Source organism: Pseudoalteromonas sp. Z1A2, from assembly GCF_011378755.1.
Lineage (GTDB): Bacteria > Pseudomonadota > Gammaproteobacteria > Enterobacterales > Alteromonadaceae > Pseudoalteromonas > Pseudoalteromonas distincta.
Window position 1 is genome coordinate 1 of the sequence record NZ_WTKX01000018.1, and the last position, 101522, is coordinate 101522.

The window sequence follows — 101522 nt, forward strand, 5'->3', positions numbered from 1 at the left end:
TTCATCACCTGCTCCGAATTTATCATTGAGCAGGTATTTTTAGATAATCAGAACATCGATGCTAGGTGTGGTTCGCTAGACGCTTACAACTCAGTGGCGAAATAAAGTAGTTCTAAAGCGAACCCCGCAGAAGGACGCCCCGACACAAAGATAGTGTAGCATTTGCTATGTGCCTCTCCACCGCTGTGGCACTACGACATTACCAATATTTAATTAAGAGAAACCCGTTACAGTAATGTGACGGTTTTTTTGCTTTCTGAAATTTTGTAAATAGTCCATGCCGAACTCAGTGGCGAAATAAAATAGTTCTAAGGCGAGCCCCGCAGAAGGACGCCCCGACACAAAGATAGTGTAGCATTTGCTATGTGCCTCTCCACTGCTGTGGCACTACGACATTACCAATATTTAATTAAGAGAAACCCGTTACAGTAATGTGACGGGTTTTTGCTTTTTGAAATTTTGTAAATAGTCCATGCCGAACTCAGTGGCGAAATAAAATAGTTCTAGGGCGAGCCCCCGCAGAAGGACGCCCCGACACAAAGATAGTGTAGCATTTGCTATGTGGCTCTCCACCGCTGTGGCACTACGATATTACCAAGATTTAATTAAGAGAAACCCGTTACAGTAATGTGACGTTTTTTGCTTTTTTTAATTAAGAAAAACATCCCCCATTAAATTCAACAACAAAACTAGTTGCGTTTATTCGCGCGTGCTAAAATCCAATTTTTATGAATGATGATATAGAGGTCTAGTTTGCCTACAGCTGATTACCAAAAGGTGCTTGATGAAATAGCACATGAAGTACGCCCTTTATTATCACAAGGAAAAGTAGCTGATTATATACCAGCCCTTGCAGAGGTCGATCCTGAGCAATTTTCTATCGCTATTTATACAACTGATGGTAAGACTGTATGTGCGGGGGATTGCTCTCAACGTTTTACCATTCAGTCTGTTTCAAAAGTTATGACACTTACTATGGCACTGCAACGCTATGGTGATGAACTTTGGCATCGAGTTGGAAAGGAGCCTTCAGGTACTGCCTTTAATTCGCTTACACAGCTTGAGTTTGAAAAAGGGATTCCTCGTAACCCTTTCATAAATGCAGGCGCAATTGTAACGTGTGATGCGTTATACAGCCGCTTATCTGCACCAATGCACTCTATGCTCGAGACCTTTAGGTTGTTAGCTGGTAATAGAGGGATAGTGATTGATAAAAAAGTCGCTAATTCTGAGTATGAATTTAGGCATCGTAATGCTGCTATGGCACATTTAATGAAGTCGTTTGGTAATTTTGAAAATGAAGTCGATGATGTTTTATGGTCTTACTTTAACTTTTGTTCTATTGAGCTCAACTGTATTGAATTAGCCAAAGCTTATAATTTTTTAGCAAATAAAGGTGTTGATAATCGATCGGGCGATCGTGTTTTAAGTAGCCGTCAAAATAAGCAGCTTAATTCGCTATTATTTACCAGTGGCTTATACGATGCTGCGGGGGATTTTGGTTACAGAGTAGGTATGCCAGGTAAATCGGGAGTGTCAGGGACTATTTTAGCCGTGTTACCAAATAAGTTTACGGTAGCTGTTTATTCTCCGGGACTTAATTCGTTTGGTAATTCGGTTGCAGGAATTGCAGCGTTGGAACTGCTATCTAAAAAGCTCGATATTTCTATTTTTTAGGAAGTTGATAGGGAGCAATGATTGCTCCCACCGTTATTATTGTTCCCAATAAACCTGTTCTAAGCAGTCTTCGCGTTCTGGTAAACCGCGAGATAAACGAGGAGAGTGCTGAACTAACACTTCATAACTAGCTCGGTTAGCATATTTACTAATTTGCGATAGTGACGAGTAAGTAATAGCTTGTTGCTGATGCTTAGCAGAGTTTGCCACATTAAGTTTATGATAAACATTTGCTGATAAGTCATGTAGCACAGCCGCTAAAGCACAATCGCCTGCACCATTGGTGTTTTTGATTGAATCAGGTCCACCCATAAATGGGGCTGTATGGCTATATGCTCTGATAGGCTCATCACACTGGGTTTTACGCATAGCACGTGAAAATTCGTATCGATTAAAATCAGGTATGGCGCCTGGTAATAATGGATATTCGGTTTCACGCTTTAAGCTTTCGTCTACGTAGCCGGCCATAAATAAGCCTTTTTCGCCAGCGGTGCAAATTACCAAATCTACCCAATCAAGTGCTTTATCGGCAGCTAGAAGAGGGTCTTCAAAACCTGTAATAGCTAACCCTTCTTCTTCGTTCATAGCAAGAATATCAACATGCTTTTCAACAAAGTTTGCCCACCAGGTCGGGTCTTGTTCAATTAAGAATTTAGTTCCGAGTGTAAGAACAACTGGCACACCTGCATCATTAGCGTATTTTACCGCTTGCATAGTCGCTTCAGTCATCGTTTCACTACCTTGCGTACGCATGAGGTAGGCACTGATCACTAATGCTGATGAATTTTCAATAAGGTTTTTATCGATAGATTCAGGACGTAAGTGATTCATTAGGCCCGCACTTATCGCAAAAGTACGCTCACCGGTTTCATCAATTAATGTAAAACAACGACCTATAGGCCCATCTACTGGTTGGAGATAGTTTAAATCTACACGGCTTGAGGTATTACATAAAAAGCGGTAAGCATAGCTACCTATTTTTATATTTTCGCTCATTACGCCTAATAAAACTGAGCGATCATCTGCAAGTACAGAGTAGTTGTGCATAGTGTTACCAATGGTCCCACCGGCAAACTCAAAATCAACCATATCGTTTAATTTTAAACGATCGTATAAGGCGTTCGTTATGTCGCTATCAATAACTTGTGACATACCTCTACGTAGTTGAAATTCGTCAAGGAAAGCTTGATCAACTTTTGCCTCTATATCAACAACGATCTGATCGATACCCGTAATATAACTACGTTGTAATCGCTCTGTTGCGTTAAGTTGATTAGTAAGTGGATCTTTGGCTTCCACTGGAAAATAATGTTTATGCCTGCGGCGTCCAGGAAATTTCATTTGCTACCCGTGTTGTGAGCTAAATAAAAAAAGCGTGAGATTATAGCGTAAATCCACACTAGTGAGCCATTACAAACAGGTAAATATCGTTTTATTTTTGCAATAAAGTAATGAATGACGCACTTTAGAGTGCTAACTAGGTATAATTACAGCATAAAAAGTTATTTAAGTAGAAAGAATGAACGAGCCATTTAATGATTCCTACTGGATGGAGCAAGCGCTTTTGTATGCAAAGCAAGCAGAGTTGCTTGATGAAATTCCGGTTGGAGCAATTGTAGTAAAAGATAACCAGTTAATTTCAGTGGGGTACAACCGCTCAATAACGGATAACGACCCATCAGCCCATGCGGAAATGATTGCAGTGCGAGAAGCTGGAAAAGTACTTAATAATTACCGCTTAATTGATTGCACACTATATGTAACGTTAGAGCCTTGCTCTATGTGTGCAGGACTGTTGGTGCATAGCAGAATAAAGCGTTTAGTATTTGGTGCCCTCGATGCTAAAACAGGGTCTGCAGGTTCAATTATGAACTTATTACAAGAGCCGAGGTTAAATCATCAAGTTGAGGTGTGCGGTGGTGTTTTGGCACAGCAATGCGGTGATACTATTTCGAATTTTTTTAAGCGTAGAAGAGCGCAAATTAAAGCAGCTAAGAAAGCTGCTCGTGATGAACAAATAAATAAACCTAGCTAAAGTTAACTAGCGATTGGCTCTATTTCTGTTTCAGCCATTTGCTGCATAGCAAACATTCGGCGGCGCCAGATGATTTTTTTGTGCAGTTTTCTTAGCATAACACGACGACGTGTGGCTGTTGAATAAATCACATTGCGTTTTAATTTTTGTGTGCGTCTACGTTTTAGCATGTTTTCTCCTAATGCAAGAGTGAGAAAGGCGCAGGGTATATCTTATAAAATAATAATATACAAGTAATACACATTAGTGATCATTTGATGACAAGTAAACAGATATTTAATTTACTTAAATTTTGCTTACTGGTTTGCTCAAAAAACTGATACCTATATAAATCTTAGTTATTGTTTTCACTTGGTAGTTCGGGCTCAATTATAGGCTGTTTTTTTTCTGTTTGCGCTTCATCTTTGTTACTTTTATCGTCACTTTCTTCATTTAAGTTTGGCTCGGTATCAGTGCTCTGCTCTGTGATTGGTTCTGGCTCAGACTCTACAGCAATAGCATTATTCTCATCTAGCCAAACAAGTGCATCGTAATAGCGACGAATATTATCAACATATTTAACCGCTACATCGCCACGCGCATAACCATAGCGAGTTTTACGGTAATAGCGCTTTTTAATTAACAGCGGTAAGCGTTTTTTTACATCAGCCCATTTATCAGGGCTTGCGCCTTGCTGCTCGGTAATTATACGCGCGTCGTTAACGTGCCCCCAACCTACATTGTAAGCCGCTAGTGCAAGCCATGTTCTATCAGGTTGAGGAATTCTATCAGGTATACGCTTAATCAGTTTACTTAAATACTTACCACCACCGCGAATATTTTGCTCTGGCTCTAAGCGGTTGGTAACACCTACTTGTTTTGCTGTACTGCGGGTTAGCATCATAATACCGCGAACGCCTGTTGGCGATTTAGCACGAGGATTCCACATAGATTCTTGATAGCTAAGTGCCGCTAATAAACGCCAATCAAGGCTACCAGCATATTGTTCAAACCATGGTTGGTATGTTGGTAAGGTTTCTTTGATAGCTTCGATATAAGCAAGGGTATTTACATAGTTAAATTGGCGTACGTGGCCAAAGTATTTTTCTTCAAGTACGTAGAGCTGATTACTCTGTTTTATATCGCCAAAAAATGGCACTAATAAGGAATATAAAGAATCATCTTTTGATTTATTAAGTATCCATGCAATCGGGTCGTTATGACTAACAGAAAAACCGATACTTAAATTTGGATGATAACGGCGAAATAACGATAGCGTATGTGTATCAGCGAGTGTGTAATCAATCTCGCCATCAATAACTGCTTGAAGTAGTTCTTCTTCATCAAACTCTTCGCTTTCTATCCAAGTAAGATCTGGATTGTTTTTTTTCATTTTTTGCAGAGTAAGCGAATGACTACTTTTAGCGATAACAGTAAAGTTGCCATCTAAGTCGGCAAACTCTCGAGGACGAACACGTCCTTGCTTATAAACTAATTTTTGGCTGATTGTTCTGTAAGTTGGTCCATAACGGTATTGCTCTGCACGGGTTTTATTATAGGTAAGTCCTGAGGCAATTAAATCTAAATCACCGCTTTCAAGGCGTTCAAACATATCGGATAAGTTAAAAAATGGCACTATTTCAAGCTCTACACCTAGATATTCAGCAAATGCTTGAGATAGCTCATATTCAAAGCCTTGTTCACCTTGAACGGCTTGATAATAATTACTAGCACTTGCAAGTGTACCCACACGTATTTTGTTTTGTTCTTTTATTTGGGCGAGTTGAGTTGGCTGCTCTTGCATATCACATGCACATAACAGCATAACTAAAGTAATGATTATTATTAGTTTTTCTTTGAACATTGAGTGCCCCTTAAGCTCGCCAGCCACCGTTATAGCAAAACTAAGCCATCGCGTCACTTTACCTTTTATTTTATTAACCAAAAGAGGCTATAAATAAAGCTAAAAAGTTAATTTTATGAAAAGCGTAATTTTGAGTTAAATCTGAATGCTAATTGGACTATAATGCGTGCCTAAAATATCGTTCAATCCCTAACCCCGGATGAAATTACCTATGTTGATCCTTCGTGGTGCACCAGCACTTTCAGAGTTCAGAGTTAATAAAATTTTAGCGCGTTGCCAACAATCGCAACTTCCAGTCACTAACGTATACGCCGAGTATACTCACTTTGCCGATTTAACATCGCCGTTGAGTAGCTCTGAGCAAACCAAGCTTGAAAAACTATTAACTTACGGTCCAACTATTGCTGAGCATACCCCAGCTGGCAAACTTGTACTTGTTACACCTCGCCCAGGTACCATTTCACCTTGGGCATCTAAAGCTACCGACATCGCCCACAACTGTGGTTTAAAGCAGGTTCACCGTGTTGAACGCGGTATTGCTTATTATGTTGAAGGTGATTTAAACGCAGAACAACTTGCACAAGTAACTGCGTTATTGCACGACCGCATGACTGAAGCCACACACAATGAACTTGAAGATGCGGCTCAGCTGTTTCGCAGTGATGCCCCACGCCAAATGTCGTCTGTCGATATTTTAGGTGGTGGACGCGAAGCACTAGCAACAGCCAATGTTGAGCAAGGCTTTGCGCTTGCTGATGACGAAATAGACTACTTAGTAGAAAATTTTACAAAGTTAGGACGTAACCCTAACGACATCGAATTGTTTATGTTTGCACAAGCGAACTCAGAGCATTGTCGCCATAAAATATTTAATGCTGACTGGACAATCGATGGTAAAGAGCAGCCAAAATCGCTGTTTAAAATGATTAAAAATACGTTTGAGCTAAATCCTGAAAATGTATTGTCGGCGTATAAAGATAACGCGGCAGTAATGAAAGGCTCAAAAGCGGGTCGCTTCTTCCCAAATGCGCAAGGTGAATATGCGTATCATCAAGAAGACATTGAAATACTAATGAAAGTTGAAACTCATAACCACCCAACAGCTATTGCGCCATTCTCAGGTGCTGCTACAGGTTCTGGTGGTGAGATTCGCGATGAAGGCGCAACTGGTCGTGGCTCTAAGCCAAAAGCAGGGTTAGTTGGCTTTACTGTATCAAATTTACGTATTCCAGGTTACGAGCAACCGTGGGAAAGCGATTTTGGTAAGCCGGGTCGTATTGTAAACGCACTTGATATAATGACAGAAGGTCCACTAGGTGGCGCTGCATTTAATAATGAGTTTGGTCGTCCTAACTTATTAGGCTACTTCCGTACTTACGAAGAAAAAGTAACAAGCCATAACGGTGAAGAAGTACGTGGTTACCATAAACCAATTATGCTTGCCGGTGGTTTAGGTAATATTCGCTCTGATCATGTTCAAAAAGGTGATATTCCTGTAGGCGCTAAATTAATTGCGCTAGGCGGGCCTGCAATGAACATTGGTTTAGGCGGTGGTGCTGCATCAAGTATGGCCTCAGGTCAGTCAAACGAAGATTTAGACTTTGCTTCAGTACAGCGCGAAAACCCAGAAATGGAACGTCGTTGCCAAGAAGTTATCGATAAATGTTGGCAGCTAGGTGATGAAAACCCAATCGCGTTTATCCATGATGTAGGTGCCGGCGGTTTATCTAACGCGTTTCCTGAGCTTGTTAATGATGGCGGACGTGGTGGTAAGTTCCAATTACGTAGCATCCCTAACGATGAGCCAGGCATGGCACCACACGAAATTTGGTGTAATGAATCACAAGAGCGTTATGTACTCGCTGTTGGCGTAGAGGACTTTGACCGCTTTGAAGCAATTTGTAAGCGCGAACGTGCCCAGTACGCTGTTATTGGTGAAGCAACAGCTGAACCTCACTTAACTGTGTCAGACAGCCACTTTGAAAATAACCCTGTTGATTTGCCGCTGGACGTATTATTAGGTAAAGCACCTAAAATGCACCGCGATGTAACGTCAAAGCAAGTTGTTGGCAAAGCGCTTGATATCACATCAATAAATGCAGCAGATGCAGCGCAGCGATTAATGCGTTTACCAACCATTGCAGAAAAAACATTCTTAATAACAATCGGCGATCGCTCAGTTACGGGTTTAGTAGCGCGCGACCAAATGGTTGGTCCTTGGCAAGTACCTGTTGCTAACTGTGCTGTAACTGCGGCAACGTATGATACTTACCACGGTGAAGCTATGTCACTCGGTGAGCGTACTCCGGCTGCATTACTTAATTACGGTGCATCTGCTCGTTTAGCTGTGGCAGAGTCGTTAACTAATATTGCCTGTGCAAATATTGGTAGCCTTGAAAACATTAAGTTATCGGCAAACTGGATGGCAGCAGCGGGTCACCCAGGTGAAGATGCTGGTTTATATGAAGCTGTTAAAGCCGTAGGCGAAGAGCTTTGTCCTGCGCTTGGTTTAACGATTCCTGTAGGTAAAGATTCTATGTCGATGAAAACGACATGGAAAGATGAAGGTGACTCACAAGAGAAGTCAGTAACATCGCCGCTTTCACTGGTTATAACTGCGTTTGGTCGTGTTGACGACGTACGTAAAACAGTAACGCCACAACTGCGCACAGATAAAGGCGATACATCGCTTATATTAGTTGATTTAGGTGCGGGTAAAAACCGCATGGGCGCATCAAGCCTTGCACAAGTTTATAAGCAATTAGGTGATGTAACCCCTGATGTTGATAGCCCTGAGTTATTAAAAGGCTTCTATAACGCAATGCAAGCACTTGTGGCTGATAGTAAGTTACTTGCTTATCATGACCGCTCAGATGGTGGTTTATTTACCACAGTAGCTGAAATGGCGTTTACGGGTCATACCGGTGTAACTGTTGATTTAGCAGCTTTAACAGGTTCAGACATTGAAGCGCTTTATAACGAAGAGCTAGGTGCGGTAATTCAAGTTGCTAATGCTGATTTAGATGCAGTAAATGTGGTGTTTGAACAACATGGTATAGCAGCCATTAGTCACAACATTGGCACGCTTAACAGTGATGATACGATTATATTTAACCGTGGCGAAAATACGGTACTTAATCATACGCGTACTGAGCTTCGTACTATTTGGGCTGAAACAACGTATCAAATGCAAGCGCGCCGTGATAACCCTGAGTGTGCTAAGCAAGAGTTTGATGCTAAATTTGATGCAAAAGATCCAGGTTTAAACGTAAAACTTAACTTTGATTTAAACGAAGATATAGCAGCGCCATACATTGCAACCGGTGCTAAACCGCAAATGGCTATTTTACGTGAGCAGGGTGTTAACTCTCATTTAGAAATGGCGGCAGCATTTAATCGCGCAGGTTTTGCAGCCGTTGATGTACACATGAGCGACATTTTAGAAGGTCGTTTAACACTAGAGCAATTTAAAGGTTTAGTGGCCTGTGGTGGTTTCTCATACGGTGACGTACTTGGTGCGGGTGAAGGTTGGGCTAAGTCTATTTTGTTTAACGACATGGCACGCGATCAGTTCCAAAACTTCTTCCACCGTGAAGATACCTTTAGCTTAGGTGTATGTAACGGTTGCCAAATGTTATCAACGTTAAAAGAGTTGATCCCTGGTACTGAACATTGGCCGCGCTTTGTAACTAATAAATCAGAACGTTTTGAAGCACGCTTTAGTTTAGTAGAAATACAAGAGAATCCGTCTGTGTTCTTTAACGGAATGGCTGGCTCGCGTATGCCTATAGCGGTTTCTCATGGTGAAGGTCATGCTGAGTTTGCAAACGATGCAGCCACTAAAGCGGCGCTTGATAGCGGCACTGTAGCGGTTAAATTTGTAGATAACTACGGTAACCCTACAACGCAGTACCCAGCGAATCCTAATGGTTCTCCAGAAGGTATTACCGGTATTACGTCAACTGATGGTCGTGCCACTGTAATGATGCCGCATCCAGAACGTGTATTCAGAAGCGTTGCCAACTCTTGGCACCCAGATGAGTGGCTCGAGGATAGCCCGTGGATGCGTATGTTCCGTAATGCACGTAAAAACGTAGGTTAATTATATTTACGTTTATACAAGTTAGATTCATAATCTTACTGTAAAATAAAAAAGGCTGCATTGTGCAGCCTTTTTTGATTATACCAATCTGCTTATATATGGGGTCTATTTAACGTTAAAAAAATTACGCTAGAACTAGGCAAAAGTTTTTATATCTAGTTGTTCTAAATAAAAAACTTTTAACGACGTTATAGTGCAATTTAATTCGTTAAATTGATCAAAGATTTATGCAGGTTGGTATTAGTATAGCTAAAAGCACAAAGCATTTAAGGATAGTATGTTTAAGCGAGTTGGTTTAATTGTTGGCGTTTTATTACTAAGTACCTTACTGCTTGGTTATGTATTTCGCTTGCCTTTATTACAGTGGGCTATAGCGCCTGAGCTCGAAAAAGCGGGTGTCACATTAAACTGCCTTGATTTTTCAATCACGTCTAGCTTAAATATTCATGCTGATAAAGTGTGTGTAAATTATCAAAATCAACAATTACAACTGACGGATATTACTGCAAATACAAAGCGTGTAGATATTGAAAATGCAGTGCTAACAGTTAATCCACTCCCTAAAAGTGATAATGCTAATCAGCTTGCTAAAAATCTCGATTTAGCACTTCCCTTAAATCGCCCATTAATCAATATTAAACAGCTTGTAGTAAAAAGTGATGAGCTCAGTAAGCCACTTAAAATAAGCATATTAGAACCCGAACTAAATAAATTTAATGTCTCAGGTGATATAAACGCAAGTGCAATTTTGACTGCTAATAAAGTAAGGGGTCAGTTTGAAATTAATGACACTTTTTTAAAGCACGTTATAAACACTAAAAATACATTAATAGCAGATTTTAACTTTAATACTCAGCAAGCATTTAGCTTTGATGGTATAGAACTTGAGTTAAATGGCGATATTAGCTCCCAGTTTGCTCACACGTATGAGCAGTGCAAAGTTAACGTATTAACCACTGGTAAATTGGCGACGCGTTTTAATTTAAATAGCCAAGCGTTAATGTTTAATACCGATTTGCTTAATAACAAAATTAATTTAACACCAAGCTGTACTGAGTTAATTCCACCAAGTGAATATGCAGGCTTTATTAGCAAACAAGTTCCTTTAAATTGGCAACTTAAACTCCCTCAATCAATTAGCTTAGAGGCTAGTGGGTTGAGGGTACCTGCAATTAATTTGGTAAGCGTGGGCGATAAGCAATTTGATATTTTAATAACAGATACAACACTAAATATTACATCTCCATTTGAAGACTTACAGTCAACTTTGTCAGCTCAAATAAATACACCCGATATAAATAATATTAACGTTAATGCTCAGTTATCTGGCGCTGCAATTATAGGCGATTACGCCGTTGTGCTTGAAAATTTACCTGAGTTTGCACCTGCAACAGCGGATGGGCTTAGCCTTAGTGGTCACTTTAATATAAGTGAGTTTATAGACTTAAAACCCATTGGGCTTATAAATGCTAAATTAACGCTTAATAGTGTAGATGCGTTTGATATAAGTGCAGTGCAATACCAAGGTGATTTAACTGCAAAAATGGATAAACAGTTAAACACAGAAGTAACGTTAACGCAGCAATTAAAAAGCGCAGAATATAAAGAATTTAAAGGCACAGATATAAGTAACACATTAACAGCAAATGCTAATTTAGGCGTAGGTGAGTTATTTGCTGATCTAACAGCAAAAACGAATATAAAGGCTGTTAATAGCCCCGACATAAAACTTAATAATATAAAAGTAGAGTCTACGGGCTTGCAAAGCCGTGCACTAAAAGCTACGCATCACGCATTTATAAATAATGTTGAGTTAGTGATAAATCATCATATGTCGTCGCAAGCTCATCCATTTGAAGTGGTTATTCCTGAACAAAGTGCGCTGTCGTTAAATGCGTTTATTAGTCAATTTGAGCCACTTGCACAGTTAACAGAGGGCGAATTTAATGGCTATATTAGTGGCGATATAAACTTACAAAATGCACTGTTCAATATAGGGATTAGTCATACAAGTGCATTGTATAACGATTACCTTGCGAGTGATTTAAGCAGTACATTTAGCGGGGAATATAATTCAGGTAAGCTTAATGTAATACCAACTAACTTTAATTTAAATGAATTTAGAGCCGGTGCCGTAGTTAAAACTATTAAAGGTCAATGGCAAGTTAATAACAATACCGCGCTTATAAATGATGTAAAAGGAAGTGTGTTTGGTGGCGAGTTTTCATTAGATAGCTACACAGTAGGGAAGCCAAACCAAGTTGCTAATGTTAAGTTTGAAAATATTGATGCAAGCAAACTTGTTACACTCGACGATAAGTCGGGCATTGTATTAACGGGACGCTTGGCGGGGTCTTTACCGGTTCACTTTGATAGTGGAAAAATTGAAATAATTGACGGTAGCTTATTTAGCCAAGGAACAGGTAATTTAAAAATTACCAATAATGCCGCTTTTGATTCAGTAATGCAGCAACAGCAAGAGTTACAACCTGTGTTAGGGCTATTAACTAATTTAGATATTCAAAAACTTAATAGCAGTGTGGCACTAAAAAATGATGGTTGGTTAAAACTAGGGGTTAATTTGCAAGGCTATAATAAAGCAGAGCAGCAGCAGGTTAACTTTAATTATAACCACGAAGAAAACGTATTTACACTTTTACGCGCACTGCGTTTAAGTGACGAAATTACACAAAAAGTTGAGCAACAATACTCACAAAAAGGAAACTAATAATGAGACAGTCGTTATTGATAAAAGTACTGCTCGCGCTGAGTGCTATTAGTACACTAAGTGCTTGCACGCATCGTGTTGAGGTGTCTGCTAAAGAACCCATTACTATTAATTTAAATGTGAAGGTCGATCACGAAATTCGCGTAAAAGTAGATAAAGAACTCGACAATTTATTTAGTGACGACAGTGAGTTATTTTAAGGAGCTAGAACATGAATACGAAGAAAAAATTAAATATTATTACGTTAGTTAGTGCAGTATGTATGTCTTTCTCTGCTTGGGCTATTAGCCTTGATGACGCTAAAAACCAAGGTTTAGTAGGTGAAGATAGCTCTGGTTATTTAGGACTTGTTGTACAAAACGCAGAGGCAAAAGCCGTTGTTGATGACATAAATGCAAAGCGTAAAGCGCAGTACTTAAAGCTCGCTAAAAAGAATAACTTGTCGCTTTCACAAGTAGAAGCACTTGCTGCCGCTAAAACAATTGAAAAAACCCAAAGTGGTCATTACGTTGAAGTAAATGGCAACTGGGTTAAAAAATAAGCGTTTGTTATTGTCTTGTTCTGCACAAACCAAAATAAAACCGAGCATTTAAGCGCTCGGTTTTTTACAGCCTTCAAGTAACTGCTGCCAAAAACCAATCCCCTTACGCCTTGCTAGATTTATATTATGCTCAGGAATAGATTCAGGCTCGTTATAACTATCAAGTGCTTCGCTCATACTTGCTTCGCGGATTAAATGCAATGTAGGAAAGGGCGCTCTATTTGTGTAGTTTGCGGCATCGGTTTCATCACTGTCAGCAAATACGTAATCAGGATGAAAATTAGCGATTTGATACTTACCTTCAAAGCCTTGCGCGACTAAAAGTGCATTAGCTAAATCGACCAAGTCTAAAAAGTCTTCAAAGTCACTAAAGCCATTGTCAAACATGATAAGGGTTGTTTCGCGCTCTGGTTCACGGTCAAGCTCAACACATTGCTCAAGCATATCCATTACAGCATCATCCATGCTCGTTGCAGAGCTTACTATGTAATGAATACAGTTATTTTCCACTTCTTTACGTGCAAATGGGCAAAAGTTATATTTAACAATAACAGATGACACCCATTCACGGGTTTGGCTTATAGCTATGTTGGTCACGGTTTTGGCTCTAAATATTGATTAATAATGTTAAGTGTTTTTTGTATAGCACCTTGGTTTTTAGCTACGCATTGCGCAGCTTTAATACCTAAGGTTTGGCACGCTTTTGTGTTTTGGCTAAACGTTATAAGCTGCTTTGCGAGTTCGTCGTTACTATCAACCATTACAGCACCTTTGAGCTTTGTTAGCTCGGGATAAACATGGTCAAAATTGTATGTGTGTGGACCTGTTATTACACCTACCGAAAACGCTGCTGATTCCAGTGGGTTATGCCCACCTCTGCGAATTAAGCTGCCACCAATAAAGCTCACATTTGCAGCGCCATATAAACACTGTAATTCACCAAGCGTATCAGCAAGGAGTATTTGCTCATTATTATAACTATTTTGGCTACGACGGCTAAAGCTAAGTGGGCTTTGCGTTAAAAGCTCTGCCACTTTGTCAAATTGCTCTGGATGGCGCGGGGCAATTATAAGTAATGCGTTCGGTTGCTTTTTTAGTAATTCTTGATGGGCTAAAAGTACCAGCTCATGCTCAACAGGATGTGTTGAGCCTGCCACCCATACAAAGCGTTCATCGTTATTGTCTTCATTACTGTTATAAAGCTGTTTAAGGTTGAGTACTTTAGCTAGTTGCTCTTCACTTGGTGTTATATCAAATTTTATTGAGCCTGTTACATGGCTTTTTGAAGCTTCAAGACCAAGTTCAATAAAGCGTGTAGCATCTGTTTTATTGTGACTCGCAAGTACCGTAATTGAGCGCATAATAATATGCGTTAATTTAGCGACCTTTTGATAGCCCTGCAGTGACTTTTCAGAGAGTCTTGCATTGATGACAAGCACTGGTATGTTTTTTTTGTGGCTTATCGCCATTAAATTTGGCCATAGCTCGGTTTCTAAAATACATAATGCTTGTGGCTTTATACGCTTTAAAAATCGAGCCGTCGCAAACGGGAAATCGATTGGTAAATAGCTACACGCTACAGTATTTTTAAACTGGCTAAGTATTTGCTCTCTGCCTGTTGGAGTATTACAGGTTATAAGTATATTTAAATTTGGATGCACTTTTTGCAAAGCTTTAATAAGTGGCGTTGCGGCAAGTACCTCGCCAACAGAAGCACAATGAAAAACTAAAGGTTTAGTCTTAACCGTAAATAAAGACTTACTGACAAACCCAAAGCGCTCTTTAAAGTGTGCACGATAGCCTTGGTTTTTTTTACCTCGTAAAATATAGAGATAAAATACAATCAGTGGGCTAATAATAATTAATGCGAATGAGTAAAAAATGCGTGCCATACTGATCTTTCTTAAAGGGAAGTGGCGTTAGTTTACCGTGAAATAGCCGTTTTCTAAACAGACTCGTTATAAAATATGGTCTGGGTTCAGTTATAACCCGATAAAATACACACAATTAAATAAAATTATGGAATAATGAATTTAATTTTTCCTGCCATTTCAGTTCCAAGAGGAATTTTTTCATGTCAATTATCGATTCAGTGGCAACTAGCTACGTTGAAACATTAAACCGTCATCAGGCATTATTTGAAACGATGGAGGCTTATCATCAAGAATCTATGCAATTGTTAGAAGCATGCCATAGTGCATTACAAGCTGGTGGCAAGATTGTTTGGTTTGGTAACGGTGGTAGTGCAGCAGATGCACAGCATTTAGCTGCAGAATTTGTAGTGCGTTATAAATTAGAACGAGGTCCGCTTGCCTCAATGGCATTGACCACCGACACCTCAATTTTAACAGCGCACAGCAACGATTATCACTTTGATACGGTATTTGAACGCCAAGTTCAAGCGCTATGCAAGCCAGAAGATTTAGTTATTGGTTTAACCACATCAGGTACTAGTAACAATATTAATTTAGCATTAGAGGCTGCAAATAAACTAGGCGCTTTTACTGTTGCATTAACTGGACGTGATGGCGGTAAAGTAAAAGACATTGCTAAGTTACCTATTATTATAAAAAATGACGAAACAGCACGTATTCAAGAAGCTCACATGTTTATAGGTCACTGGTTATGTGAAGCCATGGATATGGTTGTTGCGGAGCAGCAGTAATGGATTTATCGTTATTAAAAAACTTATCAGCGGCACGAATATTAGTTGTTGGCGATGTAATGCTAGACCGCTATTGGTATGGTGATACAGGTCGAATTTCGCCAGAAGCGCCAGTACCGGTTGTTAAAGTAAGTAAATTTGAAGACAAAGCCGGTGGCGCAGCTAACGTTGCAAAAAATATAGCGCGTTTAGATGCAAAAGTTGGCTTATTGGGTTTAATTGGTGAGGACGAAAGCGGGCAGATTTTAGAGACCATCCTAAAAGGTGAAAAAATAAGCTCACAATTAGTCAGTGTATGTGATTTACCGACTATTTCAAAAATGCGTGTTATTAGCCGCCATCAACAACTCGTTCGCCTTGATTTAGAAGAAACATTTACCGAGCAACACAGCCAGCTTTTATTAAACCGCTTAGAGCTTGTACTTGATGAATACGACTTCATTGTGTTTTCTGATTACAGCAAAGGATCTTTAAGCTTAATTAAAGAAATGGTAAGCCTTGCTAAGGGCGCCGGAAAAACCGTTTTAATTGACCCTAAATCGCCAGACTTACACTTATACGAAGGTGCTGATTACATTACGCCTAATTTACATGAGTTTAAGTTAGCGGGTGGTCAAACCGATTCAGAAGCAGCTTTAGCAGCAAGTGCGCGTGATTTAATAAGCAAAAATGGCATTAAAGCTATGTTACTTACGCGTTCTGAGCAAGGTATGTCGCTTATTAGTGCAGATGAAAAATTTGATTTTGCAGCGCAAGAGCTTGAAGTAAGCGATGTAACCGGGGCCGGTGATACGGTTATAGCTACACTCGCGGTTATGCTTGGTGCTGGCATGGAACCTAAAGATGCTGTCGAAATTGCTAATTTAGCCGCAGGTATCGTTGTGAGTAAGTTTGGGGCTGCAACTGTCTCGCCAGAGGAGCTAAGCCGCAAGCTTGGTCAGTATTTACATACTACGGGTGAGCATTACCAAACACCATTTGATGATGTACTTCAGCATATTGAATTTGCAAAACAAAACGGCGAAACCATTGTATTCACTAATGGCTGTTTTGATATTTTACATGCGGGGCATGTACGTTATTTAGCGCAAGCTAAAGCACGAGGCGATAGACTCGTTGTTGGATTAAATAATGATGAATCAATTACGCGTTTAAAAGGGGCAGAACGCCCTATTAACCCACTAGATGAGCGTGCGATGGTACTTAGCGCACTTTCATCAGTTGATTGGGTTATTCCGTTTGGTAGCTTAGATGAAAACGATACTCCCGCTAAATTAATTGAGCAAATAAGCCCTGATATTTTAGTTAAAGGTGGCGACTACACCGTAGAGCAAATAGCGGGTGCTGAGCATGTACTTCGCCATGGCGGAAAAGTTGAAGTGCTTGAATTTTTAGATGGGTGCTCAACATCAAAAGTAATTAGTAAAATTAAACAGTAATACCAATTTTATTAAAAACATGATCATTTTAGCGTATTAAATAACTCACTAACTACGTTAAAAACTATTTATATAGAACAACTATGTATCATAATTTTAGCCTTGTTATTGAGCTGTTTTCTTATCGCTATAATAGAACACTAATTTAATGCAATTGGTATAATTACTGATTTAAGTTTGCTTAAAAAATACAAAAAAGGGATGAAAACAGTGTTTTCATCCCTTTTTATTTTTAATAAAGTAACTTACTAAAAATTTAATTCATACTTAGCAAATGCTGATGTATCGTTTTCAGCACCGTCATTGTTAGATGCAAAAGCACCTAAAGTGACTCGCCCTCCCATAGAAAGCATTCTATAACGAAGCTCTAATTGCTTACTATTAAAGCCTGTTTTAGTAATTGTATTTCCTAAGTCAGGATTATTAGGATAAAGGTCACGGTTATCGCTGTTGTAATCAACACTGCGTAATTTTACCTGCCAATCGTCTCCATTAGATAACTGACCTAATAGGGTGAAAACAACTGACTGTGCATCGTTATCATAAGTAGAGCCAATAGTGCGACCGTGGTAACGGTAACCCGATTTGTAATCTGAATGCTCATAGTAACAATTTTCAACTATTGATTCAGCTTGACATGAAACACCTGTATCTATGTACTCTACATTTATTAATAAGTTTTGATCATATACACGTTGTGTTGTCTGTACACCATACAAATAGGCTCTATCGGCTGGCTTAAACTGCGAACTGGCATCTTCTCCAATCGTACTGGCATATACAGCATAAGGTTGGTTGAAAAGTGTATCTGACCAGCGAATATCTATGCCTGCTAATTGATTACCTATTTTTGACTCTAATTGGCTATCACAACTAACATTGCCATCAATACATGCTGTTTGCCCAGTTATGACATCAATAAAATCACCTGCAGAGCCTGGTTGGCCGTCTCCTGCCCATTGTGCAGACCAGCTAACAGCAATTTCTAATTGTTGTATTGGGCGTATATTTAATCTACTGCTCCAAAGTAAAGCATCAGGAATTACACGTGTAGACTCAAGTTTAGCCATTTGTGCGGTAAAGCCCCATTGACCAATCCAGCTTAACCATGGTGTTTCAAAAGCAGTACTTTTTTCTCTGGTTACACTTAGTGCAGGTAAAGGTTTCGCATTACCAGACATAATTAAGCTGTTATCAACACCAGGTCCCCAAAATTGCTCAACAGCACCGGCTCTAAAAATCCAGTTACCTAAACGGTAAGCTAAGTAACTATCGTCAAGTGAGGTATCGTTACAATCGGTTAAAGCTTGCTCATCGGTAACTATATCGTCAGTCGTTTTTCCATCAACTAAACATTTTTTACCGTCGCTTCTGTAATTTATAGCTACTTTAGCTGCAAAGTTATCGCCTAAATAAGCGTAAGCTGCTGAAAGCTCTGTTTCTTGTGTATTTGTTGCACCAAAGCTTGTTGCTATGATCGGATCTGTGGCTGCAAAAGCTGATAATTGAAGACTATGCGAGCTGCTATTTTCTGATTTATATCGATGCTTAACGCGAAGTAAAGCATCTTGCAAGCTTGGAGATAATTGCTCAAGCGGCATGCTTTGCAGATCACTTATAAAACTTTTCCACATAAGCGGATAGGTAGTTACAGGAGCTAAAATAACACCGGCATCAGCTAATTGTTGAATATCAGCTCTAAGACCGTAATCATCGGGTTTTACCCATGGTTCAGCATTAACTGACGCGCTCATAGCGCAAAAAAGAGTAGAAAGTAGAAAAATTCTGTTTCGCAAAGTTCAGATCCTTGTGATTTAGATTGCGGCTAAGTTTATCAACCTAAGCTTGTTATTGCAGTAAATAATCAAATTTATAGAGCTAATTTAATATATTAAAATGTAACCTAGCTATCGTAATAAGTATCTGATTGGTATACTGGAGTTCAAATAGGAAATTGAGAATGTAATGAGCAACAAACGACTTTTATTTATTCCCGTATCATCACCAGAAGGCATTGGTGAATATATGCGCTCGTTGTTGTTGGCTCAAAGTTTAAAGGCAGAACTTACTGATTCTCTCGATATTCACTTCATACTAAACAAGCATACAAGCTACGCAAAAAAGTGTCCTTTTGAAGCCACATTGCTTGAACACTCAGCGACTAAAGAGCTTGATTCTGTTTGCGACTTTATAGAGCAATTTAAACCTGACGTCGTTGTTTTTGATTGTGCAGGACGTGCAGGGCATATGAAAGCGGCTAAAAAAGTAGGCGCTAAAGTTATATTTATTTCTCAGCATGCAAAAAAACGCGCTAAGGGATTGAAGCTAAACAGGATTAATTTAATTGATACACATTGGGTTGTACAGCCTGATTATTGTATTGAGCCACTTACATGGGCTGAAAGTGCGAAGTTAGACATATTTCCCTTGGCACACCCTCGTAATGTAGGCCCTTTTGTTGCATTTGCTTCTTGTGAGCAAAAACGTGATGTTTTAAATCGCTATAACTTAGTATCTGATGGCTATTTTATTGTTAATGCGGGTTCTGGCGGGCATATATTAAATAATCTTAATTGTGCTGAGGTTTACTTTAAAGCCGCGCTTAAAATTACTAAGCATACTGGTTTAAAAGCAGTTGTTGTGTTTGGTGCAAATTATAATAAAGCAATTCCTAAAAGTGATGAGGTTACTTGTTTATCAAGCCTGCAAGGAACCGAATTTTTGGCATTAATGAGCCAAGCTAAAGTCGCATTACTTAGTGGTGGAGATACTTTATTGCAAGCAATTGCAGTTCAAACCCCTGTTGTGGCATGTGCTATCTCAAAAGATCAAAATACACGTTTGGATCATTGCGTTAATGCAGGTGTTGTAATAAAAGCGAATCTTGATATTGATGAAATTACAACGAAAATAGCTCAAGTTATTACCGAGCCTTTTTATAGTGAATTTATTGGTAAGTATAAGCAACTCGATAGTACACATAGCTTCGACGTGATCACTACTGGCATAAAAAATATGCTTGTAGGAGATCGCTTATGAATATAGTGATTGTAATTGATTCACTAGTAGGTGGTGGTGCTGAAAAAGTAATGCTTACTTTGGCTGAAAAAATGGCGAAACTACAGCACAATGTCACTATATTATCTCTTGCGAGCAACGCTGAGTATGACATTCCTGATATAGTTAAAGTTGATAGCCTTTTTCCTGATAGAGCATCTAAAGTAGATAGATTCTGGCAGCGAAAAAATAGTATTTTGCGATTAGAAGCGTGGTTTGAAAAAAAACAAAGCGAGATTGGCAATATTGACCTAGTGCTTTCTAACCTTGATAGAAGTAATAACTTGCTCGCGCTTAGTAATATCAAAAATGTTCACTTTGTTATTCATAACTCCGTCAATTCAGAACTTGCCCGTCAAAAAAAGTTAGGTCCATTTTCATATTTATACCTTAAAAAAAGTAAGCAAAACTTAAATGGTAAATCACTTATTTGCGTATCAAAGGGTGTTGAAAAAGAAATAACACAAGGGGATTTAATTAACCCAAGTGCAATCGCGACTATTTATAACCCGTTCGATTTTGAAAAAATAAACCAACAAGCAAATGAGAAAAATAACGACATCCCAAATGAGCCTTACTTAATTCATGTAGGAAGGCTCGCCAAACAAAAACGCCACGATATATTATTTGCAGCATTTGCAAAGCTTGATAAAAAATACAAGTTAGTCCTTTTATGTAATAAACCTGCAAAAGTGTTAAAGCTTGCACAGCAATATGGCATAGATAAACAGTTAGTAGTGCCTGGATTTCAACAAAACCCGTACAACTGGATTAAGCATGCCAAAGCTTTAGTTTTGAGCTCTGATTTTGAAGGGCTGCCAACGGTATTAATTGAGGCTTTAGCGGTGGGTACTCCGGTAGTTAGCACTAATTGTACATTTGGACCAAGCGAGATATTAACAGGCGAGCTGAGTAAATATTTAGTACCCGTTCAACAAAGTGAGGCATTAGCCAATGCCGTTAAGCAGGTGCTAGCAGATAAGCCAAATGTAGAAAACGCAGATATTCTAAAACAAGTACAGGCAGAGCAGGTTGCTCTGCAGTATTTAGCATTGGCTAACTAAGTTAACTTATATTAGCGAGTGTTTTGAGGTAGTTGCTGTGCAGAGTTTTCCAGTCATTCACTTGCCAATTAAATACATCATTTCGAGCTTGCTCTTTTAAAAATGAGCGCTCAAGGCGTGCCATATTACTTTGTTGCCACTGTGGGTTCGGCGCTCTTATTTCACCTCTATCAAAGTCGATAATATACACATCACCAGTATCATCAAACAATATGTTATTAATGTTTAAATCGGCGTGATACACACCTTTTGAATGAAATAGCGCGATTGTTTTAGCAATGCGCTCCAACTCATCTTCAGTCAATGGGCGTTCAATTAATATATCGAGTACACTTTTAGCACCTTTAACAGCCTCGGTAATAATATCACCACGGTAAATTAATCCGCTGTGGGTTACTTTAGCTGCAACAGGGGTTGGTACGTTTAAACCAAGCTCTATAAGCTTACTCATTAAGCTAAACTCTTTAAATACGCGGGTTTGTTCAAGTCCTGGGTATAAATATTGATCGCTTAGCAATTTACCCACTAAGCCACCGCGCCAATAATGCCTAAGTACGGCTGTTAATTCGTCTTGCTTAAAAAACCACGCAGTTGCTCGACCTTTTTTAGCGCCCACAATTTTATTTTGTTGTTGCCAATAATTTGCATCAAACCAATCGAGGGTAATTTGGCTTGTGTATTTAGGGTGGCTTAATAGCGTGTGATTGCCTTGCACGTGTTGTTTAAACATAGCTCTGTGTAATTGCTAAATAATGTGTCTATATTAGCGCGTTTTAAAGCGCAGGATAAGTGCTTGCAATAGCGTGATTATAATTTAAGATCGGCTTTTGTATTTAATACCTAAGGGAATGTGTGACTCAAGCTCCTAATTATTCATCTATTTGTATATTAAGACTCTCAGCCATTGGTGACGTATGTCATGGTGTGAGTGCTGTACAAGCCATTCAAAAAGCACACCCGAATGCGAAAATCACCTGGGTAATTGGCAAAATAGAAGCCATGTTACTTGCTGACTTACAGGGTGTTGAGCTGGTGGTATTTGATAAAAAGCAAGGCAAAGCAGCGCTTAAAAGCTTAAAGCAACGCTTCAACAACCAAAAGTTTGATGTGCTTCTTAATATGCAAGTTGCATTAAGGGCTGGGTTTGTAGCGCGTTGTATTCCTGCAAAAGTAAAAATAGGGTTCGATTGGGCTCGTTCAAAAGAATTACATAGCTTATTTATTAATAAACGAATAGAGCCACAAGCTCAGGCGCACGTTCTTGAAGGCTTTAAAGGTTTTGCAAAAGCCATTGGTGTTTCTGATTATAAACCGAGTTGGAACATGCCATATACCGAGCAAGACCAAGCGGTTGCAGATGAGTTACTAACACCAGAATACCTAACTAATAAACTATTAGTAATATCGCCCGCAGCTAGTAAAGCGCAGCGTAATTGGCTCGCTGATCGTTATGCCACATTGGCTGATTATGCAAGCGAGCAAGGCTTTAAGGTGGTATTGACGGGTGGTCCAACAGAACTTGAAATTAACCTAGCAAATAGCATTATTGAGCACAGCAACACGCCTATTTTAAATTTAGTAGGTAAAACAAAACTCAAAGAGTTGTTGTGCGTGTTAAAGCGTGGCAGCTTAGTGCTTGCGCCCGACACGGGTCCTGCGCATATGGCAGTAACAGTTGGTACGCCGGTTATTGGTTTATATGCTCATTCAAACCCAGCACGCACAGGTCCTTACTTATACCAAGATTACGTGGTTGAGGTTTATCACCAAAACTTGCTTAAGCAAACAGGTAAAACGGCTGAGCAAGTAGCGTGGGGGACACGCGTAAAAGGCGATGATCTAATGAGCCAAATTACAGTTGATGATGTAAAAGCGATGTTTGACCATGTTGTACAAAAAGAGTCTTTGTAATGAATGCACAACAAAAAAATAAAGCGCTTTTTTTAGACCGAGATGGCGTGGTAAATGTTGATCATGGTTATGTGTATCAAAGTGATAAATTTGAATTTATTGACGGTGTTTTTAGCACTTGTAAAACATTTTATGATGCAGGCTATAAAATCATAATCGTCACTAATCAATCTGGAATTGGTCGAGGTTATTACACCGAAGCTGATTTTTTAGCACTGACCGAGTGGATGAAAGACCAGTTTAGTGCCCACAGCATTGCAGTTACCGATGTGTATTTTTGCCCGCATCACCCTAAAAAAGCGCGCCCTGAATATTTGAAAGAGTGCAGTTGCAGAAAGCCTGCGCCAGGAATGTTATTACAGGGCATACAAGAGCATAATATCGACCCTGTTTGCAGTATTATGGTGGGCGATAAGCTCAGTGATATGCAGGCTGCGAAAAAAGCGGGCATCACTACACGCGTTTTAGTGCGTTCAGGGCAAAGCTTTGACCAAAGCGCTAAGCAAGAAGCTGATTTAATTATCGATTCTATAAGTAGTTTACCTGCACTTTTAAAAACATAAATAAACAGCCTGTAAACTGGCAGGAATTCCTTCCAACTGAGGGCGTTTGCGACGAACTGCAAACCGTGCATTTTACCCATTAAACTTTTACAATACCCCGCATAATAAACAGCCGCGAAAGTGCGGTTGTTTACCCGTTCAAATATATGGAGAACCTAGATGAGAGCATCTGCTTTTTTTAGCCAGCTACAACAGCAAATTGAAGACGTAAAAACCGAAGGTTTGTATAAAAACGAACGTATTATTAAGTCCCAGCAGCAAGCTCAAATCGAAGTTGCATCAGGTAAAGTAATCAACTTTTGTGCTAATAACTATTTAGGTTTAGCTAATAGCCCAGAGTTAATTGAAGCGGCGCAGAATGGTTTAAATAATCATGGTTTTGGTGTGGCTTCAGTGCGTTTTATTTGTGGCACTCAAGATATCCATAAAACACTAGAGCAAAAAATCAGTGCGTTTTTAGAAACAGAAGATACTATTTTATATTCTTCATGTTTTGACGCAAACACAGGTTTGTTTGAAACTATTTTAGGCGCAGAAGACGCTATTATTTCTGATTCATTAAATCATGCATCAATTATCGACGGTGTACGTTTATGTAAAGCTAAGCGTTTTCGTTATGCAAATAACGACATGGCTGATCTTGAGAAGCAACTTATTGCAGCAGACGAAGCCGGTGCTAAAACTAAACTAATTGCTACCGATGGCGTGTTTTCTATGGACGGCGTTATTTGTAATTTAGAAGCTGTGTGCGACTTAGCCGATAAATATGATGCGCTTGTAATGGTAGATGACTCTCACGCAGTTGGCTTTGTTGGCGAAAACGGTAAGGGTACACCTGAGTACTGTAATGTATTAGACCGTGTAGATATTATCACCGGTACATTAGGTAAGGCGCTGGGCGGTGCTTCAGGTGGTTATACATCAGGTAAAAAAGAAATTGTTGAATGGTTACGTCAGCGTTCACGCCCATACTTGTTCTCAAACTCATTAGCGCCTTCAATTGTTACTGCATCAATTAAAGTACTTGAAATGCTTGAAAATGGCGGCGAGCTTCGCGCTAAACTTTGGTCAAATGCTAAATATTTCCGTGAGCAAATGGAAGCTGCTGGTTTTACGTGTGCAGGTAAAGATCATGCAATCATCCCAGTAATGCTAGGAGATGCCAAAGTAGCCTCGTTAATGGCTGATAAGCTACTTGCTGAAGGTATTTATGTTACTGGTTTTTCATTCCCTGTAGTACCAAAAGGGCAAGCGCGTATTCGTACACAAATTTCAGCGGCACATAGTATTGAGCAACTCGATACAGCTATCGATGCATTTACCCGTATTGGTAAAGAAATGGGCGTTATTTAATTTTATTTTAAACCGAAGCCTTGCTTCGGTTTTTTAATTGAGTGTGGATTATGAAAGCATTATCAAAATTAAAAGCAGAACCGGGCATTTGGATGACAGATGCACCAAAGCCAGAAGTAGGTCATAACGACTTACTGATTAAAATTCGCAAAACAGCTATTTGTGGTACCGACGTACATATTTACAAGTGGGACGAATGGGCAAGTAAAACCATTCCAACGCCTATGGTTGTTGGCCATGAATATGTTGGTGAAGTCGTTGATATGGGCCAAGAAGTTCGTGGCTTTCAGGTTGGCGACCGCGTATCTGGCGAAGGGCATATTACGTGTGGGCATTGTCGAAATTGTCGTGCAGGGCGTGTACATTTATGCCGTAATACAACGGGTGTAGGTGTAAACCGTGAAGGTGCGTTTGCCGAATATTTAGTTATTCCTGCATTTAACGCATTTAAAATTCCAGATAATATTTCTGACGAACTCGCTTCTATTTTCGACCCATTTGGTAACGCAGTTCATACCGCACTATCGTTTGACTTAGTTGGCGAAGATGTACTTATCACTGGTGCAGGCCCAATTGGTATTATGGCAGCAGCTGTTGCAAAACATGTTGGTGCTCGCCACGTTGTAATTACCGACGTAAACGAATACCGCCTAGATTTAGCACGTAAAATGGGGGCTTCACGCGCTGTAAACGTTGCCAATGAAAAGCTTGAAGATGTAATGAAAGAGCTAGGTATGACAGAGGGTTTTGATATTGGCCTTGAAATGTCAGGTGTGCCAAGCGCGTTTAATTCAATGCTTAATAATATGAACCACGGCGGTAAAATTGCCATGCTGGGTATTCCACCATCTGATATGGCAGTTGACTGGAACCAAGTTATTTTTAAAGGTTTAGTGATTAAAGGTATTTACGGTCGCGAAATGTTCGAAACGTGGTACAAAATGGCAAGTTTGATTCAATCTGGCCTAGATTTAAACCCAATCATTACACATCAATATTCTGTGGATGACTTCCAAGCTGGCTTTGATATGATGATTTCAGGTCAGTCAGGTAAAGTAATTTTAAACTGGGATTAGTTCCTAACTAAATTACAAGAAGGGCGGCTTTAGCCGCCTTTTTTATACTATTAATTAAAGAGATTTCAATGGCATTTAAACATATTTCTATAGCGCAAACGTTAGAGCTTTTAGATAAAGAAGACGTGGTAATTGCAGATATTCGCGATCCTAATTCGTATCAAGCCGGTCGCATTCCAGGCTCAGAAGCACTTTCTAACGGTAATATCGCACAATTTATGATGGAAAAAGAATTCGATCAGCCAATTATTATTGTCTGCTACCACGGTATGAGCTCACAAGGCGCAGCTAGCTACTTAGTTGAGCAAGGTTTTGAAGACGTTTACAGTATGGATGGCGGCTTTACAGCTTGGGAAGCTGCTTACAGCGAGAAAGTAGAGCGATGATAGAGCTTGGCAGTTTAAATAACCCGCGCGCCGCACAGGGCTTTATAGATTATTTAAAAAGCCAAGGTTTACAAGGACAATTAAGCTCCTCAGATGGTAGCAATGTCATTATTAGTGTTGCGCCTGAGCATTTTCATCAAATACAACCTTTATGGGCCGAATTTACACAAAACCCTAACCATGAACGCTATCAACAAGCTTCATGGGATGTAGGTAGCACACAATCGCCGCTTAAATACCAAGGGCAATCACTTAATCTAATGACGCGATTTAAAGCGCTTAGCTGGTTAAATCAAACCGTAAGTATTGTAAGCGTTATAATTTATTTTGCTTTTTTACTAGGTGGTTTTGAGACCATTTACACCATGATGCAGTTTAAACCTACGCAGCCTTTAAGTTGGTTAACGCCCGCCCTCGTACATTTTAGCGCGATGCATATAGTGTTTAATTTAATTTGGTGGATGTCGCTTGGTGACAATATCGAAAAACAATGCGGAAAACTCACCCTAATAGGTTTGTTTTTAGTAACTGCACTTATAAGTAATTGGGCACAATACTTAATGGTTGGTCCTAACTTTGGCGGCTTGAGTGGTGTGGTGTATGGGCTACTTGGTTTTTGCTGGATTCATAGCTTTTTAAATCCTAACAAGCCTGCGCTTGTAAGTACGGCTATTGTTGGCTTTATGTTGATTTGGTTAGTGCTTGGGTTTGCTGATGTATTGTTTGTAGGTATGGCTAATTGGGCGCACTTAGGTGGGTTACTTAGCGGTATGGCTTTTGCCTATACCGCCAAAATATTTAACGCAAAACGTTAAATACTAATGATATAAATATTTAGTGAACAAGACTTCACGGATGATCTCTTGTCCTGTTTCTTCTTTTAGCAGGCTTTTTAGTTTTTCGGCGCACTTTGCACGTATTTCTTCACGGCCAGTAAGTGATTTTATTTTTTCTTCTGGTTCTTTAGATAAAATCTCTACTAGGGCATCACGAAGTAATGGCGTGTGGTGTTCAACCACTGCAATATCAGAAGTGTCAGTAAGCATTAAATCAATAGTTACACGCACATAGCCCATTTTTTTACTTGATGCGCCAATGTAGTTGGTGATTATATCTGGCTCAAAACCAAAATAACCAACTGTGGATTCAGCACGAGCTGTAAAGCTTATAACGCTTACAAAGAACGTAAAAAGACCTGCGTATACTATTTTTTTCATATTTAAAGCGTTTCTTAAAACTTGTTACAAATAGTTTATACTTAATAGTAGGTAATAAACAGCGCCAAGCAATTATTTATGGTTATAAAACATGACTTTTTCAAAAGCTTTGGCAATGGTATCATCTCGTTGTTTTTTATTTTGTTGAGCTATTGTGATTACTTATCCTCTGTCTATATCTGCTAATTGGCAGTCCACTTCTTATATAAGTGACTTATCTCCTCTAGAGCAAGAGTGGCTTTTTGAACAGAATTCATTAACGGCTAAATTAAAAAGTAACTCAAAAACTTTTAATGTAAAGGTATTAAGTGAGCAGTTATTTACTTTAAGCCCAGAGCAAAACTTACTACTAAACAGCACAGCTAAAACAGCTATTAATAGAGAAGTTCTCTTACTGTGCGATAACAAACCTGTGGTGTACGCACAAAGCTGGCTTCCTAAAAATGATTCTATTAATCCTTTGCACAATATGGGCGAGCGTCCTTTAGGTGATGTGATTTTTCAAGACCCAGCATTAAAACGAACGGATATAGAAATTGCTTATTTTGATGACACGCACCCTATTCAGCAATTAGTTACAAAATTGAACTTACCCGAGAAAAACTTACTAGGGCGTCGAAGTGTATTCTCACTCAAAGAATATAAGTTTTTAGTGTGTGAAGTGTTTTTACCTGGAGCATATTTATACTCATGAAATTAGCCGCTTTAAAGCCAAAACATATTCCTTATTATATACAGTTAATGCGTATAGATAAGCCCATTGGTACCTTGTTATTACTTTGGCCAACATACTGGGCTTTATGGCTTGCTAATAGTGGGGTGCCGAGCTTACTCAACTTTATTATATTTACGCTGGGCGTTGTTGTTATGCGTAGCGCAGGGTGTGTAATTAATGATTTTGCAGATAGAAAAATAGACGGCTCGGTAAAACGCACAGCTCAACGGCCGCTAGCTTCAGGACAGGTGAGTAGTGGTGAAGCACTTAGTCTATTTTTACTACTCATAGTTATTGCGTTCATTTTAGTATTAATGCTTAGCGTCAATACTATTTTGCTTTCTTTTGGTGCTTTGGCTTTAGCCTTTTGTTACCCCTTTATGAAGCGCTATACACAGTTACCTCAAGTTGTTTTAGGGGCTGCATTTGGTTGGGCTATTCCTATGGCGTATATGGCTTCAATTAATGCACTACCACAGCAGGCATGGTTATTATTTATAGCCAATATTTGCTGGACAGTGGCTTACGACACCATGTATGCGATGGTTGATAGGGACGACGATTTAAAAATAGGGGTAAAATCAACCGCTATTTTATTTGGTAAATACGACCGCCATATTATCTTTTTACTTAATGCTGTATTTATAGCGTTGGTTGCTTTTATTGGTATAAGCAATCATTTAAGTGTCGCATTTGGCGTTGGTTTAAGTATTGCTGTGGGCCTATTGGCATACCAACAAACGCTTATTCATAAACGTGAAAGAGATGCCTGTTTTAAAGCGTTTTTAAATAATCATTACGTGGGTTTGGCTATCTTTATAGGGTTATTACTTTCATACCCAATAGCATTTTAAAAGCCTCAATAAAGGCTGTTAAAATGCTCTATTAGGAGTTATCGGGGGGGATCAATAATGCCGCTAATAGAGGCGTTTTTCCTAAACCAGCCTGCAATAGAATAGCGATCGTCAACGGCGGGAAGTACTTCGTGGGCAAAGCGTTCGCTTTCAAACATTACTAATGTGCCAGCAGTTGGTTTAATTGTTATTTCTATCTCTTTACTTTTAGGTTTATAAATAACAAGTTCGCCACCTTGCTTAGGCGTATTTAAATAAAGTACCGTTGTAAATACTCGATTAGAGCGACCTTTAAATGCATCTAAGTGCTTTTTGTAAAAATCACCCTGTGTATATTTTGCATAATGGCATTCGTAATCAAATAACCCCATAAAAAAACTGCGATTTAACGTGGTCTTTATACTTTGCATTATTGCTTGATAGGTAAGCTGTGCTTGAGAGCTACCGTCAAACCAATAGGTTTTATCAGTACGTACGGCTTTATCTATTTGTAAGTCATTTAATCGACCAATACCAGCAAGGCTAAAGTGAGGGTTTATACGGTGGCAGTCTGCAACTAAATCGTTAACTAAATCGGCAATAAGCGCGTTATGAATTACGGTATATCCTTGGCGTTCTATATCATCTAAATAGACATCAGGACCAAAAAGTGTGTTCATTCACATCAGCTGTTTAAAAAAGGTGCGACAGTGTAGCCGAAAAGCTGTTAAAAGCTACTGTTTATTGTGCCGCACTTTTTGAAACATCAGATTAGCTAAATGCAGCACCCGCTTTTTTTATAAGCGATAGTAAATGCTCTACATGTTCAGTAATCGACGTCTGTTGGCTTGTTTGTACAACGAGTTGTTCGTGGTTTAAACCTTTATTTGTTTTAAGTTGTACTAATTCAGAATTCTCTGCGATTGCATTAGCATGTTCAATGCTTGCAATAGCAAAATGATCTGATTTAACTACACCTGCCATTACTTGCTCAATACTGCCCACTTTAATACTTGATGATTTATTTAAAGAATCAATTGCTTCATTAAGCATATTTTGTACTTGTTTAGACTCAGAGAAACAGCCAAACATCGGGTAGCTATCAAGGTTTTGTTTACTTATATCGTTTTTATGGGCAAGAGGGTGGTTTTTTGAAACAAATAACACAAGCTGATCAGGTAAGTGAATGTCACTGCCAATACTATTAATAGCTTGAGAGTATACGCTAATGTCTATTTCACCTTGTTGGAGTTTGCGTGTTAGCTCTTGCTGATCTTGTAGCTGCATCTCAATTTTTATATGAGGGTATTGAGCTAAAAACTGTCCACAAGAAATAGGTACTATGCTGCTTGCCTTATTGGTATACCCAATAACGAGCTTTTCATTGGCATTACCGTTTACTGATTGAAAAATCCGCTTTTTCGTTAGCTCAAGTTCCGATAGGGTCGTTTTAGCATATTCTAGAAAAAGCTCGCCTTCTGGCGTTAATTTAACAGAGCGTGTTGAGCGTTTTACTAACTCATATCCCATTTCATCTTCAAGTGTTTGAATGCCGCGCGTTAGCGCTGAAGTACTAATTTGGGTTTGTTCAGCAGCTTGTCTAAAATGACGTAATATACCAAGTGCTACAAATTGCTCTAATTGTTCAAATCTCACTTTATAGTCCCTTTTTATAAGTAAGTCGCAGATACCACGGACATCAAATATATTAATTTTTATTCTAAAGTTTAGTAAAATTCTATATTGAAATACGGTTGCAAGTTCATACGTGTTTCCAGCAGGATACCCCCCTTTTAGTATTAATTAAAGAGAAAAGCGACCAAATAGTATTACTTTTTAAATTCATAACTAGTTGTTTATTGTATTTTATCTATGTTTTTGCAATGGGCTAGCTAAGTAAACTTATTTGTAGTCAGTAAGTTAGTTAGTATATTTGGATTAAATTGTTCTAATTAATAAAAAAGTACGCCCCAAAAAGGGGCGTTCATACAACATGATTGTGACAAATAATAGAGTGTTTTATTTATAATAAACTATTTTACAAAATTTCTATTTATTCGGCTACTTAGTGGTTTATTTTCAATGCTTTGCAGTTCTATCTCGATTGCATCACAGGAAATATGTATTTCAAATAAAGACGTTAATAACGATAAACTTAAGCAAGCTAAGCTAATGCCAAATAAAATAATTCCTGTGGCATTAAACTCAATAAATAATGCAAACATTGATAGTGTACACAGTAGAAAAGAGGCTACCCCGTACACTTGCATCGTTCTAATTAGCTTAATACGTTTACGTAAGTTAGTGATTTGAGCCACTACAACAGGCCGAATAGATTCACCTTCACGCGCATTTAGCTCCCTAATTAATTGCGCTAAAACTAAAAATCGGTTTGTATAGGCGAGTAATAGCAGCGATATGGCCGGAAAAAGTAAGCCTGGGGTTGTTAGTGTCATGTTTATTCCTTAAAAGTACAGCATGCTAATAATTTAGCGCAGGATATTGTTAACACAAAATAAATGAGGTGAATATTGCAAAATATTAATAATAACAATTCAACAGATAGCTCTTTTCAATGGGTTACAATTTATAAAGCTGAAAATACCTTGGAAGCGAATATCGTAAAAGGCTTAATACAAACTGCTGGAATAGAGTGTAAAATTAAAGGCGAGATGCTCCAAGGGGCGCTTGGAGAAATTCCATATGATCAGGCGCAAGTTAGTGTGCAGGTTTATGCGATAAAAGAGCGCCATGCGCGGCAAATATTGGTAAACTATCAACAAGTAAAACAATCCGCTCCAGATTGGGTATGCCCTAATTGTAATGAGCATAATGGATCAACATTTGATTTTTGTTGGTCGTGTGAGACGTTAAAGAATGACTAAAGCAAATAATTTTCAGCGTATTAGAGAGCTTAACTATTTACAAAAGGCCGTCTTAGCAAGTGCTTTAATAGAGCGAATGCTGCCAAATTACGGTTTATTTAGCGAAGCAACGGGGTTTGGTGATGAAACCTTATTACGTAATTCGCTTAATGTTTGTTGGGAAAAAATCTTACTGCCTAAAAGTAAAATAGATCTCGAAAAACAAGTTGAAAAAATAGAACCAAATGTTCCTGAACTTGCTGATTTTGATATGTTTGGTACTTATCCTGCTATTGATGCTGCAACGTCTTTACTTAGCTTAATGCACGGTTTAGTGGCGCAAGATGAGCAAGAGTTCATTAGTGTGAGCAAAATATCTCAAGCAACAGTGGCTCGCTTTATTGAATATCAAATGACGGTTGAAGGTGAGATTGCTGATAACACAGCAGTGAGAGAGCACCCATTAATGCAGTACGAAATTGAAGTATTAGGTGAGCTAATTGATTTTGTAGAAAATATGGGGCGTATTACCTCTGATAGCGTAAAGGCACTTAAAAAGTTTGCCCTTGAAGATGGCCAAACAAATATTGGTCTTACGTTATAAAAGAAGCAAAGTAGAATTTAAAAGGCAGGAGAAGTACAGTGCGAATTTTAGGCATTGAATCGTCATGTGATGAAACGGGTATTGCAATATATGATGACGAAAAAGGCTTGTTAGCTCATCAATTATACAGCCAAGTAAAAGTACACGCTGATTACGGCGGTGTAGTGCCGGAACTTGCATCGCGCGATCATGTTCGTAAAACATTACCACTTATAGATGCAGCATTTGCACAAGCAGGTTGTGGCCCTGAAGATTTAGACGGTATTGCTTATACTGCAGGCCCAGGTCTAGTTGGTGCATTATTGGTAGGTACGTCTATTGGTCGCTCATTAGCATACGGCTGGGATATACCTGCGGTAGCAGTACATCACATGGAAGGGCATTTGCTTGCTCCGATGCTTGAGGAAAATACCCCTGAGTTTCCGTTTATTGCATTGCTTGTATCGGGCGGTCATACCATGATGGTTAAAGTAGCAGGTATTGGACAATACGAAGTACTAGGTGAGTCAGTTGATGATGCCGCAGGCGAGGCCTTTGATAAAACGGCTAAGTTACTTGGTCTTGATTACCCCGGTGGTCCACGCTTAGCTAAAATGGCCGAACAAGGCGTAGCAAAGCGTTTTGTATTTCCTCGCCCTATGACCGACAAGCCAGGACTTGATTTTAGTTTTAGTGGTTTAAAAACAGCGGCATCAATCACGATTCGTGAAAATGACGACGACGATCAAACCAAAGCTGATATAGCGCATGCATTTCAAACGGCGGTTATTGATACGCTCGTTATTAAGTGTAAGCGTGCGCTTAAACAAACAGGTATTAAGCGTTTGGTCATCGCCGGTGGTGTGAGTGCAAATACACAGCTTCGACTGCAGCTTGAACGCGTAATGAAGGGTATGAAAGGCGAAGTGTTTTATCCGCGTACTGAATTTTGTACCGACAATGGTGCAATGATTGCTTATGCCGGAATGCAACGTTTAAAAGCAGGGCAATTTGCCACGCTTGATATGAAAACAAAACCTCGTTGGCCTATAGATAGCCTTGAGTCGATTTAATGACTCATATTTTAGATATTTTTGTTTTCATCGGTGGGTGCTTTTTTAGCACCCACTTTTGGTTCTTCCCCACTAAATAATCGAATAATATTAGTACGGTGACGAAATATAATTAACAGCGTGATAAAAGTAACGGGAAGAGTATAAAGTGGCTTTATTAGCCATGTATACAAGGGCGCTAAAGATACAGCTACAAGCGCCGCCAGTGATGAATAGCGTGTTATTGCCACTATAACTAACCAAGTACACACAAGTAAACCTGCCAATGATAAGCCAATAGGTAATAATGAGCCAAATGCCGTTGCTACGGCTTTACCGCCTTTGAAGCTAAAAAACAGTGGGTACATATGGCCTAAACAAGCAGCTACTGCGACTAAACCAAGCTCTAAAGGTTCAACTTCTAAAAAATAAGCCCCCCATACCGGAATAGTGCCTTTTAAAATATCAAACACTAGAACCAAGCAAGCCGGAAATGCTCCGCCTAATCTATAAACATTTGTAGCTCCTGGGTTATTAGAACCACTATTACGAGGGTCTGGGAGTTTGAACAACCGCGACACTAAAATAGCCGACGAAATCGACCCAAGTAAATAAGCTAAAACAAACATTATAGTGGCTAACACGCGCTTCCTTATTTTTTAATTGCTATACCAATTGATAGTGCTTTTAGGCTATTATTGGCAGCAAAATTTATCGTAAAAATTATTAACAGGCTATTTAATAGCTAGTTTAGTTATTTTGCTATTGTAGAAGTTATTTTTACATATTTAAACACTGGCTAAACCATATACAGTATTAATTTTATTGATGCTTAGTATAGTTGCTTAGTAGTTTGTTGTTATTTGGAGTATCAATGGATAAGGTTTTTATATCTCAATTGCACGTCGACACTATTATTGGAGTGTACGACTTTGAAAAAGAAAGTAAACAGAGCCTTTATTTTGATATTGAAATGCTAAGCGATATTAAGCCTGCAGCTGAAAATGACGATATTAATTTAGCACTCGATTACTCAAAAGTAAGTGAGCGAGTTATTGAGCACTGCACTTTAAAACCTGTAGAGTTGCTAGAAACTTTAGTTGAACAATTAGCGCATATTATTTTAAGCGAGTTTAATACTCCACAAGTTACTATAAGAGTAAGTAAACCTGCAGCAGTAGCACAAGCGCAAACTGTAGGTGTTGAAATTACACGTGTTAAGGCAATTGGTTAAATGGCTCAAATTTATATCAGCCTAGGGTCAAATATAAATAAAGCGCATTATATACAATGTGCATTAATTGCACTTAAGCAGCACTTTGAACATATTGTACACTCGTCTGTTTTTGAAAGTGAAGCAGTTGGGTTTGCTGGCAATAATTTTTATAATTCAGTCGTTGGCGCTACAACTGATATGTCGCTTGTTGATGTATGCGCTTTATTAAAACAAATAGAGCGTGATAATGGACGCACAGCGAACGATAAAAAATTTAGTCCACGAACGCTCGATTTAGATTTACTATTTTATGATGATGTAATTTGCGACTCCCCAGCGCAATTACCACGAGATGAAATAACTAAAAACGCATTTGTATTACAACCTCTTAGCGAGGTTGCCCCAGATTTCTATCATCCTGTAGCTAAACAAACGATTGCGCAGTTATGGAATGAATATAATAACCCTCAACAAAAGCTATGGAAGGTGGAGTTTTCTAACCCATGAGTATCATCGAAATAATTATTTTAGCCCTCATACAGGGATTTACTGAGTTTTTACCAATATCTAGTTCTGCGCACTTAATTCTCCCATCGCAAATTTTAGGCTGGGAAGATCAAGGGCTTGCGTTTGACGTGGCAGTCCATGTTGGTACTTTAATTGCCGTTGTTATTTATTTTCGTAAAGAGGTCGTCGACATACTCAGTGCGTGGTTTAAATCCTTTGGAACACAGGGTACTAGTGATGATAGTAAGCTAGGTTGGTGGATAATTTTAGGCACTGTGCCTGCCGCTATTTTAGGCTTACTTTTAAAAGACTTTATAGAGTTGTACCTACGAAGCGCTTGGGTAATTGCTACTACCACAATTGTGTTTGGTTTATTGCTTTGGTACGCGGATGCAAAAGGTAAGCAAATTAAAACTATTTATCAGCTTAATTGGAAAACAGCACTTATTATTGGATTTGCACAAGCTGTTGCAATGATCCCGGGAACTTCTCGCTCAGGTATCACGATGACTGCTGGTTTAATGCTTGGAATGAATAAGCAAAGCGCAGCGCGTTTTTCGTTCTTACTGGCAATTCCAATTATTTCTATGATGGGGCTTTATTATACTGCAGAGCTTGCTTTGGGTGACCATGTGGTTGATTGGAATACATTATTACTAGGTGTGGTGCTATCGTTCTTATCGGCTTATGCATGTATATTTATGTTTTTAAAAGTAATAGAGCGAATGGGCATGTTGCCATTTGTGATATATCGTTTATTGCTCGGTATAGGTTTGATAGTATTTTTAATGATGTAGCAAATAATGACTAATAAAAAAGCCTTCTAATTAAGAAGGCTTTTTTATTATCAAGTGGTCATTTTGGCACGAGTGAAGTGCTTACTCGCAATGGTAACTAAGCACGAATTTTGGCATTATAGCGCCATTAAACTTTGCATAGCTGTAAAGTGAGCATACGATTTAAGGAAAGTATATGCATATACATATTTTGGGCATTTGTGGCACGTTTATGGGTGGCATTGCAGCCATTGCTAAGTCATTAGGTCATAAAGTAACGGGTTCTGATCAGAACGTATACCCACCAATGAGTACGCAACTTGAAGAGCTTGGCATTGAACTGACTCAAGGCTACGCGGTATCTCAGTTAGAGCCAAAGCCAGATATGGTCGTTATTGGTAATGCAATGAGCCGGGGTAACCCATGTGTTGAATATGTGCTTGATAAAGGCCTGCCTTATACTTCAGGCCCTGAGTGGCTTAAGCATAACTTACTGCAAGATTCTTGGGTGCTTGCGGTTGCTGGTACGCATGGTAAAACAACCACAGCAAGTATGCTTGCGTGGGTGTTAGAGTACGCAGGTTTGAAACCAGGGTTTTTAATTGGCGGCATAGTGCAAAATTTTGGTGTATCGGCAAAAGTGGGTGGAACGCCATTTTTTGTTATTGAAGCCGATGAATACGACACTGCTTTTTTTGATAAGCGCAGTAAGTTTGTGCATTACCTCCCGCGTACACTTATCTTAAATAATCTTGAATTCGATCACGCTGATATTTTTGAAGATTTAAACGCAATAAAAAAACAATTCCATCACTTAATGCGTACATTACCTCAAAGCGGCAAGGTAATTTGGCCAAAGCAAGACGTAGCGCTTAATGATGTAATAGCACAAGGGCTTTGGAGCGAAAGCGAAACGCTAGGCGATGATTGGAGCTATGAATTAATAAAAGCCGATGGAAGTGAGTTTAATGTATTACTTAATGGCGAAAAGCAGGGCACTGTCTGTTGGCAAGCAATAGGCGAGCATAACGTTAAAAATGCGATTATGACTATCGCAGCAGCGCGCCATGTGGGTATAGCCATTGATCATAGTATTGATGCGTTAGGAGAGTTTATTAGCCCTAAAAGGCGTATGGAGCTAAAGGCGGATATAAATAATATTAAAGTGTATGACGACTTTGCGCATCACCCAACAGCAATTAAAACTACGCTTGCAGGATTGCGCGCAAAAGTAGGCGATGAAAAAATTATCGCTATTTTAGAGCCGCGCTCAAACACCATGAAAATGGGCGTGCACCAATATACATTATTAGATTCATTACGTGATGCTGACAACGTACTCCTTTTTGAACCAGAGAATCTAAATTGGTCGCTAAAAGAGCAAGCAGATAAAGCAGGCATGCAGTGCTTTAACAGCACACAAACAATTATTGATACAGTGCTTGAAAATATTGAGCCTAATCAACATATTTTAATTATGAGCAATGGCGGTTTTAATGGCCTTCATCAACACCTTGTTGATGGCTTAGCTGATAAATACAGCGGAGAATAGTGTGCAATTTAAAGATAGAATTACGCTCGCTTTTAGTGGTGCATCGGGTGCGCCTTATGGGCTTAGGTTACTTGAAGTATTACTAGAGCAGCAATTTCAGGTCTACGTTCTCATTTCAAGTGCAGCACGCGTGGTGCTTGATACAGAATCAAATATTAAGCTCTCTGGTAATGAAGATAAAGCCACAGAGCAGTTAAGTACGCTGTTTAATGCCAAACCTGAACAGCTAAAAGTATACGGTAAAGATAACTGGTTTAGCCCAGTAGCTTCGGGCTCTGCTGCTCCTAAAAAAATGGTAGTATGCCCATGTAGTGCCGGGTCGGTTTCTGCAATTGCAGTGGGGGCGTCTGATAATTTATTAGAGCGCGCCGCTGATGTGGTAATTAAAGAACGCGGACAGCTCATTTTAGTGCCTCGCGAAACACCATTTAACGAAATTCATTTAGAAAACATGCTTAAGTTATCTCGTTTAGGGGTAACAATTATGCCAGCCGCACCTGGTTTTTATCATAAGCCACAAAGTATCGAAGACTTAGTTGATTTTATGGTGGCGAGAATTTTAGATCATTTAAATATTGAGCATAACCTAACAAAACGTTGGGGTTATGGTGAGGGTAAGTAATGAATAAGCAAAATATTGCTTTAAATATAGAAGGCCTTACCAAGGTTTATAAAAATGGTGTTGAGGCTATTAAAGGCGTTGATTTACAAGTTGAAGAGGGCGATTTTTTCGCTTTGCTTGGTCCAAATGGAGCCGGTAAATCAACTACTATTGGTGTTATTTCGTCACTTGTTAATAAAACAAAAGGCAAAGTAGAAGTATTTGGCTGTGATATTGATACTGATTTAGAAGCTGCAAAAGCGCATTTAGGCTTAGTGCCGCAAGAATTTAATTTTAGCCAGTTTGAAACGCTTAGCCAAATACTGGTTAACCAAGCCGGTTATTATGGTGTGCCACGTGGTGAAGCCCATAAACGTGCTGATAAATACCTAGCACAGCTGGGTTTATTAGAGAAAAAAGACAAGCAAGCTCGTACGCTTTCAGGCGGAATGAAACGCCGTTTAATGATTGCACGCGCCCTTATGCACGAGCCAAAATTACTTATACTTGATGAGCCAACAGCGGGTGTAGACATAGAGCTTCGTCGTTCAATGTGGGATTTTTTACGCCAAATAAATGAGCAAGGCGTTACTATTATTTTGACCACACACTACCTTGAAGAAGCTGAGTTACTGTGTAAAAACATAGCGATTATTGATTCTGGTCGAATTGTTGAAAACACCACCATTAAAGCACTGCTTGCAAAACTTGATAAAGAAACCTTTATTTTAGATTTAAAAATGCCAGCAAACCCTGTCACGCTTGAAGGTTATAAGTTCACGATGACGGACGATCATACTGTTGAAGTAGAAGTCGCTAAATCACAGGGCTTAAATGCGGTATTTAGCGCATTAACAACCCAAGGAAATACAGTATTGAGTATGCGAAATAAAGCAAACAGACTAGAAGAGTTATTTGTAGGATTATTAGAGCAAGGGCGGGGCGAATAAATGTTTAAATATGGCGTAGCCTTAAAGAGTTTATGGATTAAAGAGTGTATTCGTTTTTTACGTATCTGGGTGCAAACCTTAGTGCCGCCAGCAATTACGATGAGCTTATATTTTGTTATTTTTGGTAACTTAATTGGTTCACGTATTGGTGATATGGGCGGCTTTAGTTATATGGAGTTTATTGTACCTGGCCTTATAATGATGTCGGTTATTACTAATTCCTATTCCAACGTAGCCTCTAGTTTTTATTCAACAAAATTTCAAAAAAGCATTGAAGAGCTTTTAGTTGCACCTGTGCCTAATTACATCATTGTACTGGGTTATATGGGCGGCGGTATGACGCGCGGTATTATGGTGGGCTTTATAGTTACTTGTGTATCGTTGTTATTTGTTGATATTCAAATTCATAATATTTTTGTAATTATGGCGACCGTTATTTTAACCTCAGCTGTGTTTGCTTTAGGTGGTTTAATTAATGCAATTTACGCAAATAGCTTTGACGATATAAGCATTATTCCCACCTTTATACTAACGCCATTAACTTACTTAGGCGGTGTATTTTATTCAATAACGTTATTGCCAGAATTTTGGCAAAACGTATCGCAAATAAATCCTATTATTTACATGGTAAATGCATTTCGCTATGGCTTTTTAGGTGTGTCGGATGTTGATTTAAGTGTAGCGCTAGGTGTTATTTTGGTGTTTATTACGGTGTTATTTACTTTAGCGCTAACTTTAATTAAAAAAGGTGTGGGGCTAAGACACTAATGAGTGATGCAAATTCACGTAGTATTGTATCTAATCAAGCGGGTATTCACGAAAAGCTTGATGAAATAGTAAATAAGCACTTAGATGCTGAATTTAAAAAGCCAATAGCAGCGCATACGCAAACTGCATTTGACGAGGTTAATGCTAAAGTACAAGCCTTTAGTGGCCCGCTTATTTTGGACTCGTGTTGTGGCGTGGGTGAAAGCTCAGCTAACTTAGCTAAGCGCCACCCTGATGCACTTATAGTTGGAATTGATAAATCTTCGCACCGATTAGATAAGCATGATGTTGAATATAAGCAAACCGACAGTGGTCAGTACATCTTAGTGCAAGCAGATTTAAATGACTTTTGGCGTTTAGCGGTAGCCGCCAATTGGCAACCTACGCACCATTATTTGTTGTATCCAAACCCGTGGCCTAAATCTAAGCATATTCGTAGGCGCTGGCATGGCGCAGCTATTTTTCCATTTATCGTTAAGTTAGGTGGAAAATTAGAAGTGCGCAGCAATTGGGATATTTACGTTAAGGAGTTTGCTCGGGCGCTTGAATTAACAGGCAACCCTTGCGATGTAACACTTTATGAGTCAGACGATGCAATTACGCCTTTTGAGCGTAAATACTGGGCCAGTGGCCAGCAAAGCCACCGACTCGTTATAAACTTACCTAGGGCGTGTTGACCTTTCGTGATTGATTTTGCAGCAGCATGTTTGGTTTTTAGGCAAGGCGGAGCCTATGTAGTGTGGTTATTCCCCATAAATAGGCGATAACGCAGCATAAAGACCAAACATGTGCTGCCCTTTGGGTTCTTTCTAGGGACGATTAACTCTTTGTTGCTCAGTTTTTACTTAGCCCACTAGGTTACAAACCTCGCGCCGCGATTTAATCGCCCCTAGATTGAACAAATTTCAATCCACAAAGATCAACACGCCCTGGTTAAAGTAAGTCAAAGTGCTAATTCTTCTGTAACCGTATTAACATGTGGCACTGGGTGGGCAAAATAGTTGCCTTGCATTAGTGTCACATTCGCCTTTTTAAGTGCGGTTACTATGGTTGTATTTTCTACCGATTCTGCCATTAATTGTAAACCAAGTTGATTAGCAAAGCTGGCTATATGCTCAATAAACAAGTAGATATCTTTGTCATTCACTATTTGCTTTATTAGTGCGCCATCTAATTTAATACCATCTACTTCAAGCTTAAGTACGTTTGATATATTTGAATAACCACTACCAAAGTCATCAATAATAACCTTAACGCCTTTTGTTTTAACCATTCCAATAAATGCTTTTACTTCAGAGAAGTTGGCAATAGCTTGGGTTTCTAAAAGCTCTAATGTGATATTACCAGGATGCGGGTAGCGCTTAAGTTCGTCCGCAATAAACTCACTTAAATTAGGGTCGAGCATATCTTGTGCTGTTATATTTAAACTCCAGCAAATATCGGTTTTTCTAAAGCGACTAACACATTGTGAAAATATAGTACGGGTAAGTATTCCGTCCATTCTTGAGCGGGTAACAACATTTAAAAATGCATCAGGTTTCAATACTTCCCCTTGTGCTGTTACCATTCGAGCTAAACATTCGTATTGAACGACCTTATTGGTATTTGTGTCAATAATGGGTTGAAAGTAAGGCACTATACGATTGTTATCAAACGCTTCTCGCACTTCTTTAGCCATTTCTACATTGTATTGATATTGCGTTTTTACATCGTGTAGCGCTTTTGAGTAGTTAACTACACTATGCCTGCCTTGTTTAGCTTGCAGCGCTGCTATATGAGCGTTTTCAAGTAGTAGCGATTTATTACCACTGGCAATACCTGCACATAGGGTTATGTAGATAAAAGGGTCAGTTAATACCGGTGTATTAAAGTTATATGTTTTTACGAGGTCGGTAAATTCGTCATTACTCATTTCCTTAGGCGCGAGTAATACTATTTTATTTGTTGCTAGTCTGTATATATGGCAATGCGTAGAGCTTCTAAGTTTAAAGTGAATAAGTAAGTTTTTCATTACCTTGTCACCCACTTCAGTGCCATAAAAACTGTTTATATCTTCTATTTCATTAACCCAAATAACGGCTAATTGCATGTGATGAGCATTACTTTTTTTAATAAAGTACTCAAGTGCAATATGATTTGAAAAACCAGTACTTGAGTCAGTTGCTAAAGACCGTTTTAGTAAATAAATATATATGGCGGCAACGAGTATCGCGATAAAAAAGAAGAAGCTAGCCATTGCAGCTGCTTTTGATACGCTTTCTTTAAGTTTCTCGTTTAAATCATAAATAGTTATATCGGCACCCGTTAAATAGGTATTGCCGTTGATTGGGTCAACGTAAGGAATAAAAATTGTTTTAAAGTGGCCCCACTGATCGCTCGATATTTCAAATACTGGCTCTGTTGAATAAAAAGCACTTATATTTGCATCGGTAGCTTCAGGGTAGAGATCTAAAAATTGAGTTACCTTGCCATTATTCTGATCGTCTTGCGTGTAGCTTGATGAGCTAAAAAGCACCTTACCGTCTTTTAAAATCATTGAATAGACATAAGCAATATCAAGTGCTTGAGCAAACTCAGAGAGTTGTTTACTTTTATCTTGATAGTAAGAAAAACTTATATTATCGCCTTGATTAACCGCACTTAAATAATCGTCACCTAAAATATGTTTAACGCTGGTGGCGGCATTAAGTAAGCGATTATCAACCGACTGCATTATTTCAGCACGCGTGGTTTGGTAAGTGTAGTAAACGTAGGTTAGCAAGCTTATTAAAAACAAGCTAAAGCCTGCCACTATCCAACTAACTTTGACTCTTCCTTCTGGCATATGTGTCCCTTTTTTGTTATCAAATTTATTATACCCAAAATAAGTAAATGCCCAATAAATAATTAGGTTTGGTAGAGTTTTAATTAGGGTTTGTTTATCTTTGCGGATTATAATTTGTTCAAACTAGGGGCGATTTAATCGCGGCGCTAGATTTGTAACCTAGTGGTCTAAGTAAAAACCGAGCAACAAAGAGTAAATAGACCCTAGGCAGAACCCTTTGGGCAGCGCCTGTTTGGCATTAATGCTACGTTATCGCCTATTTATGGGGAATAACCACACTACATAGGCGCTGCCTTGCCTAAATACCAAACAGGCTGCTGCAAATTTAACCTTGAAAGATAAATAGACCCTAAATTATCATTTTTTTGTCATCGCTTTGATTGCTTTTATAGGTTTAAACGAGACATTTTAGTTATATTGCAGTAAAGTTAGCGCAATTTTTAAAGAAACACGATTGCTCCAAATGTCCTAATAAGTAGGCGTTTTTGATGGGTAAGCGCGTGTTTTAGCTACACACACACTAGGTATTAAGATGGATCAAAAGCGTTGTGCCGTCGCCTCTAAAGAAAGCCTTAAGCGTATATTTACTGTACCTGAAGCGCCAGACTCAACTTTAAGCAAAATCGAGCTTGAAATTTCGAGTAATTTAGCAGGTTTTCTAAACGAAAATATAGCGGCAATTGAAAAACCATTACATGAAATAGAAAAAGATTTTCAATCGGCAGTGATCCCAGAAGATCCAACGTTTGTCTCTGCTTATGCCCAAGACATAATGGAGCAACTTGTTGCACATTCTGTGCATACAGCTGCGCCTAGTTTTATTGGTCACATGACCTCTGCCTTGCCGCACTTTTTATTACCGCTGTCAAAATTGATGGTAGGGCTAAATCAAAATCTAGTAAAAATAGAAACATCTAAAGCGTTTACGCCTCTTGAGCGTCAAGTGCTTGGGATGATGCATCATTTAGCTTATGGGCAAGAAGACTCATTTTATTCTAAATGGATGCACAGTGCTAAAACCTCATTAGGTGCATTTTGCTCTGGTGGTACGGTTGCTAATATTACTGCGCTTTGGATTGCGCGAAACCGCTTATTAAAACCTGATGGCGATTTTAGAGGCATAGGTGCACAAGGCTTAATTGCTGGTATGCTGCATTACGGTTATAAAGGTTTAGCAGTATTAATATCAGAACGCGGACATTACTCATTAGGTAAATCGGTTGATTTACTCGGCATTGGTCGCGATAACTTAATTGGTATTAAAACCTGTGAAAATAATAAAGTTGATGTAGGAGCGATGCGTGAAAAAGCACGTGAGCTTGAAGCGCAAGGCATTAAAGTAATGGCGATTATTGGGGTCGCGGGAACAACCGAGACCGGTAATATTGACCCACTTGATGAAATGGCCGACTTAGCACAAGACATTAACTGCCATTTTCATGTAGATGCAGCATGGGGGGGAGCGACCCTTTTATCGAGTACGCACCGTCCTTTACTAAAAGGGATTGAGCGAGCAGATTCAATTACCATCGATGCACATAAACAAATGTATGTACCAATGGGAGCGGGTTTAGTTTTATTTAAAGACCCCGCTGCAACTGATGCAATAGAACATCACGCTGAGTACATATTACGTAAAGGTTCAAAAGACTTAGGTAGCCACACGCTTGAAGGCAGCCGACCTGGTATGGCAATGTTAGTACATGCTTGCTTACGTGTTATTGGTCGTAAAGGTTACGAAATGCTGATTGATCGAAGCATCAAAAAAGCACATTACTTTGCTGATTTAATTAAGGCTGATGAAGACTTTGAGCTTATTTCGGAGCCTGAGTTGTGCTTATTAACGTATCGTTATGTACCTAAGCAAATTAAACAAGCAATAGCCGATGCAGATGCTGCAACTCGGTTAGATATTTTTGCTTCACTGAACCGTTTTACTGCCAGTATGCAAAAGCGTCAACGCGAGTCTGGTCGCTCATTTGTATCACGTACACGCTTAACGCCTTCTAAATACGACAATCAACCAACGGTTGTATTTAGAGTGGTTCTTGCTAACCCGCTTACCTCAGGCGCTATTTTAAAAGAGATATTAGCTGAGCAAAAAGAGTTGGCTGCAACAGATCCGGTATTCAAAAAATACTTGAGAAAGTATATGTAATCTAAATACAAAAAAGGGTCCATAAGGACCCTTTTTTAATATCAAAGAATGGTTAATGTAAAATACGTGCTCTAATTGTACCCTCAACAGCGCTCAGTTCTTTAAGTGCTACTTCAGATTGATCTGTATCAACATCAATAACTACATAACCAATAGATGCGTCTGTTTGTAGGTATTGCGCAGCAATATTAATACCGTGCTGTGCAAACGCTTGGTTAATTTGCGTTAGTACACCTGGGCGGTTGTGGTGTACGTGTAATAAACGGCTACGATTAGCAAGCTCAGGTAGCGATACTTCAGGGAAGTTAACCGCAGTAATAGTTGAGCCATTATCTGAATATTTAGCCAATTTACCCGCTACTTCAATACCAATGTTTTCTTGCGCTTCTTGTGTAGAACCACCAATGTGCGGCGTTAAAATAACATTGTCGAATTGGCGCAGTGGCGATACAAATTCTTCATCGTTAGATTTTGGCTCAGTAGGGAACACATCGATTGCTGCACCACTTAGTTTTTTCTCTGTAAGCGCTTCTGCAAGAGCATCAATATCAACAACAGTTCCGCGTGATGCATTGATCAAAATAGACCCCTGCTTCATAACTGCAAGTTCTGCTGTACCAATAAGGTTTTTAGTTTGCGGTGTTTCTGGTACATGTAAGCTAATAATATCAGAGCGTTGTAACAGCTGAGTAAGGTTATGAACTTGTGTTGCATTGCCCAGTGATAACTTATCTTCGATATCGTAAAACTCCACGTTCATACCGATATTTTCAGCCATAATACCTAGCTGAGTACCAATGTGACCGTAGCCAATAATACCTAATGTTTTACCACGTGCTTCAAACGAACCATTTGCTGTTTTTAACCAGCCACCACGATGAGCCGCTGCATTACGCTCTGGAATACCACGTAATAAAAGTAGAATTTCGCCAAGTACAAGTTCAGCAACTGAACGAGTATTAGAAAATGGAGCGTTAAATACAGCAATACCACGTTCGCGTGCTGCATCTAAATCAACTTGGTTTGTACCAATACAAAAACAACCAATAGCAACTAGCTTTTCAGCTGAGTCTAATACAGCTTGGTTAATATGAGTACGAGAACGAAGTCCTACAAAGTGAACATCTTTAATGCGCTCTTTAAGCTCGTCCTCAGGTAAGGATGTTTTAACGTAGTCGATATTGCTGTAACCGTTACGTTTTAGCGTTTCAACAGCGCTTTGGTGAACACCTTCAAGCAAGAGAATTTTAATTTTGTCTTTTGCTAACGATACCTTACTCATAACCTCATCCTATTTAATTTGTGGCCCATTTTTGGTACCGATAATCACTTTATCAGCACCTCGCATCGCAAATAGGCCGTTGGTAACTACGCCAACAATTGAATTGATTTGTGTTTCAAGTTGTTTGGCATTGGTAATTTTTAAGTTAAATACATCTAATATAACGTTACCATTATCGGTAACTACGCCTTGGCGATAAACAGGGTCACCACCAAGTTTTAATAATTCTCGTGCAACGTAGCTGCGCGCCATTGGAATAACTTCTACCGGAAGCGGGAAGTCGCCCAATGTATCTACCAGCTTTGTGTCATCAACAATACACACAAACTGTTTTGCAACTGCTGCTACTATTTTTTCACGTGTTAGCGCTGCGCCGCCGCCTTTAATCATTTCGTTTTGAGCGTTTATTTCGTCAGCGCCGTCAACGTATACATCTAAAGCATCAACGTTATTAAGTTCAAACACTTCAATACCTAACGCTTCCAAACGTGCAGTTGACGCTTCTGAGCTTGATACAGCGCCTACAATAGTGTCCTTTACTGAGCCAAGGGCATCAATAAAGTGATTAACAGTAGAGCCTGTACCGACACCTACAATAGTGTTTTCTTTTACAAACTCGAGTGCTGCCCAAGCAGCTGCTTTTTTTAATTCGTCTTGTGTCATTGCTTTGTGCTCATGTATGTCAGAAATATGCGGTTAGTAACCAAAATTAAATGTTACCAACAGTATGTTTTATCTGGGGTGATAATGGTTTCAAGTGGTACGTCCCATGACTCGATTGGTAGAGCATCAGCTTTTTGGCATTCATGTGCAAGGCCAATTAGTTGTGGTTTTTGCCAATTTTGTTCGTGTAAACGCGCCAATGTCCGGTCGTAAAACCCACCTCCCATTCCTAGGCGATTACCTTGTTTATCAAATGCCACTAATGGCATAAGGAGGTAATCAAGCGCTGGTAATGGGCATATTTGAGAGCAGTTCAGCTTAGGCTCCAAGATACCATAGCGATTTGCCCTCATGGGTGAGTTTTTCTCATAGCGCTGAAATAGTAAATTAGCGCCATTGAATGGGTGTATTATAGGTAGATAAACAGCATGGTTTAAGTTCCATAATTCTTTAATTAACAATGAAGTGTCTAGTTCTCCGTCGTTACTTAAATAAATGGCAATATGCTTTGAATTCGTTGTATTTTCGCTTTTTAAGTGTTGAATAAAATTCATTTTTAGCGATTGCGCAGCAATTATTTGCTGATTATTTGACAAGTTTTTACGGGTGTTACGAATTTCAGCTCTTATTTGTGCGCGTTTATTGCTCATTAAACTAATTAGCCATTTTTAAAAAGAGAATAAATCGGGAAAAATTAAAAAAACAGCCAGTACGACTAGCAAAATGGTGGCAGTTGCAATCAATGAATATAAAAGTAAGTTACTGCGTTTTTTAGGAGTAGCTAAATCCTCATCTAGCATTAGGTCGTCATTTTGCCATTCGTCTACACTTTCGTCTGGTGTATTTAATTGAGCTTCAGGAAGGCGTTGCTCTAGCTCATCTAGCTTTTCTTCAAGGCGTATTAAGCTGCTAGTGATGTAATCAAGTGCATCAAAAATACGTTCATCACGTTGGTTGTTATTTGCAGCTGCGGGGGAGCTATTTTGAATCGCATTTGAAACAGCTTGCAGCTTACTTTTAATACCTAGGCTTGCTAATAACTTAGTCTGTTTTAACGCTTTGTCTTTATCGCTTGGCGCAAACAGCGGCTTACCTTTAAAAAAAAGAGCTACTTTTTCATCTGACGTTTTTAATTTTGCAGCTAAGTTTGCGCACGCTGTTTTTATGTCAACGTTATCGGCAAGTCCTGCAAATATAACGCGAAAGTTATCGGCCATTTAACTATCCCTAAAGCTTTTATAATGAAATGAGTATATACCTAAAGTACAAAAGAATTCGAGGTTGATTTTATAGTTATTTTGTAGACGTACTACAAACAATGTAACTGATAAGTTTTAGATACAAAAACGGCCCTATTAAGGGCCGTTTTTAATTTACTTCAACACTTTTAGCTTAAAGGCCAGCAGCTGCACGAAGTGCATCAGCTTTATCTGTACGTTCCCAAGGGAATTCGTCACGACCAAAGTGGCCGTAAGCCGCTGTAGGAAGGTAGATAGGGCGCTCTAAATCAAGCATTTGAATTAAGCCGTAAGGGCGCAGGTCAAAGTGTTCACGAATAAGCTCGATTAAACGGCTTTCTTCTAACTTGCTTGTACCAAACGTTTCAACGCTGATAGATGTAGGCTCTGCAACACCGATTGCGTAAGAAACTTGTAATTCACATTTATCAGCAAGGCCAGCCGCAACTACGTTTTTAGCAACGTAACGTGCAGCGTATGCAGCTGAGCGGTCAACTTTTGATGGATCTTTACCAGAGAAAGCACCACCACCGTGACGAGCCATACCACCGTATGTATCAACGATGATTTTACGACCTGTTAAACCGCAATCGCCCATTGGTCCGCCAATTACAAAGCGACCCGTTGGGTTAATGAAAAATTTAGTCGCGCTTGTAATAAGCTCTGCAGGAAGTACCGGCTTGATGATAGTCTCCATCACCGCTTCTACTAAATCTTTTTGCGAAATGTCTTCGCTGTGCTGAGTAGATAGTACTACTGCATCAATACCTACTGGCTTACCATTTTCGTATGCAAAAGTAACTTGAGATTTTGCATCTGGACGTAACCAGTTAAGCTCGCCGCTTTTACGTACTTGCGCTTGGCGCTGTACTAAACGGTGTGAGTAAGTAATTGGCGCAGGCATTAGTACTTCTGTTTCGTTACATGCGTAACCAAACATAAGACCTTGGTCGCCAGCACCTTGTTCTTCTGGGCTAGTACGGTCAACACCTTGGTTAATGTCAGGAGACTGTTTACCAATAGTGTTTAAAATTGCACATGAATCTGCATCGAAACCCATGTCTGAATGCGTGTAGCCAATTTCACGTACTGTTTTACGTGTAATTTCTTCAATATCAACCCATGCGCTAGTAGTGATTTCACCACCAACCATAACCATACCTGTTTTTACGTAAGTTTCGCACGCAACACGGGCATGAGAGTCTTGCTCTAGGATAGCATCAAGTACCGCATCAGAGATTTGATCGGCGATTTTATCCGGATGACCTTCAGAAACTGATTCAGAAGTAAATAAATGTTTTGCCATTGTATTTCTGCTCACAAATATTGCGCTTCACAAACGTCGGTATTAGCGCTAAAAAATTAAGGGGCGTATTTTATCGAAAACAAAACACCTTGCATAGTGTTTTTACGCCTAGACGTCTAAATAAAATTACTAATAACTTTTTGGTCTTAAAAAATATTCATAATGCCTCACTTTTATAGGGTTTTTAATTGCACACAGCCCCCACAATAAGTAAGAATGGTCGATATAAACAAACCCAAGTTACTTGGGTGCATAAACAAACACATAAATACCCGCGCAAATACACATAAAGGTAGGAGAATTCATGCCATCTCGCAAAGAACTTGCAAATGCTATTCGCGTCTTGTCAATGGACGCAGTACAAAAGGCCAAATCTGGTCACCCTGGAGCCCCTATGGGCATGGCTGATATCGCAGAAGTATTATGGCGCGATTATCTAAAACACAACCCAACAAATCCAGAGTGGGCTGACCGTGACAGATTTATTCTTTCAAACGGCCACGGTTCAATGCTTATCTATTCTCTATTGCATCTAAGTGGTTACGACTTACCACTGGACGAAATTAAAAACTTCCGTCAAATGCATTCTAAAACACCAGGTCACCCTGAATATGGCTATGCACCAGGAATCGAAACTACTACGGGTCCATTAGGTCAAGGGATCACAAATGCCGTAGGTATGGCAATTGCTGAAAAAGCGCTAGCTGCGCAGTTTAACCGTGAAGGTCACGATATTGTTGATCACTTTACCTATGCATTTATGGGCGATGGCTGCCTTATGGAAGGTATTTCTCATGAAGCTGGTTCACTTGCAGGCACATTAGGTCTGGGTAAACTTGTTGCATTTTGGGATGACAACGGCATTTCAATCGATGGTGAAGTAGAAGGTTGGTTTACAGATGACACGCCAGCTCGCTTTAAAGCATACGGTTGGCATGTAATTAGTGGTGTTGATGGCCACGACAGCGATGCTATAAGTGCTGCAATTGCAGAAGCTAAAAGTGTTACCGATAAACCATCACTAATTTGTTGTAAAACAATTATTGGTTACGGCTCACCTAATAAATCTGGTAGCCACGATTGTCACGGTGCACCACTAGGTGATGACGAAATAAAAGCGTCTCGCGAATTCTTAGGTTGGACTGGCGATGCGTTCGAAATTCCTGATGATATTTACGCACAATGGGATAGCAAAGAAAAAGGTCAACAGCTTGAATCAAGCTGGGACGAAAAATTTGCAGCATACGCAAAAGCATACCCAGAGCTTGCAGCTGAATATAAGCGTCGTATTAATAACGAACTGCCTGGCGATTGGGCTGAAAAATCTCAAGCGTACATTGAGCAATTACAAGCAAACCCTGCAAACCCAGCGTCTCGTAAAGCATCGCAAAATGCATTAAACGCATTTGGTCCGTTATTACCAGAATTTATGGGTGGCTCAGCCGATTTAGCAGGCTCAAACTTAACAATTTGGGATGGCTCTAAAGGTTTAACACACGACGATGCAAGCGGTAACTACATTTACTACGGTGTACGTGAGTTTGGTATGTCGGCAATTATGAATGGTATTGCCCTTCATAAAGGCTTTATTCCTTACGGTGCTACGTTCTTAATGTTTGTTGAATATGCAAAAAATGCCGTACGTATGGCTGCATTAATGAAGCAACCAAGCATTTTTGTATACACGCACGATTCAATCGGTTTAGGTGAAGATGGTCCAACTCACCAACCAGTAGAGCAAATTGCAAGCATGCGTTTAACGCCTAACTTATACAACTGGCGCCCATGTGACCAAGTTGAGTCGGCAATTGCATGGCAACAAGCTATTGAGCGTAAAGACGGCCCTACATCGCTAATCTTTACTCGCCAAGGTCTTGAGCAACAAGCGCGTGACGCACAGCAATTAGCAGACGTTAAAAAGGGTGGTTACATCCTTAGCTGTGACGGCAACCCTGAGATTATTTTCATTGCAACGGGTTCTGAAGTGCAACTAGCACAAGATTCAGCAACTGAGCTACGCAGCCAAGGTAAAAAGGTACGTGTTGTTTCTATGCCATGTACTGATGCCTTTGAAGATCAAAGCGCAGAGTACAAAGAAAGCGTATTACCGGCATCTGTTTCACGCCGCGTAGCAGTAGAAGCAGGTATTGCTGACTACTGGTACAAGTACGTAGGTCTAAATGGCGCAGTAGTAGGTATGACTACCTTTGGTGAGTCAGCACCTGCTGGTGAGCTGTTTGAGCACTTTGGTTTTACAGTGGCAAACATTGTAAGCAAAGCAAACGAGCTTTTTTAATCGCTTTGATTAAATAAAGTAAGTAATTGAAAAACCCGCACATGTTGCGGGTTTTTTTATGCCCTTACATGAAGCAACTTCACCTTGATCAATGCAGCTTTCCTTGCAAGAAAGTAAGCTATCAGGCAAGGTAGTGCGATAAAATTTATAAATAAAAATCTTAAATTAATAGCAGGAGCTAAAAATGCCAAAGTTCGATAACGTAAGTGTAGTAAAAAAAGCCAATGTATATTTTGACGGAAAAGTGTCGAGCCGTACCGTTATTTTAGGTGATGGCGAAGCGAAAACGTTAGGCTTTATGCAACCTGGTGAGTTTGTTTTTGATACAAACCAAAAAGAGTGCATGGAGCTTTTAGCTGGCCAATGGGATATTTTATTACCAGGTGCAAGTGAGTGGAAAACATTTAACGCGGGTGAATCGTTTAATGTTGATGCAAATGTAAGCTTTAAAGTAAAAGTATCTGATTTTGCTGACTACTGTTGTTCGTACACAGATTAACCAATCTTAGTTTAAGTTAAGTAGACGTCTGAAAGCCCATGCACTATGGGCTTTGCATAAACTTTGCACAACGCATGATTTAAATCACCAAAAACCGCAAATAAACCTCAAATATCTCTCTTTTTTCCTTGTGTTAATCTAAATAGCCCCCAATACTATTTATGAGGTAACAAATAAAAGGATACCCTATGAAAATTAATCTTTCTGGTCACCATGTTGAAGTTACTGACTCTATTAGAGAGCACATCAACGAAAAATTTTCAAAAATCGAGAGCCACTTTCCATCGCTTATTGCACTCGATATTATTTTGTCTAAAGAGCATCATAAAATCCAAGCTGAAATTAGCACTAATTACGAAGGCACGCGCATATCGGTAAAAGGGGAAAACGAAGTTATGTACCCAGCCATTGCAAGCGCAGCTAAAAAACTCGATGCGGCACTAAAACATCGAAAAGGGCAGATAAAAGCAAACTTACACGAAAAGCCTGTTAGCACTACACCTGAAATCGCACACGAGATCATCCAAGAGATGGATCTTAAATAAAATTTAGTTCCAAAGTATTGTAAAAAAGAGCCGTATGGCTCTTTTTTATTGCCTGTAATTTAGGTAAGTTATGCGTTCTTGCAGTTTATTAATTAAAAAAATTAATAAAAAGAACACACAACACACATATTTTGAGAAATTAATGCACACAACAAAAGCAGTATGGAAGTCTCGACTAGGTGCGCTTGGGCCTGGAATACTCATGGCAACAGCCGCTATTGGCGGATCTCACCTAGTTGCCTCTACGCAAGCTGGAGCAATATTTGGCTGGCAACTATTTTGGCTAATCCTCGTTGTTAATGTTTTAAAATATCCATTTTTTCGCTTTGGTATGGAATACACACTCGCCACTAAAAATAGCCTAGTGGAGGGCTACAAAAGCAAAGGCCCGTTTTATTTTTACAGTTTTATTGGCTTAAACATTGTTGCCGCTGTTGTTAATACCGCCGGCGTATTACTGCTTACCGCAAGCTTACTACATTACGCGCTGCCCGTGGTTATTGAAGTAACCTTGCTTTGTTGGATGCTACTGGGTGTATGTTTAGTTATATTGCTACTTGGACACTTTAAAGCGCTAGATAACGTTGCCAAAGGCATTATGGGGCTGCTTACGCTCGCTACTTTGATTGCCCTTGCCATTGCATTTAGTAACGGCCCAATGGCACCTGCTGATTATGTGGGACCTTCACCTTATGAACTTGCCATGCTTAGCTTTATGGTGGCTTTAATGGGCTGGATGCCAGCCCCTATCGAAATATCTGCATTAAGTTCTTTATGGCTAAAAGAAAAACAAGCCCAGCAAACAGTTTCTAAAAGCCAAGGCTTGTTCGATTTTAACGTAGGTTACTGGCTTACAGCTGGCTTAGCCTTGGTATTTTTTAGTTTAGGTGTATTAGTGCAATACGGCCAAACCAGTAGTATAGAACTCGGCGGTGTCGCGTTTGCCAAGCAGCTTATAGATATGTACGCACTCACAATAGGCGAGTGGGCAAGGCCGCTTGTATCAGCAATCGCTTTTTTATGTATGTTTGGCACTACACTTACCGTGCTTGATGGCTACGCCCGTACGCTTAACGAATCCCATAAACTACTTGGCTTTGGGCAATCAAAACACAGCTTAAATATTTGGTTAATACTACAAGCCCTTGCCGGTATGGCCGTTATTTTATTTTTTAAATCAGCCCTTGGCCCCATGCTTACCTTTGCAATGACACTTTCATTTGTAACAACGCCTGTTTTTGCATGGCTTAACTTTAGCCTTGTGCGCTCAGAGCCTGCTATAAAACACAGCGTGCTATTACGTAGTTTAACGTGGTTAGGGCTAGTGTATTTAGTAGGCTTTGCTGTTGCGTTTGTAGTATGGAAACTAGCAGCCTAAATAGAGCCACTTACTTTAGGGTTTTAATTAAAGCCCTAAAGCTTAAAGTTTAAATGAGGTATAAATGGATATTAGAACAGGTGAGCTTTCAAACCCACACGTTATAGAGCTACTACAAGCACACCATAACGATATGCTAAAACACTCACCCGTTGAGAGCGTACATGCACTAGATGTGAGCAAACTCACTCAGCCCGATATAACTTTTTATAGCTTATGGATTGATAATAATTTAGCGGGTGTTAGCGCATTAAAAGCGCTCAGTGCCACTCATGGCGAAATTAAATCAATGCGCACATCAAGCAGCTATTTACGCCAAGGCATAGCCGCTAAGTTACTCACCCATATTATTGAGCAAGCAACACTTCGTGGTTATAAAAAGCTAAGTTTAGAGACCGGCACTGCTGAAGCATTTTTACCCGCACAAAAGCTTTACACTCAATTTGGTTTTAAAGAGTGCGAACCATTTGGTTATTATGAGCTAGATCCGTACAGCTTGTTTATGAGTAAAGGGCTTTGAATAATAAGAAATATAATTAGTCTTCGTTTAGAGCCTTAAATTAAATTTTAACACAGGAATATTTATGTCATTTAAAGGAACTAAGTGGTTCTATGAGGATTCGCCTGAACAGTTTGAGTCGTTAGATGAGCTAACCGAGCACCTTCATTCTTTGTTGTCTTCACAGACTCTAGTTAGTGATGATATAGATTCCGATGGACCTGTTTTAACTGAAATAAAGCAATTAGTTAAAAGGGTTGATGGTCTTAAAATAGAGATTTATTCTAACGAACACCCTCCACCACATTTTCACGTTATTACCTCAGACTCGAAAGCTTCTTTTAGGCTTGATAATTGTGAATTAATTGAGGGTAGCTTAGCAAGCAAACAAAAAAGAAAAGTTGAATATTGGTTTAATGAAATGAACGCAAAGAAGGCATTGATTTCAGTTTGGAACAATACAAGGCCTGCAAACTGTACAGTAGGGAAGTATTATGAAATTGGTAACGAATAAGTATATCGACGTTTTATAGGTATGTAGGCGTTACTTAATTTAAATAAAATGGAAATTAATAATGAATCCATTAAAAAGACCGAAAGCAAATTTTAAAAGGAAAGTTGCAAAAGCAACAGGTATTCCAACATCAAGAACAGGTCGAGCACGTAAAGTTGATAGAATAAAGGGTTATATATTAATTGGAATAATAGTTCTTTTAATGTACATATTTAATAATTGACGCAGTTTTTTATCGATTTATCTATCAGCTACTTCATAAATAATTGATAGTACAGCCAATGCTCAACGAGTTATGACTTTTGCTAATCTAGCCTAGTTGTTACTCATTTGAGTAAACAACAATTTCATCAGAATTTGGTAATTTATAAAATCCAACATTTTTTGATTGCTTACTCATGAAATCAATAGCATATTTCATCTCTGCAATTGTTCTTACTGTAGAAAATTTATCTTTAAAACATGCTGAGAATTCGTATGTGAAAGATGTTGACTGATCATAACCTCCCAGCTCTAAAAGGTTATATTCAGTAAAGGGATCTGGTCCTAAAATTTGATGAGAGGTAACAAAAGGCACCCCAGAGTCTTGTGATTTCCAATCATTCAAACATTTAGCTTCAACATTGCTTGCTAATAAATAAATGCTTTCATTTTTTTTAGAGTCACTTATAAAGATAGTAATAAAAACCATATTTATTATAAGTGATGCAAACAAAACTAATTTTAATCTATTTCTATTATTCACTTTAACTCAGCTCTTTTATCGCTCTACTTATCCCATCTAAACTAAGGGCATACATGCGGTTGTTCATTAGCTCTTTTATAAAGCCAATTGATTGATAGTAAGGCCAGTGTTCAACGGGTTGTGGGTTGAGCCAGGCGACTTTATCAAAGTGGTTTGTTATACGTTGCAACCAGGCACTGCCGGGCTCTTCATTGTAGTGTTCTACCGAGCCGCCAGGGTAGGCTATTTCGTAAGGCCCCATAGTGGCATCGCCAACAAATATTACTTTATAGTCGCTGGTAAATTTATTAATCAGCGTCATGGTGTCAATCACGTTTGTATGTCGGCGCGCGTTGTCTTGCCAAACGTGCTCGTATAAGCAGTTATGAAAGTAGTAAAACTCTAGGTGTTTAAATTCGCTGTGGGCTGCGCTAAATAATTCTTCGCAGGTGTGGATGTAGTCATCCATTGAGCCGCCAATATCAAACAGCATCAATACTTTTACTGCATTGTGGCGTTCGGGTGCCATTTTTACATCAAGCATGCCGCCTTGTTTTGCAGTAGCGCGAATAGTCTCGTTTAAATCAAGCGTGTCGCTTGCGCCTGTGCGGGCAAACTTACGTAACTTTTTAAGGGCGAGTTTAACTGTGCGCGAACTAATTTCTCTGTCGGTGTCGAGGTTTTTGTATTCTCGTTTATCCCACACTTTTACTGCTTGGCGGTTACGATTGCCGTCTTGCCCTATACGCACACCTTCTGGGTTATAGCCGTATGCACCAAAAGGTGATGTGCCGCCAGTACCTACCCATTTATTACCGCCAGCGTGGCGTTTTTGTTGCTCTTCTAAACGCTCTTTTAAGGTTTTCATAAGCTCGTCGAGCCCGCCCATGGCTTTAAGTTGGGCTTTTTCTTCATCGCTTAGGTTTTTTTCAAACTCTTTACGTAGCCAATCTTCAGGTAAGTTGTGTTGCTGCTTTAAGCTCTCGAGCAAATCAAGGTCGGCAATACCGCTAAAGTAGTCGCTAAAGGCTTTGTCGAATCGATCAAAATGCGTTTCATCTTTTACCATTATGGTGCGAGCTAAATGGTAAAAGCCGTCTACGTCGGCAAATATAACGCCTTTTTTTAAGGCGTTTATTAAATCGAGTAGTTCTCGAAGGCTCACCGGTAAACGGTATTCACGTAATTTGAAAAAAAACTGTATTAACATGTTTGGGCCTGTTTATCTTTCGAGGTTAAATTTGCAGCAGTGTGTTTGGTATTTAGGCAAGGCAGAGCCTATGTAGTGTGGTTATTCCCCATAAATAGGCGATAACACAGCATAAATACCAAACACGCGCTGCCTGAAGGTTCGTCCTAGGGACGATTAACTCTTTGTTGCTCGGCTTTTACTTAGCCCACTAGGTTACAAACCTCGCGCCACGATTAAATCGTCCCTAGTTAGAACAAATTTTAATCCACAAAGGTCAACAGGCCCTAGCGGCTCATAAAGGCTAATTTTTCGATTAGGCTTATATCTTGCTCATTTTTAAGTAATGCGCCAAACATTGGCATTAATCCGCCTTTTTGCGCTTTGTCGTGCAGTGTTTTAGCGTCTATGTCTTCAGCCATTAAGAGCTTTAACCAGTCGAGTAATTCGCTGGTGGAAGGTTTCTTTTTAAGGCCGTTAGCTTCGCGCAGGTTAAAAAACACTTCGAGTGCTTGGCGTACTAAATCCTGTTTAACGTTAGGGTAGTGTACGTCAATAATTTGCTGCATTTCGTCGCTGCTAGGAAAATCGATATAGTGAAAAAAGCAGCGGCGTAAAAATGCGTCCGGTAATTCTTTTTCATTATTTGATGTGATGATCACAATAGGGCGCTCTTTGGCTACAATGCGCTCACCTGTTTCGTAAACATGAAACTCCATTTTATCAAGCTCAAGTAGTAAGTCGTTTGGGAACTCTATGTCGGCTTTGTCTATTTCATCAATTAAAAGCACTGGGCGTTTGCCGTTAAGCTCTGCATACGTAAATGCCTGCCACAGCTTACCTTTAACAATGTAGTTACTAATATTATGTACGCGCTCGTCACCTAATTGGCTGTCGCGCAGGCGCGAAACCGCATCGTACTCGTACAAGCCTTGCTGCGCTTTGGTGGTCGATTTTATATGCCACTGAATAAGCGTGGTGTCTAAACTTTTAGCAAGTTCTTCAGCCAGCATAGTTTTACCAGTGCCGGGTTCGCCTTTAATTAAAAGTGGTTTTTCGAGCATAATGGCAGCATTTACAGCTTGTTTAAGCGAGCTGCTAGCTATGTAATTATCGGTTGAATTAAATTGCACGAGTTAGCCTCTATCTGGTCAGAGCAGTATTGAATGTATTCATGATGCCATAGTTAATCTATTTCACCAATATAGGCAAAACGCGGTATGGTGTTGCCGTCTTTTTCTATAGTTTCGTTAAACATACTAAGTGGACGTGCCCAAATACCAAATTCACCGTAAAGAGCCTGATAAATAACAAGCTGTTCCTCGGTTTCGCTATGGGTGGCAACGTGAATAACTTTGTATTGCGGCCCTTTGTAGTGTTGGTATAAGCCTGGTTTGAGGGAAAGTGGTTTTATTGCTGTAGTCATGTTTTGATCTCTTGTATAATTTGGCTTTGCACTTTTAATGTTAACTAATTTGCCGACACTATGAACTATATTTCTTTAGATGATTACAAAAAGGCGTGGGTTTTTCGCCACAAAGATTTACCTGTATCTGATGAAGACGCAGCAAAAATAAAGCCTATGAGCGACGAGCGCGCAGCCGTACTTTGGACAACCATGGTAAGCCGTGAGTTTGATCACCCTGATTTTTTTGAAGACACCGATTGGTGTGGTCAAGAAAAAAGCTTTAGCCAAGAAGTAGATTGGCAAGATGCGTGGGAAAATGGTGATGCGCAACCTCCAGAAGCAATCTTAACGTTTTTAGATTGGGAAGCTAACACCACTGTTTATTTTTGTATGGCACGCGATAATATTATCGAAACAACATTTGATGTATTTAAACGCAATTGGCAAAACTTTATGTTTTTAGCTGATGGCAGTTTACTAATTGGTAAAAAGCGTAATACGGTTGTGCAATTTTTAGAATCAGGCAAAGCAAAATTAGGTGAAAAGCCAAGTGCTTAAATTAGTGCGCTGCGCTTAAAAAATATTCAATACTGTGTTATAAAACATTTACCTAAATATTTTTGAGTACAGCTTTTGGTCGCTAAAAATCAGTCACTTGGTGCTCAGCAGCAAGTTGAAATTTGGCAAACTGATGCACAAAAAGTGTTGTATGCACAATTGTGTAATGCGTTTTATCAGCGTGAGGTTCAGCGATTAGTTGCAGAGCCTAATGCCGATAAACTGCGCCGCCAGTTAAAAAGCCTACCTTATTATATTGAGCGAGCTGCAACGTTAGTTGCCAATGGTGACACGCCTTTTACGCTGGACGCACAAAATGGTACGTGGCTTGAAAAGCAAAAACCAACCCCACCCGATGTGAATGTTCAAGCTAATGAACTTTTTTATCAAACGTATGCCAAAGTGGGGCTTATAGTGCCCGTTATATTAAATGGCTACGATCAGGTGCGTCTTAGAATAGACAGTATCGATCAGTTAGGCGAAAATAAGCTGCATTGTAACGAGCTTGGTTGGTTTGATTTTTTAGGAAATGGGCTAGAGCAGCAAAATGCTCAGTTAATAAAGCCAAGTAAAGTGAGTTTAACGGGGGCATGTTGTGGGCACCAGTGGCAATTTTCGAAGCGTTGCATGCCACGGGTTTTATCTCTACGCGAAATGCTTTTAGCGGGTAGTATTAATTGGCGTAATTTAAAGCGCCCCTTAGCGTATTAAAGCTAAGGTATTTGGAATTTAAAATAAGGAGTGTTAAATGCGTATTTTTCAAGTTGGCTTACTGTGCTTAGCACTGTTTGTGCAATACAGATTATGGTTTGGTCATAATGGTTTACAAGACTACACACGGCTAAAAGGTGCTGTAGCGTCGCATCAAGTAACTAACGAAAAGCTCATTAAACGTAATAAAGTACTTAAAGCAGATATTGAAGACTTAAAGCTTGGCCAAGAAGGCATTGAAGAGCGTGCACGCAACGAATTGGGAATGATTAAACCGGACGAAACATTTATTCGTGTTTTACCGGGCAAACAATATGACAAATAAACAGACTATTGCAGCAATTGTACCTGCAGCGGGTGTTGGCAGTAGAATGCAGCACAATGCGCCTAAGCAATATATACAATTAGCCGGTAAAACTATTTTAGAACACACCTTAGCTAAACTTTCCCAATTATCTCAATTACGTACTATTGTTGTAGCTCTTAGCGACAGCGACCCTTATTTTGATGAACTCCCACTGCTTGATAAGCGCATTGTGCGAGCCAGTGGCGGTAAAGAGCGAGCCGATTCTGTGCTCAATAGTTTACTTTTTTTAGCGCCTAACCCGCCTACATGGGTATTGGTGCACGATGCTGCCCGTCCGCTAGTTAATATCAGTGATATAGAACGTTTGATTGATGAATGCGTAAGCGCTGATGAAGGCGGTATTTTAGCTAGCAAAGTAAAAGACACCATAAAACGTGGCCACGAGTACAGCGAACAAACTGTGCCACGAGACGACTTATGGCAAGCACTTACCCCACAGTTTTTTAAATATAATGAGCTTAAAAGTGCGCTTCAAAACGCATTAGCAAGTGGGGTAACTATTACCGATGAAGCCAGTGCAATTGAGTGGGCAGGTAAACCGGTAAAGCTTGTAGCAGGTCGCAGCGATAATATTAAAATAACCACGCCAGAGGATTTAGATTTGGCTGGGTTTTTACTACACAAACAACAAAACGAGAGTGCATTATGATACGAATTGGCCATGGTTTTGACGTACATAAATTTGGCGGCGAAGGCCCGTTAACTATTTGTGGTGAAAAAATTGATTACCCACAGGGCTTTTTAGCGCACTCAGATGGTGATGTTGCTATTCATGCATTATGCGATGCTATTTTAGGCTCGCTTGCAATGGGTGATATTGGTAAGCACTTTCCAGATACGGCAAGCGAGTATGAAAATATCGACAGCCGTATTTTACTTCGCCATGTGGTGAGCTTAGCTAAAGAGCAAGGTTATGTAATTGGCAATGGCGATGTGACTATTGTTGCACAGGCGCCAAAAATGCTGCCACATATTCAAGCTATGCGCGCTAATTTAGCCAGCGATTTAAATTGTGACCTTTCGCAAATTAACGTTAAAGCCACTACAACCGAAAAGCTAGGCTTTGAAGGGCGCAGGGAAGGTATTTCGAGCCATGCAGTGGTTATTATGAGTAAAGAGCTTGCGAGTACAACAAACGCATGAGCGATTTAAATTATTTATACGGTGCTCCGCTTTCTAAAGCTGATTTTAAAACCACTGCTGAAGACTTTATGGTTGATGAAGATCTTGGTATAGAATTTACTGGTAGTGGCGAACACGTGTGTTTGCAGGTGGTTAAAAAAGGCGAAAATACGCAATATGTTGCTAAGCTAATTGCGCAGCGTGCGGGTGTATCCCCTCGAGACGTAAGTTACGCTGGCATGAAAGATCGCCACGGTGTGTGCTCGCAGTGGTTTAGTGTGAAAGTACCGATTAAAAAGCCTATCGATTTTAGCGATTTAAATAGTGAGAGTATTTTTATTGTGTCGCAACAGCGCCACGATCGTAAATTACGTACGGGCTGCCACAAGGGTAATAAATTCACTATTACGCTTCGTAACGTGACTGAGCCGCTTGATATTTTATGCCGTATTAACGCTGTACGCGCAGGTGTACCTAACTATTTTGGCGAGCAGCGTTTTGGACATGGCGGCCATAACTTAGTAATGGCTGAAAAAATGTTTGCCGGTGAGCGTATTCGCGATAAAAAACTGCGCGGTATTATTATTTCAGCAGCGCGTTCTCATGTATTTAATCAAATAGTAAATTTACGTGTAGCCGAACATGGTTTAGCTAAAACAATGCACCGTGAAGTATTTATGCTCAGCGGCAGTAATGCATTTTTTGAAGATGCAATTAACGACGAAAACATAGAGCGATTAGCCACAGGCGATATTATGATGTCGGCACCTATGGTGGGTAAAAGTGAAAAAGGCCTAACCGAGCAAGAAAAAGTATGGCTCGAACCATATCAAACATGGTGTGATGGCTTAGGTGAGTTAGGCCTTAAAAATGAGCGCAGGATGCTGCGTTTAATTCCGCAAAACTTAACGGTTGAGACCATAGATGAAACCAGTTTAAAACTGAGTTTTGGTTTGCCAAAAGGATGTTTTGCAACTGCATTATTACGCGAGCTGGTGGATTACACAGATGCAAGTCCACGAGAGCGCAAAGAAAAGGATAATGACATAAATGAAGATACTGTTAAGTAACGATGATGGCGTAAATGCCAAAGGCATTGCGGTTTTATATCAGGCGCTTATACAAATTGCAGATGTAACCCTTGTTGCACCTGATCGCAACTGTAGTGGTGCTAGTAATTCTTTAACATTAATGAACCCGCTACGCGCAACAACGCTTGAAAATGGTTTTATGTCGGTTAATGGCACACCTACAGATTGTGTACATTTAGGTGTAAATCAGTTAGTTGATGAAAAACCCGACCTTGTTGTTGCTGGTATTAACCATGGTGCCAATTTAGGCGACGATACGCTTTATTCAGGCACTGTTGCTGCTGCAACCGAAGGTCGCCACTTAGGCTTACCTGCAATTGCAGTATCGCTTTGCTCACATAAAGGTGAGTATTTTGAAACAGCCGCTGCTGTTACCGTAAATATTATTAAAGGCTTGGCTTCGCACCCGCTTCCAAAAGATCAAATAATAAATATAAATGTGCCAGATATTCCATTAAGTGAATTAAAAGGGGTGCAAGTAACACGCCTAGGCGCTCGTCATAAAGCCGAAACCATGACCAAACAAACCGATCCTTGGGGCCGTGATATTTACTGGTATGGATCGCTGGGCACAGAAAGCGATGCAGGTGAAGGGACCGACTTTTACGCAATCAATAACGGTTATGCCTCTGTTACGCCATTAAGTGTTGATATGACAGCTAAAGATAGCTTAAAAGCAGTAGGAGACTGGTTAGCCGATTTGGAGATTAATCGTGCTCGCTAATTATTCCCGCAGTGCAAAAGCACTATCTGACTTACTAAAGCGTGAAGGTGTTGAAGATACACAAGTACTTAGTGCTATAGCTGATGTTCCACGTCATGTGTTTATAGATGATGTGCTCAAACACAAAGCCTATGAAAATACAGCGCTACCGATTGGGCAAGGGCAAACTATTTCCCAGCCTTATATAGTCGCGCGTATGACTGAGTTACTTCGCTTAGCTGGTGTGCGCAATAAAGTGCTGGAAATTGGTACTGGCTCTGGATATCAAACTGCAATATTAGCCAAAACGTTTACAAAGGTTTATTCGGTAGAGCGTATTAAAACGCTTCAGTGGCAGGCAAAACGTCGATTGCAACAACTCGATTTATATAATGTAACCATGAAGCATGGTGATGGTTGGCAAGGCTGGCAATCACAAGCACCTTTTGATGGTATTATAGTGACTGCTGCGGCCTCTAAAGTCCCGCAAGACTTACTTGCTCAGTTAGCCGATGGAGGCGTGTTATTAGCGCCCATTGGTGAGAGTGTTCAAAAATTAGTAATGGTTATCCGCGAAGGCGATAATTATAAAGAGCATGTTATTGCTCCCGTTAGATTTGTGCCGTTAGTACCTGGCGATATTGAATAGGAATTCATTTTGAAGTTGTTTACCAAGTTATATGATATGGCCCTAGTGTGGGCAAAGCACCGCCATGCGGAACGTTATTTAGCTGCAATGAGCTTTGCAGAGTCAGTTTTTTTTCCAATCCCACCTGATGTAATGCTTGCACCTATGTCGCTTGCACAACCTAAAAAAGCATGGCGTTTTGCAAGTTTTGCCACAATAGCATCGGTTATTGGTGGAGTGGTTGGTTACTTGCTTGGATTTTGGCTATTTGAACCCGTTGTTGAGCCATTGATTGCACAAATGCACTGGCAAGAAAAGTTTGATATCGCATTAAATTGGTTTAAAGATTACGGTGTTTGGGTTGTGTTTTTAGCTGGTTTTTCGCCTATACCATATAAAGTATTTACCATTGGCGCAGGTGTTTTACAAATGGCATTTTTGCCATTTTTGCTCGCATCGGCCATTGGACGTGGTGCGCGATTCTTTTTAGTTTCAGCCTTAATGAAGTGGGGCGGGGCTAAAATGGAGCGAAAATTACGTCAGTATATTGAAATACTTGGTTGGGGATTAGTGGTATTAATTGCGCTAGCTTACTTTTTATTGCGTTAAGCGTTAAAAATATCAATTTTCTAATTTTGGGGAAAAATACAATGAATAAACAGTGTTTACTGTATATAACTATATTTATTAGTATTTTTCTCTTTGGTTGCTCTTCTCGCCATGTTCCTGCACCTGTTAGTAGCTTAAATAATAATGTTAATGATTTAGGTCATACTGTTAACATTAATGGGGTTAGCTATAAAGTACAAAAAGGAGATACGCTCTACTCTATTGCCTTTAGTGCTGGGCAAGACTTTAGGGAGTTGGCAAAAAACAATTCAATTCCATCACCTTACACAATTTTCCCTGGGCAAAACATCTCCTTACTCCCTAAGCCCGAAAAAACAAAAAGGGATGTAAATTATACGAATTCGAGTAAAAAGTCTATAAAAAAATTACAAAAAAATAACAAAATTTTAAAGAAAGAGCTTGATCCCCCAAAACAACGAGAGTATGTTCAGAAACAAGCCAGTAACAAAATTAGTAATACTAAACGTTTGTCGAGCAGTAAAGTTAAGTGGTTTTGGCCTGCACAGGGCAAAATTACCAAACGCTTTTCTAATAAGGAAAACGGTTATAAAGGTTTACAGATTACTAATCGCAAAGGGGCTTCAGTCTTAGCTGCGGCACAAGGAACAGTGGTATACGCGGGTAACGCCCTTCGAGGTTATGGTAGTTTAATCATATTGAAACATAATGATGATTACCTAAGTGCTTATGCACATAACTCGAAATTACTTGTTAAAGAAAAGCAGAAAGTTAAGGCAGGACAAAAAATAGCAGAAATTGGTAATTCAGAATCTCCGGTCACCGCGCTTCGCTTTGAAATTCGCTACCGAGGGCAAGCTGTCAATCCTGCTAAATACCTACCCTAATTTTTAGGTATTGATAATTGCTCGGGAGAAGGCTTATGGCTAGCGCAGCAAAACTTGACAAACATACTACGACTGACGAAAAGTTCGATGACATCGATGTTGATGAAAGCACAGCTCTACTAGATAAAGTAGACGACGATGAAATCTTTGCTAAAGAAGAAGTAACTAAAAATCTTGACGCAACTCAACTTTATTTAGGCGAAATTGGTTTTTCTCCTTTGCTTAGTGCTGAAGAAGAAGTGTTTTTTTCTCGCAAATCACTTCGAGGGTGTGAAGCCTCACGTAAACGTATGATTGAAAGTAACTTACGTTTGGTTGTTAAAATAGCACGTCGTTACAATAATCGCGGCCTTGCTCTACTTGATTTAATTGAAGAGGGTAACTTAGGCTTAATTCGCGCAGTTGAAAAATTTGACCCTGAGCGTGGATTTAGATTCTCTACTTACGCTACATGGTGGATACGTCAAACAATTGAACGTGCCATTATGAACCAAACGCGTACCATTCGCTTACCTATTCATGTAGTTAAAGAGCTTAATGTTTATTTACGTACAGCGCGTGAGTTAACTCAAAAGCTTGACCATGAGCCAACAGCTGACGAAATTGCAGCTTGCCTAGATAGACCCGTTGAAGACGTTACTAAAATGCTACGTTTAAACGAAAGAATTGCATCAGTAGACATGCCTATTGGTGGCGAAAACGACAGTGTACTACTTGATATCATCCCTGATGAAAAAAGTGCTGGTCCTGAAGGCGAAGTACAAAATAATGATATTAATAAACATATTGTTGATTGGTTAGGTGAATTAAACCCTAAACAACGTGAAGTGTTAGCACGTCGATTTGGATTGCTTGGCTATGAGCCATCTACACTTGAAGATGTAGGTCGTGAAATAGGCTTAACACGTGAGCGAGTAAGACAAATTCAGGTAGAGGCATTACGTCGTCTAAAAGACATTTTGCAACAAGAAGGTTTAAGTACAGATAGCTTGTTTAATCAGTTTTCGTAACTAGTTAAATAGTTTAAGAGACTATGTGTGTTAAAAAGCCGAAGAGTTTATTCTTCGGCTTTTTTTATGCTTGTAAATTAGGTGATATAAATTACAGCAATGCTTTTAGTTTATATAACAAATCGTGCGCTTGGCGTGGCGATAAATTATCAGGGTCGATTGCGCTTAACTGCTCTTCAACTTCTGAAGGTGTACTTTGTGCAATTTCGTTATTAAAAGTAAAGGCTTGTTGCTCTGTATTTGGTGCAGTAACGCTTTGATGATTTTCAAGCAACTTAAGTTTTTGCTTTGCTTGTGCAATCACAGCTTTTGGCACACCTGCAAGAGCTGCTACTTGTAAACCAAAGCTTTTGCTTGCTGCACCGTCGAGAACTGTATGCATAAATGCAATCGTGTCGTTATGCTCTATTGCATCAAGGTGCACGTTTACAAGGCCCGTAGTTTGCTCAGCAAGTTCTGTTAATTCAAAGTAGTGCGTAGCAAACAATGTTTTAGCAGATATTTTTGATGCTAAATGATCGGCTGTTGCATACGCAAGAGAGAGTCCATCGTAAGTACTTGTACCGCGACCAATCTCATCCATTAACACTAAAGACTGCGCCGTGGCATTATTTAAAATAGTCGCTGTTTCGGTCATTTCTACCATGAAGGTTGAACGCCCTGATGCTAAATCATCGCTTGCACCAATACGTGTAAATATGCGGTCGATATTACCAATTTTAGCGCTGTCAGCGGGTACATAACTGCCAATGTGAGCCATTAAAACAATAAGTGCCGTTTGGCGCATATAGGTTGATTTACCGCCCATGTTTGGACCGGTAATAATTAGCATTTTACGTTGGCTGTTTAATTCAACAGGGTTAGCAATAAACGGTTCTTTCATTACTTGTTCAACAACAGGGTGACGACCTTGCTTAATGCTTATATTGTCGTTATCGCACAATTCTGGTTTTGCATAATTGAGTGCGAATGCACGCTCAGCTAAATTGTTTAAAACGTCTAAATCGGCCAATGCTGCTGCCATCATTTGCAACTGCTCAATATGTGGAGCAATAAATCTAAACAGCTCCTCGTATAGTTGTTTTTCAAGCGCGAGAGCTTTTGATTGGCTACCGAGTACTTTATCCTCGTGCTCTTTAAGCTCTGGAATAATGTAGCGTTCGTTATTTTTAAGCGTTTGGCGACGAATGTAGTCGGCTGGCACTAAGTGCGCATTAGCTCTACTTACTTCAATAAAAAAGCCATGTACGCGGTTATAACCAATTTTAAGCGTACTAATGCCCGTACGTTCGCGCTCTCGCAGTTCTAATTGCTCAAGGACATCAGTGGCACCTTTGCTTAAGTTACGCCACTCATCAAGTTCACTATTGTAACCTGGAGCAATAACACCACCGTCACGAATAAGTACCGGTGGGTTTTCTATCACAGCTCGTTCTAATAACGCTTGTAAATCAGGGAGTTCAGGCGAGTGCTTGATAATACCCGCTATACGAGGATCGTTAGCGTCAGCTAACAAAGTATGCAGTGGTGCAAGTGCTTGTAGCGCACTGCGCAGGCGAGTTAAATCACGCGGGCGTGCAGTACATAAAGCTAGGCGTGCAATAACACGCTCTACATCACCAATCTCTTTTAATGATTCGTGTAAATCACCGCAAAGCTGCGCATCTAAAATAGCGCTAATTGCATTTAAACGTGAATTTAGCTCGTCTTTATTACGAATTGGTGTATGAATACGGCGCTTAAGTAAGCGAGAACCCATAGGTGTGGCTGTTTTATCAAGTACTTGAGCAAGTGTATTTTCAAACCCGCCTGATAAATTAACAGTTAATTCTAAATTTTTACGGGTAGCGGCATCTAAAATAACAGCGTGTTCGTTGTGCTCAAGCGTAATTGCACGAATATGCGGCAGTGCAATACGTTGTGTATCTTTTACGTATTGCATTAGGCAACCTGCAGCAACAAGCGCGCTATGGGCTTTATCAACACCAAAGCCAACTAAATCTTTAGTACCAAACTGATCGCATAATAAGTGCTGAGCCGTATCTAAGTCGAACTCCCACTCTGGGCGACGGCGAGCACCTTTTGTATGTTCAATTAAATGAACGTTTTCAAAGCTTTCGCTATACAGAAGCTCGGCTGGTGATAGGCGCTGAATAGTTGAGCTAAAGGCTTCGTCGGTATTTACTTCGACAATATTAAAACGACCAGAGTTAATGTCTAAATAAGCAATCCCGTATAAGCCTTTTTTACTTTGCCAAACGCTGGTAAGGAGATTGTCTTGTCGTTCTTGTAAAAGCGCTTCATCAGAAATTGTACCGGGTGTAACTATACGCACTACTTTACGATCAACAGGGCCTTTACTGGTTGCAGGGTCTCCCACTTGTTCGCAGATAGCGACTGATTCACCCATTTGGACTAGACGTGCTAAGTAGTTTTCTACCGCATGGTAGGGTACGCCCGCCATAGGGATAGGATCGCCGCCAGCTTTACCACGATGAGTTTGCGAAATATCGAGTAATTGAGCGGCGCGTTTAGCGTCATCAAAAAAAAGTTCGTAAAAATCGCCCATACGATAAAACAATAAAATATCGCGATGCTCTGATTTTATTTTTAGATACTGCTGCATCATAGGGGTTTGTTGTTTTATAGTGTGTGGTGCATAAAGATCAAACGACATGTATTTACCCAAAGGCTGAATATGGAATTACATCAAGAGATTAAAACACTTGCTGCGCAATTAGGCGCTATTTTAACGGATAAATGCTTATGGATCACTACTGCTGAGTCATGTACTGGTGGCGGAGTGAGTTATGCGCTTACCGATACACCTGGAAGTTCAGCTTATATCGACCGTGCATTTGTCACTTATAGTAACCAAGCAAAGCAAGATTTGCTCAATGTTAGTGCTAGTACATTAAATCAATACGGTGCTGTGAGCGAGCAAACAGTCCATGAAATGGCAGTAGGTGCTATTAAAGCAACAAACGCTAATATATCTATAGCTGTATCGGGCATTGCAGGGCCTGGCGGGGCGACAGAAGGTAAACCTGTTGGACTTGTATGGTTTGGCATACAAATTGATGACAAAGTACTGACCTTTAAACAAATATTTACTGGTGATAGGGCTCAAGTAAGACTGCAAGCTATTGTATTTGCATTAAAAAGTGTAATAGATGAGATAAAATGAAAAAATTAGCTTGATACTGTGATTTCATACAGTATACTTGTTCGCATTAGCTGGATTGGAGAACAAAATGAACGATAACAAACAAAAAGCGTTAGACGCAGCACTATCACAAATTGAACGTCAATTTGGTAAAGGCTCAATTATGAAATTGGGTGACAACAAAGCGTTAAACATTGAATCTGTATCTACAGGTTCACTAGGTATTGATATTGCCTTAGGCATAGGTGGCTTACCTATGGGACGTATTGTTGAAGTGTATGGTCCTGAGTCATCTGGTAAAACAACGCTTACTTTACAAGTTATCGCAGAAGCTCAAAAAGAAGGTAAAACATGTGCCTTCATTGATGCTGAGCATGCTCTTGATCCTGTATATGCACAAAAACTAGGTGTAAATATTGATGACCTTTTTGTATCTCAACCTGATACAGGTGAGCAAGCACTAGAAATTTGTGACATGTTAGTACGTTCAAGCGCAGTAGACGTCGTTATTATTGACTCGGTTGCTGCACTTACACCAAAAGCTGAGATTGAAGGCGACATGGGCGACTCGCACATGGGCTTACAAGCACGTTTAATGTCACAGGCATTACGTAAGCTTACTGGTAATATTAAACGCTCTAACACGTTATGTATTTTCATTAACCAAATCCGTATGAAAATTGGTGTTATGTTTGGTAACCCAGAAACAACAACGGGTGGTAATGCACTTAAGTTTTACGCATCGGTACGTATTGATATTCGTCGTATTGGTTCTGTGAAAGAAGGTGATGAAGTTGTTGGTAACGAAACCCGCGTTAAAATTGTTAAAAACAAAGTAGCGCCGCCATTTAAACAAGCTGAATTTATCATCATGTATGGCGAAGGTATTTCTAAGCAAGGCGAGTTAATTGATTTAGGTGTTAAGCATAAAATTGTTGAAAAAGCAGGTGCTTGGTACAGTTACAGTGGCAACAAGGTTGGCCAAGGTAAATCTAACTCAATTAAGTTTTTGAAAGAAAACCCAGAAATTGCAGATGAGATTGAAGGTAAGTTACGCGAAATGCTTTTACTAAAAGCAACTATTGAACCTGAAGACGGTGAAGATAAGTTAGGCGACGATCCAGACCTTTAAACTGCACCCAAATGAGTTTTTAAGCTTGATTTGACCCGAGCTTTGAAAAGCGCTAATCAGTAATGATTAGCGCTTTTTTGTTATTAAAAACTTACATCAGGTTAGATAAAATAAAAACGACACATTAAAAATGTGTCGTTTTTTTCTATTGAATTAAAAAAATCTAGAGTCTTTAATTAATCAAATATATTTATAATTGCCAGTTTACAGATAGGGCGTAGTTACGAGGTGCACCGTAGTAACCTTGTGCCCAGTACAGGCTGTGCAAATATTTTTCACCGGTGGTGTTATTTACATTGAAAGTGACTCCTACGTTATCTGTAATTTCGTAAGTGGCCATTAAATCAAGTAACCCGTATGCATCTTGGTGAGTAGTGACGCTTGCAATACCATTTGCATCTTCGACTTGAACTCGGCTAGTTGAATCCTGCCAGCGATAGTTTGCACCAAATGATAAACCATCAACTAAAGGTACTTGGTAGGTTGCGGCCACTTTAAGTTGGTTTTCAGGTGTGTAATCTTTAACTAAATCATCACCATCAATATTTAGGTTACTAAAACTTACACTTGCGCTTAAATCATCGGTTATTCGACCACTTAGTTCAACTTCAAAGCCGTTGCTGTTAATACCATCTGCTGCATAATAACGCGTATCACTAGGTAGTGAGTCGGGTAAAGCTATGGCAAGCCCTTCCTGCTTTGCATCGAAGTAAGCAAAAGTTACGAAAATTTGGTCATCAAGTAACTGTGCTTTTATACCAACTTCACTACTTTTACCTATTACGGGAGCTAATTGGTTGGCATTAATATCAAGCTCTTTTTGCGGTACAAATGTTTCTGTGTAGCTTGCATAAGCTGATAGAGACTCGTTAAAGTCGTACACCGTGCCAATATAAGGAATAACTTCAGAGTCGCTTCTTGTTTGCTCAACACCGTAAGCACTCCCTTTTGTTTTCCAATCGGTATAACGCACACCAGCGAGCACACTTAAAGGCTCACTTAATCTAATGCGAGTAGATATGTAAGCTGATTTTTGCTCGTTAGTAATATCACTACCATTTAAGCCATCAGCAAGTGTTGCCTCTGGTACTACACCATCCCACGTTTTAAGTGATGGCATAGCTGGAAAACCATTGCCTGTAGTATAATCGTAAAGAGACTGCTCGTTGTAATCCATTTTAGCTTGGCTAACACCAAATGATAGGTCGTGCTCTTGGCCAAATAAATCAAACTTACCACTGGCATATAAATCAAATAAGTCATGCTTATCTTCGTAATCATAACGGCTAGCATAACCTGTTAAACCAAGTTCAGTATCTTTATCAGGGGTGCCGTATACGTAGAACAACTCTGAGTCTTGTTCGTTTTCGATGTGAGCATAACGTGCTCTAGCTACCCATGTTGCCGATAAGTTTTGTTCAAGTGTTACATATACTTGCTCAGCACTGTTATCCCAGTAAGACCAGTCAGCAGCGGTGCTGGTTGATTCGTCGTAATCGGTTGCTGTTCCGTCTGTATAATAAAGAGGTAGTGCACCCCACAGCGGGCTATCTGCGTCTTTTTGTTGGTTAACATAGTTAACGCTTAATAATGTGTTGTCTGTTAATTTGCCTTCGTAGGCTAAGTAAACAATGGTTTTATCTGTTTCGTAGCGATCTAAATATGAGTCAGCTTTTTGCTTTGTAAATACAGCGCGTACAGCGTGGTCTTCATTTATTGGCGTAGATACATCTAAATCTAAACGTTTTTTATTCCATGAGCCATAAGATGCTGATGCATTTGCCTGTGTTGTATAAGTTGGCTTTTTTAAAACCATGTTTACAGTTGCAGAAGGATTACCAGCGCCAGTCATTAAACCATTAGCACCGCGAACTATCTCTACACGGTCATAAATTGATGTATCAAGACTGCCTTGAATAGAGCCTGAGCTTTGTGGGATCCCTAAGCCATCAACTTGAAAGTTCGTAATTTCAAAACCACGGGCCTTAAAGTAAGTACGATCTGTTTCTATTTGCTCTACTGTTACGCCTGGCGTGCTTTCAAGTACTGAGTTTATGTCGTCTAGTGAAAAGTCGTCCATTAGTGCGCGTGAAACTACCGAGATTGATTGTGGTGTTTCTTTAATTGTTAAACCTAGTTTGGTAGCCGATTGCGCTTCTTCAGTAATGTAGTTTTTATGATGCTGACCATATACCGCAATTTTTTCGAGAGGTTCAGATTTTACATTTGCCTCATCAGCAAGTGCATAACCAGATAAAATTAAAGAAGTAGCAAAGCTTAGTTTAGATAAACGCAAAACTTGAGGGGACGACATAAGTTTTTCCAGTTAGTTCAAAAGAAGTGCGTAACTTAATCTAAATGATATCGATTTGCAATTGTGTTTAGTGTTTTTATCAATAATAATTCTATTTTTTTGTATTTTAGCGCCACATATAAAGATTTTAGGTACGAATTGATGAATTATATAGAACTCAATCTCGCTTATAAAAAAAGCGGCCTAGGCCGCTTTTTAAAGTAGTTAGCTTTCTAGTTATTAAAAAGAGTATTTAACAGAAAACTGTAAGCGGTCTAAATCGCCATCAACGCCGCTTTCAGTTTCACGCTCAGCATGCTTTAGCTCAGCACCAAAAGTTAGACGTTTAACCGGTGAGTATAGAATGTTAGCGCTATAGCTTTGGCTTGATTCAGTCGGATCACCAGAAATAGCTAATAAATCAGTGTTGTTATCAGCACTGAAGAATGAATATAAGAACGTTGAACGCCATTGGCTTGTCCACTTGTGCTGGTAAGCAACAAAACCAGAAGTCGAATCAATTGCATCTAGTTCATCGCCATTAAGTACTGCACCGTGAGCAACGTTTAAGCCTACGTAACGGCCTAAGCCTTTACCTTGAGTAAGCATAAATTTAAGGTTGTCTTCACCAAGGTTTATTTTACCTGATGCACTAATACCAAAAGAAGTTTCATCTGCATCAACACTGCCTACTTTATAAGTAAGTTGGCGAGCAAGCGCTGCAACCACAATGTTACCCCAATCGGCTTTGTGTGTGTAACGAGCTGTAAAGTCAGGCAATGATGCATCATCAGTTACTACCATACCGCTAGTAGTAGAAATTGTACTTTCTGGGTTTTCTAATGAAAACGACCATGCGCCAGTGGTGTATTTAATTTGCGATTGACGCACAAACACAGTGCCCTCAGCAGGGCCTACAAAATCAAGCGTTTCAGCAAGCGCCCCCACGTTTTGGAAGTTAGACCATGTTTGACCAAATAACCAACCATCGTAAGTCACAAACGCATGGCGAATACGCGGGGCGTAAGAATTTGAAACTCGCTCATTACCGCCAGCAGCCGAGGCCAAAAAGTCAATTTCAATTTTAGTATTAACGGTTTTACCGTTATCCATAACAGTGGCTGTGCCAAAGTTAAAACGTGACTCACGAGCATGCATATCAAATACAGCATCTGAGCTGTTATCATCGCCAACTGTTAACGTACTTGGTACGTAAAAGTCACGACCTACGTTTGAGCCTGCAGGCGCACCCGCTGAATAATCACTCCACATAGAGTCGAGTTTAATGTATCCACCGTAAGTAAATTCCGTATCACCAATTTTTGCGGCAGTCGCTGCATAAGCAGTGCTTGATAGTGCACATAATACAGCGCTTGCTGCTAATGTTTTTAATGGGGTAAGTTTCATTGTGGTGTCCTTTATAGGCTACTTGTTGTTTGTTGCTTTTTTTTTCATGTAAGGTTGTATTACTTGCTACTAGTATTACTTACGAATAAAAAAGGGTGTTAATTTGGCTTTTCAATACACATATTGTTTTCATTCGTTAAATAAAGCTTTGGCAAGTAATACCGCAAATATCTTTATTAAAGTACACAAACACTTTTGAATATGTGCAATATTTACTCAATTACCTATTGGTCTATAAGACTAAGGTTTTAGAGTTGATTAGTTTGCATTTACTTACATTTAACGCGTTGTATTATTTATGTAAAAAAATTGAAAGCAGGTGGATTATAAACTACAAATGAGCAAATTGGAGTAGAGTACAACTAAGGTCTAATACTTAATAAAGTACTGCTGAGTAATCCTTGATAAAAGCTTAAGGCAAGTAATTTAAATGGAGACGAAGATGTCACAAAGTATCTATCCAGTTCCTGCGCATATTAAAGATGCGACTCTCATTGATAAAAATAAATATAATACGCTTTATAAGCAATCTATTGATGACCCTGAAAGTTTTTGGCGTGAGCATGGCAAACGCCTCGATTGGTCTACTCCTTACACTAAAGTTAAAAACACCTCTTTTGATAAAGGCCACATCAGTATTAAATGGTATGAAGATGGCTATTTAAATGCGTCTTACAACTGTATTGACCGCCACTTAAAAACGAAAGCAGACAAAATTGCGCTTATTTGGGAAGGTGATGATCCTTCTCAAAGTGAGAACATTACTTATCAAAAACTTCATGATGAAGTGGCTAAATTTGCCAATGGTTTAAAAAAACTGGGTGTACAAAAAGGTGACCGCGTAGCTATTTATATGCCAATGACCCCACAAGCGGTGTATGCAATGCAAGCTTGTGCACGTATTGGTGCTATTCATTCTGTTGTATTTGGTGGTTTTTCACCATCGGCTATTGCTGATCGTATTAGAGATTCTGGCGCTAAGGTTGTTATTACTTCTGATGAGGGACGCAGAGCAGGAAATTGTGTTCCATTAAAAGCAAATGTAGATGAAGCGGTAGCGCAAGAAACTGTAACCACAATTGAACACGTTATTGTGCACCAATTAACAGGCGGTGAAGTTGATTGGAATGAGCACGATATATGGTGGCACGAGCTAGTTGCTGACTTACCAGCACAGTGTGAGCCAGAGCCAATGAATGCTGAAGATCCTTTGTTTATATTGTATACATCAGGTTCTACTGGTCAGCCTAAAGGTGTTGTACATACTACAGGTGGCTACTTAGTTTACTCATCAATGACACATGAATACGTATTTGATTTAAAAGAAGATGATGTGTATTGGTGTAGTGCCGATGTAGGTTGGATCACAGGCCACAGTTACATTGCGTACGGGCCATTAGTAAACGGTTGTACTCAGGTTTTATTTGAAGGTGTCCCCACTTATCCAACTGCAGGGCGTATGGGCGAAGTAGTTGATAAACACGGCGTTACTATTTTATATACCGCCCCTACAGCAATTAGAGCACTAATGGCTAAAGGTGATGAGCCTACAGCTTCGTCACATCGGGATAGTTTACGTATTTTAGGTTCAGTAGGTGAGCCAATAAATCCAGAAGCGTGGACATGGTATTACGAGAGTATTGGTAAATCTAATTGCCCGATTGTTGATACATGGTGGCAAACAGAAACCGGTGGCATTATGATCACACCACTTCCGGGCGCTACTGATACAAAACCAGGTTCTGCAACACATCCATTTTTTGGTATTGCGCCTGCATTATTTGATGCTGAAGGTAATACACTCGAAGGTGCCGTAGATGGTAATTTAGTTATTTTAGATAGTTGGCCATCGCAAGCTCGAACTGTTTATGGCGACCATGAACGTTTTGAACAAACTTATTTTAGCGCCTACCCAGGAGTTTACTTTACAGGCGATGGTTGTCGTCGTGATGAAGATGGTTATTACTGGATCACAGGCCGTGTGGACGATGTACTTAATGTGTCTGGGCACCGCCTTGGTACTGCCGAAATTGAAAGTGCGTTAGTTGCGCATGAAGCGGTAGCAGAAGCTGCTGTTGTAGGTTACCCGCATGATATTAAAGGCCAAGGTATTTATGTTTACATTACGCCTAACGAAGGTGTAACTGTAAGCGATGAATTAACTAAAGAGGTACGTAATTGGGTTCGTAAAGAGCTCAGCCCAATTGCATCTCCAGATATGATTCAATGGTCACCGGGTTTGCCAAAAACACGTTCAGGCAAGATTATGCGTCGTATTTTACGTAAAATCGCTGCAAATGAGCACCAACAACTCGGTGATACGTCAACGCTTGCCGATCCTTCAGTTGTCGATGAACTAATCGAGAACAGATTAAATCGTTAAATGTGCGTTAAAAACTTGATTACAAGTTGATTCTAAACGTAGTATATCGGCTGTCAGTAAAGGTTTTAAACCTAACTGGCAGCCGAATTTATTAGGAGTGAACCATGAGTCAGTTTTTAATAGCGGACGATCATCCGTTATTTCGTGAAGCACTAAAGGGCGCACTGAGCGCAAAATTTGAGGGTTTAGAGGTTTTTGAATCATCCGATTTTGACAGCACACTGCAAGTGTTAAGCGAGCAAGAGGATCTTGATATATTACTGCTAGACCTTCACATGCCAGGTAATGGTGATTTATATGGTCTTATTCGTATTAGAGAAGAATACCCAAGCTTACCTATTGCCGTTGTTTCGGGTAGTGAAGACGTGAATATCGTTTCTAAAGTAATGGGTTACGGCGCTATGGGTTTTATTCCTAAATCATCATCGTCTGATGATATTGCCAGTGCAATTAACCAAATACTTGAAGGCGATACATGGCTACCAAAAGAGCTAAAAAACAAAGTAGCTGAAATTGAAGGTGAAGATAGAGAAATAGCAGCGCAAGTTGCCTCATTAACGCCTCAACAATACCGAGTGCTGCAATATCTGCACGAAGGTTTACTTAATAAGCAAATTGCTTATGAACTACACATATCAGAAGCGACAGTAAAAGCACACATTACAGCCATATTTAGAAAACTCGGTGTGTACAATCGTACCCAAGCCGTTTTAATTGCCGCTAAATTAAAGCTCGAACCAATAGAGCAGGCATAATTTACATTTAAAAAGTTATTAGCTTATTTATGAGCAAAAAAATGCCAGCAACAATGCTGGCATTTTTTCATATGTAGAATAATTAAGCAGTTGGATTAATGCTAAGAAAACACCACGGTTTTATTACCATTAATAAATAGCTTATGCTCTGAGGCAAGTTGAAGTGCTTTACAAAACACAGTCTTTTCAACATCTTTGCCCATTTTAGCCATCATTTCGGCGGTATTAGCATGTGTAACGCTGGTTACATCTTGCAAAATAATAGGCCCTTCATCAAGCTCATTATTAACAAAGTGAGCGGTAGCACCAATAATTTTTACACCGCGCTCAAATGCTTGATGATAAGGTTTAGCCCCTATAAATGCTGGCAAAAATGAGTGATGAATATTAATTATTTTACCTTCAAATCGACCCACAAATTCAGGACTTAAAATACGCATGTATTTAGCAAGACCAATAATGTCAGGATTGTAACTGGCAATTAAATCGCCTACCTTTTTATCATGTTCGCTACGGGTTAACCCTTCGTGCGATACAACATGAAATGGCACACCAAACCCTTTAGCTAGCGGCTCTAAATCAGCATAGTTAGCAATTACAGCGAGTACTTCAATATTAAGAGTTTGTTCAAATTGCTTTAACAGCATACCACCTAAACAATGAGCTTCTTTAGTTGCCAGTAAAACTACTTTAGTTTTTGCGCCGCAATGTAGCGCAAGTTTAGCGCCTTGTGGCAACAGTGCGCGTAATTGATCTAAAAAGTCGCTTTGTGGCTCACCTGTAAGCTCTGTACGCATAAAAAATCGCTGCGCGTCTTTATCTACAAATTCGTTGTTACGCGTAATGTTTAAATTATTTTTATGGCAAAGCCCTGTAATTTTAGCTATTAAGCCTACATCATCAGCACATTGGGTGGTTAGTATATAGCTCATTGTCCTCATTCTTACCCTGTAATTAATCCTTTCATTATTTGTGTTTTGGCACATAAAGCAAGGGCTTTGTGAACTAATCCAATATTAATCATGTTGTTGAGTGCAAAAGAGGTAATAAAGTTAAAAAGTATTGAATAGAGGTTAAAAAAAATGCCACCTAAGTTAACAAGGTGGCATTAATAAAAGTTATCTAGGTTTGAGGTTAATTAACCCTTGGGCTCGGGAGATAAGTTTTCTTCTTGTCTTAAATACCCGGCAGCTTCTTCATCATCTTTCGCTATTGCTTGCTGAGTAGGTATAGCGCGCGTTTGTTGGTTTAGTTGATGTATTTGTGACGCATTACCTAAATCACGCTCACTGGTGATTGAGGCGATAGATTCGCGGTCTTTTAAGAATGAAATAACGTCTTTTTTGATTGCTTGTAATTGTCCTTCGTCTTTATGCATTTCCATAATGTGGCGAGGATGTTCAAGGTTTTTCATACCTGTTGCAGCAAACGTAGTAGAGATAACACGAGAAACAATAATCCAAGGCGTTATGCTACTGCGTACTAAAGTATTTTCTGAGCGGGTGCTATCGTGAATACCAGTACCTGTTGATATTTTAGACTCAGTAAAAGTGCCTTCACATTTAAAGTACACAAGCAGTGACTCAAATTGCATTTCTGCAAAAAATAGATGCGCTGTGTTTGCAAGTAACTGCGCAAATGCTTTAATAAGTACGCCTATTAGCAATAAGTGAAAGCTTGTCATTAATAGCTCACTAAATTGAATGACATGTTGGTTATTAAATGCCTGTTTAAAACTATTAATATTTGCCGCATCAATGTAATGGTAAATATTAATAAACGAATACGCTAAAAGTACAGTAAATGCTAACGCTACAATATAAAGTAAGTTACCGCTCACCAAAGCAAGTAATCTCGCGAGTGTAAAGTTTTTACCTAAGTCCATTGAGTGCAGTTTAGGCTGAATCTCTTGGATCATTTCACCTTTAAAACCGCCTTTACCTTCTATTTGTTCTTGAAGCTTAGGGTCTAATTCTCTGTAAACTCTGTTAGGTACTTCTTTATAACGGCGATTAGCCATTACTAGGTTATCGAGGTTTATGAAAATCTCGTCTGGATGAACAGACTCTTGCCAGTTTTCACGTAGTTCAGATACTTCAGCTGAAGGGGTAACTGAATTTAAACGCGCTTTAATCATGATAAAAGCAAGCGCACAGCTTAGAGTTGCTAATACAATAATTGCAATTAAGTACATTCCAGCATGAAGACTAGGCAGTTGCTCAAGCCAGTTATCTATTTCTTGTTTACTAATGTGCTGCTCTTTCATCAACCATGACATAGAAAGACCAATAGAGATGGGTAAAATAAAAGATAAAGAAATAATTTTAGCGAGTGCACCAGTACCAAGTGCTTCAATATTCTTTTCTGCATTTCGAGAGATAGGTTTACCTGTAGAGCGCCAAGAAAAAAGCACGTAAAACATTAATATTGCACTATAAACCGGAAATGCTAATTCCCCAGCTTCACCGGTAAAGCCCGACAAAGATACAAATGCAACAAGGCCATAAGCAATAAGGGCGACAAAGGTGCTTACCCATGAGCCAAATAATCGCTGGGCAACATTTCGAATAGGATATGGTAGAAACAATAACTTAGGGATTAAGCTGTGAAGTAAGCGTGATAAAAAACCATTAGGCTCTTTAAATGTACTGTTTTTACGACCAACCAGCATTTCTTCAAGTGATTGCGCTGTGTAGGCTACTTCTTTTTGTTCTTCTTTAGCGGTTGATGCTTGCGATTTACTGTAGTTATAAGCAAGTGAAGTTGGGTGGTTTCTACCTACAAAGTATTTAAGTGTTGCATAAATACCTGACGATAGTGAGCGAATGCCGAATGCTAAAATAAGCATGCCAAACACCATTAAAATCCAACCTGCGGTTGTATCTTCTTTCACAGAGCCCGCAGCAATAACAAGTAAACTAATACCTGCTATAGACTCAATGAGTCCTCTTAATGCTGTTACTTTACCTTCCAGTTTGAAGGGGTTTTTTAGTCCAAGATCAATCGATCCATAATCAAAAGCCATTGAATTCTCCATTTAAACAGCACCCCAATTGCGGGGGACAAAGTGTAATTAATCTGAACTTAGGGTAATAAATCTATCTCAAGTAGCTTTTTTTAGCGCTAAGTGCATTGAGTTTAATCGTAATAGGCTTGTTGCTGGCGCGTAAGTTCGACCTACATTTACGAAAACCTAAATAGAATTATTAATATATATTAAGTATTTATAATTGTTGTTGGTTTTTTATTATATATCAATAATCTTGTTCAGTTTAAGGTTATTTTAAAGTGATACATTTTGTATTCCGACGCATGCTTAAATATAACTGGAGGGTTAATGAAGCTAATTTATGTAGACGATAATTTACCAGGGATCACTCGTAAACTTAAACATAAAAGTTGGCTTTACTTTGATCCAATCGGTAAGCAAATAAAAGAGCAAAATGTGATTGATCGTTTGAATGGATTGGCATTTCCGCCTGCCTATAAAAACGCTTGGTTTTGCCCAGAAGAAAACGGACATATTTTAGCGACAGGATTTGATAGTAAGGGGCGAAAGCAATACCGCTACCATCCTGAATTTAGGGCGCAACAAGAAGCAAAAAAATACCAAGCATGTGGAGTATTTGGTAATAAACTCCCTTTGTTAAGAGCGCGTTTAGAAACAGACTTACAAGGCGATGAGCTTAATATTGAGCGCACTTTAGCGGCAGTTGTAAGACTTATGGATTTAGGTGCATTGAGGGTAGGTAACGAGCGTAACGTAAAGCAAAATAAAAGTTTTGGTGCGACAACATTACGAACACGCCATGCAAAACTCACGGGCAAAAATATTCAGCTAAAATATCGTGCCAAATCAGGTAAAGAGCGTGAAGTAAATATAACCGACAGGGTGCTTAGCCATGTTATAAAAGACTTACAAGATTTACCCGGGCAGCATTTATTTCAGTATATAAATGAAGGTGAGCGCACAAATGTTACATCAAGTGAAATAAACCAATACATTCAGCAAATAATGGGCGAGGAGTTTAGTGCAAAACACTTTAGAACTTGGCGAGCAAGCGTTATTGCATTCAAACAATTAGCTAAAGCTAAAGGGGCGCTTAGTTTAAAAAACATGCTTGATAGCGTATCTGAGCAACTTGGTAATACTCCCGCTATAGCACGCAAATCTTATGTGCATCCCGATTTAATTACGCTGTGTAAAGAAGATGAAGATACTCAAACTGCGTGGAGAGAGTCTCTTTCATTACCACGAAAAACAAAGTACTTGAGTCGTTATGAACGTGGTTTTTTAGCTTTTTTAAAAGATTAATTGCCATAGCAACTTTACACACTTGAGCATAGTAATTACATATTCTCTAGTTTAATTTATTAACGTTTAGAATAATATTTTTTAAAAAGTCATTAAATTTCAATTGTTTATTTTGAGACTTTAATTTGGCATTACCGTTGCACCTCCAGTGTACTACTTAGTGGTAAGTACATAAGCATTTATCAACGATATTTAGCGAGGAGGTACACAGTGAAGGGGTCATTTTCAAATCAAGCGCTTACTAAAGCAAAGGGTTTTACTTTAAAAACTGCATTGTTTATTGGTATGAGCGGATTATGCTCAGCACCAACAATCGCTGCCAATGAGCTTGAAAGTGTGGTACTCGCTAACTCTTCACTAACTACTTACAACTCACAAAAGTACGTGCAAGCTGATGACACCTACTACTTTGACCAATATTCAGCGCAGTTAATTGAACGTACAGAAAAAGCCATTAATTGGTATCAAGAAATAGTTAACAAAGGTGGTTTTACACACTTATATAACGATGAATTGCTTGAACTAGGCAGTAATAATAAACAGGTGAGCTTGCTTGCACAGCGTTTATATCAAGAGCGTGACTTAAAAACTAATGTGTGCGACGAAGCTATATGCACGTTTGATAAAGATATAGAGCAAGCTGTTAAGCAATTTCAAAGCCGCCATGGTTTAAAAGTTGATGGCCGAGTGGGTAAGCGTACTTTTGCATCGCTTAATGTGCCCGCACAACAAAAACTCGACAAATTAAAACTTAACTTTTATAGAATAACTAACTTTGCAGGCGCAAGTGATGAGCAGTATGTGTATGTAAATATTCCAGAATACAGCTTACGATTTGTAAAAGCTGGCGATGTAAAATTAAAAAATAACGTAATTGTAGGTAAACCAAGTTGGGAAACACCTGCATTTAGCGACGAAATAGAAAAGTTTGTAGTTAATCCTGAATGGCGTATACCCACCTCAATTGCCACCAAAGAAATTGCTCCAAAGGTAGCCGAGGATCCTGACTATCTTGTAAAAAATAATATTGAAATTAGAAAAAACAGCTACCTAGACCCACAAACTGTTAATCCAAGCAATATTGATTGGGATTCTATTAAGCCGTACCAATTTGATCACTTTTTAGTAAAACGTGCTGGTGAAGAAAACCCCCTAGGGGAAGTTAAGTATTTATTCCCCAATGCCGAAGCAATTTATGTTCACGATACACCAGCAAAGCACCGTTTTAGCCAAGCAAACCGAGCTTTATCGCATGGCTGTATAAGAATAGAAAAGCCTTTTTCGTTAGCGCGTGAAATTATTAAGCACGAAGGAGAAGTGCAAACACTCAATAATATGGACAGCGCACTTGCTCAAAATAGTACTCAGACGTTTTATTTAGATGAGCCTCTTCCTATTCATTTAGTTTATTGGACTGCATGGGTTGACGAAAATAAGCTGGTTAACTTTAGAGATGACATATATCAACGCGATAAAAAAGCGCTATTAAAAAATGATGAACAGTCGGTGATTGCCGCTTTATTAAAAAATAAATAATGAGAGGGTTTATGCAATTTATTCATTATATTTCTATTGCCATATTCACAATTATATTTAGCAATAGTGTATTTGCTGCCGCGCCTATAAAGCCTGCGCATCAGGTAGTTGATATAAAAAATAAAGCCAACTTTGAAGATGCAGAATTTAGCCTAAAAATTAACGACATAGTTATGCCATATTCGGTGTTTTCAGTATTTGTAATGCCCAAAGAGCAAGTTGAGTTTGAAGTGCTTTTTGCGCAATCAAAAAATGCTTACACGCTAATTAACACTCAAGGAAAATCTAAGCTTACAGACACCAACCGCTGGCAATGGCAAGCACCCAAAGAGCCTGGTTTAACAACGGTAATTATTGAGTCGCCCGATAAAAAACAGCGTATGAAAATCAACGTATTTGTAAAAGTACCGGCAGACAATGTTGAAGGAGGAAAGCTCAAGTATTACCACATTGGGCACTATCCTAAACCTTCACAGATTAAAGACTCTTCACACTACATAGTGCCCGATGGCTTTGTTAAGGTAACGCCTGAAAATGAAAACGTAAAAATATCACCTCACTTTTCACTAAAAGAATTTGTTAGTAAGCAGCGAAGTAAGTACCCAAAGTATTTATTTTTACAAAATAAATTGTTACTTAAACTAGAAAAAATACGCAAAGAACTGATTTTAGAAGGTATACCGGTTAGTAATATGGTGGTTATGAGCGGTTATAGAACTCCGTACTACAACAAATCAATTGGCAATGTAAAACTTAGCCGACATGTATTTGGTGATGCTGCCGATATTTTTATAGATAACGATGGCAACTACCGTATGGATGATATAAATAATGACGGTAAGTATTCAATTGGTGACGCTAACGCGATGGCCGATATAGTGGAGTCGTTAGCTAGACGTGAATCATTTAAAGGTTTGCTAGGTGGTTTAGGTATTTATGGGCCTAAGTCGCACAGAGGCGCATTTATACATGTTGATACGCGTGGCTTTAAAGCGCGATGGGTGAGTAAGTAATGGCAACGGCTACCTCATTTAGCATAAAGCTAAACTAGTTAAGTCTAATTGTACAAGAGATTAGCTAAGCCAAGGTAGGGTGGCTTGGTTTTTATAAGCCCTTTGTTTTATAAACATTTTATACATTTACTGAGCTAGTCTTTTTTGCTTTAAACTGAGGCGCTTATATGAGCTATAAACATGGTGTGTATCAGCCGCTTTCCAATAATTAATTATTTTAATTTTGTACGAAAAGCTTTAAATATAAAGGCTGCATAAGCAGCCTTTATATTATGCTATTGCAGCATAAACGTTTCGTATTCTAAATCTTCAAATTGTTTAGAAAGCCAAAATAACCCAACAACAGAGGTAACAATAGTTGAGAGAGCAAAGCCGTAACCATAAAATTGCGGCCCAAAAGCGATTGATAGCAAAGTTAAAACAACGTTTATTACCAAAAATAGCCCCGCTAAAAATAGGACGGTTGAGCGTTTATCTAAATAAAACAAAATATTTAAAATAGACAAAAATATAACTTGTACACCCACACCAACTACATCAATAAATAAAAGCGTTTTATAGTTTGGATCAATACCAATAAAGGTAAGTATTTGCTCGCCCCATAATAATAAGCAGGCAACGGTAATACCTTGAATTTTAAATATATCGTATAAACCGGCACGTGCAGTTTGGATCATATTGTCTTTTAAATAGTAAATCTCTTCTAACGATGAACCCTCTCGAATAGCTGTGTAAAAACGGTCGTATTCTTCTACAAAGTCGGTTTCCATTTTTACTAAAAATACTGCCATACCGGGAATAATAGACAAATAGGCTAAAAATATAGGTAAGTCGTAAATTGGGCTGGCTCTTAACGTGCCAATAATTTGTATTGATGTGCTTGGTGAATACCAAAAGATGATCTTATCAGCCCACACACCAATGTTATAAAACAGACCACAAAAGAATAGGCTGTAATAAACTTTTTTATTGCTTAAAAAGTCAAAGCTTATAAGTTTTTCACCTGGGTAGCGGCGAATAATCATAAACAAAAAGCTAAAAAAGAGTAGAGCTTCGCCTGCAAAAAACGCAAAAAACAAGCCGTCTAACTGCCAGTCTCTTAATAAATATGCAAGCAGTACCATAAAGGCATAACCACTTAGCATGGTAATCAAAATCAACCGGTATTCTTTCATACCCGATAGAAAAATAGCGCCAAGCCACTGATTACATAAGCTTACAAAGGCACCTAAAATTATAATCTTAGTAACAACGGGTATAGGGAGCATAGGCCATACAGCCAAGCCCACCAATAATGCGGCTATTGTTGTTATAAGTTGCGCACCAAGTAAATTAGGCAGTACTTTTGCCTCTTCTTTTTGAAAAAACAAATCTGCAATAAATCGAGTTAATAATAACTGCAAGTCACCCGTTAAAATAAGTGAAGCTGCCATCATGTAGGTAACAAGCGTTAAAAACTGAATAATAAGTACTTTGGGTAATACAACGCCTAAACTTAAAATACCAATTAGCATTAACGCTACAATAGAGAGCAGCCAAGGGCCTGAGCCTATTAAGCCCGCGTAGCCGTATGCTTCAAAAACTGAGAGCAGGGTATTTTTTTTGAGAATTTTTCGTATCTCAAAACCTATTCCGGCCATGCCATTGTATCCTTATAAAGTTTATCGTAACGGGCAAACATGTGGCTCTCGTCATAAAATTTTTGTACGCGGTCTAAACCACTTTTTTGATACTCAAGCCAAACTTGCTCATTTGTTAGCATGTTTGATATTTGTTGTGCTGTTTCGCTAGGTGAAGCAATTGAGACAACTTCACCGGCTTTACCTAATGCTTTATCTTCATCGGTTCCGCCTTCGATTATTTCGCGGCACGAGCCAACATCACTAGCAAGTACAGGCACACCGGCCGCCATTGCTTCTAAAAGTACTAAAGGCTGCGCTTCGGAAATCGAGGTTAAAGCTACAATTCCGAGCTTAGGCAAAATTTTGGTAATATCTTGCATACCTAAAAACTTTACACTGCTTTGTAAATCAAGACTGCCTACAAGTAGTTCACACTCTTTGTAATATTGCGGGTCTTCTTCATAAGGGCCGATGATCCAGCCTTCTACTTCAGGCAGCATCGATTGTGCCTCTTTAATCGCACGTATAAAGGTTTTAATATCTTTTATAGGCACTACACGTCCAATTAATCCAACAACTGATGGTATCTGTTTTGGACGCTGCTTAAGCGCTTCAATAAAGCGCACTGTTTTAATTCCATTAGGTACAACAAATGCTTTTTCAGGCGCTGCACCATCCTTTATTTGGCGCTGCCTGTTACCGTCGTATAGCGAAATGACCTTATCTGCTTCTTGGTATGTTGTTCGGCCGATTTGCTCAAAAAAGCTGATCCACATACGGCGAATAAAGCCCATCTCGGTATTTAAGTTTTTACCTAGGCTTTGCTCAGACTCTTTAATCCAACTGGCTTGAATAAGATCTATTTTTCTCTCTTTGGTGTAAATACCATGTTCGGTCAACAAAAAGGGAGTATCGCTTATTGCACTGGCACCAGATCCTAAAATACCAGCATACCCAGTAGATATTGAGTGAATAAGTTTAACCTTTGGAAGTCCACGTGCAATTTCGGCTATTTTAAATAGCGGTTTATATAAATTGCGGTATGACCAAAAAAAGTCAATAAAAGAGGATTCATCACAAAAAGTTGAATAGTAATTGGTGAGTACTTGCCACGATGATTCACTATATAAAAAGTCGGCTTCGTTAATACCGTCTTTTTTAGCCAAAGTCTCAAATGCAAACTTTAATAACTCAGTTGGGATGGGCTCATCACAATCCCTAAAATAATTTTGTAGTTGCTGCCAAAAATCAAAGAGCTCTTTTTTATATTTAACGCCATGCTTAGCTTTTATTTCAGATGTGTCATTTTCCACTAAATAATGAACATGCAGCTTGGTAACGTTTTCAGGCAAAGTATATTGAATCTCGCCATAATGCTCTGGTGCTCCACCTATAAAAACAAGCTCAAAGTTATAATGAGGTAACCCTTCAATTATTTGATGAACCCAGCTAGATACGCCACCACGTACATAAGGGTAAGTGCCTTCTAAAAGCAGTAAAATGTCTGCATTTTTATTACTCATGCCAATACTCCTGCAAATGACGTAATTCACTGCCCTTAGGTTGTTCTGGGAGTTCTTTTAAGTAGCGTTTACAGTCGTCAAACTTGTTCATACAAAAGGCAACTTCGGCTTTATAAGGCAATACATGGCGCCTTGCCATACCAAACTCAGTTGCTTTAAGTAGATACTCATGGGCTATTTCGTATTTGTCTAAGGCTAAAGATATACGCCCTAAAAATATAAAAGTTGCAGGTGTTTTTACGTGCTCAATACTTTGCAATGCAAGTGCTTCTGCTTTTTCTAAAACGTATTTACGCAGTGCGCCTTGTGCTAAGCCTAAATAGCTCAGTTCCCAATAAAGTTCGGCTAGCTGTTTTTGTAAATGACTCAATTTTGGCTGCTTAGTTGTAACTGCTATTTCTTGCTGATACAAACTGATTTTTTCGTTAAGTTTGGTTTCTTTACCATCAAGGGTTGAGTAGGCGAGCAAGCGAATATCATCTTCTAAATCTTTAAGTGCTAGCTTTAAAATAGGAATAGCTTGTGAGTCACTCATGTGACGAGCCGCCATTACAGCACTTAAACGCTTATTTGGCTCATTAGCGTGCTTCAAAATTGCTTTAAGTCCACCAATTGAATAGGTTGGATTTGCTGATATTGCTCTGGCTTCAAAAGGAAGCTCAGGTATTTTATGCTCCTCTATTTCTATCTCGTCATTCTTGAGAGGTTTACAAAGAGCAAATGTAAGCGCTACTACAACACCTATAATTCCAAGTACTGGTAATGTAAACAATAATAAAAACATGAGTAGCAAAGAGCTATAAGGAGTCGTTTTGTATTTTTTAGGTATAAAAACATAACTAACAATAGCAAAAAAGATGCTAGCGATAGCATGCAATAATATAGCTAAAAACCAATCAGGTGTTTCCAGTACTTCTATTAGTGCAAAGTACTGACAAATACACCCTAATATAGCCGCTACAATAATTATAATCATGAAAGTGAAACCAATCTCTTTATGTCATCTGAGCTTATAGGTAGTGCAAGTTGCTGCTCAATAACAATATCAAGCTCAGCTAAAGTGCTACCAGTGCGCTCTTTACACCAAGTGTTCATTCGGGCGATAAACCCTGCTTTTTCAAGCTCATCAGCTAATGGCATTAATAGCAGTAATACCTGATTTTGATTATCGTACAAATAAATGTCTAAACCACGGCGTGCTTCACTTAAATAACTCATAAGTTGAGTGGATTTATCAGTAATATTATTAGCTTTTATTTTTAGTAGCTGCGATGGAATGTTGTATCGTTTTGCTTCTTTATTCGCACGTTTAACTTGGCGAATAAAGTATGGATACTCTTCATAAGTCATTACTGGGTTTGTTATTTCATGGCGCAGTAGATCGCCAATATGCCCAGCCATAACTGCAAGTAGTGTAAGAGTGGTATTTTTAAGTGCAAAAAATTGTACTCTTTCAACTAAAATAGCGCCATAAATTGTGTTATTTACGTCGATAAGTGGAATCGCCATATGGTATTTACTTATACCTGATGCCATTTTTGCGTCTTTTACTGATACTAATTCTTTTTCTTCAATCATCGCTAATATAAGAGGATCGTTTTCTGCTATTTGACTCATTTTGCCTATAGAGGCAAGTGGTGGTTCTAAAACACTGTCGTTTTCAACTTTATATAACCCCGCTCTTTCTAGCGAACCGTACTCAACAAACAAGTCGATTATTTTTTGCGCTGCGCTATCAAGTCTTCTTTCTTTTAATAGCCCGATAGAGGTTCTTACTGCTTGTAGTGATTCACGTAAACTTAACGTATGGCCAGCTAGCATTTGCTCAATTCTATCGTGAGATGAATTAATTAAATGATACTGACGAGTAAATGTTTCAAGACGATCTGTTACGTACTCAAGCTGAATACTTTGCTGTTGATTAGTACGCTCCCACACATCCCTAAATTCGCCTGTGATCATAATTACAATAATGTAGCCAATCATAGCGTTAATATTGAAGTCGCTTTGCGGTGATAAAATATTTGCTTGAAGTAAAAAAAGTTGGCCAACAAGCAAACATAAAATACTAATAAAGCCTTTTGAAAAGCCATAGCGTAAAGAAACTAAAAGTGGGCCAAGTACAGGCCACGAAAACCCTCCCTCAGTCCAAAATGGGTCCTGTGCGTTAAATAATACAGGCAGCCCTAAAGCAAGCGCGGTAAATATAAATACCTCAGCCCATATTTGTAGCTCAGGAACGTCTCTTGGTCTAAGGAAATGTGTTTTCACTCACTAACCTCTATATAAGAAATTAAATCGGCAATCACATCTTGTGCTGTTGCTGCAATGCTATCGCGGCCCCAGCCACTTTTAGCAATAGTACCCGTCCAAACTGGTGTGGTTTGTCCATTTACGGTGAGTGATAATGTAAGTGCAACAACAGGTTCGCCATCAAGCCCTGCTTTGTAGCGCCACTCTTCAATGCTGCCTGTTAGTACATAGTCAGCTTGTTGAGTGCTTAACCATTGCATAGCATTGTCTAAACGGTATTGATCATCCAGCGGTGGAAGCTCTTTGGTGTTTACGCGAGGTGCACGTATAAGAGTTGGTAATTTATTTTGTTGCCAAATACTGGCTAAAATATCTTCAGCACGCTCACCGGCAAGCGGTGTTTGAGCATGATTAACAAGCGGCATTAGTGCCACTGTTTTTGAAGGGCTAAGCTCTATATCATCAGCAACTCTGCTGGTGGTACATGCTGATAATAGTAATACCAAACACGGTATAATTAAACGAAACATACTCTCTCCTAACATTAAAAATGTACGTAATAACCTAATTGTAATTGTGTATCTGAGTTACCCACTTTATTACTACTTTGGTAACCCAGCTGTAATTTAAATAAATCATCGCCCAGTACAGACCAACCTGCGCCACTTGAAACTGATACATCTACTGTATCGTTAAGTGTTTGATAGCCAGTACTTATATCAAATAACCACGAAGGGCTTGCGCCTAAATAAGGAGGTTCTAATGAGCCAGTTGAAGCAAATGAAGTCCCTAGTGCAAAACGTCTAAATGGTTGAAGGTCAACTCTTAGCGGTCTTCTGCTTGCATCTGTATTTATTAATGCATTAACACGTTCAAAGTCTTGCCATTGCGCACTAAAATAAGCGTTCCAAATTGGGCGGTCTTTTAAAATGCTGTATTGGTAACGAGCATTATATTCTTGGCCGTTTATTAGTGAGCTGCCATCGCTTCTTCGAGAAAAAGACATCGCTGCTGCTGATAGCTGTACGTTTTGTCTACCATCAATATTGTAGTTAACATAGGCCGTGGCTTTATCTAGCTGAGCATAGCTAAGTAGTGCTTCTGATTGGCGGTTTTCAACATTATATTCAAGCTTTAAACCTACCTGTGTTCGTGAATCCCATTGATAACGAGAGTCTAAGCTAAGACCTTGGCGGCTAATTAAGCTGCCTTGGTGCGAATCTATTTTTGCATCAAAATACCAACGACCAAAGGTCATTTTATCTTCTATCGCAAACAGTAATCCGTTGTTATCAAGGTTTTGCTGATTACTTAAACTTAATTTCCATTGCCCATTAGCATAAGGAAAATAAACGTTTACATCGTACTGGCTACTGTTTAAACCAGCCTCTGGTGATAGGTTTATTTCAAGCGCTCTAAAATAGGATGAGCGTGCATTCCTGAGTAAACTCAATTGCGATTCATTTGCCTCGCCAGTGAGTTCTTCGTACCAACGTTGCATGGTGGCATAGGGTTGTTTTAAATAGAGTAGGGCGTTTAGTTCATCTAATTTGCTTAGTGAACCTTCAGCTATAAGCTGTTTCGCTTTATTAAACTCGCCGTTGGTCATATAAAGTTGTAGCTTTTGCCATGGCTCTAATTTTTGTGCAGCTCGGCGTGCTAACCACCAGTTTGTTTGGGGCTCACCAATAGTGTCGGGGGCAAGTTCTTCCATTGTGTTTAATTGCATTAAATGAGGAACAGCCATCGCGCCCGCCCAGCGGAACATTAAGCCTCTGTATGCATATTTATCTTTAGGTAAGTGTTGCAGTAAATAGTGATTAAGTTCAGCAGCATTTGCATAATATCCAAGTTGTTTCATTACATCGGCTAAGTTAACCAGTGTTGTTAAGTCACTTGGCTCTGCAATGGCCAATTTACGCAAATAAAAGTAAGCACTATTATATGATTTTTCATAAATAGATAGGCTAGCTAAGAGCTGCGTCCACGCATAGGAAGTGTCGCTTTGAGAATAGCGCGTTAAAATGCGGCCAATCATTACAGTGTCATGCATTTGCAGCGCTAACCAACCTTGTGCAAGCACAACATCAGAGTCATATTCGCTTAATTTAGCAGCGCGGTTTAAAGTTGTATAAGCTGAATTTAAATCACTTTGGTTTTGATACCAATTAGAAAGAATTAACCAAGCAGGATAGAGAGCTTTATTATATCGTTGTTTATCAAGTTCAGCATGAATACGTGCAACTGATTTAGCATCATTTACTTGTGTGCTTAATAATGCAATTTGAATCAATTGACGGTCAGTTTGCGACTCACTTTTCCATAAATAATCAAGAAGCTCCTGAGGCCTACCTTCAAAGCGCAATTGTTGGTAGTGCAGCATGTCGCCTACGCTTAAAGGGCTTATTTGTTGTAACTGCTCTAATGCATATAGCTCATGAGCTTTGTCTTGGACTCGCATTGCCATGTCTACATTGGCACTCCAAAACTCATCGTCAGAACTTTCATGTTTGTTTTTTAGTACTTGCAGAGCTGTAGAAAAGTCATCTTCTAGCCAAAATGCGCGGGCAATCCAAAGTAAATCTTCTTCATTTTTAGGCCCTTTATATGTAGGCCACAAAGCTCTTAATGCTTTTAAATTACCAGTATCGTGAAGTACTTTTGCTTTCCAATATTGTGATAACGCACTTTTACCATTTATTTGCTCAAAGCGTTCAATATTATTTAACTCTTGCTTTGTGTTACCAATAAATTCGTTAGCTTGCATCCAATTAGCAAAGCCATTTCCTTTTAGATTTCTATTTTGGGCTTTATATTCGTATATATCATTAGCATCTTGGTATAAATATAGAGTGGTGGCATCGTTAATACTATCGGTAAGCATCGCAGGGGTTACGGCTTTGTTAGACATTAGCCATTTAAACTCTCGAAGTGCTTCTTTAGGCTTGTTTTGCCAGCGCTTTATCTTCCAATTTAATAAATGTAGCTCTTTGTCACCTGGGCTCTGTAGTAATAACTTTGCGAGTAATTGCTCTGCCCCTTTTGCATTTGCATTTGCTAAACGCAGGTGCATCGCTTGTGTTAAGTACTCGGTGTTATTTGGCTCATCTTTTAATAAACTTTCAATGGCTTGAGCTGCATCTTCCGTATTGCCTGCTAAGTTAGCCAAATAAAGTGTGCGTTTAATATTGGCTTGGTCGCCATAGGTTTTCCACCATGCATAAGCTTGTGCCGGGTTATTTGCACCAAGTGCAGTTTCAATCGCTTTAGCTGCAATGTCAGCATTTATATTTGTTTTATAAATAGCGAATGCTTTGTCAGGTTCCCCTGCGCTTAACCAGTAATCGGCTGCAAGGAGTGGCTGTTTATTTTTTTGATAATACTGAGCAACTTTTGCGTTTAACCCAACGGCTTTTGCAATTGTCAGTATTTGTTCGTTCCAATTTTTATGAGCTCCTATTTTTAATGATAGCTCTTCAAAGCGGTCGTCAACTTTAGCACCACTTGCTAGCCATAATGAGTAAAGCAACTTTATTTCAAGTGTTGCTTTGCGCTCGCCTCTAGGTAGCTTTTCAAGCTCGTTAGTGGCTTGTGAATACTCACTAAGCCCTATATGTAGCTCAACCAATTTAGCGCGAAGCTTTTCGTTGTCGGGCTCTGTATTGAGCGCTGCATTAAGGTAAGATTTCTCAAAGGTATAATCTTGTGAAAGTGCATCATCTTCAAAAAATAAGGTATGGGGAAATAACGCATAAAGTGCAAAACAACTTACAGCTAGTATCGCTAATATTGTTTTTATAGAAATTAACTGAGGGCGCTTTTTAGTATTCATTATAGAGCAGATCCGTTGCAGTTAAGGTAACCATAAAAGTCACCTGTAGGTATTTTAAAATGTGTTATTTTACCCCGATTAATACCTTTGAAGCGCTCACCCAAATTAGATACAAATTCGCAAGAACGTGCATTAATTAAATCAAGTGAAGCGGGCACCCATGCTTTAAAACTAACCGGTCCGTTAACTTGCCAGTTATCAATAACAACATTTGCAGATGCTAAATAAGGTTTTTTACTATTTTGGCTATGATCAAAGCTAAGGCGAGCTATGTTATTTATAATATGTATGTAGTCACCTTTTTCAGTTACACCAGATACACCTTCACTTTGAGCTATGTTTGGCACATCAAAATCGCTAGATATGCGCAGAGTGCGAATGTACTTTGAGCTAAATAACCATTCATTATCACTGTTTTTAGCAAGTGCAGAAAAGTAAAAGTCTTTTGCTACTTTTGCATAGTGGCTTAAATGCACCGGTGTATTTGGCCTTGCTAAAACATAATCAATGTTGTGTTTTAGAGCGTCTAAGCCCGCAAGAACTTCACCTGAATAAAAGTGATAATAAATAGTGTAAGGTTTTAACCTATATGGCTTTTCTGTTATTTCGAATGTTTCGGTTAAGCGTCTAAAGCCGTAATAAGGGCCATGCCATAAGTTTGTGTAAACATTTTCATTTAATATGGGGGCGTAAATTTGATACAGCAAATCTCTTTCAGGGCGACCGATAGGGGAGATGTGAGAAAGGCTTGGGTTATCAGCATTTACATCAGTATTACCGCCATTGACATTTAACACACCAGCGTCACGAGCAAGTTCAAGTGCTTTTGGGCCAGGTGTTGCATCACCAGACCATAGCATCATTACTGTTTTTTTATTTTTAGGTGCGAGCTTGTCATTAATGTACTTTATCGAGTCGGTAATTTCTTTTTTAAGGCTAATTGTGTTGTAGCCAGGCACGTCTAGATGAAAACCGTAATCTGTGTCGTCTTCATCTATTTTTTTTCGCCCAGATAGTGCTGTCCAAAAATAGGGATGACTATAAGTGTGTGAAGCAACTTCTACGTAAGGCAGGTTAAAAATACTACGCGCAATGCCTTCGAGTTTGGCACTTTGTTTAGAATGAATACCGCCTTCTTCAATATCAGCTTGGATCACTGATGACGTTAACGGTAGTTTGTAGTGTTTAATTATTTCATCTCGAATTACTTCTGCTGAATAAGGCTTACCTGCGTAGTGGGCAATACTTGTAAATCCATCTCCATCGATATGCAAAGTAAGCATTCGCCTGCCGCTTTCGGTGGTTGTATCTGGCACTAATATAGGTGGTAACCCCATTGCTTGAGTAAGCAATGTACGCGGATCAATAACCCATTTGCTGCCTTCCATCGGAAATGTATCAATTAGCCAAGGAGCAACTACTACTGCACCATATTTAGTTTTAGCAGCTTGTACAATTATTGTGTTATCAGCTGATTTTATTGTAATTAAAGGAGTCGCATTAGTTGCTAATTTTAGTAAATATGGTTTAACGATAGGGGGAGGTGTTGTGGATTCTCCTTTGAGCCAAGGTGCAAAGCTATCTTGTTTATATGGACCTTCAGGTAGTGTGTTTAACGACTCAATACCCATGTTAAATAGTAATTTAGTTGACTGTGGTAACTCGCCTAAAATAAGTTCTGGCACAACACCTAAATTAGCTTCAAGCCAATTGGTAAGTGTTGGGGTGTAAAATGCATCGCTTGAGGTCCACGAAATAATACCGGCATGTAAGCTAGGGTCAACCAAAGGTAAGTCGCGTTTTGCCATATCTATGTAATCAGGTATGTACCCCAAATACTCAATCATGGTCGCAAGCTTTAAGTGTACGGTAGTGTATATGAGTGGTTTTACGTTACTGTTATAAGGGATTAAAATGCGCCTAGGGATCGGCGTAATTGATGATGTGCCCCACGTTTGCAAGTGACCGTCGGTCACCCACGGATTGAAACCTGCGTCTATAATATTTTGTGCCATAGTAAGGCGATTACCGGGCTTTGCATAATCAATAACTTGGACGTTGAGGCCTAAACTTTGTGCTGTTTTTAATTGTGCGCTTAGCCAATCTTGGTCGTTTTTGCTGGTCACTTTATAGCTATTGTCGGTTGGATTGAAGTGGCTATACAAACCTTCAGCAACTAAGTCACTTGCTAAATTAGCGAGTTTAGGCAATAACTCAAATCCCCGATTGAGGATAAGGTGCTTATCAAAAGTCTCAGATAGTGAGCTTATTATGGTGACTAACCCAGCTTGTTGATCGGGTTTACTGTGTGTAGCATCTAATAGCTGATAGCTATCTAGGGTATCTAAAAATAAGCCGCTAAAGCCGCGTGCTTTTAATGCCGCAGCGCTACTTTTAATATGTTGTTGCCAATGTGCTGATGCTAAATCGGCAATATGGCTATTCCAGTTAGGGTTAACTGCGAGTGAAGACTTACTTTCAATAAACGACTCACCAACACTTAAATAAGCATAGACAGCAATATTACGCTGTTTAAACCAATTAAGTTCGTGCTCAGTCACAAGATCAGGCTGGACTACAACGCGAGAATAAAAGGTCATTTCGGCTAATGGCATCGGCGCTGAGTAGTAAAATGCAATACTATTATTCACAGGCTTTGCAAATACTTGACTAGAAATTAAAAGCACTAGGTATAAAAAATATTTCATTAGTAATTCATTTCAATTAATTTATAACTGTGGCTCAAAGTAATGCGGTCCAATTTATCTAGCTATTTGGTATTAGTAATATAGGGTTATTATATGTTAATGGAAGATTAATTTCTACATGTTAATTCAACCATATACTCAAGGGGTATAATAACATGCTGGTTTGATTAACTCACCACAATAAAACCCATTGGTTTGCCACTCGAGTTATTAAGAGCAACCTACAAACCTATACTTAGAAAAACGATAAAAGAATGTATCAATATGTTACTTACAATAAGAGCTTAGTTTTTTATTACTCACCATCAAGCAGCTCTTTTACATTTTAAGTAACCGTAGAATTGACCTTTTGGCAGACTAAACTGTGTGATATAAGCATTTGATTTACCTTTAAAGCGCTTTCCATCATTAGAAACAAACTCACAAGAACGCCCATTAACTAAATCAATTTTAGCAGGCACCCAGGCTTTAAAACTGACAGCTCCATTCACTTGCCAATTATCCATGGAGACATTAGCTGAAGCTAAATACGGTACATTGTTTTCTTGGCTGTGATCAAAGCTAAGCTTTGCTAAATCATCAGTTATATGAATGTAATTACCCTTTTGAGTGACGCCGGATATTCCTGAACTTTGAGCTACATTAGGAACATCAAAATCATTGGGAATACGTAATGTTCGAATACTTTGAGAGCTAAAAACCCATTCGTTATTGCTGTTTTTAGCAAGAGCTGAAAAATAAAAGTCTTTAGCTATTTTTGCATACTGGCTTAAATGTACTGGCGTATTCGGTCTTGCAAGTACGTAGTCTATATTATATTTCAGGGCATCAAGTCCAGCAGGTAGTTCACCAGAATAAAAATGAAAGTAAATACTATAGGGTTTTAATCTGTATGGTTTTTCTGTAATTTCAAATGTTTCGATTAGGCGCTTAAAACCATAATAAGGCCCATGCCACAAGTTGGTGTATACGTTCTCGTTAATAATGGGTGCATAAATTTGGTATAACAAGTCACCTTCAGGTCGTCCAATTGGCGATACATTTGTAAGAGTTGGGTTATCAGCTTTTACTGAAGTATTACCACCATTCACGTTGAGCACGCCAGCTTTTCTTGCTATGGCTAAAGCCTTTGGTCCTGGAACCGCATCGCCTGACCATAGAATTAATACTGTTTTTTTATTCTTTGGCGTCAGTCGTTCATTAATATATTGAATTGACCCTGAAATTTCTTTTTCTAAATCGACAGAGAGATACCCAGGAATATTTAAATTAAGTCCGTATTTCGTATCATCTTCATCTATGTTTTGTATCCCTGATAGCACTTTCCAAAAGTAAGGGTGGCTGTATGTGTGTGATGCAACCTCTACATAAGGTAGTTTAAATATATCTCTTGCAACTTGCTCAAGTTCTTCACTTTGTTTTGGATGTAAGCCGTTAGGCTCTATGTCTGCTTGTATTATGGAGGATGTTAATGGCAATTTGTACCTTTTTATTATTTCATCGCGAATAACTTCTGAGTTGTATGGCTTACCTTTGAAGTGCGCAACGCTACTAAATCCATCGCCATCTATGTGCAAAGTTAACATACGCCTTCCGCTCAGAGTCGTTGTATCAGGAGCTAATATTGTGGGTAAATTTAGTACTTTTGTTAACAAGTTCTTAGGGTCTATCACCCATTTACTGCCTTCCAGTGGTAAATTATCAATTAGCCAAGGGGCTACTATTATGCCACCTAGTTTAGTCTTACTTCCTTGCGCTAGGATTTTACCATTTGCTGAACTAATGCTAATTAACGCTGTGGCGTCTGAGGTTAACTTAAGGGAATTTGGTCTGATAATTACAGGTGCTTTTGTAGTTTCACCTCTTAGCCAATCGGCAAAGTATTTAACTTCATAAGGGCCAGGTTGCGCATTATTTATATTTTCTACGCCTAAACTAATCAGTAATTTATTTGATTGAGGTAATTCCCCTAATATTAGCTCCGGTACTATTTTTAAACCCCCTTCCAGCCATTTAATAATCTCAGTACTATAAAATATATTACTAGTAGTCCAAGAAATAATGCCGGCATGTAAACTGGGATCTATTTTAGGTAAACTTTCTTTAGCTACATCTACATAATCAGGAATATACCCTAAGTATTCTATGACTGTAGCAAGCTTTGAATGAACGGATTTTTTAACTAAGGGTGAAATATCGCTATTATAAGGGATTAATATTCGCCTAGGCACAGGTGTTATCGATGATGTACCCCATGTTTGCAAGTGGCCATCTGTCACCCATGGATTAAAACCTGCGTCTATAATCTTTTGTGCCATAGCGAGGCGGTTATCGGGCTTTGCATAATCAATAATTTGGACGTTGAGGCCTAAGTTTTTTGCTTTTTTTAATTGTGCGCTTAGCCAATCTTGGTCGTTTTTGTTGGTCAGTTTATAGCTATTGTCGTTTGGGTTGTAATGGCTATATAAACCTTCCGCCACTAAATCATTGGCTAAATCAGCGAGTTTAGGCAATAACTCAAAGCCCCGGTTGAGAATAAGGTGCTTATCAAAAGTTTCAGATAGAGAGCTTATTATGGTGACTAATCCAGCTTGTTGTTCGGGTTTACTGTGCTTGTCATCTAAAAGTTGATAGCTGTCTAGAGTATCTAAAAATAAGCCGCTAAAACCACGTGCTTTTAATGTCTCAGTGCTCCTTTGAATATGTTGTTGCCAATGTGCTGATGCTAAATCGGCAATATGGCTATTCCAGTTGGGGTTTATACTAAGTGAGGACTTATTTCTATTAAAAGACTCGCCAACACTTAAATAAGCATAAACAGCAATATTACGTTGTTTCAACCAATTAAGTTCGTGCTCAGTGACGTGTTCGGGCTGAACTACAACGCGAGAATAAAAAGTCATTTCGGCTAGAGGCATCGGGTACGAATAGTAAAATGCAATACTATTATTTACAGGCTTTGCAAATACTTGACTAGAGATTAAAAGCACGAGGTATAAAATATATTTCATTAGTAATTCATTTTTATTAATTCATAACAGTGGCTCAAAACAATATGTTTTAATCTATCTGGTTATTTGTTACTAGGAAGATAGGGTTATTATATGTTAATAAAAAATTAATCTCTACATATTAATTTAACCTTGAGGCCAATATTTATACTCGCTTACAAATAATCTAACTCGCCGCAATTAAAACTAATTAACTTAAATAAAAGCAGTAAGGCTACGTGGATATTATTTATAGAGAGTGTTTTAAATAATGGATAAACGTTGGATGAATTATTTTTATTAAGACTAAGGTCTCTGCGTTATTGGTGTCTAAAATGCCGAGTTGGGATTATAATATGGCTAAGCTGACTTCTAACTAACTTGGTCCTACCTAATTTTACCTATGCTTTTCTTAATATAAGTTTAAAGCGATATAAATGAGCGAAGTTATTTTGGGCAAATAAGTAAATCTGCAAACTATATTAGTTTTGCTAGATTTTAGTTGTTGCTGCACACACACCTTTATTCACCTCGGAGAAAAAATGAGTAATTTAAGCTTGAAAAACAAATTGCTGTTACTAGCTATTTTACCGCTAATGCTACTTTTGATCAGCTTAATGCTGAGTTCTTATTATTTAGAGAATAAAAATCAGCAACAAAATTTTGAAGCATTTCAAACTAAGTTAATAAGTGACAAGCAAACGTTACTAAGTACCGAAATTGAAATTGCTAGCAAAATTGTTCGCTATCAATTAGCAAATGGCTCTGAGCAAGATGCTAAAAACGCTTTAAGAGACTTAACATTTGGCCAAGGTGGTTACTTTTTTATATACGACACCAATGGCATTAGTGTTTTTCATGCATTACTAGGTGATGCTATTGAAGGGCAAAACAAAATAGGGATGACTGACCCTAACGGTAAAAAAATAATAGTGGGCTTATTAGAGCAAGCTAGAAAAGGCGGTGGCGCTTTTAACTATCATTTTCAAAAACCAAATACCACAGGCTTAGTTGAAAAGATGGGCTATGCAGCAATGATACCAGGCACAAACTGGATGATTGGTACTGGCGCATATATGGATGATATAGACGCAGAGCTACTTAAATACCAAACAACAATGCAAGATCACATGAATGATAAGGTAATGACCTTATTATTAATTGCTTTATTTTGGGTTGTTTTAACAATTATATGTGCGTTAGTTGCCGCAAACACAATGGTAAAACCAATACAGCGCATGGCGCAAAGCCTTGACGATATTGCAAAAGGTGAGGGCGATTTAACTAAGCGTCTAGACATTGATACTAATGATGAAATAGGTCAACTTGGCGAAGCATTTAATATGTTTGTAAGTAAGCTACATGGCATTATTGCTAATGTGGTTGATGTAACACACGATGTAAAAACAGCTTCTGGTGACATAAATACACAAACACGATTAATTGAAGACAAGTTACTTAATCACAATCATGAAACAGACCTTGTTGCAACGGCTATTACCGAAATGTCGGCTACTTCTCATGAGGTGGCTCAAAATACAAACCAAGTGGCAGAGTCAACTCAAGCGGCAACGCAAGAAGTTGCTAAAGCTCAAGAGTGTGTTGATATTTCACTCTGTGAGGTTTCAAACTTAATGGGCGAAATTAACCTAGCTGCTGAACAGGTTGATTCACTCAGTGATCAATCTAAAAAGATTAATAGCGTACTAAGTGTAATTGGTGGAATTGCTGAGCAAACAAACTTACTTGCACTCAATGCTGCAATAGAAGCTGCGCGAGCAGGTGAGCAAGGCAGAGGGTTTGCAGTTGTAGCCGATGAAGTAAGAAGCCTAGCAAGTCGTACTCAAGTTAGCACCCTAGAGATTAGTGAAATGTTGAGTGAGCTACATAATTTAGTATCAGATGCAGTTGCAGCAATGCAAGCAAGCCAAAGTAGTTGTAATCGCTCTGTTGAATCCTCTCGTGCTATTTCAGAAAGTTTAGGCGCTGTAACAAGCTCAGTTAGATCAATTAACGACATGAGCACACAAATTGCGACAGCGGCGCTGGAGCAAAGTAGCGTTACAGAAGAAATAAACCGTAATGTATTTGCTATTCAAGAAATAGTTAATGAGCTAACTATTTCAAGTAAAACCACCTCTTCAGTTGGTCAGCATTTAGCTGGGCGTGGTGAAAGCTTAGGACACTTAGTTGGCCAATTTAAAATTTAACAAAGCTTAAAGCCCTACACTAAAAGCCGCTAATAGCTGTCTCTTATACACAAATCCCTGCTAAGAAATTAGCGGGGATTTTTTTGAACTAAATCTCAATGTCATGATCAGATCTTCAAATC

The 101522-nt window shown here is 39.1% G+C and carries 91 protein-coding genes; 56 read left to right on the forward strand and 35 right to left on the reverse strand.

What is annotated here, in order from left to right; translation table 11 throughout:
* The first annotated feature begins 753 nt into the window (after positions 1-753).
* Positions 754-1677 (forward strand): glutaminase B, encoded by a 924-nt coding sequence (gene glsB, locus GQR47_RS12930; protein WP_002961081.1) that lies wholly within the window; start codon positions 754-756, stop codon positions 1675-1677.
* 36 nt (positions 1678-1713) lie between these two features.
* Here glsB and GQR47_RS12935 read toward each other — a convergent pair whose 3' ends face one another.
* On the reverse strand, positions 1714-3018 hold the full coding sequence (locus GQR47_RS12935) for an inosine/guanosine kinase (protein WP_024597413.1): 1305 nt from the start codon (positions 3016-3018) through the stop codon (positions 1714-1716).
* A gap of 178 nt (positions 3019-3196) precedes the next feature.
* On the opposite strand from GQR47_RS12935, the gene tadA reads away from it, so the two are divergent.
* Entirely contained in the window at positions 3197-3712 is a 516-nt protein-coding gene (gene tadA, locus GQR47_RS12940) for a tRNA adenosine(34) deaminase TadA (protein ID WP_002961078.1), read from the forward strand.
* Positions 3713-3714: 2 nt separating this feature from the next.
* Here the strand turns inward: tadA and GQR47_RS12945 are convergent, their stop codons facing one another.
* Both GQR47_RS12945 and mltF read right to left on the reverse strand, forming a co-directional pair.
* The gene (locus GQR47_RS12945) at positions 3715-3882 is read right to left on the reverse strand and encodes a hypothetical protein (protein ID WP_002961076.1); all 168 of its coding nucleotides are present in this window, start codon (positions 3880-3882) and stop codon (positions 3715-3717) included.
* Between the two features lie 164 nt (positions 3883-4046).
* Complete coding sequence (gene mltF, locus GQR47_RS12950) at positions 4047-5555, reverse strand: membrane-bound lytic murein transglycosylase MltF (protein ID WP_024597414.1); 1509 nt, start codon at positions 5553-5555, stop codon at positions 4047-4049.
* Between the two features lie 211 nt (positions 5556-5766).
* On the opposite strand from mltF, the gene purL reads away from it, so the two are divergent.
* The 4 genes from purL to GQR47_RS12970 all read left to right on the forward strand — a co-directional run bounded on the left by purL (position 5767) and on the right by GQR47_RS12970 (position 12926).
* Positions 5767-9657, forward strand: a complete 3891-nt coding sequence (gene purL / locus GQR47_RS12955; protein ID WP_154903689.1) for a phosphoribosylformylglycinamidine synthase — start codon at positions 5767-5769, stop codon at positions 9655-9657.
* A gap of 277 nt (positions 9658-9934) precedes the next feature.
* Entirely contained in the window at positions 9935-12385 is a 2451-nt protein-coding gene (locus GQR47_RS12960) for a YdbH domain-containing protein (RefSeq protein ID WP_024595683.1), read from the forward strand.
* A 2-nt stretch (positions 12386-12387) separates the two neighbouring features.
* Entirely contained in the window at positions 12388-12585 is a 198-nt protein-coding gene (locus GQR47_RS12965) for a YnbE family lipoprotein (protein ID WP_024595684.1), read from the forward strand.
* An 11-nt stretch (positions 12586-12596) separates the two neighbouring features.
* Positions 12597-12926, forward strand: a complete 330-nt coding sequence (locus GQR47_RS12970) for a YdbL family protein (RefSeq protein ID WP_002961068.1) — start codon at positions 12597-12599, stop codon at positions 12924-12926.
* A 48-nt stretch (positions 12927-12974) separates the two neighbouring features.
* Here the strand turns inward: GQR47_RS12970 and GQR47_RS12975 are convergent, their stop codons facing one another.
* On the reverse strand, positions 12975-13523 hold the full coding sequence (locus tag GQR47_RS12975) for a DUF1415 domain-containing protein (protein WP_024595685.1): 549 nt from the start codon (positions 13521-13523) through the stop codon (positions 12975-12977).
* Positions 13520-14818: a lipid IV(A) 3-deoxy-D-manno-octulosonic acid transferase gene (gene waaA / locus GQR47_RS12980; protein ID WP_165723899.1), complete on the reverse strand. Its 1299-nt coding sequence runs from the start codon at positions 14816-14818 to the stop codon at positions 13520-13522. Before waaA ends, GQR47_RS12975 begins: the two co-directional genes overlap by 4 nt.
* Before the next feature lie 182 nt (positions 14819-15000).
* Between waaA and GQR47_RS12985 the strand changes: the two genes are divergently transcribed.
* Together GQR47_RS12985 and hldE are read left to right on the forward strand one after the other, a co-directional pair.
* Positions 15001-15591: an SIS domain-containing protein gene (locus GQR47_RS12985; protein WP_002961065.1), complete on the forward strand. Its 591-nt coding sequence runs from the start codon at positions 15001-15003 to the stop codon at positions 15589-15591.
* Entirely contained in the window at positions 15591-17030 is a 1440-nt protein-coding gene (gene hldE, locus GQR47_RS12990) for a bifunctional D-glycero-beta-D-manno-heptose-7-phosphate kinase/D-glycero-beta-D-manno-heptose 1-phosphate adenylyltransferase HldE (protein ID WP_024595687.1), read from the forward strand. Before GQR47_RS12985 ends, hldE begins: the two co-directional genes overlap by 1 nt.
* Before the next feature lie 248 nt (positions 17031-17278).
* Here the strand turns inward: hldE and GQR47_RS12995 are convergent, their stop codons facing one another.
* Positions 17279-18784, reverse strand: a complete 1506-nt coding sequence (locus GQR47_RS12995) for a capsule assembly Wzi family protein (protein ID WP_050582113.1) — start codon at positions 18782-18784, stop codon at positions 17279-17281.
* Positions 18785-18995: 211 nt separating this feature from the next.
* Between GQR47_RS12995 and GQR47_RS13000 the strand changes: the two genes are divergently transcribed.
* Together GQR47_RS13000 and GQR47_RS13005 are read left to right on the forward strand one after the other, a co-directional pair.
* The gene (locus GQR47_RS13000) at positions 18996-20069 is read left to right on the forward strand and encodes a hypothetical protein (protein ID WP_024595689.1); all 1074 of its coding nucleotides are present in this window, start codon (positions 18996-18998) and stop codon (positions 20067-20069) included.
* Positions 20066-21151, forward strand: coding sequence for a glycosyltransferase (locus tag GQR47_RS13005; RefSeq protein WP_024595690.1), 1086 nt, complete (start codon positions 20066-20068; stop codon positions 21149-21151). Before GQR47_RS13000 ends, GQR47_RS13005 begins: the two co-directional genes overlap by 4 nt.
* 1 nt (position 21152) lies before the next feature.
* On the opposite strand, the gene GQR47_RS13010 is transcribed toward GQR47_RS13005, so the two are convergent.
* Positions 21153-21881 carry a 3-deoxy-D-manno-octulosonic acid kinase gene (locus GQR47_RS13010; RefSeq protein ID WP_024595691.1) on the reverse strand — a complete coding sequence of 243 codons (729 nt, stop codon included), beginning with the start codon at positions 21879-21881 and terminating at the stop codon, positions 21153-21155.
* Positions 21882-22003: 122 nt separating this feature from the next.
* On the opposite strand from GQR47_RS13010, the gene GQR47_RS13015 reads away from it, so the two are divergent.
* From GQR47_RS13015 to glpG, 6 genes are all read left to right on the forward strand, one after another.
* The gene (locus tag GQR47_RS13015) at positions 22004-23062 is read left to right on the forward strand and encodes a glycosyltransferase family 9 protein (RefSeq protein WP_024595692.1); all 1059 of its coding nucleotides are present in this window, start codon (positions 22004-22006) and stop codon (positions 23060-23062) included.
* Entirely contained in the window at positions 23062-23625 is a 564-nt protein-coding gene (gene gmhB, locus GQR47_RS13020) for a D-glycero-beta-D-manno-heptose 1,7-bisphosphate 7-phosphatase (protein ID WP_024595693.1), read from the forward strand. The genes GQR47_RS13015 and gmhB overlap by 1 nt, the downstream gene beginning before the upstream one ends.
* Before the next feature lie 159 nt (positions 23626-23784).
* Complete coding sequence (locus tag GQR47_RS13025; protein ID WP_002961055.1) at positions 23785-24978, forward strand: glycine C-acetyltransferase; 1194 nt, start codon at positions 23785-23787, stop codon at positions 24976-24978.
* A gap of 50 nt (positions 24979-25028) precedes the next feature.
* The gene (tdh, locus tag GQR47_RS13030; protein ID WP_024595694.1) at positions 25029-26054 is read left to right on the forward strand and encodes an L-threonine 3-dehydrogenase; all 1026 of its coding nucleotides are present in this window, start codon (positions 25029-25031) and stop codon (positions 26052-26054) included.
* A 68-nt stretch (positions 26055-26122) separates the two neighbouring features.
* Positions 26123-26440 carry a thiosulfate sulfurtransferase GlpE gene (gene glpE, locus GQR47_RS13035; protein WP_010554397.1) on the forward strand — a complete coding sequence of 106 codons (318 nt, stop codon included), beginning with the start codon at positions 26123-26125 and terminating at the stop codon, positions 26438-26440.
* Positions 26437-27255, forward strand: a complete 819-nt coding sequence (glpG, locus tag GQR47_RS13040) for a rhomboid family intramembrane serine protease GlpG (protein ID WP_024595695.1) — start codon at positions 26437-26439, stop codon at positions 27253-27255. Before glpE ends, glpG begins: the two co-directional genes overlap by 4 nt.
* A gap of 3 nt (positions 27256-27258) precedes the next feature.
* Here the strand turns inward: glpG and GQR47_RS13045 are convergent, their stop codons facing one another.
* On the reverse strand, positions 27259-27657 hold the full coding sequence (locus GQR47_RS13045) for a flagellar basal body-associated protein FliL (RefSeq protein ID WP_002961049.1): 399 nt from the start codon (positions 27655-27657) through the stop codon (positions 27259-27261).
* A 154-nt stretch (positions 27658-27811) separates the two neighbouring features.
* On the opposite strand from GQR47_RS13045, the gene GQR47_RS13050 reads away from it, so the two are divergent.
* Both GQR47_RS13050 and ubiA read left to right on the forward strand, forming a co-directional pair.
* On the forward strand, positions 27812-28351 hold the full coding sequence (locus GQR47_RS13050; RefSeq protein ID WP_002961048.1) for a chorismate lyase: 540 nt from the start codon (positions 27812-27814) through the stop codon (positions 28349-28351).
* Complete coding sequence (gene ubiA, locus GQR47_RS13055; RefSeq protein WP_024595696.1) at positions 28348-29226, forward strand: 4-hydroxybenzoate octaprenyltransferase; 879 nt, start codon at positions 28348-28350, stop codon at positions 29224-29226. Before GQR47_RS13050 ends, ubiA begins: the two co-directional genes overlap by 4 nt.
* A 38-nt stretch (positions 29227-29264) precedes the next feature.
* Here the strand turns inward: ubiA and GQR47_RS13060 are convergent, their stop codons facing one another.
* From GQR47_RS13060 to GQR47_RS13070, 3 genes are all read right to left on the reverse strand, one after another.
* Positions 29265-29885, reverse strand: coding sequence for a 2OG-Fe(II) oxygenase (locus GQR47_RS13060; protein WP_154903688.1), 621 nt, complete (start codon positions 29883-29885; stop codon positions 29265-29267).
* 91 nt (positions 29886-29976) lie between these two features.
* Positions 29977-30861: a LysR family transcriptional regulator gene (locus GQR47_RS13065; protein ID WP_024595491.1), complete on the reverse strand. Its 885-nt coding sequence runs from the start codon at positions 30859-30861 to the stop codon at positions 29977-29979.
* A gap of 377 nt (positions 30862-31238) precedes the next feature.
* Positions 31239-31661, reverse strand: coding sequence for a DUF2721 domain-containing protein (locus GQR47_RS13070; RefSeq protein ID WP_002961042.1), 423 nt, complete (start codon positions 31659-31661; stop codon positions 31239-31241).
* A gap of 75 nt (positions 31662-31736) precedes the next feature.
* On the opposite strand from GQR47_RS13070, the gene GQR47_RS13075 reads away from it, so the two are divergent.
* Genes GQR47_RS13075 through tsaD form a run of 3 tightly spaced genes read left to right on the forward strand, consistent with a single transcriptional unit; the run spans position 31737 to position 33725 of the window.
* Positions 31737-32090, forward strand: coding sequence for a DUF2007 domain-containing protein (locus tag GQR47_RS13075; RefSeq protein ID WP_002961041.1), 354 nt, complete (start codon positions 31737-31739; stop codon positions 32088-32090).
* Positions 32083-32673 (forward strand): YjaG family protein, encoded by a 591-nt coding sequence (locus GQR47_RS13080; protein WP_002961040.1) that lies wholly within the window; start codon positions 32083-32085, stop codon positions 32671-32673. The genes GQR47_RS13075 and GQR47_RS13080 overlap by 8 nt, the downstream gene beginning before the upstream one ends.
* Before the next feature lie 38 nt (positions 32674-32711).
* Positions 32712-33725, forward strand: coding sequence for a tRNA (adenosine(37)-N6)-threonylcarbamoyltransferase complex transferase subunit TsaD (tsaD, locus tag GQR47_RS13085; RefSeq protein WP_024595490.1), 1014 nt, complete (start codon positions 32712-32714; stop codon positions 33723-33725).
* An 11-nt stretch (positions 33726-33736) separates the two neighbouring features.
* Here tsaD and plsY read toward each other — a convergent pair whose 3' ends face one another.
* The gene (plsY, locus tag GQR47_RS13090) at positions 33737-34348 is read right to left on the reverse strand and encodes a glycerol-3-phosphate 1-O-acyltransferase PlsY (RefSeq protein WP_002961038.1); all 612 of its coding nucleotides are present in this window, start codon (positions 34346-34348) and stop codon (positions 33737-33739) included.
* 230 nt (positions 34349-34578) lie between these two features.
* Here plsY and folB point away from each other — a divergent pair, with 230 nt between their 5' ends.
* The 8 genes from folB to GQR47_RS13130 all read left to right on the forward strand — a co-directional run bounded on the left by folB (position 34579) and on the right by GQR47_RS13130 (position 40751).
* Positions 34579-34938, forward strand: a complete 360-nt coding sequence (gene folB / locus GQR47_RS13095) for a dihydroneopterin aldolase (RefSeq protein ID WP_024595489.1) — start codon at positions 34579-34581, stop codon at positions 34936-34938.
* On the forward strand, positions 34939-35427 hold the full coding sequence (folK, locus tag GQR47_RS13100) for a 2-amino-4-hydroxy-6-hydroxymethyldihydropteridine diphosphokinase (protein WP_024595488.1): 489 nt from the start codon (positions 34939-34941) through the stop codon (positions 35425-35427).
* Entirely contained in the window at positions 35424-36224 is an 801-nt protein-coding gene (locus GQR47_RS13105) for an undecaprenyl-diphosphate phosphatase (RefSeq protein ID WP_024595487.1), read from the forward strand. The genes folK and GQR47_RS13105 overlap by 4 nt, the downstream gene beginning before the upstream one ends.
* Positions 36225-36399: 175 nt before the next feature.
* The gene (gene mpl, locus GQR47_RS13110) at positions 36400-37755 is read left to right on the forward strand and encodes a UDP-N-acetylmuramate:L-alanyl-gamma-D-glutamyl-meso-diaminopimelate ligase (RefSeq protein ID WP_024595486.1); all 1356 of its coding nucleotides are present in this window, start codon (positions 36400-36402) and stop codon (positions 37753-37755) included.
* A 1-nt stretch (position 37756) separates the two neighbouring features.
* Positions 37757-38377: a flavin prenyltransferase UbiX gene (locus tag GQR47_RS13115; RefSeq protein ID WP_002961027.1), complete on the forward strand. Its 621-nt coding sequence runs from the start codon at positions 37757-37759 to the stop codon at positions 38375-38377.
* Positions 38377-39306 carry an ABC transporter ATP-binding protein gene (locus GQR47_RS13120; RefSeq protein WP_024595485.1) on the forward strand — a complete coding sequence of 310 codons (930 nt, stop codon included), beginning with the start codon at positions 38377-38379 and terminating at the stop codon, positions 39304-39306. The genes GQR47_RS13115 and GQR47_RS13120 overlap by 1 nt, the downstream gene beginning before the upstream one ends.
* Complete coding sequence (locus tag GQR47_RS13125; protein WP_002961025.1) at positions 39307-40074, forward strand: ABC transporter permease; 768 nt, start codon at positions 39307-39309, stop codon at positions 40072-40074.
* A complete protein-coding gene (locus GQR47_RS13130; RefSeq protein WP_024603594.1) occupies positions 40074-40751 on the forward strand; it encodes an SAM-dependent methyltransferase in 678 nt (225 codons plus the stop codon). The genes GQR47_RS13125 and GQR47_RS13130 overlap by 1 nt, the downstream gene beginning before the upstream one ends.
* A 266-nt stretch (positions 40752-41017) precedes the next feature.
* Here the strand turns inward: GQR47_RS13130 and GQR47_RS13135 are convergent, their stop codons facing one another.
* On the reverse strand, positions 41018-42898 hold the full coding sequence (locus GQR47_RS13135; protein ID WP_033020723.1) for a GGDEF domain-containing protein: 1881 nt from the start codon (positions 42896-42898) through the stop codon (positions 41018-41020).
* 532 nt (positions 42899-43430) lie between these two features.
* Here GQR47_RS13135 and panP point away from each other — a divergent pair.
* Positions 43431-45056 carry a pyridoxal-dependent aspartate 1-decarboxylase PanP gene (gene panP / locus GQR47_RS13140; RefSeq protein WP_024595231.1) on the forward strand — a complete coding sequence of 542 codons (1626 nt, stop codon included), beginning with the start codon at positions 43431-43433 and terminating at the stop codon, positions 45054-45056.
* 52 nt (positions 45057-45108) lie between these two features.
* Here the strand turns inward: panP and serA are convergent, their stop codons facing one another.
* From serA to metK, 5 genes are all read right to left on the reverse strand, one after another.
* Positions 45109-46338: a phosphoglycerate dehydrogenase gene (serA, locus tag GQR47_RS13145; RefSeq protein WP_024595232.1), complete on the reverse strand. Its 1230-nt coding sequence runs from the start codon at positions 46336-46338 to the stop codon at positions 45109-45111.
* Positions 46339-46347: 9 nt separating this feature from the next.
* Complete coding sequence (rpiA, locus tag GQR47_RS13150) at positions 46348-47001, reverse strand: ribose-5-phosphate isomerase RpiA (protein ID WP_002958979.1); 654 nt, start codon at positions 46999-47001, stop codon at positions 46348-46350.
* 53 nt (positions 47002-47054) lie between these two features.
* The gene (locus GQR47_RS13155) at positions 47055-47651 is read right to left on the reverse strand and encodes a 5-formyltetrahydrofolate cyclo-ligase (RefSeq protein ID WP_024595233.1); all 597 of its coding nucleotides are present in this window, start codon (positions 47649-47651) and stop codon (positions 47055-47057) included.
* A gap of 18 nt (positions 47652-47669) precedes the next feature.
* Complete coding sequence (locus GQR47_RS13160; protein WP_024595234.1) at positions 47670-48218, reverse strand: hypothetical protein; 549 nt, start codon at positions 48216-48218, stop codon at positions 47670-47672.
* Positions 48219-48393: 175 nt separating this feature from the next.
* On the reverse strand, positions 48394-49545 hold the full coding sequence (gene metK / locus GQR47_RS13165) for a methionine adenosyltransferase (protein WP_002958976.1): 1152 nt from the start codon (positions 49543-49545) through the stop codon (positions 48394-48396).
* Between the two features lie 304 nt (positions 49546-49849).
* Between metK and tkt the strand changes: the two genes are divergently transcribed.
* The 7 genes from tkt to GQR47_RS13200 all read left to right on the forward strand — a co-directional run bounded on the left by tkt (position 49850) and on the right by GQR47_RS13200 (position 55499).
* Positions 49850-51841 carry a transketolase gene (gene tkt, locus GQR47_RS13170; RefSeq protein ID WP_024603595.1) on the forward strand — a complete coding sequence of 664 codons (1992 nt, stop codon included), beginning with the start codon at positions 49850-49852 and terminating at the stop codon, positions 51839-51841.
* 184 nt (positions 51842-52025) lie between these two features.
* Positions 52026-52340, forward strand: a complete 315-nt coding sequence (locus GQR47_RS13175; protein WP_002958974.1) for a pyrimidine/purine nucleoside phosphorylase — start codon at positions 52026-52028, stop codon at positions 52338-52340.
* Between the two features lie 188 nt (positions 52341-52528).
* A complete protein-coding gene (gene raiA, locus GQR47_RS13180; RefSeq protein ID WP_007376058.1) occupies positions 52529-52885 on the forward strand; it encodes a ribosome-associated translation inhibitor RaiA in 357 nt (118 codons plus the stop codon).
* A gap of 202 nt (positions 52886-53087) precedes the next feature.
* On the forward strand, positions 53088-54263 hold the full coding sequence (locus GQR47_RS13185; RefSeq protein ID WP_165723901.1) for a divalent metal cation transporter: 1176 nt from the start codon (positions 53088-53090) through the stop codon (positions 54261-54263).
* A gap of 64 nt (positions 54264-54327) precedes the next feature.
* Positions 54328-54783, forward strand: a complete 456-nt coding sequence (locus GQR47_RS13190; RefSeq protein ID WP_024595382.1) for a GNAT family N-acetyltransferase — start codon at positions 54328-54330, stop codon at positions 54781-54783.
* A 64-nt stretch (positions 54784-54847) separates the two neighbouring features.
* Positions 54848-55276, forward strand: coding sequence for a DUF4160 domain-containing protein (locus tag GQR47_RS13195; protein WP_024595383.1), 429 nt, complete (start codon positions 54848-54850; stop codon positions 55274-55276).
* Positions 55277-55337: 61 nt separating this feature from the next.
* Positions 55338-55499 carry a hypothetical protein gene (locus GQR47_RS13200; RefSeq protein WP_158000828.1) on the forward strand — a complete coding sequence of 54 codons (162 nt, stop codon included), beginning with the start codon at positions 55338-55340 and terminating at the stop codon, positions 55497-55499.
* 99 nt (positions 55500-55598) lie between these two features.
* Here GQR47_RS13200 and GQR47_RS13205 read toward each other — a convergent pair whose 3' ends face one another.
* The 4 genes from GQR47_RS13205 to GQR47_RS13220 form a co-directional block, all read right to left on the reverse strand.
* Positions 55599-56021 (reverse strand): hypothetical protein, encoded by a 423-nt coding sequence (locus tag GQR47_RS13205; RefSeq protein WP_024595384.1) that lies wholly within the window; start codon positions 56019-56021, stop codon positions 55599-55601.
* Between the two features lies 1 nt (position 56022).
* Positions 56023-57210 carry a VWA domain-containing protein gene (locus tag GQR47_RS13210; RefSeq protein WP_024603596.1) on the reverse strand — a complete coding sequence of 396 codons (1188 nt, stop codon included), beginning with the start codon at positions 57208-57210 and terminating at the stop codon, positions 56023-56025.
* Between the two features lie 266 nt (positions 57211-57476).
* Entirely contained in the window at positions 57477-58322 is an 846-nt protein-coding gene (locus tag GQR47_RS13215; protein ID WP_024596333.1) for a MoxR family ATPase, read from the reverse strand.
* 53 nt (positions 58323-58375) lie between these two features.
* Positions 58376-58615, reverse strand: a complete 240-nt coding sequence (locus GQR47_RS13220; RefSeq protein ID WP_024596334.1) for a DUF1653 domain-containing protein — start codon at positions 58613-58615, stop codon at positions 58376-58378.
* A 60-nt stretch (positions 58616-58675) separates the two neighbouring features.
* On the opposite strand from GQR47_RS13220, the gene GQR47_RS13225 reads away from it, so the two are divergent.
* The 11 genes from GQR47_RS13225 to rpoS all read left to right on the forward strand — a co-directional run bounded on the left by GQR47_RS13225 (position 58676) and on the right by rpoS (position 66262).
* Positions 58676-59155 carry a DUF2947 domain-containing protein gene (locus tag GQR47_RS13225; RefSeq protein ID WP_024596335.1) on the forward strand — a complete coding sequence of 160 codons (480 nt, stop codon included), beginning with the start codon at positions 58676-58678 and terminating at the stop codon, positions 59153-59155.
* Positions 59156-59230: 75 nt separating this feature from the next.
* A complete protein-coding gene (locus GQR47_RS13230; protein WP_024596336.1) occupies positions 59231-59866 on the forward strand; it encodes a hypothetical protein in 636 nt (211 codons plus the stop codon).
* A 37-nt stretch (positions 59867-59903) separates the two neighbouring features.
* The gene (gene ftsB / locus GQR47_RS13235; protein WP_024596337.1) at positions 59904-60191 is read left to right on the forward strand and encodes a cell division protein FtsB; all 288 of its coding nucleotides are present in this window, start codon (positions 59904-59906) and stop codon (positions 60189-60191) included.
* Entirely contained in the window at positions 60181-60882 is a 702-nt protein-coding gene (ispD, locus tag GQR47_RS13240) for a 2-C-methyl-D-erythritol 4-phosphate cytidylyltransferase (RefSeq protein ID WP_076925197.1), read from the forward strand. The genes ftsB and ispD overlap by 11 nt, the downstream gene beginning before the upstream one ends.
* On the forward strand, positions 60879-61376 hold the full coding sequence (gene ispF, locus GQR47_RS13245) for a 2-C-methyl-D-erythritol 2,4-cyclodiphosphate synthase (protein ID WP_024597334.1): 498 nt from the start codon (positions 60879-60881) through the stop codon (positions 61374-61376). Before ispD ends, ispF begins: the two co-directional genes overlap by 4 nt.
* Positions 61373-62425, forward strand: a complete 1053-nt coding sequence (locus GQR47_RS13250) for a tRNA pseudouridine(13) synthase TruD (protein ID WP_024597333.1) — start codon at positions 61373-61375, stop codon at positions 62423-62425. Before ispF ends, GQR47_RS13250 begins: the two co-directional genes overlap by 4 nt.
* Positions 62406-63170 carry a 5'/3'-nucleotidase SurE gene (gene surE, locus GQR47_RS13255; protein ID WP_024597332.1) on the forward strand — a complete coding sequence of 255 codons (765 nt, stop codon included), beginning with the start codon at positions 62406-62408 and terminating at the stop codon, positions 63168-63170. Before GQR47_RS13250 ends, surE begins: the two co-directional genes overlap by 20 nt.
* Complete coding sequence (locus tag GQR47_RS13260; RefSeq protein ID WP_024597331.1) at positions 63160-63798, forward strand: protein-L-isoaspartate(D-aspartate) O-methyltransferase; 639 nt, start codon at positions 63160-63162, stop codon at positions 63796-63798. The genes surE and GQR47_RS13260 overlap by 11 nt, the downstream gene beginning before the upstream one ends.
* A 9-nt stretch (positions 63799-63807) precedes the next feature.
* Positions 63808-64386, forward strand: coding sequence for a YqaA family protein (locus tag GQR47_RS13265; protein ID WP_024597330.1), 579 nt, complete (start codon positions 63808-63810; stop codon positions 64384-64386).
* Between the two features lie 41 nt (positions 64387-64427).
* Positions 64428-65252 (forward strand): peptidoglycan DD-metalloendopeptidase family protein, encoded by an 825-nt coding sequence (locus tag GQR47_RS13270; protein WP_024597329.1) that lies wholly within the window; start codon positions 64428-64430, stop codon positions 65250-65252.
* Between the two features lie 35 nt (positions 65253-65287).
* On the forward strand, positions 65288-66262 hold the full coding sequence (gene rpoS, locus GQR47_RS13275; RefSeq protein ID WP_002958955.1) for an RNA polymerase sigma factor RpoS: 975 nt from the start codon (positions 65288-65290) through the stop codon (positions 66260-66262).
* A gap of 91 nt (positions 66263-66353) precedes the next feature.
* Here rpoS and mutS read toward each other — a convergent pair whose 3' ends face one another.
* The gene (gene mutS / locus GQR47_RS13280; protein WP_024603597.1) at positions 66354-68939 is read right to left on the reverse strand and encodes a DNA mismatch repair protein MutS; all 2586 of its coding nucleotides are present in this window, start codon (positions 68937-68939) and stop codon (positions 66354-66356) included.
* Between the two features lie 21 nt (positions 68940-68960).
* Here mutS and GQR47_RS13285 point away from each other — a divergent pair, with 21 nt between their 5' ends.
* Both GQR47_RS13285 and recA read left to right on the forward strand, forming a co-directional pair.
* Positions 68961-69449: a nicotinamide-nucleotide amidohydrolase family protein gene (locus GQR47_RS13285; protein ID WP_024597314.1), complete on the forward strand. Its 489-nt coding sequence runs from the start codon at positions 68961-68963 to the stop codon at positions 69447-69449.
* Positions 69450-69516: 67 nt separating this feature from the next.
* Positions 69517-70560 carry a recombinase RecA gene (recA, locus tag GQR47_RS13290; protein ID WP_002958952.1) on the forward strand — a complete coding sequence of 348 codons (1044 nt, stop codon included), beginning with the start codon at positions 69517-69519 and terminating at the stop codon, positions 70558-70560.
* A gap of 190 nt (positions 70561-70750) precedes the next feature.
* Here the strand turns inward: recA and GQR47_RS13295 are convergent, their stop codons facing one another.
* A complete protein-coding gene (locus GQR47_RS13295) occupies positions 70751-72874 on the reverse strand; it encodes a TonB-dependent siderophore receptor (RefSeq protein ID WP_024597313.1) in 2124 nt (707 codons plus the stop codon).
* A 219-nt stretch (positions 72875-73093) separates the two neighbouring features.
* A complete protein-coding gene (locus GQR47_RS13300) occupies positions 73094-74260 on the reverse strand; it encodes a DcaP family trimeric outer membrane transporter (protein ID WP_024597312.1) in 1167 nt (388 codons plus the stop codon).
* 442 nt (positions 74261-74702) lie between these two features.
* Between GQR47_RS13300 and acs the strand changes: the two genes are divergently transcribed.
* Complete coding sequence (gene acs / locus GQR47_RS13305; RefSeq protein ID WP_024597311.1) at positions 74703-76643, forward strand: acetate--CoA ligase; 1941 nt, start codon at positions 74703-74705, stop codon at positions 76641-76643.
* Between the two features lie 104 nt (positions 76644-76747).
* Positions 76748-77398: a response regulator transcription factor gene (locus GQR47_RS13310; protein ID WP_002958948.1), complete on the forward strand. Its 651-nt coding sequence runs from the start codon at positions 76748-76750 to the stop codon at positions 77396-77398.
* Between the two features lie 101 nt (positions 77399-77499).
* Here the strand turns inward: GQR47_RS13310 and purU are convergent, their stop codons facing one another.
* Positions 77500-78330, reverse strand: a complete 831-nt coding sequence (purU, locus tag GQR47_RS13315; protein WP_024597310.1) for a formyltetrahydrofolate deformylase — start codon at positions 78328-78330, stop codon at positions 77500-77502.
* Positions 78331-78536: 206 nt separating this feature from the next.
* Positions 78537-80423: a hypothetical protein gene (locus GQR47_RS13320; protein WP_024597309.1), complete on the reverse strand. Its 1887-nt coding sequence runs from the start codon at positions 80421-80423 to the stop codon at positions 78537-78539.
* Between the two features lie 312 nt (positions 80424-80735).
* On the opposite strand from GQR47_RS13320, the gene GQR47_RS13325 reads away from it, so the two are divergent.
* From GQR47_RS13325 to GQR47_RS13335, 3 genes are all read left to right on the forward strand, one after another.
* Complete coding sequence (locus GQR47_RS13325; protein ID WP_024597308.1) at positions 80736-81713, forward strand: DNA topoisomerase IB; 978 nt, start codon at positions 80736-80738, stop codon at positions 81711-81713.
* A 210-nt stretch (positions 81714-81923) separates the two neighbouring features.
* A complete protein-coding gene (locus GQR47_RS13330) occupies positions 81924-83249 on the forward strand; it encodes a L,D-transpeptidase family protein (RefSeq protein WP_024597307.1) in 1326 nt (441 codons plus the stop codon).
* 11 nt (positions 83250-83260) lie between these two features.
* Positions 83261-84262: a D-Ala-D-Ala carboxypeptidase family metallohydrolase gene (locus tag GQR47_RS13335; protein ID WP_024597306.1), complete on the forward strand. Its 1002-nt coding sequence runs from the start codon at positions 83261-83263 to the stop codon at positions 84260-84262.
* A gap of 275 nt (positions 84263-84537) precedes the next feature.
* Here GQR47_RS13335 and pelG read toward each other — a convergent pair whose 3' ends face one another.
* The 8 genes from pelG to GQR47_RS13375 form a co-directional block, all read right to left on the reverse strand.
* Positions 84538-85902: an exopolysaccharide Pel transporter PelG gene (gene pelG / locus GQR47_RS13340; RefSeq protein ID WP_165723900.1), complete on the reverse strand. Its 1365-nt coding sequence runs from the start codon at positions 85900-85902 to the stop codon at positions 84538-84540.
* Positions 85890-87407 (reverse strand): GT4 family glycosyltransferase PelF, encoded by a 1518-nt coding sequence (gene pelF, locus GQR47_RS13345; RefSeq protein WP_024597304.1) that lies wholly within the window; start codon positions 87405-87407, stop codon positions 85890-85892. Before pelF ends, pelG begins: the two co-directional genes overlap by 13 nt.
* Positions 87400-88383: a hypothetical protein gene (locus GQR47_RS13350; protein ID WP_024597303.1), complete on the reverse strand. Its 984-nt coding sequence runs from the start codon at positions 88381-88383 to the stop codon at positions 87400-87402. Before GQR47_RS13350 ends, pelF begins: the two co-directional genes overlap by 8 nt.
* Complete coding sequence (locus tag GQR47_RS20645; protein ID WP_024597302.1) at positions 88380-89678, reverse strand: PelD GGDEF domain-containing protein; 1299 nt, start codon at positions 89676-89678, stop codon at positions 88380-88382. The genes GQR47_RS13350 and GQR47_RS20645 overlap by 4 nt, the downstream gene beginning before the upstream one ends.
* Positions 89675-90190 carry a hypothetical protein gene (locus GQR47_RS13360; protein WP_024597301.1) on the reverse strand — a complete coding sequence of 172 codons (516 nt, stop codon included), beginning with the start codon at positions 90188-90190 and terminating at the stop codon, positions 89675-89677. Before GQR47_RS13360 ends, GQR47_RS20645 begins: the two co-directional genes overlap by 4 nt.
* Before the next feature lie 14 nt (positions 90191-90204).
* Positions 90205-93492 carry a tetratricopeptide repeat protein gene (locus tag GQR47_RS13365; protein ID WP_024597300.1) on the reverse strand — a complete coding sequence of 1096 codons (3288 nt, stop codon included), beginning with the start codon at positions 93490-93492 and terminating at the stop codon, positions 90205-90207.
* Complete coding sequence (locus tag GQR47_RS13370) at positions 93492-96200, reverse strand: endo alpha-1,4 polygalactosaminidase (RefSeq protein ID WP_024597299.1); 2709 nt, start codon at positions 96198-96200, stop codon at positions 93492-93494. The genes GQR47_RS13365 and GQR47_RS13370 overlap by 1 nt, the downstream gene beginning before the upstream one ends.
* Positions 96201-96505: 305 nt before the next feature.
* Positions 96506-99211 carry an endo alpha-1,4 polygalactosaminidase gene (locus GQR47_RS13375; protein ID WP_024597298.1) on the reverse strand — a complete coding sequence of 902 codons (2706 nt, stop codon included), beginning with the start codon at positions 99209-99211 and terminating at the stop codon, positions 96506-96508.
* 521 nt (positions 99212-99732) lie between these two features.
* On the opposite strand from GQR47_RS13375, the gene GQR47_RS13380 reads away from it, so the two are divergent.
* Positions 99733-101400 carry a methyl-accepting chemotaxis protein gene (locus GQR47_RS13380; RefSeq protein ID WP_024597297.1) on the forward strand — a complete coding sequence of 556 codons (1668 nt, stop codon included), beginning with the start codon at positions 99733-99735 and terminating at the stop codon, positions 101398-101400.
* Positions 101401-101522: the final 122 nt, after the last annotated feature.

Excerpts from the sequence above, each read along its gene's own strand:
- GQR47_RS12935 (WP_024597413.1), bottom strand. The coding sequence starts at position 3,018 with ATGAAATTTCCTGGACGCCGCAGGCATAAACATTATTTTCCAGTGGAA.
- tadA (WP_002961078.1), top strand. The coding sequence starts at position 3,197 with ATGAACGAGCCATTTAATGATTCCTACTGGATGGAGCAAGCGCTTTTG.
- GQR47_RS12945 (WP_002961076.1), bottom strand. The coding sequence starts at position 3,882 with ATGCTAAAACGTAGACGCACACAAAAATTAAAACGCAATGTGATTTAT.
- mltF (WP_024597414.1), bottom strand. The coding sequence starts at position 5,555 with ATGTTCAAAGAAAAACTAATAATAATCATTACTTTAGTTATGCTGTTA.
- purL (WP_154903689.1), top strand. The coding sequence starts at position 5,767 with ATGTTGATCCTTCGTGGTGCACCAGCACTTTCAGAGTTCAGAGTTAAT.
- GQR47_RS12960 (WP_024595683.1), top strand. The coding sequence starts at position 9,935 with ATGTTTAAGCGAGTTGGTTTAATTGTTGGCGTTTTATTACTAAGTACC.
- GQR47_RS12965 (WP_024595684.1), top strand. The coding sequence starts at position 12,388 with ATGAGACAGTCGTTATTGATAAAAGTACTGCTCGCGCTGAGTGCTATT.
- GQR47_RS12970 (WP_002961068.1), top strand. The coding sequence starts at position 12,597 with ATGAATACGAAGAAAAAATTAAATATTATTACGTTAGTTAGTGCAGTA.
- waaA (WP_165723899.1), bottom strand. The coding sequence starts at position 14,818 with ATGGCACGCATTTTTTACTCATTCGCATTAATTATTATTAGCCCACTG.
- GQR47_RS12985 (WP_002961065.1), top strand. The coding sequence starts at position 15,001 with ATGTCAATTATCGATTCAGTGGCAACTAGCTACGTTGAAACATTAAAC.
- hldE (WP_024595687.1), top strand. The coding sequence starts at position 15,591 with ATGGATTTATCGTTATTAAAAAACTTATCAGCGGCACGAATATTAGTT.
- GQR47_RS12995 (WP_050582113.1), bottom strand. The coding sequence starts at position 18,784 with ATGAGCGCGTCAGTTAATGCTGAACCATGGGTAAAACCCGATGATTAC.
- GQR47_RS13000 (WP_024595689.1), top strand. The coding sequence starts at position 18,996 with ATGAGCAACAAACGACTTTTATTTATTCCCGTATCATCACCAGAAGGC.
- GQR47_RS13005 (WP_024595690.1), top strand. The coding sequence starts at position 20,066 with ATGAATATAGTGATTGTAATTGATTCACTAGTAGGTGGTGGTGCTGAA.
- GQR47_RS13010 (WP_024595691.1), bottom strand. The coding sequence starts at position 21,881 with ATGTTTAAACAACACGTGCAAGGCAATCACACGCTATTAAGCCACCCT.
- gmhB (WP_024595693.1), top strand. The coding sequence starts at position 23,062 with ATGAATGCACAACAAAAAAATAAAGCGCTTTTTTTAGACCGAGATGGC.
- GQR47_RS13025 (WP_002961055.1), top strand. The coding sequence starts at position 23,785 with ATGAGAGCATCTGCTTTTTTTAGCCAGCTACAACAGCAAATTGAAGAC.
- tdh (WP_024595694.1), top strand. The coding sequence starts at position 25,029 with ATGAAAGCATTATCAAAATTAAAAGCAGAACCGGGCATTTGGATGACA.
- glpE (WP_010554397.1), top strand. The coding sequence starts at position 26,123 with ATGGCATTTAAACATATTTCTATAGCGCAAACGTTAGAGCTTTTAGAT.
- glpG (WP_024595695.1), top strand. The coding sequence starts at position 26,437 with ATGATAGAGCTTGGCAGTTTAAATAACCCGCGCGCCGCACAGGGCTTT.
- GQR47_RS13045 (WP_002961049.1), bottom strand. The coding sequence starts at position 27,657 with ATGAAAAAAATAGTATACGCAGGTCTTTTTACGTTCTTTGTAAGCGTT.
- ubiA (WP_024595696.1), top strand. The coding sequence starts at position 28,348 with ATGAAATTAGCCGCTTTAAAGCCAAAACATATTCCTTATTATATACAG.
- GQR47_RS13060 (WP_154903688.1), bottom strand. The coding sequence starts at position 29,885 with ATGAACACACTTTTTGGTCCTGATGTCTATTTAGATGATATAGAACGC.
- GQR47_RS13070 (WP_002961042.1), bottom strand. The coding sequence starts at position 31,661 with ATGACACTAACAACCCCAGGCTTACTTTTTCCGGCCATATCGCTGCTA.
- GQR47_RS13080 (WP_002961040.1), top strand. The coding sequence starts at position 32,083 with ATGACTAAAGCAAATAATTTTCAGCGTATTAGAGAGCTTAACTATTTA.
- folB (WP_024595489.1), top strand. The coding sequence starts at position 34,579 with ATGGATAAGGTTTTTATATCTCAATTGCACGTCGACACTATTATTGGA.
- folK (WP_024595488.1), top strand. The coding sequence starts at position 34,939 with ATGGCTCAAATTTATATCAGCCTAGGGTCAAATATAAATAAAGCGCAT.
- GQR47_RS13105 (WP_024595487.1), top strand. The coding sequence starts at position 35,424 with ATGAGTATCATCGAAATAATTATTTTAGCCCTCATACAGGGATTTACT.
- mpl (WP_024595486.1), top strand. The coding sequence starts at position 36,400 with ATGCATATACATATTTTGGGCATTTGTGGCACGTTTATGGGTGGCATT.
- GQR47_RS13120 (WP_024595485.1), top strand. The coding sequence starts at position 38,377 with ATGAATAAGCAAAATATTGCTTTAAATATAGAAGGCCTTACCAAGGTT.
- GQR47_RS13125 (WP_002961025.1), top strand. The coding sequence starts at position 39,307 with ATGTTTAAATATGGCGTAGCCTTAAAGAGTTTATGGATTAAAGAGTGT.
- GQR47_RS13130 (WP_024603594.1), top strand. The coding sequence starts at position 40,074 with ATGAGTGATGCAAATTCACGTAGTATTGTATCTAATCAAGCGGGTATT.
- GQR47_RS13135 (WP_033020723.1), bottom strand. The coding sequence starts at position 42,898 with ATGCCAGAAGGAAGAGTCAAAGTTAGTTGGATAGTGGCAGGCTTTAGC.
- panP (WP_024595231.1), top strand. The coding sequence starts at position 43,431 with ATGGATCAAAAGCGTTGTGCCGTCGCCTCTAAAGAAAGCCTTAAGCGT.
- serA (WP_024595232.1), bottom strand. The coding sequence starts at position 46,338 with ATGAGTAAGGTATCGTTAGCAAAAGACAAAATTAAAATTCTCTTGCTT.
- rpiA (WP_002958979.1), bottom strand. The coding sequence starts at position 47,001 with ATGACACAAGACGAATTAAAAAAAGCAGCTGCTTGGGCAGCACTCGAG.
- GQR47_RS13155 (WP_024595233.1), bottom strand. The coding sequence starts at position 47,651 with ATGAGCAATAAACGCGCACAAATAAGAGCTGAAATTCGTAACACCCGT.
- GQR47_RS13160 (WP_024595234.1), bottom strand. The coding sequence starts at position 48,218 with ATGGCCGATAACTTTCGCGTTATATTTGCAGGACTTGCCGATAACGTT.
- metK (WP_002958976.1), bottom strand. The coding sequence starts at position 49,545 with ATGGCAAAACATTTATTTACTTCTGAATCAGTTTCTGAAGGTCATCCG.
- tkt (WP_024603595.1), top strand. The coding sequence starts at position 49,850 with ATGCCATCTCGCAAAGAACTTGCAAATGCTATTCGCGTCTTGTCAATG.
- GQR47_RS13175 (WP_002958974.1), top strand. The coding sequence starts at position 52,026 with ATGCCAAAGTTCGATAACGTAAGTGTAGTAAAAAAAGCCAATGTATAT.
- raiA (WP_007376058.1), top strand. The coding sequence starts at position 52,529 with ATGAAAATTAATCTTTCTGGTCACCATGTTGAAGTTACTGACTCTATT.
- GQR47_RS13185 (WP_165723901.1), top strand. The coding sequence starts at position 53,088 with ATGGCAACAGCCGCTATTGGCGGATCTCACCTAGTTGCCTCTACGCAA.
- GQR47_RS13190 (WP_024595382.1), top strand. The coding sequence starts at position 54,328 with ATGGATATTAGAACAGGTGAGCTTTCAAACCCACACGTTATAGAGCTA.
- GQR47_RS13195 (WP_024595383.1), top strand. The coding sequence starts at position 54,848 with ATGTCATTTAAAGGAACTAAGTGGTTCTATGAGGATTCGCCTGAACAG.
- GQR47_RS13200 (WP_158000828.1), top strand. The coding sequence starts at position 55,338 with ATGAATCCATTAAAAAGACCGAAAGCAAATTTTAAAAGGAAAGTTGCA.
- GQR47_RS13210 (WP_024603596.1), bottom strand. The coding sequence starts at position 57,210 with ATGTTAATACAGTTTTTTTTCAAATTACGTGAATACCGTTTACCGGTG.
- GQR47_RS13220 (WP_024596334.1), bottom strand. The coding sequence starts at position 58,615 with ATGACTACAGCAATAAAACCACTTTCCCTCAAACCAGGCTTATACCAA.
- GQR47_RS13225 (WP_024596335.1), top strand. The coding sequence starts at position 58,676 with ATGAACTATATTTCTTTAGATGATTACAAAAAGGCGTGGGTTTTTCGC.
- ftsB (WP_024596337.1), top strand. The coding sequence starts at position 59,904 with ATGCGTATTTTTCAAGTTGGCTTACTGTGCTTAGCACTGTTTGTGCAA.
- ispD (WP_076925197.1), top strand. The coding sequence starts at position 60,181 with ATGACAAATAAACAGACTATTGCAGCAATTGTACCTGCAGCGGGTGTT.
- ispF (WP_024597334.1), top strand. The coding sequence starts at position 60,879 with ATGATACGAATTGGCCATGGTTTTGACGTACATAAATTTGGCGGCGAA.
- GQR47_RS13250 (WP_024597333.1), top strand. The coding sequence starts at position 61,373 with ATGAGCGATTTAAATTATTTATACGGTGCTCCGCTTTCTAAAGCTGAT.
- surE (WP_024597332.1), top strand. The coding sequence starts at position 62,406 with ATGAAGATACTGTTAAGTAACGATGATGGCGTAAATGCCAAAGGCATT.
- GQR47_RS13270 (WP_024597329.1), top strand. The coding sequence starts at position 64,428 with ATGAATAAACAGTGTTTACTGTATATAACTATATTTATTAGTATTTTT.
- rpoS (WP_002958955.1), top strand. The coding sequence starts at position 65,288 with ATGGCTAGCGCAGCAAAACTTGACAAACATACTACGACTGACGAAAAG.
- mutS (WP_024603597.1), bottom strand. The coding sequence starts at position 68,939 with ATGTCGTTTGATCTTTATGCACCACACACTATAAAACAACAAACCCCT.
- GQR47_RS13285 (WP_024597314.1), top strand. The coding sequence starts at position 68,961 with ATGGAATTACATCAAGAGATTAAAACACTTGCTGCGCAATTAGGCGCT.
- recA (WP_002958952.1), top strand. The coding sequence starts at position 69,517 with ATGAACGATAACAAACAAAAAGCGTTAGACGCAGCACTATCACAAATT.
- GQR47_RS13295 (WP_024597313.1), bottom strand. The coding sequence starts at position 72,874 with ATGTCGTCCCCTCAAGTTTTGCGTTTATCTAAACTAAGCTTTGCTACT.
- GQR47_RS13300 (WP_024597312.1), bottom strand. The coding sequence starts at position 74,260 with ATGAAACTTACCCCATTAAAAACATTAGCAGCAAGCGCTGTATTATGT.
- acs (WP_024597311.1), top strand. The coding sequence starts at position 74,703 with ATGTCACAAAGTATCTATCCAGTTCCTGCGCATATTAAAGATGCGACT.
- GQR47_RS13310 (WP_002958948.1), top strand. The coding sequence starts at position 76,748 with ATGAGTCAGTTTTTAATAGCGGACGATCATCCGTTATTTCGTGAAGCA.
- purU (WP_024597310.1), bottom strand. The coding sequence starts at position 78,330 with ATGAGCTATATACTAACCACCCAATGTGCTGATGATGTAGGCTTAATA.
- GQR47_RS13320 (WP_024597309.1), bottom strand. The coding sequence starts at position 80,423 with ATGGCTTTTGATTATGGATCGATTGATCTTGGACTAAAAAACCCCTTC.
- GQR47_RS13325 (WP_024597308.1), top strand. The coding sequence starts at position 80,736 with ATGAAGCTAATTTATGTAGACGATAATTTACCAGGGATCACTCGTAAA.
- GQR47_RS13335 (WP_024597306.1), top strand. The coding sequence starts at position 83,261 with ATGCAATTTATTCATTATATTTCTATTGCCATATTCACAATTATATTT.
- pelG (WP_165723900.1), bottom strand. The coding sequence starts at position 85,902 with ATGGCCGGAATAGGTTTTGAGATACGAAAAATTCTCAAAAAAAATACC.
- pelF (WP_024597304.1), bottom strand. The coding sequence starts at position 87,407 with ATGAGTAATAAAAATGCAGACATTTTACTGCTTTTAGAAGGCACTTAC.
- GQR47_RS13350 (WP_024597303.1), bottom strand. The coding sequence starts at position 88,383 with ATGATTATAATTATTGTAGCGGCTATATTAGGGTGTATTTGTCAGTAC.
- GQR47_RS13360 (WP_024597301.1), bottom strand. The coding sequence starts at position 90,190 with ATGTTTCGTTTAATTATACCGTGTTTGGTATTACTATTATCAGCATGT.
- GQR47_RS13365 (WP_024597300.1), bottom strand. The coding sequence starts at position 93,492 with ATGAATACTAAAAAGCGCCCTCAGTTAATTTCTATAAAAACAATATTA.
- GQR47_RS13370 (WP_024597299.1), bottom strand. The coding sequence starts at position 96,200 with ATGAAATATTTTTTATACCTAGTGCTTTTAATTTCTAGTCAAGTATTT.
- GQR47_RS13375 (WP_024597298.1), bottom strand. The coding sequence starts at position 99,211 with ATGAAATATATTTTATACCTCGTGCTTTTAATCTCTAGTCAAGTATTT.
- GQR47_RS13380 (WP_024597297.1), top strand. The coding sequence starts at position 99,733 with ATGAGTAATTTAAGCTTGAAAAACAAATTGCTGTTACTAGCTATTTTA.